The following is a 115343-nucleotide window of genomic DNA, read 5'->3' on the forward strand; positions in this document are numbered from 1 at the left end:
ACGGCAAAGGACTGCCAGACCTTCTTGTAGAATCCGGCCTTTTTGATCTCTTCCACGATGATGGCGTCGGCTTCCCGCAGGATGTCGAGGCGTCTCTTGGTGATCTCGCCCAGGACGCGGATACCCAGGCCGGGGCCGGGGAAGGGCTGGCGCCAGACCAGGTCGTCGGGGATGCCCATCTCTTCGCCCAGGGCGCGGACTTCGTCCTTGAAGAGGTACTTCAGGGGCTCCACGAGCTTGAGCTTCATGTCCTCGGGGAGGCCGCCCACGTTGTGGTGGGACTTGATGACATCCGAGGCGCCGCCGAACACGGACTGGGACTCGATGACATCCGGGTAGAGGGTGCCCTGGCCGAGGAACTCGGCCCCTTCCACCTTGGAGGCTTCGTCTTCAAAGACGTCAATGAAGATGTTGCCGATGAGCTTTCGCTTCTGCTCAGGGTCGGAGACGCCGTCCAGGGCGGTGAGGAACCGCTCGGAGGCATCCACGAACTTGATGTTCAGGTCCAGCTTGTCGGTGAGGGACTCTTCCAGCTTTTCACGCTCGTTGAGGCGCATGAGGCCGTTGTCCACGAAGATGCAGGTGAGGTTCCTGCCGATGGCCTTGTGGATCAGCACGGCAGCAACGGTGGAGTCCACGCCGCCGGAGAGGCCCAGGATCACCTTTTTGTCGCCCACGGTGGCCTTGATCTCTTCCACGGAGGATTTGACAACGTTCTCCATGGTCCAGGTGCGCTCGCACTTGCAGACGTCGAAGAGGAAGTTGGAGAGCATCTCGCGGCCCTTGAGGGAGTGCTCCACTTCGGGGTGGAACTGCAGGCCGTAGAATTTACGGGCCGGGTCGGCTGCCGCTGCAAAGGGGGTGTTGTCGGTGGTGCCGGTGGGCACAAAACCTTCGGGAAGCTGGGTGATGGAGTCTCCGTGGCTCATCCAGCACTGGGTCGGGGACTCGATCCCCTCGAAGATGCGGCAGGGCTCTTTGATGGAGAGCTCGGCAAAACCGTACTCGCGCTTGTCGGAGCGCTTGACCTCGCCGCCCAGGGTGCTGACCATGAACTGCATCCCGTAGCAGATGCCCAGGACCGGGATGCCCAGGTCGAAGATGGCGCTGTCTACCTGGGGGCTGTTTTCATCGTAGATGCTGCAGGGACCACCGGAAAGGATGATGCCCTCGGGCTTGAGTTCCTTGATGTAATCCAGGGTGGCGACGGTCGGGGCGTCCACCTGGCAGTACACGTTGAACTCACGGACGCGGCGTGCGATGAGCTGGTTGAATTGTGAGCCGAAATCGATGATTAATATCATGATATTCCTTTTATGTTTGGTCGCTTTGCAGATAAAGTGCGATGTTGCCTTTCTTCCAGGGGCGGCACCGCAGTTGTCGGATGCTTTTTTGTAGGGTTTACAGGGACATCGGACGTGGTGCCTTTTTTTGTGAAACCGATGGTCTTCACTTTAATCCGTGCATTTACCATATCAGGGAAAAAATGGAAAGGGGATCATCCCCCGTCCTCAGGGGCCCGGCGTTGCCAAGGGGGGCTTCATGTGGTAAAAAAACGGTGAGCCGTCTGTGTTTCAAGCCAGGGGGCGTTGCAGTCGGTAAAAGGGACATGGAAGAGATCGGGCCGAATGCGTGGTTGCTTAGCCCCTGCACCTGAAGGGTGACGGGCCGTTGTCACGTCGTCGGGACGGCCCCACTGTGCGCGAGACGCGGCGATTCTCTCCTGTGATCCATCAGAACAGATGATATCAACGGGCCCGGACGATGCGGGCCATGAAAAAAAGACAAGGACAGGCAGACGATGATTGAATGTGGCGAACTGCGAAAAGGCCTCAAACTTGAGATTGACGGTGAACCCTATGTGATTGTTCAGTTTGAGTTCGTAAAGCCCGGTAAGGGCCAGGCGCTTTACAAGTGCAAACTCAAGAACATGATCAACGGCACTCAGTTTGACAGGACCTACCGCTCCGGTGAAAAATTTACCAAAGCAAGCCTGGAAGAGCGTGAGATGGAGTATCTCTATTTTGATGGGGATGCCTACAGCTTCATGGACACCCAGAACTACGAGCAGGAGTTTCTCTCCGCAGACCAGGTCGCAGACGTCATTCCCCTGCTCAAGGAGAACACCAAGTGCTCCGTACTCATGTTTGACGGGCGCGCCATCGGCGTGACCCTTCCCAACTTTGTGGAGCTGCTGATCACCAAGTGCGATCCCTGGGTCAAGGGCGATACCGCCACCAACAACTACAAGCCTGCCACCGTGGAGACCGGTTATGAGATTCAGGTGCCCCCCTTTGTGAACGAAGGCGAGGTTATCCGCATCGATACCCGTACCGGAGAGTACTCTGAGCGTGTGAAAAAATAAGCATCGGCGCCCATGGCGCTGTGTCACGGAACGAAAAAAGGGCCCATCCTTCTGGATGGGCCCTTTTTTATTTCCGGGCCATGCCGGGGAATCAGGCTTCCTCTTTCTTTTCCACGGGCTCCTTGAAGCCGCAGCCCTCGGTGAGGCACTTCAGGAAGGTGCCGTCGCGCTTGGTGGTTTTTTCCACCAGGTAAGGGGCTCCGCAGAGGTCACAGGGGCGGGGAATGGGCTTGTCCCAGATGGCAAAGCTGCAGTCCGGGTACTTGTTGCACCCGTAAAACACCTTGCCCCGCTTGGAGCGCTTCTCCACGATTGTGCCGTCGCATCCCTTTTCAGGGCAGGGGACTCCGGTGTCTGCACCGGAGCCGGAGCCGCCGTCGCCGTTGACTCCCATGGTGTTCTTGCAGTCGGGGTAGCCGCTGCATGCCAGGAACTCGCCGTAGCGGCCCTGCTTGAGGAGCATGGGCTTGCCGCACTTGTCGCAGACCTTCCCTTCGGCCAGTTCAAAGGAGGGCTCGATGGGGTGGATGACGCCCTTGTCGTCCCGCTCGTAGTTTCGGGAGTAGTCGCACTCGGGATACCCGTTGCAGGCGATGAAGGTGCCGTTTCGGCCGATCTTGAGGTGAAGCTTCTCTTTGTTGCACTTGGGGCAGGTGAGCTCGGTCTCGATGCCCACGCCCTTGATGCTGATCATGTTGGCGGTGGCCTCTTCCAGCTCCTTGTCGAAGGAGGAGTAAAATTCACCTAAGAGGGTGAGGTAGTCGATCTCCGAGGCTTCCACCTTGTCCAGATTGTTTTCGAAGCTGGCCGTAAACTCCACGTTGAAGACGTCCGGGAAGTTTGCCACCAGCAGGTCGTTGACGATGAACCCGAGTTCGCTGGGGCGGAAGTAGCGGTTCACCAGCTCCACGTACCCTTTGTTTCTGATGGTGGAGAGGATGGTGGCGTAGGTACTCGGACGCCCGATGCCGTTCTCTTCCAGCTCCTTTACAAGGGAGGCTTCGGAGAAACGGGGGGGCGGGGAGGTGAAGTGCTGCTTGGGGTCCAGGTTGAGCAGCGAAAGGGCCTCGCCTTCGGCCAGTTCGGGCAGGTGCTGCTTCTTGTCGTCCTCTTTTTTGCCTTCATCGTAGGTGTAGAGGGTCATGAAGCCGGGGAACCGGACCGTGGAGCCGGAGACGGACAGGGTGAATCGGCCCGAGGCAATGCCCACGCTGACCTGGTCGATGAGGGCCTGCTGCATCTGGGAAGCGATGAAGCGTTTCCAGATGAGGGTGTAAAGAAGGCGCTGATCCTCGTCCAGGTAGGCTGCGACCTTTTCCGGGGTGTTAAAGACGCTGGTGGGGCGGATGGCCTCGTGGGCGTCCTGGGCTTTGTTCTTGTTCTTGAAGAAGCGGGGGGCGTCGATGGCGTAATCGTTGCCGAATTTCCCCCGGATGAACTCTCCGGCTTCCACGGCCGCCTCGTTGGCGATACGCGTGGAGTCGGTACGCATGTAGGTGATGAGGCCGACGGGTTCGCCCGGGCCGAGTTCCACCCCTTCGTAGAGCTGCTGGGCCACGCTCATGGTTTTACGCGCAGAGAAGCGGAGGCGGTTGATGGCCTCCTGCTGGAGTTTACTGGTGGTGAAGGGGGGCAGGGGATTCCGCTTTTTGGTGCGGCGGGTGATTTTCTCTACCTTGTAGGGATTGTCCCGCAGTTCGTCCACCATGGCGTGGGCGGCATCGCCGTTTTTGATTTCGGCTTTTTTGCCGTCCACCTTGGTCAGCTTGGCCACGAAGGAGCTGTCGGCCTGGCCTTTGAGTTCGGCGGCAATGCTCCAGTACTCTTCGGGCTCAAACCGGTGGATGGCATGCTCGCGTTCGCAGATGATGCGAACGGCAACGGACTGGACGCGCCCTGCGCTGAGCCCGCCCTGGACCTTTTTCCAGAGCAGGGGGGAGACCTGGTACCCCACGAGCCGGTCGAGGATACGCCGGGCCTGCTGGGCGTCGTAGCGGTTGTAGTTGAGCTCTGTGGGGTTATTTAAGGCCTCTTCGATGCCGCGCTTGGTCAGCTCGTGAAAGAGGACCCTTTTAAAGGTGCGATCCTTTCCCTTGAGGATGTCGGCCGTGTGGAAGGCAATGGCCTCTCCTTCGCGGTCGGGGTCAGGGGCGAGATAGATCTCGGTGGCATTTTCCGCAGCGGCCTTGAGTTCCTTGATGACCTTGGACTTGCCTTTGATCTGGAGATACTTGGCCTTAAACCCCTTTTCAATGTCAATGCCCATCTCCCGGGGGGGCAGGTCTTTGATGTGACCTGAGGTGGCCGCAACATTGTAGGTTTTTCCAATATATTTTTTGAGGGTCCGCACCTTGGTGGGGGACTCCACGATAACCAGGGGTTTGCTCACGATTTCTCCTCTTTCAGCGAAAAGAGTTTTCCGGGGGATCGTACCACCACGCCTTTTAATTCGAGGCTCAACAACACGGCGGAGAGGCGACCCGCCCCCATGGGAACATTTTGTAAAATATCGTCAATATGAGACGGATACAAGTCAAGGACCTTTAATACAGAGATCTCCTCATGATCAAGAGAAAATTTCGACAGGTCCGGTTTCTTCGGGTTTTGATTCGGCTTGGAATGGCTGAGATCACGGTGTGTTGACGTTGTTTTTTCGGCGGCGTGGATGTGGGCCGCGAATTCTTCCGTTATATCTGCCGACGACGCCACCAGTTTAGCCCCCTCCCGAATGAGGTGGTGGGTACCGGCGCTCTGGGGGGCGCGAATGTGGCCCGGAACGGCAAAGACTTCTCTGTTCTGGTCGGCAGCGCAGCGGGCGGTGATAAGGGAGCCGCTTTTCAGGGAGGCTTCCACCACCACGGTTCCCAGGCTGAGGCCGCTGATGATGCGGTTGCGCATGGGAAAATGGTGGGCCTCGGGTGAGCTGTCGTAATCAAATTCGGAGATCAGGGCACCGGAGCGGGCAATGGCATCGGCCAGCCGCCTGTTTTCCGGAGGGTAGATCCTGCCCAGGCCGCAGCCCAGAACGGCAACGGTGTGTCCCTGTGCTGCAAGGGCGCCTTTGTGGGCTGCCGTGTCGATGCCCCGTGCCAGACCGCTGACCACGGTGAACCCGGAACCGGCGAGTTCTCCTGCCAGGTCCGAAGCATTGCTGAGGCCGTAGGAGGTGGCTTTTCGAGAGCCCACAAGGGCCACCATGGCCGACTCGGGGTCTAAATGGCCCGAGATCTGGAGCAGGGGTGGCGGATCGTGAATGGTCGCCAAAAGTCGCGGATAATCCCCGTGGGTCAGGGGCAGGAGGGTGATTCCTGCGTCACGGGCCCGGTCATGGCTGCGACGGGCACGGTCGCTGAGCCTGTGGGTGCGGATGGCCTCGGCAAGGCGATGGGAGATACCATCCACTCGAACCAGGCTTTTCGCGTCGGCTTCAAAGACCGTTTCGGGGCTTCCAAAGGCCTGAATCAATCGTTTGAACAGCAGGTTCCCGACACCGGGGACTTCCTTGAGGGCGAACCAGGGCAGAAGGTTCATCGGTATAAGATCCGAATCGTTCGGTGGTTGGGGCTCAGCCACCAACAGGGCGTGACGCGACGGGGCCGGGGGGAGCGTCGGTGGCCCGGCTCGGGCGCTTTGAACCCAAAAAGGGCGGCGCCGTCGGGCCGGGTCACAAGGGGGCGTTGTGTTTGGTGCGTGAACCCTTAGTTATCGTCCAGGGAATTGAGCGCTTTTTCCGCTTTGGCGCCCGACGGGGTGAAGGGGTGCTCCATGACCACCCGCTTCAGGTATTTTCTTGCGGATTCCTTGTCATTTAATGCAAGGAACGAGTACCCGGTTTTGAGCAGGGCATCGGGGACTTTACTGCCTTTGGGGTATTTTTTCAGGAGTGTCCGGAACGAGCTGATGGCGGCCGAATAATTTCTCTCAGTATAGTGGATTTCACCGGACCAGTAAATGGCGTTGTCGGCCAGGTTGTCATTGGGCCATTTTTCCGCAACTTCCCGGAAAAGCAGGAGCGCCTTGTCATGGTTTCCCTCTTTCATGGCGGCAAAGGCGTCGGTGTAGGTTCGGCTGGCAAGGTTGCCCTTATCGGACTTTTTAGTCTTGGCAGGCACCGGAGCTGCCACCATGGCAGGAGTGGAGGACTCATCGGTGATGGCAGGTGCCTTGACGGCGGGCTCGGCCGGGGCGATGGGCACCATGGGGGGCTCTGCGGGCAGGGGCGACGTTCTTTCCAGATCGGCCAGGGCTCGTTCGTGGCTGTCCACCATGAACTGCATGACCGAGAGACGGTGATGCATCTCGTTCATCTTCTGGCGGGTCTCCTGCAGCTCGCGGGCCAGGGTGGCTGTTCCGGGGTCGCGCCTGTGCTGAACCGTTTTGCACCCTGGGGCGACAAGAAGGGCAATGATGACTGCCGCTGCGGCGGATTTTCCGGGGAATCTGTCTCGTCTCTTGGCCGTTGCCTTCATCATCCGTGTATAAACTCCTGTGCAAATAAAAGTGGGGGGGCGGGTCGGCGTGCGACAAAGCACCCGGCGCCGGATTGCTGCATCTCTTTGGCGGGGGGTGCCCCAGGGATGCAGGCGGACAAAATATGTCAGAAAAAGCTACCAGAATGGATCGTGGAATGCAAAGCAAAAAGCGCCGCAGGGGAAGGGGAGGTGCCGCCGGCTGGGTGGCCCAGCCGGCGGAAGAGATGCAAGGTGTCGGTGATCAGTTCTCGTCTGTTTTCCAGGCCAGGAGAATGGGGCTGGCCACATAGATGGAGGAGTACGTTCCCGTGACAACGCCGATGATCATGGCAAAGGCGAAATCATGGATGACGCCTCCGCCCAGGACATACAGGGCCACTACCACCACCAGGGTGGTCAGCGAGGTGAGGATGGTGCGGCTCAGGGTCTCGTTGACGCTGCGGTTGATGATGAAGTCCAGGGGCTTTTTGGTGTACTTCTTCCCGTTTTCACGGATTCGGTCAAAGACGATGATGGTGTCGTTGAGCGAGTAGCCGATGATGGTCAGGAGTGCCGCCACGATGGGCAGGGTGAACTCGACGTCGAGCAGCGAGAAGATCCCCACCGTGATGGTGATGTCGTGGACCAGGGCTATGATGGCCCCCATGGCGTACTTCAGCTCCAGGTACCAGCAGAAGATGATGCTGATCACAAGGGCAAGGACAATGAGAAAGGGCATGCTCGAGCTGACAAAGGCGATGGACTGAAGCTGGGTTACCCCGTAGACCACGCCGCCCAGGATGGCGGCCAAGGCTCCGGAGAGGCCCCATTTCAGTTCAAATCGGCCCGAGATATAGATGATGATGAACAAAAGGGCGTAGAACATGGCCAGAAGGGCTTTTTGCCGCAGGTCCTTGCTGACCTGGGGGCCCACCATATCGAGGCTCAGGTCCTTGACTTCCACGCCGGTGCTTTCGCCCAGGGCCTGCTTCACCTTGGGGGCAAAGCTGCTGTCCGTCATGAACGCCTGCTTGGTCCGGATCTGGAACTCATGGTCGCTGTCGCTGCCGAAACGCTGAACCGAAGCGCCTTCGAGTCCGGCGGGCTTGAGGCCTTTTTTGACGGCTGCGATGTCCACAGTATCGGTGAATTTGACCTGCACGGCGCTGCCGCCGGAGAAGTCGACGCCGTAGCGCGGCCCTTTGTGGATAAACAGCGAGATGATGCTGACGGCGATCAGGGTCAGGGAGACGCAGAACGCGATCTTCTTGACGCCGGTGAAGTTGATGTTGGTCTCTTTGATGAACTGCATTTGGGATATCTCCTCACTAAGGGCTAAATGCTCAGGGTTTTCACGTTCGCCTTCTGCAAGATGGAATCAAACAGCAGTCTGGATACCACAAGGGCCGTAAAGAGACTGGAGAGGATACCGATGCCGAGGGTGACGGCAAAGCCTTTCACCGGTCCGGAGCCGAACTGGAAGAGGACCATGGCGGCGATGAGCGTGGTGACGTTGGCGTCCAGAATGGTGAGGGTCGCCTTATCGAAGCCCGCCTCCACGGCAGCCATGGGGCTCTGGCCGAGGTTCAGCTCTTCTCGTATCCTCTCAAAGATGAGCACGTTGGCGTCCACGGCCATGCCGATGGTCAGGATAATGCCCGCGATGCCCGGCAAGGTAAGGGTCGCCTGAAAGGCGGCCAGCCCCGCTGCAATAAGCAGGACGTTGAGGATCAGGGCCACGTCTGCGATGAGGCCGGAACCTTTGTAATAAACAACCATGAAGACGATGACGGCCAGGCCCCCGATGAGCATGGACCAGATCCCCTTGCGGATGGAGTCGGCGCCCAGGGTGGGACCGACGGTTCGTTCTTCAAGGATCTTGACGGGGGCGGGGAGGGCGCCTGCGCGCAGGGCGATGGAGAGGACGCGAGCCTCTTCCATGGTGAACCCGCCGGTAATCTGGGCGCGTCCGCCGGCAATTCGGTCCCTGATAACCGGGGCAGAGTAGACGGTGTCGTCCAGGACGATGGCCAGTCGCTTGTTGATGTTGGCGCCGGTGATCTTGCCGAAGATACGTGCCCCTTTGCGGTCGAACTCAATGGAGACGTAGGGCTCGTTGGTCATGTTGTCGAAAAGGATCCGGGCGTCGGTGAGGGAGTCCCCGGTGAGGAGGACGCGCTTTTTGATCAGCATGGGAGTGGATGATTCCACACCGCTGACGGGATCCTTGTGGACCAGATTGAGCAGCTCGCTTCCTGCCGGTGCATGGGAGGCCAGGGCTGCCTGCACATCCGCGTTTTCATCCACCAGGCGGAATTCAAGGATGGCTGTCTTGCCGATGAGGTCCTTGGCCGCTTTTGTGTCGGTGACCCCGGGAAGCTGGATGAGGATGCGATCGTCACCCTGTTTGCGGATGTCGGGCTCGCTGACCCCGAATTCGTCAATACGGTTTCGGATGGTCTCAAGGGCCTGGTCCGCGGCGAATTTTCTGACGCGCTCGGCTTCGTCGGCTTTCATGGACAGGGTCACCAGGGTGATGCTGCCGTTTTCGGAGGTGCCGCTTATGGTAAGATCTTGAAAATCGTCGGCAATGATACCCCTGAAGGCCGTCAGGTCATCTGCAGAGAGGAGTTTGACGTGGAGCTTGGTGCTCTGGGGCACCAGGGTGACGCCCCTGTTTTTCATGGTGTGTTTGCGAAGGGCCTGGCGAATGTCGGATATCTTCAGGGACATGGCGTTTTCAACGGCCTTTTCGGTCTGGACTTCCAGAACCAGGTGCATACCGCCCTGAAGGTCGAGGCCCAGGTTGATCTTTTTGTGGGGCCATATCTCGGGCTCACTCGTCCCTTTAATGTACATGGTTGCCGTGGGAAGGATATACACGGCAGCCATGATGATAACCACAAGAACCGCTATCAGTCTCCAGGATAGATTCTTCAATGGTGCTTCCTCTCAGCCCGATGGGTGTTGGTGATCGCGTGAAAACATGCTCAAGGTCAGGGTCTGGTTTTAAGCGGATTTCAACGAAAGAGTCACTGTCCCCTGGGTGCTCACTCTGGTAAAAGCTGTTCGAACAAGAAAGAATATAAAAGCACACAAGGCGCTCAGGGCACCTTATGTGCTTTTTATTCGCTATGGGGGCAATCGTGGATCAACGCGGCGGGCGGATCAGAGCTTGACGCTGATGTTGGCCCGGATCACCTTGATGTTCACCTTTTCGGCAATTTCAAGGGTGACCGTTGCATCATCCACCTTGACGATGGTGCCGTGGATGCCGCCTGAAGTGACCACTTTGTCGCCTTTTTTAACGGCGTTGATCATCTCCTGGTGCGCTTTGGCTTTTTTCTGCTGGGGACGGATCAGGAGAAAATAAAAAATGACGAACATCAAAATAAGGGGAACAAAGGCGGCAAAGCCTCCCTGCTGCCCTCCGGCGGCGCCCTGGGTTCCCATGGCGTATGCGGTGCTGGTGAACATGATACTCCTTTATATGGATCAAAGGGGTTTGTGTATGACGGCTTTGTGAAAAAGCCCTGTGCATGTCTGCATCGTCAGGACATGCACATGGTTACCTGTCAACGGTCGTTGTCTTCGGTGACCGAAAAGGGGGGCAACGGGTGCGGCGGTATCAACAAATCAGCACGATAAACCGCGTGTCCGGCCCTGCGCAAACTGCCCAACAGATACAGTAAAAGAGCCTCGGGTGTCAACACAAATGGGCTGTGGGGCGGCCCGCGACGGCCCCTCGGTGTGAGCCGAAGGGGGCCGCGGTTGCTTCTTTTTCGGTCGGTGCTGCAACGGATCGCTTTCCTGCGGGGTTATTCGCAGATGATCCGGCTGTCTCCATGGACCATGGACGCGTTGCCCTCAATGGCGATGGAGATGCTGCGTTTGATCTCGATGTCGAGGATCTCCGCACGCTTTTTGTTGAGGAGGTAGACGGCCACGTCCGGGGGCACGTAGCCCTTGGCGGTGGTGATGCCGTCCTTCAGGGTCTCCAGGCTCAGCTTTCGCAGGAAGGCCAGGGCCACGGTCTCCGTGGAGAGGATCATGCCCTTTCCCTTGCAGTGCTGGCAGGGGACCATGCTCCCGAATTCAATGGAGGGGCGGATGCGCTGGCGGGACATCTCCAGGAGGCCGAACCGCGAAATGCGCCCCACCTTGGTGCGGGCCTTGTCCGACTTCAGGTTCTCCTTGAGCTTGGCTTCCACTGCGCCCCTGTTTTTAGGCTCCTTCATGTCGATGAAGTCGATGACGATGAGGCCGCCCAGGTCGCGCAGCCTGAGCTGGCGGGCCACCTCTTCGGCGGCTTCCAGGTTGGTCATCAGGGCGGTCTGCTCGATGTTCTTCTTCTGGGTGCCTTTGCCGGAGTTGACGTCGATGGCCACCAGGGCCTCGGTCTGGTCGATGACAATGGATCCGCCGGAGTTCAGGGAGACGCGGCTCTCGAAAATGGAGGCGATCTGGTTTTCAAGCTGGTGCTTGGTGAAGATGGGCTTGTCGCCAGTGTAAAGCCGGGTCAGCTTTACGTGCTTGGGGGCGATGAGGCGAATGAACTCCTTGATCTCCTTGAAAGCATCCGGGTTGTCCACCAGAATTTCGGACACATCGTCGGTGAGGTAGTCCCGGATGGCCCGCACGGCCAGGTTCTTCTCTTTGAAGAGCAGGGACGGGCCGGGGGTGTTGGCTGCCTGTTTGTTCAGGTCTTTCCATACCTTGGTGAGGTAGGTGACATCCTTGGAGATCATGGTCTTGTTGCAGTTTTCCCCGGCGGTGCGGACGATGAGTCCGTAGCCGTCGGCAAGCTTGAGCTTTCCGATGATCTCTTTTAAACGGTTGCGCTCTTTTTCGTCTTCAATCTGGCGGGAGACGCCCCGGTTGCTGCTTCCGGGCATAAGTACGGCGTGGCGGCCGGGCAGGGAGATGAAGGTGGTGAGCATGGCCCCTTTGTTCATGATGGGGTTCTTGGTCACCTGGACGATGAGCTCCTGGCCGCGCTTGATGAGCCGGGTGAGGTTTTTTTCGTGTTCACCGGTCTGCTGGAAGTACGAGTTGTGGATCTCCTGCTTTTGGAGAAAACCGTTTTTTTCGCTGCCGAAATCAACGAAGACGGCCTGAAGGCTTGGTTCAACGCGTGTGACCACGGCCTTGTAGATGTTGCCCTGGATGCTCTCGCGCGAGGTGGTCTCCAGGTGAAACTCTTCAAGGCGCGAATTGGTGACTTTGGCGATCCGGCACTCTTCCGGGTCAACCGAGTTGATGAGGATTTTACTTGTCATAGTAATGTGTTGTCCTTAGCGAACGTGAGATAGGGATCTGAAGAAGGAGCGGTACCCGGCAGGGCTCTGCGATGGGAATGTGGGTGCGCGGCAAGTTTGCCAAGCATAGTGGCCCTTGAAGCAGCTGACAGCCTCCAACCCGTTATCGTCTCCTCCATTGCGCCTGGTGGTGGAATATGCGGGATGGGTCTGCAGCGGGTAGCAACATCGTGCCGGAGCTCGTTACCGCTGACTCGGGTGGGTTTTTGGTCGTATGCAAACCAAAAAACGAAACGGTGGGCAGCTGCCTCTCCGGGGATGCTTCTGATCCGGTGGTTGTGATTTGTATGATGGCCTGCGAAGCGGCTTTCTCGACCTCTCTCAGCACGGGTGCGTTGCCCGCGGTGTCGGGTCGTGACTCAAGACGGAGGCATCATGATTTTGTGAAAAGACGCGAAATTGATGAATGGCCGGCTCCATGGCTTTGATGGGCGCCGCCCTGCAATAAGGGGCTTCGACCGTTTCGAAGCCCGGTGTTCTTTTCACTGCCATCGATCGCTGCACAGGGCCGGGGAGCTGTATGCACCATGGCCCTCGCCATGTGCCCGCCGGTTGGTTGTCCCATATGCAGCGTTCATGTTTGTTCTCATTAAATAGGGGATTGTCGGAGGCAAGTCAATATTAAACCTCCCGGGGCACAGGGGGGGGGCCCCGGTTTTTTCCCGGCTGGACGGGGGCCAACGGGCTGCGTGGCAGGCCTTTTGCTTGCCATTTATCTATGATTATGGCATTTAAATTTGTTTGGCGCATTTGCGTTTGTTGGGAACCTTGCGCCCACGACTCTGAATCCACTTGCAATATCACACGCACTCTGGAGGTTTGAAATATAATGGAAGATAAGTATCTCCCGGACTCGATTGAGTCCAAATGGCAGCAGCGCTGGGCCGACGAAGGCTCGTTTCGGGTGGTCGAGGATCCTGAAAAAGAAAAGTATTACCTGCTGGAGATGTTTCCATACCCGTCGGGCAATATCCACATGGGGCATGTCCGGAACTACACCATCGGCGACGTGGTGGCCCGGTACAAAAAAATGCGGGGCTTTAACGTGCTCCACCCCATGGGATGGGATGCCTTCGGCATGCCTGCGGAGAACGCCGCCATCGACAACAACACCCACCCCGCCGCGTGGACCTATGCCAACATCGACACCATGCGCAGCCAGCTGAAGCGCATCGGGCTCAGCTACGACTGGGACCGAGAGATCGCCACCTGCACCCCGGAGTATTACCGGTGGGAGCAGTGGCTCTTTATCAAAATGGTCGAAAAGGGGATGGCATACCGCAAGGAGTCGTACGTCAACTGGTGTGAGTCCTGCCACACGGTACTGGCCAATGAGCAGGTGGAAAACGACTGCTGCTGGCGCTGCGGGGAAAACGTGCAGCAGAAAAAGCTCTGGCAGTGGTTTTTCCGGATCACCGACTACGCCGAGGATCTCCTGGTTCACTGCGACAAGCTCGACGGCTGGCCGGACAGCGTCACCACCATGCAGAAGAACTGGATCGGCAAGAGCGTGGGCTCGGAGGTGACCTTCGAGGTGGAAGGGGCCAAAGAGCCCCTCTCGGTCTTTACCACGCGCCCGGATACCCTTTTCGGCGCCACCTTTATGTGTCTGGCGCCGGAGCATCCCATGGTGGCGGCCCTTTCCAGGGGCACGGAGCAGGAAGAGGCTGTGGCATCCTTTGTGGACCGCATCCTCAAGCAGGAGCGCTCCAGCAAGGCCCTTGAGAACTACGAGAAAGAGGGGGTCTTCACCGGTACTTACTGCATCAACCCCCTTACCGGGTACAAGATGCCCATTTATGCAGCCAACTTTGCCCTGATGGAGTACGGCACCGGGGCGGTAATGTCGGTTCCGGCCCACGACCAGCGTGACTTCGACTTTGCCCGCAAATACGGCCTGGAGGTGAAGGTTGTGGTGAGCCCCGAAGGGGAGGCTCTTGACGGCGCTACCATGGAAGAGGCCTATACGGGTGCCGGCGTGATGGTGAACTCCGGCGAGTTCGACGGCATGGCCAATACAGAAGCCAAAGAGGCCATCACCAACTCCCTGGAGGAGCGGGGCATCGGGAAGAAGACTGTTTCGTTCCGCCTGAGGGACTGGGGTGTGTCCCGTCAGCGGTACTGGGGAACGCCCATTCCCATGATCCACTGCGACTGCTGCGGTGCGGTGCCGGTTCCTGAGTCGGACCTTCCCATTGTGCTGCCCGAGGACGCCCAGCTTCTGGAGTCCGGAGGCTCTCCCCTGGGGACCCTCGACTATTTCAATAAGGTGACCTGTCCCAAGTGTGGCAACACCGAAGCGCGGCGCGACACCGACACCATGGACACCTTCGTGGAGTCCTCCTGGTACTTTGCCCGCTACTGCTGCCCCGAGTACACCGAGGGCATGGTGGACAAGGAGAAGGTGGCCTATTGGATGCCCGTGGATCAGTACATCGGCGGCGTGGAGCATGCCATCCTTCACCTGCTCTACTCCCGTTATTTCACCCGGGTGATGCGTGATCTCGGGCTCGTTGAGTTCTCCGAGCCCTTTACACGGCTCCTGACCCAGGGCATGGTGACCAAAGAGACCCTGTCGTGCCCCAACCACAAGTGGGTGTTCCCCACGGATACCGAGAAGGCCGAAGACGGAAGTGTCGTGTGTAAACTCTGCGGGTCTCCCGTGGAGGTGGGCCGGGTCATCAAGATGTCCAAGTCCAAGAAAAACGTCATCGACCCCAATGTGCTCCTCAATCGCTACGGTGCGGACACAACGCGTCTCTTCTGTCTTTTTGCCGCCCCCCCTGAAAAGGACCTGGAGTGGAATGACGAGAGCGTTGAAGGGTGCTTTAAGTTCATCGGGCGCGTGTGGCGCATCATTACGGGCAAGCAGGAGGGCTTTGCCGGTGTTGAGGCCTATCATGGCCCCGCAGCCGATCTTTCCGGCAAGAGCCGGGAGCTTTACACCAAGATCAACGCCACCATCAAGAAGGTGACGGATGACGTAGAAGGCAAGTTCCACTTCAACACCGCCATCAGTGCGGTGATGGAGCTTGTGAACAGCATGTATGCCGTAGACGGCGACGCGTCCCTGAGGCAGGATGTGATGAAGCGGGCGGCGGAGACCGTTATTCTTCTTCTCAACCCCGTGTCGCCCCATGTTACCGAAGAGCTCTGGACGAAACTGTCCGGCCAGGGGCTCCTCATGGATCAGCCCTGGCCCGAATACCGCGAGGATGCCCTTGTCTCCGACGAGGTGCTCATCGTGGTGCAGGTCAACGGCAAGCTGAGGAGCAAGTTCCAGGTGCCCGCAGGCGCCTCAAAGGACGAGGTCCAGGAGCTGGCCCTTTCTGATGCGGCGGTGAAAAAGTTCATCGAGGGCAAAGAGGTCCGCAAGGTGATCGTGGTTCCGGGCAAGCTTGTCAACATTGTGGTTTAATCCTTGGCGGCCGTCCTTTCCCTGGGGGGACGGGCGGCCGCATCAGAAGTAGAAGGGAGTGTCCATGAAACGGGTTTTTGCATGGAAAACGGTGGCTGTGGCTCTGCTGGCGGCTGTTGCTGTGACGGGGTGCGGCTATCAACTTACCGGGAGGGGGACCCTTCCGGGCGGGGTGAGCGGTCTGTGCGTGGCGGTTCCGGAGAACCGGTCGGCCGATGTTCGCCTTGGTCCCATGGTGGCAAGCGCCGTGGTCTCCGAGGCCATTTCCGCAGGGGCGGACGCTGCTGTGGGGTGTACCGGGCGGTCCGGCTCCCTCACCGGGGAGATTCGAACGGTCTCCACATCCACCATCACCCGAAACAGCGACGGGGACGGCACTGAAGAGCGCGTGACGATCACGGCGTCCTTCAGGCTTGCCGATGAGGACGGCGCGGTGATCTGGCAGCGGGCGTCGGTGACGGGGACGGAAACGTACAGCGTCACCCCCGGGTCGGATTCCACATCCTCCCGCAACGCGGCCCTTGACGAGGCGGCGGAAGATCTTGCGGAGAATGTCTGGGCAGGATTGACCCAGAGGTTCTAAGGGATGGCGATGCGCTGAAACAAAAAAACGGTCTCCGGCAGCCATGCCGGAGGCTTTTTTTGTGGCTTGTTGTGGTGAGAAGGCTTTGGGAAGAGGGTGACCCGCAGGGACGGATCGAGCAGGCTGGCCTTTGGAAAATAAAAAAGGCCTTCCGGTATCTCGCGAGTGCTACCGGAGGGCCTTTTTATGTAAAGCGTGAAGACTTTGGTTCGCAACCGGAGCGGCTGCTGGCCTGTCTTAAGCTTGAGCGCCGTTGATGAGCTTGGTCAGGCGGGAGATCTTGCGTGCGGCAGTGTTGTTATGAATGACGCCTTTCTTGGCGGCGACATCAATCACTGATTTTGCCTTGTTGAGGACGTCCGTCATGTTCTCTGCCTTTTCGGCTTCTGCGGAACGAACGGCCTTAATGGCGTTCTTCATGCGGGTTTTGACCGCCATGTTGCGGATGCGCTTTTTTTCGTTCTGGATAGCTCGTTTTTTTGCCGATTTGTGATTAGCCAAGGACTTAACTCCTTTTATCGTCGAAAATTTTTTTACGGTGATGTTTCATTCCGTACCGGTTTGCCGCGTGCTTACCCTTTGTCCGGTGTGCCTGCAACGCATGTTGCCGGCCCGGCGGTAAGCGCACCGTGGATTGAAATGCCACCTGAAAAGATTGTGTGTTTTATACGGTACCGCGACAAATCAGGCGATTATTGGGAGAACGCCTCGCAAAAACGCCTCCGCAAACCTGTTCGTCACCATGTGCGCACGGGGTGGAAAGGGAGGAATGTCCTTTCCTGTCCATGGGTTACGGAACCGACAGTGATTTAACTTGGTAAAATTATAGTGTTTGATGGGGGGTGTCAAGGGAAAAAGTGGCTGATGGGCGGCTTACGGGCGCTTTATAGGGGTTGCCATGGCAAGGGGGTTTGGACTAAATGATAGGTCAGGGTCCCCGCGACCTGTCACAGGATGTTTCTCTCTTACGCTTATTTCAAACCGGATCGGAACGTATGTCGGAAAAAGGAAAGGTTACCCGGGCTGCGGGTATTGTCGGGAGCGCCACGCTGCTTAGCCGGGTTTTCGGGTATGTCAGGGATATGGTGACCGCTTACTATTTCGGGGCGGGTCCCCTGGCCGATGCTTTCATCGCCGCGTTTCGCATACCCAATATGCTGAGGCGCCTGTTTGCCGAGGGCTCGTTGAGCATCTCCTTTGTCCCGGTGTTTACCGAGACCCTGAGCCGGGACGGCCGCCAGGAGGCCTATCGCATGGCCGGGGCCGCCCTGCGCCTGCTCTCCCTGATTCTGGCGGTTGTGGCGGTGATCGGCGTGCTGGCGTCCCCCTGGATCGTCTCGGCCATTGCCGCAGGCTTTAAAGGAGACCCCGCCAAGTTCGAACTCACCGTGCTTCTGTCCCGGATCATGTTCCCTTATGTGGTGTTTATCTGTCTTGTGGCCCTGTGTATGGGGATCCTTAACGTGCTGGGCCATTTTGCGGCTCCGGCCCTGGCTCCGGTGGCCCTGAACCTTGCCATGATCGCCTCCCTTGTGGTGGGCGGGGTGGTGACTTCGGACGGAGAGACGCGCGTGATCTTTTTGGCCTGGGGGGTACTCCTTGGGGGGCTTCTCCAGCTGGGGATGCAGGTGCCGGTCCTGTGGCGACGGGGCTTTCAAGTGTTTAAACCGGGGCCCGTGTGGCATCCGGCCCTGGCCACGGTGGGGCGCCTGATGCTGCCTGCGGTCTTCGGGGCTGCGGTGTATCAGGTGAACATGTTCATCGGCACGATGCTGGCCTCCCTTCTGGATACGGGGAGCATCACCGGCCTGTATTATGCGGATCGCCTGGTGCAGTTTCCCCTGGGAGTCTTTGCCATCTCCATCGGCACGGCCGTGCTGCCGTCCCTCTCCCGCCAGATGGCTGACAAGGATCTTGCCGGGGTGGCCGAGACCTTCAGCTTCGGGTTGCGTTTCACCCTGTTTATCACCCTTCCCGCCACGGCGGGGCTGGTGGTGCTGAGGCATCCCCTCATCGCCCTTCTCTTCGGTCGGGGGGCCTTTGACGCTGCGGCTGTTGCCCTGACGGCCGATGCCCTGCTCTATTATGCGGTGGGGCTCTGGGCCATCTCCTGCGTGCGGGTGACGGTTCCCCTTTACTATGCATTCAAAGATACCCGCACCCCGGTTCAGGTGGCTGTTGCGGCCATTGCCATGAACATCGCCCTGAGCTGCCTGCTCATGGGGCCCATGGCCCATCGCGGTCTGGCCCTTGCCGTCTCTCTGTCATCCATGGCCAATTTTCTCCTTCTGGTGTTTCTGCTGGTCAAACGGGGAATGGTTCAATTAGACTATGGATCCATCCTGGTGTCGGTGGCCCGGAGCGGCGTGGCCTCCCTGGTCATGGGCGGTGTTGTGTGGCAGGGGCTCGTGTGGCTGGCGCCAGACGGGGGCTACACCTTTGTTTCGGCGGCTGTCTCAACGGCCTTCGGGGTTGTGGCCGGGGTTGGCGTCTACTTCGGAGCGGCCCGTTTGCTTAAGAGTCCGGAGTTGCTGACGGTTCAACAGATCATCAACAGGAAAAGGGGGCGTTAGTGGGAGGCAGGGAAAAGATTGTCTGCGGTGGGCTTGCGCTGGTGCTGATCGCGCTGCTGGTTCCCCTGGTGTTTATGCAGTGGGGCTTTCTTGACCTCAACGAGAGGCAGAAGGAGCTTGCGGACCGGCGGGCCGAGAACCGGAGCATCGCCGAAGAGAACCGCAACCTGGAAAAGGAGATCAGGCGCCTGAACCATGACCCGGCGTACCTGGAGTTCATCGCACGAAAAGAGCTGGGCATGGTGGCGGAAGATGAAATTGTCGTGAAATTTCACGGAAAGGATGCTGCAGAGTGAGCGAACCAGTGATGACGCGGACCCTGGCCGATCTCTACCTGGCACAGGGGCATGTGACGGAAGCGCGCGATGCCTACGCGCTTCTTCTCTGTCGATTCCCCGATGACGAGGAGGTGGCGCGCGGACTGAAAACGGCCCAGGCCCGCGTGACCGAAGCCAAGAAGGCCCGGCTCTTCCGGTTGAAGGATGAGTGGGTGGGGCTGGCCCAAGCCGCCCGGGGAGGCGAGACACCATGAAGTACCTGATTCGAATGGTGGTGCTGCTGGTTGCTTCAACCGGCGTTGCCCTGGTGTGGAACGCCTTTTCCCCTGACGGTATTCCCCTTGTGGGGCAGTGGAACGCCGAGGAGGGGGTGGTGACCCCCGCACCGGAATCAGACGAAGAGGAGCTTATTGTCCAGACCGTGGATGAAGCCCGCGGGCTCTGGGACGATGGGGTTGTCTTTGTGGATGCCCGGAATACGGAGAGTTACCTGGAGGGGCATATCAAGGGCGCGGTCACCCTGTCCGTGTATGAGTTCGATGCCCTGTTGTTTGATTTTATCGATGCGTATCCCTTCGAGACCCGGCTTGTTACCTACTGCTCGGGGCGGCTGTGTGATGAGAGCCACCGGCTGGCAACGATGTTGAGGGAGCTGGGCTACACGGATGTGCGCATATTTGCCGACGGGCTGCCGGCCTGGTCGGCGGCCGGTTTGCCGGTGGAGGAGGGGCGATGACGGGCATGACTGAAACCTCGGGGCGGAGAGCCGCCTTTCTGGCGATGGCAGAGCTTCTGTGCCGGTGGGTGCTTGGGGGGCTGTTTATTTACGCCGGGGCGCAGAAGATTGCGGACCCTTACGGATTTGCCAAGACCGTTTTCGGCTACGGGATCCTTCCGGGAGAGCTGGTGAACATCACGGCCATCGTACTGCCCTGGATTGAGGTGCTGGCGGGGGGCACGCTCCTTGCCGGGGTGTGGCCCGTCTCATCGGCCGGGGTGATTTCAGGGCTGCTCCTGATGTTTCTGGTGGCCCTTGTGGCCAACATTGCCCGGGGCTATACCTTTGATTGCGGGTGTTTCGGCTCCGGCGGGGAGGAAACCACGGGTTGGGGAACGGTCTTTCGTGACCTGGCCATGCTGGTGCCCGCAGCTGGCGTGATTTTTTTTAAGGGGCAAAGGCGCTTCTGCCTGTTCGGCGGGGGGGAGTGATGACTCGGTGCGGCGTCGGGGCAAGCCCGACGCCGGCCGGTCGGGTGATTTTTTCAGAAGGGGGGAGTGTCAGGCTTTGACCACATTGCGGGCACTCGGGCCCTTGTCGGTCTCTATGATTTCAAAATTGACGAGGTCTCCCTCGGTCAGTGTTTTGAAGCCTTCCATGGTGATCTCGGTGAAGTGAACAAAGACGTCTGAGCCGCCGTCTAATTCAATGAATCCAAATCCTTTCTTGTCGCTGAACCATTTTACTTTTCCAGTAACCAAAACCAAATCTCCTTTTAAAAATCTACATCATTCAAGGGTCACACGTTGGGGTGAGTATGGTGGTCAGGGTTGTGAAGAATGCCTATGTCTTGTGATGCATAGGTAATAAAATAATTACTCTTAAATAACCACGAAGACAAGATGTTTACAATAGATTTTTTAAGAGTGGCGTTGTTTTCGCTATGGGAGCAATTTGAAGAGAGGAATTGACATGTGAGCATATGGTTCAGGATATGCTCACATATTAAGTTATTAGGGGGCGGCTGCGGGGTGGTGTTCTCTTAAGGAAAACGCGTGGTGCTTGACGGGCAAGGCTCAGGATGCCGAGAGGGTGTCACGGATACATGCCGCAAGGGCCTTGAACTCTTTTCCCCGGGGTGCGCTGTCCTGTTTTTTGATGGCATTTCTCCTCAGCATTCGGAGGCGCTGGCGGTCGGCCGAGGGGAATTTTTCCAGAAAGTCCTCGATGGCGCCGTCGCTTTCAAGGATGGCCTCCACCCAGGGCGTCTCTTTCGCGGGCTCAGGGGCGGTGTTTCCTGAGAGCGTGAGGCCTGCCTCCAGCTTGTCCAGTGCTTCCCGGACTGGCTCGGGGTCACACTCACGCATGAGGGCTCCGATGAACTGGCGGTTGCGGTGGGCCGCTTTGCGTGCGGAGATGTGTCGCGCATCTTCAACGGCTTTCCTCAGCTCGTCGGGAATGTCGACGTGTTTCAGCTGGCCAGGAGTGAGTTTGATGAGGCGTTCTCCGAGTTTCTGAAGCTCCTCGGACTCCTTCTTTATCTGGGTCCGGCTTTTGTAGATATCGGCTGTGTTTTCTTCGTTCATAATAGTTCTTGCCACATTTCCCATGTTGATCTTATATATAAAGCCAACCTGCAATTCTCGGGGTATCGCCTTGCTCGCAAACCCGTCGCGTGAGTCCTGGCTGGTTGCTGTCCGTTTGGCGCCATAGTGGCATATCTCCGTTTAAAATTCCATCAAAAACGGTGGGGGTTGAGCATCCCGGTATTTCAAGGCGGGAAGGGTAAAAACCAACCGATCCAGCGGGGCTTGGACCGGGCTGAAGGAAAGGACCTTTGGATGAGTCGGGAGAGCCGATTGAACAACCGGGTGAAGATGGAGGTCCGAACCGTGATGGACATCGGCCCCAGGGGCAACCAGGAAGATGCGGTGCTCGTGGGAACCCGTGTGTATCAGCAGCCCAGCCTCGACCTTGAGACCGAGGAGGAGGGCGCCTATGTGAGCCTCTGCGTCTGCGACGGCATGGGAGGCCATGCGGCCGGAGATGTCTGCAGCCGGTTTGTCCTGGATGAGTTCAACCGGTCACTGAGCCACGACACCCTGTCGGCAGAGGGGCTCGATGTTCTGTTGAACATGATCCAGACCGCCGCCGAAGGGGAACTTCCCATCAACAGCGGCACCACCATCGCAGGGGTGATACTCACCCCGGAGCAAGCCGTGGTATTCAATGCAGGGGACAGCAGGGTCTACCTGATGCGGGACGGTGAACTTCGGCGATGCTCCCACGATCACTCTTACGTGCAGAGCCTCGTTGATAAAGGTGCCGTTACGGAAGCCGAGGCTTTTTCGCATCCTTATCGCAATGTCGTCAGTTTTGGTGTAGGGTCGGCCTTCAGCGAACTCTGGGGGCATACGGAGGTGCATTACACGGCGCTGGATGTCAGGCCGGACGACACCTATATCCTCTGCAGCGACGGGGTCACCGATTTGATTGAAGACCCGGCCATGGAGACGGTCCTGGGGCCCAGCCCCATCACCGGTGTCGCAAGGCTGAGCGTGGAACTCAAGCGCAAGACGTTAAAGGACAACACCACCTTTATTATCGCCCGGGTGGTTGAATGATGTCGTTTCGGGGCGGAGTCAGGGAGACAGGACCATTGAGGATGAACCGGCGGGGGCGCCATGATCGATAACATGAAGGAGGTGATAGAAAAATGCCTCCCTACCTATGAGATTGTCGGCGAATTGGGGCAGGGCATCCACGGTTCCGTTTACCATGCAAGGGACAGGTTCAAGGAACGGGCCGTCAAGGTGGTTCCCATCCACGTGGAGCGCTCCATCCTGTTCCGGAACGATACCGATCTCGATTCCAAGGTTTCCCGCGATTTTCATGCCGTTTGCAGCTACTACGAAAAAGTCAAGGGCCCGGACGTGGTGACTATCCACGACTTTCACCTTGTGGACAAGCGTATCGCGAGCGGTTATGCCCAGGCCTTTCTGGTGATTCTCATGACCCTGTGCCGGGAGAACCTCCAGGACCTTGTGCTGCGTGAGCACCCCCTGCCTGCGGAGGCCGTCTCGGATTATGCCGAAGCCCTTGCCTCCATGATGGATCGGTTGAGCCGCGCCAGCGGAGAGACTTTTCTCCTCACCGATTTCAAACCCTCCAATATTCTTGTGGACGACACCGGGCGATTGCTCATGGGCGACCTGGGAGGCCTCAAGCGTGTCAGCTCCGTCTCTTCTGCCCTTGGCGGTGCCCAGTTTACCCCCAATTGGTCGGCCCCCGAGTTGATCCTGCGGGGGGAGAAACCGGATGTGCTTTCCGGGGTCTACTCCCTGGGCCTGGTGATCTATTACCTTTGCGAGGGGCACCTCCCCTTTGAAGAGGCGGATTTCATCGACCGGGTGGGCAAGGTGCAGGAGGAGGGCGTGACCTTTTCCAGAAAAGACCTTCCCCAGATCCTGATGGATACCGTCATGCGATGCCTTGCCTTTGAGCGGGACGATCGGCCCGCATCCTTTGCCGAGGTGGGGGAACTGCTGAAGGGCGCACCCCAGGGGCACCATACGCCGGAGGCCGTGAAGCCCGAGGCGCCGGAGAAGAGACAGACTTCACCTTCGGTGCCCTCGGTTACCCCCGTGGTCCCCGAGGTGTGGGTGGAGCAGGCCACGTCCCTGACCATGAACTGGATCCCGAGCGGCACCCTGGCCCTCCGGGACACCAGGCACCACTGGTCCGAAGAGATCCCAGGCTTTTACCTGGGGATTCATCCGGTGACCCAGGCCCAGTGGCGCCGGGTCATGGGCACGGACCCTTCCCATTTTCCGCGGCGGCCCGATCAGCCCGTTGAGATGGTCTCCTGGAAGGACGTGGACGCATTTTGCAAGCGCCTCACCGATGCTTACAGGGGGGAACGCCATTTTTTCATCCCCACCGAAGGGGAGTGGCTTTTTGCCGCCCGGGGAGGCGATGACCATGCCCGGTACGCGGGGGGCGATTCCATGGACAGCCTGGGCTGGCATCTGGGAAACAGTGAATTCACCACCCACCCTGTGGCGGAGAAGAGCCCCAACGCCAATGGGCTTTACGACATGTGCGGCAATGTTCAGGAGTGGTGCCGTGATGCGGTGGGCTGTTTCAAGGACAGAGACATGGGGGCGCGAGGAAAGGTGATTCGTGGCGGCAGCTGGAACCAGGGGCCGGATAAATGCACCCTGGATTATCGGCGGATCGTTCAGGAGGGCCTTCGGTACAGCAACCTGGGGTTTCGGGTTGCCATGCGGCCGGGGGACGCCGTTTTCTGATGGCGGTGCGTCCGCAAGTGTTCGACATGACGGAAAAAGAAAAGGTAGATATGGCATGTTTTGACTCAAGCGATATGCTTTTCCTGGGTAAGGGATATGTTCCGCTTTTGGGGTGTTGTCGTTTTGACAACGGGGAGAAACTGGATAATGCCGAGTTTTTTTTGAAAATTTGACTATTTTTGTGTTAGTATGGGTAAACAATGTTAACGGGCCGTATCGGCCCAAATCCGGGGCCCGGCTGACGGCATGCATAGAAAACACAACGACCTCGACCCTTCCGTGACCCAATGGGGGCGCAAAAGACCCGTTCCGGTGCTCCAGTATGTCATTCGTGGCTCTCTCCTGCTTTTCTGGGCCGTATACGGGGTTGTGGTTTCTCCCCCGGCCTTGATCTCTCCTCTCTTTGCCCTGATGGTCGCCCTGGGCTATGTGGCCGTCCAGGGCTTTTTGTTTGTTCTGCTGCGCCGTCGACGGGCCGACTGGTCGCTGATTCGCGCCACCATGGTTGCGGACCTGGGGCTGGCCTGGGTCGTCTGGCTCTACGATCCTACCCTGCCGCCGCCTTTGATGCTCTATGCGGTTATTGTCATCGTGGGCAACGCCATTCAATACGGCATCCGGGCCTTCAAACTCCTGGCAGCCTCCACCCTGGTCATGGCCCCGTTGACCATGGGGCTTCGGTTTGCCCTGGGTCGGTTCCATCCCACCGAACCGTTTCTCCTGCTGTTCTGCATGGCCATTGTCTGGTACGTCTATAAATTTATCTTCCGCATCGAAATCTTCCGCCGTGAGACCATTCGCCGCACCGAGGCCCTGGCCCAGAGTGAGCACAAATACCGGAGCATTTTTGAAAACACCGGGGGTGGGGCGATCATTGTTGAGGACAATCTGGTGATCTCCCAGGCCAACGCGCGGTTTGAAAAGATCACGGGGTTCAAGCGCCATGAGATTGAAGGGAAGGTGCGGTGGATCGAGTTTGTGGAATCCGGGGACCTGGAACGCATGCGCAGCGAGCACAAGCAACGGGTGCAAAACGGCCAGGAGCCGCCGCGTGAATATGAGTTCCGACTTGTCCGAAAAGACGGTGAGGTCATCGACGTTTTTTCGGAGGTGAACTATGATCCCCTGTCCGGTCGGAGCGTGGCCTCTGTCATCGACATTTCTCTTCGGAAGCAGGCGGAACGGGCTCTGAAGGATGCCCATGATCAGCTGGAACGCCGGGTGGAGGAGCGAACCGCTGAACTGATGGAGGCCAACAGGCAGCTCAAGATCGCCAAGGAGGCTGCCGACGCATCGGGCCACGCCAAAAGCCAGTTCCTGGCCAACATGAGCCATGAGATACGGACGCCCATGAACGCAATCATCGGCATGTGCGACCTTGTCCTCGGCACCGAGCTTTCGTCTAAGCAGAAGGAGTACATCAACATCGTCCGGTCCTCTTCCCGGTCCCTTCTGGAGCTGATCAACGACATCCTGGATTTTTCCAAGATCGATGCGGGAAAGCTCGACCTGGAGACCATCCCCATGTCCCTTCGGGACGTCGTTGAAGAGGTGGCGGACATGTTCCTTGAAAAGACCATGGACAAGGACTTGGAGCTGATCATCGACATCGCCGATGACGTCCCCAGAAAAGTGATCTCCGATCCCTTGCGCCTCCGCCAGGTCCTGGCCAATCTCACTGCCAACGCCTTCAAGTTCACCAACCGCGGAGAAATCTGCCTGGCCGTTCGAACCCAGTACATCGACGCCAAGGCCACCAAGCTCCAGTTTTCGGTGCGGGATACGGGGATCGGCATTGATGCCGACAAAACCGGGACCCTCTTCGACGCCTTTGCCCAGGCGGACGGTTCCACCACGCGTAAATACGGGGGCACCGGCCTGGGCCTTGCCATCTGTCGGAAAATCGTCAACATGCTGGGCGGCGACATCTGGGTGGAGAGCGAGCCCGGAAAGGGGAGCACCTTTTGCTTCACCATGGAGGCCAGGCTTCTGCCCGATGCATGCAAAGGCCCGGAGATGGCTCTTCCCCCGAACCTTCAGGGCAACAAGGTCCTGGTGGTGGACGACAACCCTTCCACCCTCATGATCCTCAAACGATACATGGCGACCTTCGGGTGCCGCACGGAGATCGCCGCGTCCGCAGAGTCGGCCTTGACCCTCTACCGGCGCAGCCGAGACAAGGATCCCTTTGCCCTGATCATCATGGACATCCACCTGCCGGCCATGGACGGGATCGAGGCCGTGGCCCGCATCAAAGAGGAGTCAGCAGAGAATACCCCGTCGGTGATCTGTATCAGCGCGTACGGAAGGGACCGGGAAGCGGACCGGGCCAGGGAGGCCGGGGCCGACGGGTTTTTGATGAAGCCCATCAAACAGTCCATTCTCTTTGACACCATCATGGAGCTGTTCGGGTTCAAGGCCGTACGGCAATCCCATGTGGGGCGGGGGCTCCTTACGGACAACGAGTTTTCCGAGCTGAGCGTGCTTCTTGTGGAGGACAACGCCATCAACCAGATGGTGGCCATGGAGATTTTGAAGTCCGCCGGTATTTCCGTCACAACGGCGGAAAACGGTCTGGAGGCCGTGAACCTCCTCCGGGTGAACAGCGATTTCGACGCGGTGCTCATGGATGTTCAGATGCCGGAGATGGACGGCCTGGAGGCCTCCCGGCAGATACGCAAAAAGCTGCACAAAGAGGACCTGCCCATCATTGCCATGACCGCCCATGCCATGTACGGAGACCGTGAACGCTGCCTGGCTGCAGGGATGAACGATTACGTACCCAAGCCCATCGACCGCAATGAACTGTTTGCGGCCATCCGGCGAAATATCAACCGCTTCGGAGGGACCTTCCCCCTTGCCGACGGTCGCCATGATACCGTCTCCGAATCCGTGGATACCCAGTACATGCTCTCAGGCATCAACGTCTCCCGGGGTCTGGAGCAGACCGAGGGGCAGTGGGGACGCTATGGCGACATGCTGGCCGGCTTCCTTGAAACCCACGGGGAGACAGGCGCCCTGTTGAAGCAGTACCTTGAGGCCCATGCCTTTGATGAGATGGCGGCCGGATTGCAGGGGCTCATGGAAGATGCCGGAAGGGTCAGCGCCGTTCACGTGGCCACCTGGGCGGAGTCCATGAAAGAGGCCGCCGCGGATCGCGATACGGAGCGATGCGGAGAGCTTCTCTTCTTCCTTGAGGAGTCGCTGCGTGAGGCAGCCGAGTCCTCCCACGATCTCCTGACCGGCCTGGAGTCCGGGGAAGAACCGTGGGACCCCATGCATCAGGTCTCTGGCCCTGAAAAAATGTTCACGTTGCTGGGTAAACTTGGTAAAAGCCTTGAAGAGCTGGACCCCGTGACGTCGGGCCGGCTGTTTGATGAAATTCGGGAACGATTCTCCCTCCATGGTGTGGGGCCTGAGAGCGAACACCTGGCCCGGAACCTGGAGCAGGAAGTCCGGGAGTACAGTTTTGAAAAGGCGGGCGGGACCTTAAAGCAGCTCGGAAACCAGTTGAAAAGGGACATGGCGGCAGGTACCAACGATGGCTGAGTCTTTGAAACAGTGCAGGGTGCTTTTGGTGGACGACACCAGGGCCAACCTCGACATCCTCATCGACGCTCTGAAGGACTCCTTCAAGCTCGGCGTGGCCATGAGCGGTGTGCGGGCCCTTGAGTATGTCCGTCAGCACCCGGTGGATTTGATCCTCCTGGATGTTCTGATGCCCGAGCTCGACGGGTTCGAGGTGTGCAAGCGTCTCAAAGCGGCCCCGGAGACGGCGGGGATTCCTGTTATCTTCATCACCGCCCTGGACAGGCCGGAAGACAAGACCCGGGGGTTTGAATTCGGGGCGGTGGATTACATCACCAAGCCCTTTGACATGGCTGAGGTGACGGCCCGCGTGCGCACGCACCTCACCCTGGTGACAGCCCAGGAGGCCCTGAGGCAGCAGAACATCGCCCTGGAGGCCATGGTGCGGGAACGGACCCGGGAGCTGGAGGAGACCCAGCTTGAAATCATCAACCGCCTGGGGCTTGCCTGCGAGTACAGCGACGAGTGCACGGGCCGCCATGTGAATCGCATCTCCGAATACTGTCGTCTTTTAGGGCGCGCAGCAGGTCTCCCCCAGGACGAGGTGGAGCTCGTGGCCCTGGCCAGCACCATGCACGATGCCGGTAAGATCGGGATTTCCGACGCCATCCTCCTGAAACCCGGGGCCCTTACCGACGACGAATGGGTGGTGATGAAACGGCACGCCGAAATCGGTGGCGAGCTTCTCTCCGGAAGCCGGTCGCGGCTGCTGTGCATGGCCGAGGAGATCGCCCTGACACACCATGAGAGGTGGGACGGCACGGGCTATCCCAAGGGGTTGAAGGGGCCGGAAATCCCGCTGTACGGGCGTATTGTCTGTATCTGTGACGTGTTCGACGCCCTGGTCTTTGAGCGGCCCTACAAAAAGGCCTGGTCTGTTCCGGATTCCCTGGCCGAGATCTCCCAGTGGGCCGGGCGGCAGTTTGACCCCTGGCTGGCCGAACTGTTCCTGGGCCTTGAGCCGGAACTGACCCGGATTGTCAACACGGCCCGCGAAACGGGGCAGGGGGAAGAAGACCTTGCCAAAGAGGCCGGTTAAGGCAGGGCATTACATTCTGATTCAGCCCAAAGACGCCTCCGGCGGCCCTGCCGGGGCCAAACGTTTGAAACGTTTGACAAACAGGTTTTGTTTTTTGTGGGCGCACCGCACCGTCCATACCCCCTCTTGTTTTTTTCTTCTACCGGAACGTTTTTGCGGAGCTTTTTTCAAAAAGCGACCCGCCGGAGGCAACTGAATTTATAAATGCGTTGGCCCGGTAAGGAGCGTCGATACCGGTTTACATCGGGGGCCTCCCGGTGTATGAAAAAATATCGCAGCCGATTCGAAAGGGGAGCAGGCACAACCGGCCTGGTCCCCTTTTGTTCATTACCGCATGACCACTCATCCCAAGGGGCGTTCCATGAAGAGCTATCTATTCTACGATCTTGAAACAAGCGGCCTGAACAAATCCTTTGACCAGATCCTTCAGTTTGCTGCCATTCGCACGGATATGCACCTCAAGGAACTGGAACGTTACAACATCGTGGTGTCCCTTCGCCCCGACGTGGTGCCTTCGCCCATGGCCACCATCACCCATCGTATCGGCATTGAGAAATGCATGGAGGGGATCTGCGAATACGAAGCGGTGAGGCATATTCACGCCCTGATGAATCGTGAGGGAACCATTTCCCTGGGCTACAACACCCTGGGCTTTGACGACGAATTCCTGCGTTTCGCCTTTCACCGCAACCTGCTTCCCCCGTACACCCACCAGTGGGCCAACGGGTGTTCCCGCATGGATCTTTTGCCCATTACCGTATTGTACCACCTCTACAAGCCCGAGGGGCTGACCTGGCCCCGCCTGGAAGACGGACGGTCCACCCTGAAGCTTGAAAAACTCAGCCAGGCCAATGCCCTGGCCGAGGGACAGGCCCATGACGCCCTGGTGGACGTGGAGGCGACCCTGGCCCTGGCCCGGCGCTTTATGGCTGAGGGGAAGATGTGGGAGTATGTGGCGGGTTCGTTTAACAAAAAGGAAGACGCCCTTCGCCTGGCCAAGCTGCCGGTAAGGCATGAGTCCTCGGCGGGCCAGCACGCCTGGGGGATCATGACCGGAAGCCGGTTCGGGGCCGAGGCGGCGTACCAGGCACCGGTGCTTGCCATCGGGGAGTCTGTGCCGTACAAAAACCAGACCCTCTGGCTCCGGCTGGACGACGAGGCCCTCATTAACGGAGAGGGGGCAGTGGAAGAGCGCGTCTGGGTTATCCGGAAACGAATGGGAGAGCCCAATGTGATCCTGCCGCCCCTGGATCGCTTTGTATCACGGCTCACCCCCGAGCGCCTGGCCCGGGTGGAAGAGAACCTCGCCTGGCTCAAAGCGCACCCCGATGAGTTTGCCCGGATCATCCGGCACCACCGGGAGTTCCGGTACCCCGAGATTCCCAACCTGGATGCGGACACCTGCCTGTACCAGAACGGGTTCCTCTCCAAGGCCGAAGAGGCCTTGTGCGCCAAGTTTCACAGGGCCGGGCCCGATGCCATGGCCGAGGCCATGCAGGCCATGGCCCCCGGCCATGTGCGCGAGCTTGCCACCCGTATCCTGTTTCGCAACTACCCTGAGTTTTCCGATGAAGAGGTGTTCGAGGCCTTTGAAACCTTCATGGCGCGAGTCCATCCGCAAGGGGAGGAAGCCCCCATGGTGGACTTCAGGGGCGATGCCCGCCTGACACCGGCCGCCGCCATGGAAGAGATTGCCCGGGTGCGGGCCGAGGTCTCCCTGGACGAGGAGCAGGGCCAGCTGCTGGATGAGCTGGAAGGGTATCTGTCCAGCAATTTTTAAAAAGCTGCCTCCGGCGGCGAGGTGAGCCACCTCGAAAGCTTATTGCCATTGCGCTTTGCCCTTCGTGCCTCAGGGCAAAGCGCAATGGCCTTCGGCTCGGGCTTCGCCCGACAAAAACGCGACCGGAACGTTTTTGCGGAGCTTTTTTCAAAAAGCGACCCGCCGGAGGTATTTTTTGAATGGTTCAGTTTTTTATGGGCCGCGGCGTGTTGCCGCGGCCTTTTTTTGTTTTTTAAACCGATTGCTCGTCGTCCCGCCGGGTGGCCAGGAGGCTGTAGAGGGTGGGGACCACCACCAGGGTGAGGGCCGTTGCGATGACCAGGCCGAAGATAACCACAACGGACATGGATTTCCAGTACTGGGAGGTCTCGCTCAAGGTGGAGATGGTGCGCTCCCGAAAGTTGATGGAGATGCCCGTTACCATGGGGATCAGGCCCAGGACCGTGGTGACGGCGGTGAGCATGACGGGCCTTAAGCGTGTGGCGCCGGCGGCGATGATGGCCTCGGTGGTCTCCATGCCGCTTTCCCGGAGTTTGTTGGTGTAGTCGATGAGGACGATGGCGTTGTTGACCACCACCCCGGCCAGGGAGATGACGCCCACCCCGCTCATGATGATGCCGAAGGGGTAGCCCATGACGGTGAGCCCCAGAAACACTCCTCCGAAGGAGAGGATCACCGAGGTGAGAATGATAACGGGTTGCGCCACGGAGTTGAAGAGGGTGACGAGGATCAGGAAGATCAGGAGGATGGCCAGCATAAATGCCCGGGAGAGGAAGGCTTTTGCCTTTTGCTCTTCTTCGTTTTCCCCGGTGAAGGTGAGGGTGTAGCCCTCGGGCAGGGGAAAGGGGCGGAGAAGGGCTTCGGCTTCGCTGCGCAGGACGGTCCCCGGCTTGATCTGTTCATCGACGTTGGCTTTGACCGTCACCACCCGGTTGTGGTTGATGCGGGTGATATCCCCCAGGCTCCCGGTGTAGTGCATGTGGGAGAGGGCGGACAGGGGGATGAGGGTGCCGTCTTCGGCGGGGATGAGCAGGGTGTGCAGGGTCTCCGGGGCGTTTCGGAAGTGCTCGGGCATGCGCACGGTGATGTCGTACTCATCACCGGCCTCCCGGTAGGTGGAGACCTTGGTGCCGTTGTAGGCGGTTTTCAGGGCGGCTCCCACGGCACCGGTGGAGAGGCCGAAGAGGGCCGCCCGCTTTCGGTCGATGCGAATGCGAATGGTGGGGATGTTGTAGCTGTAGTCGTCCCGGACATCTTCGATGCCCGGGATGGTGGCGATGATGTTCTGGACCTCGGATGCGAGGCGGCCCAGGGTGGCAAAGTCATCCCCTGCGATTTCGATGTTTACCGGGGCACCGGTGGGGGGACCTCCCTCCTCTTTTTTGACGGTGACGCGGGCTCCGGCAATGTGCTTGACGCGCTCCCGGAACCGGGGGATGGCGTCCTTGGACGGCCGGGTACGGTTCTCGTAGTCCACGAACTGGATACCCAGGTGGTTGGGGGAGTTCTGGGCAAACAGGTTGCTGCCGAACCTGCGGACGCTGTTGGCGTAGATGTATTCGATGTTGTTGAAGTCGCTGGGCGCCGAGAAGGTGCGGCCCTTTCGGTCCGTGTGCTGCCGAAGGGACATGGCCTCCCGGTATGCGTCGTCCGTTGGGCGCGCGCCGCATGCCGAGGCGATGCACATCTCCACTTCACGCACGATGCCGTCGCAGTAGTCCAGGGTGGCCCCTTCCGGGGGATCGATGTTGACAAAGACGTTCTGCGGATCCACGGACGGGAAGAACTCCATAGGCTTTTCAATGCCCACGGCCAGGAGCCAGAGATAAAAGAGGATAAACAGGGTGAGAAAAGCCCCGGTGATCACCTTGGCCCGGTGTTTTAAGGCCACATGGAGGGTGGCGGCATAGGTCACCAGGAGCCTTCCCCGGATTTCCACCGGGGTCTCCATCGGGGTCTGTCGGGATGACGAAAACAGACCCTCACCGGCGGGGCCAGGAGAAACGGAGGGCGTTTTGACACGCATGATAAAGGCGGCCAGGGCCGGGTTGATGACCAGGGCCACGAAGAGGCTGGCCGTGAGGGTGACGATGAGGGTCAGGGGCAGGTAGCGCATGAACTCGCCCATGATCCCTGGCCAGTAGAGCATGGGAAAAAAAGCGGCCAGGGTGGTGAGGGTGGAGCCGATGACCGGGTAGGCCACCTCAGAGGAGGCCATCATGGCGGCCTGGGTGCGCGAGGCTCCCTGTTCCATGAATCGGTAGATGTTCTCCACAATGACGATGGCGTTGTCCACCAGCATGCCCAGGGCCAGGGTCAGGGAGAAGAGCACCACCATGTTCAGGGTGATGCCCAGCACATGGAGAACGGTGAAGCTGATGAGCATGGAAAGGGGGATGGCCAGGCCCACGATGATGGCGTTGCGGAACCCCAGGACAAACAGGAGAACCCCCACCACGAGAATGAGGCCGGAGAGGATGTTGTTCTCCAGGTCCGCCACCATAAGACGAATGTTCTTCTCTTTGTTCATCAGCTTGGTGATGCGGGTTGTTTCTGACCACCCCGTGCGGTGGTGGGCCACGATGCGGTCCAGCTCCGCGCAGATGGCAAGGACGTTTTCTCCGCTGCGCTTTTTCACGGAGATGTTGACGGCCTCGTGGCCGTTGAGCCGGGCCCTGCTCTCCTCCTCCTTGAAGGTATCCAGGGCCCGGGCCAGCTCTTTCAGGTACACGGGCCTGCCGTCGTGATCCTTGACCACGATGCCCATGATCTCTTCCGGCGAGTCAAACTCCCCGGGGACCCTCAGCTGGTATCGTCCGTCACCCATGTTGACGGCGCCCCCCGAGGTGTTGGTGTTCTCCCGGGTGACGGCCAGGGAGAAATCAGAGATGGGGATGTGGTACCAGGCGAGTTTTTCCGGGTCCACCTCAATGAGGATCTCCCGCTCCTGGCCGCCGGTGACCGTGACCTCCAGAACCCCTGCCACTGACTCCATGTCCTCCTGGAGGTCGTCTGCCAGCCGTTTGAGAGCTGTGCTGCCCTGGGGGCCGCTCAAAGAATAGACCACGATGGGCAATTCCGAGATATTGACTTCGAACACGGACGGGTCCTCTTCCATGTCCGAGGGCAGGTCCCGCTCGGCTTCGTCCACCTTGTCCTTGACCTTGCGGAGTACGTCGTCGATGTCGGTGCCGGGAATGAACTCGATGTTGATTTCGCTCAGGCCCTCGGAGCTGACCGAGCTGATTTTTTTCACCCCTTCAAGGCCTTTGAGCTTTTTTTCGATGGGGATGGTGACGGAGGTCTCGATGTCGGCCGAGGCAACGCCTTTGTAGACGGTGGCGACGAAGACATAGGGGATGGTGATGTCCGGTTCGTCTTCCCGTGGAAGCACCGAGTAGGCGTAGCAGCCCACCAGCACGATGATCACCGACAGCACCAGCACACTGATGCGGTTTTTGACGGCGGTATCCGGGATGATCATGGCTGCAGCTCCCCGGCCTTGTTGGCTCGGCGGACCACGTTGACCTTTCGGCCCTCGCTCACCGACCGCTGCCCCACCACGATGACCTTGTCTCCCGACGCCAGGCCGGAGGTCACCTCCACCATCCATCCTTCCTGGATCCCTGTGGTCACCTCCCGGGCCGTGGCAATGCCCTCCTGTTCCAGAAAGACCACCTGGGTGTCTTTTCGGGTGATGAGGGCGTACAGGGGAACCACAAGGGCCTTTTCCCGAATCTTTTTGACCAGGTCCACCCGGGCGAACATGTCGGGGATCAAAAGCCCTTCGTCATTGGGAAACAACAGGTCCAGGTCGTAGAGGCGGGCCATGTTTCCCGCAGACCTGGCCAGGCGCAGGACGCGTCCCCCTGAAATGGTGGTGCCCTTTAACGCATCGATGGAAACGGAAAAAGAGGCCATGGTGCGAATGTGTCGGACATCGGACTCAGGAATGCCCACGCGGATTTTCACGGGGTTGAGATCCACCAGTTTGCAGATGGGGCTCCCTGCGGTTACAAAGGCCCCTTTGTCGATGATGTAGGCGTCGAGGTACCCGGAAAAAGGGGCCTTGACCCGGCATTTGTCCAGGTCCAGGCGGGTGGCGGTCAAGACGCTTCGCGCCTCCTCCAGGGCCGCTTCGGCCTGGTCCAGGTCCGATTGGGTAGCAAGGTTGGTGCGGTTAAGGTTGGTCAGGCGCCTTGCCGTTGCCCGGGCCGACTCAAAAGAGGCCGTGGCTGCCTGGTGACGCGCTGCAAACCGGGAGGTGTCGAGTTGCGCCAGAATGTCCCCCGCCTTGACGGCTTCACCTTCTTCACGCGTCTTTTTTACAAGGACGGCCGAGACTTCCGAGGGCACCATGAGTTCCTGGTTGGCACGGACCTCACCGGGGAGGGTGACGCGGTCCCTGATGACGGTGGGCGCAAGGGTGAGGGTCACCACATTGACGGGTGGCTGGCCCTCTTTTCGCTGGTCCCGGCGTGCCTTGGCCACGGCTTCCGCTTTGATGGCCACCGTGATGTAGAGTCCCAGGAGAACCACAAACAAAAGGAACACAGGCCACCAGGCCGCACAGGCCGTCAGGGCTTTTTTAGCAAAGGGTGGGTGGGGTGGTTTGGGCGTCATTCCACGTCTCTTTCATTGCTGTGTCTGCATGGAAAATAAAAAGGCGAAAGGGTTACTTTCCGCAGTGCCTTTAGATGGTCAAAGCCAGGTTAAAAAGCAGGCCTTCGGCGGATCTTAAGGCCTGTTTGTCAGACTTTTCAAAAGGTTGGCCCAGATAGGGCCGCCGGAGGCCTCTTTGCCCTTGCCATCAGCCATTGGGGGCGCTTTGGGATGCCGGGACGGGGAGCATGGGCACCCCCGAGGTGTACCGGAGGCGGATGGCGGCCAGCTGCAGGGCAAACCGGGCGTCGGCCAGCTGATTTTCTGCCTCCACGAACCGTGTGTTGGCGTCGATGAGGTCCAGGCTCTCGGCCAGGCCTTCGTCAAACCGCCGGGTGACGGAATCCAGGAACTGCCGGGCGAAGGTAAGGCTCTCTTCCAGGGCCCGGACCCTGAGTGACTCGGTGTTGTGATCGTACCAGGCCCGCTCCACGGCCAGGCGGATCTCTTTGGTTTTGCGGGCCAGCCTGTAGTCTACGGATCGCTTGTCCGAGAGGCTTTTTCGGACGTCGGCCCTGCGCAGTCCGCCGTCCACCAGGGGAAGGGAGAGGGTAAGGCTTGCCGTGTATCGGGTGGTGTCCAGGTCGAAATCCACCTCCAGATCGTCGTAGCTGCCGTCCACACGGCTATCCGTTCGTCCGGCCGACCCTTCGAGGGTGAGTTTGGGCCAGTACGTGCTTTTGGCCACGGCCACTTCCTTGTCGGCCACACTGGACGCGATGACCAGGGATTTGAGCTCGGGGCGGTTTTGGGTGGCCAGGGTCACGCACTCCTCAAGGCTGAGGTCCGACGGGGCCGGGATTTTCTCCGGCGGCTCAAGTTGAAAATCGTCCGGCAGGGGAACCAGTCGCTGGAGAGCCCGTCTGTTTACGATGCGCTGGTTCAGGGCCTCCTTGAGTTCTGCCCGCCCGCCGGCGACTTCGGCGTCGGAACGAAATTGCTCGGTGCGGGTGAGGAGCCCGGCCTGGATGCGACGCACGACCGCGTCCCTGTTGGAGATGAGCCGGGTCAGGTTTGCATCGGCGATGGCAACGCCTTTTTCACTGCGGATGACGCCCACAAAGGTGACGGCCACCTGGAGGATGTAGTCGTGGCGTGCGGCGGTGAGGTCCATGGCGGCTTTTTCAACGAGTTCGCCCGAGGCTTTGTAGACAATGAGTTCCCGTCCGTTGATGTAAAAGCTGTACTGGAACCCCAGCCCGGCAAAGGTGCCGTACCGAGTCTCCTCGATCTGGTTGGGCGGGGCGTAGGCCCCTTGGATCTCCGTGTCGCTTCCGTCCAGTCGGCCGGTGAGCTCCACAGTGGGGATCAGTACGGACCGGGCGCGAAGGCGGTCCTGCTCCGCCGCATAGAGGGACTCTTCGGCCAGCCTGATGTCCTCGGCATAGGGCAGCGCTTTTTCGATGCACGCCCGCAGGGTGATGGGCCCGGGTTCTGCCATGGGCGACGTGGGGCTGATCCATGCGCAAAGGAGAAGCAGGGGCACTGTCATAAGAGATCGGTTCATGGTCACCTGTCGTGCATGGTGTCGGTGATGCGATCGCAAGGGTGCGCACATCATAGCCAGAGTCAAAACATGCTTTCATTATTGCGGAAGGGCCGGAATGCTTCGTCAGTTCAGGGTACGGATGAAGCAGCCGGAGGAGTCGTCGTGCCAGACCTGCTCCTGGGAGTTGTCGTTTTCGGTGGTCTGGCGAACGGTGAGGCCGCCCTGGCCGTCGGCGATGTAGGCTGCGCGAAGGGCCGGGCTGTCCGAACTGAGTCCCCCGGTGGTGGCGGCGACGACGGCCCTGGGGGTGCCCGGTGAGGTCTCCCGGGACAGCAGCCCCGGGGCTGCGGGGTCGGACAGGTCCAGGATGAGGAGGTTGTCCGTGGCCTGGTCTGTGACAGCATACAGGTTGTTGTTGTCCGTATAGAAGAGGTCGATGACGTGGCCTGTGCCTATGGAATAGCCACCCTCCCTTGCCGGGGTGATCAGGGCCGGGGTGTTTTGATTGAAGAACAGGTCCAGAGAGACAATCCCTGCGGCATCATCGGCAACACAGACATAGCGGCTGCCGTCCGACGACACGCTGACGGTGTTGGCAAGGCCCTGGGTGTAAGATGCCTCGATGCCATGGGACAGCTTTTCCGGATCATCCGGGTCGGAGAAGAGGTCCACAATCTGGAACCCCTGGGGGCCGCATGCCACAAGGAGGTAATCCGTTCCAAAGGGCTCCATGGCTGTCGGGGTGCCGGGAAGACCCGTAAAGACACCTTTTTTTGTTGTGTCGATTTTGTGGACAGTGGGGACACTTGGAAGAAGGGGCAGGGGAAAGGAGAAGAGATTGCCCGTGTCGGTGAGGACGTGGAGAAAGTCGATGTTTTCCTGATTGATGTTTTTGGTGGAGACGGCAACGGCCAGGGGGCTCTCTCCGTCGAGATGTTCCATGGCAAGGGGTTCAAGCTCAAGGGGCGCTTTGGACGACGGCGCTTCGGGGTTGGTCAGGTCGTCCGGTGAAGAGATATAAGTGCTGTTCATGGAGTAGCAGCAGACCCCCACGCTTTTGTCGGCGATGAAGAGGCGGTAGAAGTCGTTATCCACGGCAAGGTCGCAGGCCTGGCCGTCCGTGGGGCCGAAAAAAAGACAGGTGGGCTGGGTGGCGTTGTTGATATCCATGACGCGGAATCCGGCTGAGGCGCTGTCCAGACCATCCACGAAAAGCAGGGTGTCATTCCTGATCAAGATCCTGTCCACGGCAAAGGGGGTGTCCACATGGTCGCCCTGGCTGGGGTTTGTCGGGTCGGAGAGGTCGATTTGGGACAGGCCGCTTCGGATGTCCATGAGAAACAGCGTGTTGGGGGAACTCTGATGCAGGGCCCCTGCTCCTTCCTGGGCAAGGGTACCCACCACGGCTTTGTCGGAGAGCCTCATCACCTGGACACCGGGCGGGTTGCTGTTTTCGGCCGCAAGGGTGGTGATGCATCCATAGGCCCCTTCTATGGACAGGTCCATGGGGTAGCCCAGGGTCACTCCGTCCGAGCCGGGGGGCGGGTAGGTTTGTGCGAGGTGTCGTATTGAAACGCTCAGGTAGTGCCCCAGTGAGTTTTCGATGATGTGGGCCGTGTCGTCGGAAACCCGCAGGGTGAGGGTGCTCATGTAAAGTAGCGTGTTGGAAGGAAGATTCGGGATGTTGAAAGAGATCTGCCCCAATTCCGTGATTTTCCAGCGTTCATTGAGATCCTTGTGCATGTCGAAAAGGCTCATTTTCCTGTTTTGAGCCACGGTGAGGATGCAGTCGTGGCCGTTACTTTCCTTCCACCTGGCCATGTCCACCAGCATGGTGTAGTCCGCAGGGGAGCCCTCCAACTGGGCCACCTCTTCCAGGGCCAGGCTGCCTTTAAACTGAAAGACACGGTAGCCGAAGTTGGCGTCCATGGTGGCGATGAGATGGGCATTGTAAGCCTGGAAACCCACGGCCCCCTTGATATTGAGGGCTACCGGTCCGGTGGTGTTTTTTCGGGGGAAGTCCGATTCGGTGACCACGGAATTCTCATGCAGGGAGAAAGCGCCGTCAAAGGCCACGACCTGCAATCCACCGGTGCCGCAGGCGGCGATGATGTATTTTTTTTCTCCTACCTCCAGGTAATCAATGGTGACGATGCCCTCAGGCGCGTTGAGGCGAATGGAGACGGGGTCTGTGGTGGCTTCAAAGTTTATCTTTGGATACGCCGCCAGGGTATCCCCGTTGGCACCAAAGAGGATGGAGTCATTGCCGACAAGTGTTTTTTTTACTCCTGCCGGCCACCGAGTGCCCATGGGGGAGAATTGATCGGCCAGGGAGAGGACCGGGAGAAGGAGAATCGCCAGCAACAGGATGAGTGTTTGTCGGTTTATCATATGACCTCCCGAAGGTTGGATGTCTTTCATTGCTAACAATGTTTACGACAATGTAGTGCAGTTTCCGGTCGGTGTCAACATGGTGAGTTTTGAAAGAATGGGCCTGGAAAGGGTTGTTTGGTGGGGCAAAGGGGGCTTTGGGAGGCGGGCTTTAGATAGCGGGTGTGTTCTCTCGGTGGTTTGAGGCCCCCTTGCTTCCTTCCGTGAGAGGTAACGGCGGCGTAAGGCAGGCAGGGGGGCGCTCTCGTTGGTCTGGGCTTCAGCCCTTGCGGTCAACGGACGGTGACGCGGACCGTTCCGCGGGTGGTGACCCGGATGTACTCCATGGAGACCGTGCCCAGGCTGTTGCCGGTTCCCGTGGGGTTCCCTAGAAGAAGGCTGGTCTTGTAATTCTGGGCGGTGAACCCCGGGTTTTGAATGTCAAAGGAGTAGGATGAACCGTCATCGGCAACCCGGATGGCGCTGAGGTTGCCGGTGTGCTCTTCAATGGCTGCTTGAAAGAGGCCGGCTGTGGCTGCGCTCGCTCCGAGGTGAAGGCTGTTGGAGAACAGGTCCTGTTGAAAGCCCGCATAGTTGCCTATGGTTGCAAAGCCCGCCTGACCGGTGATTTCGGCCAGTTCCGAGTCGCTCATGGCAACGACTCGGGCGTGGGCGGTTGATCCAAAGGCCAAAACAACAAGCACGCAAAGCAGGGCAGGGATAAGGGTGATCTTTTTCATGGTGTTCTCCTTTGCCGCCTGTGCGGCTGGTAACCCGGCTTCCCGGGATGCGGCAGGGTGTGACCTGTCGTCCCGGGCCCGTGGCTTTCCGTCCCAGAGTCGCCCCTGGTTTGGCGTGTTCGGAGGCAGCCCGGCTGTCCGTTGTTCGGTTAAGCGATGTCGCGTGCGCTGCTTAACCCGTTCGGGAGCCTTTGTGTTTGGCAAATGGGCTTCCCATATGGCTCGGATCCGTGGCTTTCCGCCCCGGGGTTTCCCCCGGTTTGGCGTGGGGGCCGCACGGATGTGCGGCTGGTTGGTCTGTGGGGATGAAAATTCAAGAAGCGTGCCAGGGAAAGGCACCCGCGAGGTGTGAGCGGGCAGAGGCGGGCGGTGCAAGGGGTGGGGCATGTTTCAGGTGTCAGGATCGTGACGAAAGCAAGACAGAATCGACAAATAGGGAGACAACAAAGGGGATGGGGGCTTCAATATTGTGAACGGATGAACCGGATTGCGTATGGTCACGGGAGGTTGCTGCGGTGGGCAGGTGCCGGGGCGTTTCGTGGTGGAGGGGTTTTGCAGGGCGGCATGCTACCGCTTATGCCCGGCAAGGGCGTATGGGGGTGCCGGAGCGCTATTCGTCGTCAAAGGGGTTGAGGAAATGGTACGCACTTTTTACCATTTCCGCTTGATGATGCATGTGTTCCTTCATGACGGTGATAGGCATGCTGACATTGACGGAGACGATGTAGGCTTCCATCTCCTGCTTAAAATCGAGGCCCGCGTAGGGGTTGTATACGGGTCGGTTGAAGTCCGTGGAGTTCATGTTGATGCTGCCGTCGTTGGGGATTTCCACGGTATCTCCCAACAGGTAGGCAAAGGAGACATCAATAACCACGTCATTCTTGGTTTTGATACCAAAGCCCGTGCCGAAGTTGTGGATGTCCGGAACCGCGTACATGGCATCGTAGAGGTCCTCCTGCACCGAGGTGGGGCGCCATTCGTAGCCGAACCGCCATGTGAACCAGTCCGTGGGAAAGAGCTCGATTCCGGCGGCCCAGCTGATGGTGTCTTCGAAATCCCTTCGGATGATCAGGGCGTCCGGGCCGCCTGTGTAGCCCATGAGGGTTGCAAACCTCAGGAAATCGGCCTGCCGGTCAAAGGTGAAGGTATCTTTGTTCATGACGGACCAGTCCACCCAGTTGACGTCGAAGAGGAACTGGAAATACCGTGAAGGCTTCAAGGCGACCCCTGCCTGGATGCGTTGCGGGATGGTCATGTTGCTGGTGACATAGCCGCTCTGGTTCTCTCCGTCCGTGGGAAGGTTGAGCATGGCCGCGGTAACGGGCAGGATGTTGCCCTCACCGAGCCAGTCGATCATGGCCTTGAACTGCTGGGAGTACTGAACATTCCAGTTGCCTACCTGTTCCACCTTGATTTCGCTTTGGTATGTGATGCCCAGGGAGAGCCAGCTTAGTGGTTCATAAAGGATGCCCACGTTGTAGTTTGGCGAAAAATCGTCCCGCAGGCTCATGTCGAGCTCGGCCACCTTGTCGTACGGGGCCACACCCCCGCCGAACCAGGGTGGGGGCAGGGTCATTTGGCTGATGATGGGGATGTTGAGGTCTTTGGTGGCATCCCCCAGAACCCTGGTGAGGGCGGTCATCTCGTTTGGCATGCGCATGTCGAGCTCGGCGTAGGTTGCGGTCTGGCCCAAGCCCACGGTAAACCCGACGGAGAATTTGTCGTTGACCTTGTAGCTCAGGGCCGGGGCGGCATAAATAAGGTGCTGTTGGCCCAGGGCCTTGGCCTGGTAGCGGATGGGGTTGTCGTCGTCGTCAAAGGTGAGCCCCACGGCGTAAGGGGAGTAGTTTGCATAGGCAAAGGTCCACTTGGAGTCTTTTTTCCGTGAGGAGATCCCCAGGGACGGTCCCGCCAGAAAGGGGATTGTGTCGTTGTACAGGGGAACATACATGGAGGGGCCGCTGCTTCCCGTGGTGCCGGCAAGGGGGTCGACCTTGGATTCCTCCGAAGCCCCGTTGGGGTGTCCTACGGGGTTGGGGCTGGACCCGTCCATGAACGGCTGCATGTCCGGGTCCGCGGTCAGGCTGATATCGATACAGATAAAGGGGAGGGTCAGGCCCTGGCTGAAGGCCTGGTCGGGCAGCTTAGTGAGGCCCGCTGGGTTGTAGTGAACACTCATGATACCGGGGGGATCCGCCGTGCAGGCGTTTCCCAGGGCAATGGCACGGGTGGAGACGGCCATCTGTTCCACAAACATGGCCCTGGCATGTGGTGGGACACAGATCAGCAGGCAGAGCACCGCAAGAGTTGAAACAGCCGATATGTGCCATCGCATGCGCAAGGTGTTCACAGCTCTTCTCATCATGGTTTCCTTAAAGGCTCTGGGGCCGGGTTCGTTTTAAGCTGATGGCTTCTTCATGGGACCCTGAAGAAGGAACCGGGACATTGTCTGCCGGCGCGTCTCTGGCGTTTACAGGTCGTAGTTGAAGGGCATGGAGAACGACAGCGTGAAATCGGAGGTGGCATCGGTGAGGCCGACGCCCACGGTGATGTTCATGGAGCTTTCCGGGGAGAGTTTCCAGCCGGTACCGATGTTCAGGGAGGCTGCCGTGGATGTGCCTGACTTGTTTTGTTCTCCGCCATGCCACTCAAATTCGTAGCTTGTGGTGTGAGAGTACTGGCAACTCAGGTGCAGGGTCACCTGGTAGGAGAGGGCATAGGCGATACCCAGGGAGCCGCCGAAGGTATCGCCAGGAGAGACCTCTTTAAGGGCCGTAGCCCCGTTGGGGCCGTTGCGGGTCTGGTTGAGGTCTGTCACGTCATGGGCGTAGCGGTAGGAGAGGCTGCCGAAGGCCATGATGGGGTCGATGGGTTTGCTGATGGAGAGCTCCGCAAGAACGGAGTAATATCCCGAGCCGGTGGACAGAGCGTTGTCCACATCGATTTCGTAGGGGCTGGTGCCGGAGGGCACGATGAGGGAGGTGTTGAGAATGTATGAAGCGCGCCCTGTGGATGTGGGCAGGGGCTGCCACTGGAGCCCGAAGCTGATGTCTCCGATGTCGGTGGCGTTGCGTTCCGATGCGGTGGATTGCTGGTCCCATTTGTAGACAAAGGGAATGGCTCCGTTGACGGTGAGATTGTTTTTCAGGCCGTACTGCACGCTGACGCTGCTGTAAAGGGTGTGGTTGCTGGTGTGGTCCACCGTCATGTTGGTCTTGGCATTTTCGAGGATATCCGTGGAGTTGAAGGCGTAGCTGGCCCCGTAAGTGACCCCCAGGGAGCCCTCCCGGCGAAGGATATACTCCAGGCCGATGGCCGTGAGGATCCGTTCGGTCTCTTCGGCCTTCTCCTCTGTGGTGGCTTCGAGTTGTTCGCGGACCTGAGCCGCCTGCTTCATGGCAGCCATCTCTTTTTTCAGCTGTTCAAGCTCGGTGGCAATGGATTCGAGGGCTGCCTGATCCGTACCTGCTGCCTCCTCCGCCCAGGTCAACGCCGGGAGAATAAGGATTCCCATGGCCACGATCCATGTAAGCAGTATGCCGGCTCTTCTCATCAAAACCGCCTCCTTCATCAGGGGTGAACACGCTGGGGTCGTTGGGGGAAACAAACCTGCCTGCCGTTCTGGGTTAATATCACATTGGAATCGATTAATTTTTGAAGTAGAGCGTGTCTCCACTGGACTGGTTGAGCTCCCGCTGGATATCGAGCTGTCGTTCCACCTTGTCCTGTTCGAACAGTGCAAAGCGGGTGATCTCTTCATCGATGAACCGCAGGTCATCCCGGATCAGGGCCAAATTGCCCAGTGGCCGGGAGTCTTTGTCCGATACGATGAACATGACGTTCTTGAACCAGATGTTTTTGAATTGGGGGACGGTGTAGCTGCTGTGACCGCGCCAGGGATCCGCAACAAAGACGTGGCCCCTGTGGATCCCCTTGACCACCACGAAGTGGCGGTACCCGAAGAATTTGATGGGCACGATACAGGGCCAGTATTCGGCGGAAGCCAAATCCTCGATGGATGCCGTGTAGCCGTTTGCCTCATAGCCCAGCACCGTGACGAATTTTTTCATGTCCAGAAGGGAAAAAGCCCGGCGTTCCTTGATGCGTTTGACATCTCCGTATTTCAACAGGCCCCAGATGACCTGTTGCTCGGTAAACTGCTCGCCGAAGTGAAATTTCAGCAGGGTCGCAAGGGCTGCGGATCCACAACTGTAATCGTAATTCTGTTTGACAATCCGTCGTTTTTCGATCTCCGTAATGGACTCCACGGGGTGGCTGATACCGAACTGGGGTCTCTCCAGATCGAGAACCGTCACCTGGTTTTCCGGGGTCTTGGCCAGGGGATGGTAGATGGTGAAAAAACCGACACCGATAAGAAAAGCAGCAAGAATATGCATGCGTCCATCCTTGGAAATTAAAAATGGCTTGGGTACGCGCCAGGCCAGGATCTTGGCGCCATCGAAGCGGTTGCTGTAGTCCTGAATGGTTTCGCCATGTGTTTTTAAAGGGTACGGCGAATCATCGCGCAAAACTAATGATTAATAAGGTAAACAATGTTCTTATCAAGTCGAAAAAAAAATGTAAAGCTCTTTGCCCTGCTAATTCATATCAGGGCTCTCTCATAGGTACACTTTTGTGCTCAAAGGGCCATTCATACCCCGTCATCAAAGGTGGTAATGACAACAGAGCCTGGTTCAACGGTGGTACTCCCATTGCCTCCCATATAAAGGGTGCCCAGTGTACCCGACCGGTCGGTGGGGCGACTGCCGACATCTCCGGTGTTGAGCCCATTTTCGTTGTTGGCTATTTTGATCGTATATTTGCATTTGTGGTGCGTGGTGATGCGGTTGATATCAATATGGACAAAGGATTTTCCCGGTTCGATGGTGGTGATTACATTCCAGGTGGTGTTGTCTCCATGACCTCGGGGAACCAGAATGTTGAGTGGTTTGGTTTCCGCACGTCCAACCAGTTGGGCCTGGCGGTTGGGTTTGGCAATGATTGATGGGGTAGAGTCCGAGATGTCCTCAGGCGTGTATGCGGTTCCCTGGTGACTCAGGATGAAATCATGGGTTCCGTTTCCATGATCGTAGCTGTCGAGTACCTGTTGGGGAATGTGTGACGGTGACACTTGAACTTCGTGCTGGTTACGGCCGTCTTTGAATACGGATGGGACTTCGAAATAACCTGTAAAAGTACCTGAAAGGACGACGCTTGTCAGGGTGTCCTCATCCGTATATACAATGTTGCCCACTTCAACCTCTCCGTGGAAGTCTTCACCCTCAATGTCCAGCTCTTCGTTGCCTTCTATGCCTAAAAAATCGATAAGAACGGCATTGTATCGGTCATCGTCCAATGTGGAGGGGACCATGCTTTGATTGGGGAGCTCGATGTGTAAAGTATCGTCAGAAGGGGTCACCTCTGTGGGGACGGAATAGACTGTTTCTCTCTTTTCATTGGATGGCTGGACCGTTGCCTGGCCGGTGATGGCGCTCATCGCATTGTTGGTGAGAGGTTCAATGGAGGAGGCAGTGGTTGCGGTCATGAATATCACGGTACCCCAAAGACAACAGATCCAGAGAACTCGAAATGCCATGCTGATTCCCCCCCCCATAGGTATTAGAATCTGGCTTAGGTATGAAAATGCGTAACAGTATTCCAAACGATGTTCACGTCGTGAGTATCACGCTACCAAAAGCCGACAGGGGGGTCAAGCAAAACCTGAGACACCCCAATGGCAGGTAGGCATCCAAAAACATTAAAAAAAAGAGTTGACACTTCTTATTTTGTAGTGGATAACAATTCTATCAAGCGAACATTGTTTATTTTGAAGTACATCGAATAATCGATGTTCTGTGGCTTGTAATCGAACATCCTGTTCGGTCTCTTATGTGCAGGGAGAAAAGCCGCATCATTTCCGTTACAGTCAGGCTGTCGGACGGATGATTCACTACTAACCTAAATATTTAAGGAGGGTGTTTGAATGAAAAAGATTCTTTTGGTGGCCCTTTTGGTTCTTCTTCCCATGTCTGTGTATGCTCTTGAGCCAATGGCCGATTGCAATCTTGATGAGATTACGGCTCAGGAAGGGGTGGAAATTGCATTTTCAGGTGGAGGCGCAAACGGGGGCCTGATGGTCGAGACTCAGGCTACTGATACCGCATGGACTAACAGGGACGGTGCTATTGAATCCGGTATTCTTTGTGCTGTGACACAGTCTGAGTTTAATGCAATTGAGGTGTGGGGTAATCTTACCATTGAGGCTAAGCAGGAGTCTGGTAAAGATCTTGTTGAAATTGGCCTTCCCAATATTCAAGTAGTCAACGCAGCTAAGAAGTCCGATATATATATTACGTCGGTAGAGCATACTGCTATACCTGACGACGCTTCTACACCTGATGTTGATGAATCTAAGAGTGTTGATGAAGTTGCCAGTGCGTATACGAATTTCATCGGCGACGGTGTTGTTAACACTTCCGATATGCTTGGCTCTCAGTATACTTCAGGCGCGATTACACGAGTGCTTGGTGGAACCATCAAAATCAGTGCTATGTAAACATCTCTGTATTTTTCAGTATGAAAGAGGCACGATGTCAGTTAAAGAGGGCCTGCGACGGAAATCCATCGTAGGCCTTTTTTATTTTAAATCGCTTACGGGTAAGGGTGGTTGGCTTTAAGTATATGAAATAATTCAAGATATATTTAGATTTTATGTGTTAATTCTCACGTGATAGCCGTTGCCCTGCCTCGCACAACGTCTTAAATACATTCAATAACAGGTCGCTTTTTTGATTCTGTTCGATGTTTTTTAGCCACTTCCGGCCGTCAAGCCTTTCTACAAATTATCCCACGAAGCTGGATACCCTATGCTCCCTGTAGGATGGGCAAAGGTAATGCCGTGCCCATCGGGCGCGGCATAAACCGATTCATCCGGCGCAACGGCATGGCATCGCGTGATGTGCTGAATTGAATCGACGAAGTGGGCAAAGGAGCAGTGATGGACCTTTCGAGGATATCAATGTGAAAGATACTGATCGGCTGTTCCCTGGGGCACGAGGGGCACAGCCGATCGGCTATTTACTTTCAGGGTGGCATACCTTATCCCCTTCAGAAATCGTGTGCTTTCCAGCAAAGCGGATGGCGGCCTCTGCGATGACGGTCAATGGGTCCACAAAAGGGCCGGAGAATCCGTAGAGTTTCTGTGCCACGGAGAGTTCGGTGCAGCCCAGGACAAAGCAGGTGGCGCCTTGGGCTTTGAGGGCGGCGACAGCCTCCATGAATCCGTCGATGGGAACGGTCTCCCCAGCCTTGATGCCGTAGATAAGGTCGGTGACGTGCTGTTGCATGGCGGGGTCGGGCATCAGGGGAGTGAGGCCGTTGGCGGAAAGGGCTTTGGTGTAGACCCCGGCCTTGCAGGTGCCCTCGGTGGCAAGGACGCCCACGTGTCGGGTGTCGGGGTAGTGGGTGCCGATGTAGGAGGCGGTTTCGTTGACCATATGGAGAAAGGGGATGGAGATCCCTTTGGTGATGTCCTCGTAGAAGTAGTGGGCGGTGTTGCAGGGCATGATGAGGAAGTCGGCGCCCATGGCTTCCAGGTGGGTTGCGGTGGCGGTTAATTCCGGGCGCGGGTCTTCGCCGCCTGCCACGATGTGGGCGGTTCGGTCCGGGATCCCGGGGTTGCTGTCGATGAGGACACGGATGTGGTCCTGATCCTTGGATACGCGGGTGAGGGTGGCGACTTTCTCAAAGAGCATGGCGGTGGCCAACGGGCCCATGCCGCCGACAATTCCTAACGTTTTCGAAGACATCTGTTTCTGCAACTCCTGTAATCGGTTTTGTATAAGCAAAAAAGCCTTTGCCGACGAGGGTGGAAACACCACTGCCTGCCTGAGGGCCTAAGTCGGCAATCTTCTTTTTGGCATCTTATACACCAGATGTGGTGAGGTTGCATGGAAAATTGTCATTCATGGGGAAGGCCCTTGGGCGGCGCGGGGGGTGTGTTGTCTTTTCCGAACGGATTTGGGGGATCGGCGGGCGTACGGGAATGGGCGGCGCAAAAGGCAATCGCGCCGTTGTTCACAATTATACCTCTGGGGGTGGACCCGGGGCACCCGGCTTTGTCCGTGATGGCACACCTTGCCGCGCACCCCTCCCAGGCGAAGCCCGGGAGGAAGGTGTGGGCCTTCACGTCATGGCACACTGCTGATGACGGGTCCTAAATCGGTACGCCCCCTGTTTCAGGTGGAGATGACCTCCACGGGTACGGACGCCATGCGCTTTACTTTTTCCAGTGTGGGCTCACCGATATCCGGGATGTGGGGCTCGTGGCCAGCCATGACCACCATGTCCATGCCCTCTTTGTCGATGAGCTTCAGGATCTCGTCTGCGGGTTCCCCCACGGCGGTGTGCCGGGTGAACAGGGCGCATCCGTCCAGGTATTTGGAGCAGAGCTGGTTGAGCCGCTTGGCTGCGGACTCCTCCTCCCGTTTGGTGAGGCGCTTGACGTGCTGTTCATCGTACTCGCCGTACCAGGGCTCATGCCGGGCGATGTCCGGAATGACATAAAGAATGTGGACATCGGCTTTTTTTTCACGGATCAGGTTGGCGATATAGGGGAGAGCTTTTTCTGCACGCCGTGAAAAGTCTGTGGGCCAGAGAACTTTGGGGTTGTTCATATGTTACCTTCCTCGGGCAGATGCGAGGGCACCGCCCTTGTCTGTGAAAGGGTGTGGTTTTGGTGGGGTTGCACGGGGTGCGGATCGTGGTGGGGTGGGGAGGGCATGGGGATGAATGAAGGGTGCAACCGGATTATCAAGATTATACCACAATGTGGTATGGACGTGCTCTTTTTTTCCCGTTTTGTGCAGGGACAGGCGGTGGGGATGCGAAGACCGGCCGGTGGCGCCTGTTTGCCTTGCCTGCATGGGGTGCGGTACCCGGTGGTACCCCCATGGGGGAGGAAATAGGTACAGCAAGTCGAATGATTTCTATGGCGCACAGACTTTCCGGTGATTGCGGGATGTTTTTAGATTGATTTGCAGGCAAGAGTATGAGAGAGTTTCAGTAAGATGTGTGTGTGTAGCACGGATCAAATCTTTTAAGACTTCCCGTTTTAAGTGGGCAACGTGGCCTGCGCAAGGGGGGAGTTGTTGCGCTCTCAGGAAAAAGAAAAACGTGTCATCGTGACATCTACCTTAGGAATGAGAATGCATGAAAACACTAGAACAATGATGAGGAGATCGTCACATGGCAAACGGTATTGTAAAATGGTTCAATGAGCAGAAGGGTTATGGCTTTATCGAGCAGGAAAACGGACCCGATGTTTTCGTTCACCATTCAGGTATCAATGCAACCGGCTTCAAAACCCTCAACGAAGGCGACCGAGTGACCTTCGATGTTGAGCAGGGTCAGAAAGGTCCTGCAGCTGTGAACGTTACCGTTCAGTAGCACCAGCTTTTCATACGGCTTTTACAGAGCGCGGCTTCCCGACCCAGGGAGGCCGCGCTTTTTTTTGCTTTTTTCCTTCTGGCATGTTGCTTGCGGTGTTTGCTATATATAGACATCATGGGCACGGATGGGGTCATCCTCTCGGATTCCCCCGGACGCTGTCTGCGGATTTGCCACATTGACAACAAGGAGGACACCATGCTGATTTCCGAACCGACGTTTGTCCAGATTGCCGATGCCATCGAAAACGGGGTACGTATCGAACTGGGAACCACGGCACATGACAACTCCCTTGCGCGTGCATACCACGAGACCGAGCTTATTGCCGAGTGCAAGGGCTCCTACACAGACCTCAACGAGGTGTTAACCGAGCTGGACAACCTGCTTTACGATTGGAACGCAGCCATCCAGGCTGACAGGATCGATTAGAACGCATTCATGGGGTGTGTCAGGGAGTTCCCGGAGCCTTACCACCGCTCTGCGTGACGTTTGTCCTGCTCGGTGGGTTGGGGGGGATGGGAGGTGGGGCGGATATCGGTCCAGGCGACCATCACGTACTCCTTTTCCGCCCGATAGAGCCTCTGGAAGAGCTGGTCCAGAAAGGTGGCCATATCGCGGGGGGAGATCTTGGGGCCTGAAAGGGTAAAGTGGTCGTGTCGCTTCCAGTGGGTGAGGACGAATCCGTCCGGGAGGTGGATCCCGATGGTCTTCAGGCGTTCTGCCGGAGAGAAGGGCGGGCTGTAACGAACCATGAGGTGGGTTGTGGTGTCGCCCGGGACAAGGCGAACAAAGGGGCCTTGGACATGCTCCAAGGAAAAGCAGGCCGCAAGATCAATATGATGCCGGTAGCTCATGAGGATCCAGGTCACCAGGGAGACGGGATCCGGAAACTCCGGCGTTGAACTGACCCCGGAGAGGAGGTCCTCCCGGTGTTCACGGGCGAAGAGTCTTCTCAGCCAGCGTTTGATTGTGGGGACGATGGGCATGGTTCCAACTCTCCAAAGTGGCGGAGACGATGTGTTTGTCCGGCATCCGTTCGGGATGCCGGGGTCCTTTTCTTATGTATACCAGAGCCTTGCCCGTCGGTCGCCCATTTTTATGGGGTGAGCTCCAACGTATAGGATTTGAATCGCAGATGGGGGTGGTAGGAACGCTTGGCATGGCGCAGGCCGGGGTCGTCCATATCGCACTCCTTGTTGATGAGGGGGGTGTCCGGGAAGAGCATGCGGGCGCATTGCCGGTCGAAGAATTGATACAGCCCTTTGATCCCCGGGTCCGCCTTCTCAAAGTTGAAGTCGGCCATGTCACTGGTGAGGTCCGTTGCCATGCCGAAGGCTTTGACTTCTCCGTCCACCCTTAGGAGGATGCCCCGGAGCCCCTGGAGAGAGCCCATGAGATCCAGTCCATGGGTACATGCCACCTTTTCGCCCAGGCCATCCTCATCGGTGTGAGCTTCCGGGGGCTTAAGGCTCCACCAGTAGGCCAGGAAGGCCTTGCACTCGTCTCGGTTTTCTTCGGTGATGGCCTCCACCTTCACCCGTCCTTTTTCCACATACTCCCGTAAAAACTGGTTGATGAGGTTTCTTTTCTTGCTGAATTTGTTGCCCTTGAGTTCGGCGAGGTCCTCTTTTTTATAGACGTAATCCTCGTAGTCGGTCTGCTCCTTGACGGTGAAGAGCCGTTCCACGGCATCCCGGCCCCAGGTTTCCAGGTACGCTTCATGGACAAAGCTGATGCGGGGGATTCCATGGGTACGGCAAAGGGCTGCGAGCCGTTCCGGACCCCAGTCGATGCCGTTTGGGACCGGCAGGATCAGATAGTCCTGATCGGGCTTTGCGGGAAAGAGGCGGGCGACGATGACGTCGCTTTTATCCACGGCAAAGGCCGGGTAGTAGACGTGGGTCTTCCAGATGATGAGGGCGCCAAGGGAGTACCCGCACAGGGGATTGGACTGACCGTTGAAGTAGGGAAAGAGGTCGGCGTGGTGTTCGGGAAGAAGCGGCGCCATGCCGCACTGGTCGTGTCGTTTTGTCATGATTGAGTCTTGCCGTGTGATGGGAGGTGGTGGGTTAAAGGGCGCGGTCCATGCTGAGACGGAGCGGCGTCCGGCGGCCAAAGGTCCGAGGGACTGTTTCCATGAACTGCCCGGGTCAGGTGCAGGGTGTATCGAACCGGTACATGGGAACCGCCCCTTCAAGGGCGGTAAATCCGAATTTTCGGTAGAGGGGCGGGGAGCCGTTTTCCCCGATGAGCCCGATCCATGTGATGCCGTCCTGCTCAAGGCGCGTGAGGATCATTTGAACGATGCGCCGCGCGATTCCCCGGAGCCTGTGGCTCTCCACCACGGTGATGTCGTGGAGGTAGGCGTCCCCCACGCCGTCGCTCAGGGCCCTTCCGATGCCGATGATGTGCCCGTCGTCCCAGGCTGCAACGTAGCAGTGGCTTCCCTGGATTACCCGGTCGATTCGCGCGGGGTCGGAGACAGACTCCGGCCACCAGTTCTGGCGATGGTAGATGCCTAAAATTCGGTTTTTTTCCTCGGAAGTGGGGTGCGTGAGAAAGTCGACGGTAATCATCCTGATCCAGCGTGTCTATTCGGTGTTGTCTTTGTTTAAAAGGGAGATGAGATCTTTTCCCCGTGCCTTGGAAAGGTACATGGCCCGGTCTGTCCTGCGGACAAACTCTTTCAGGGGTTCCCCCGAGGCGTATTCGGTGAGGCCGATGCTGAGCGTCGTAATGACGGGTTCAGGGGCCGACACCGGAGAAAAAGAGCTGTCCCGCATGGCTTTCTGGATCCGTTCTGCGACCACCAGCCCTTCGTTGACAGTGGTCTCCGGTAAAATGATGGTGAACTCCTCCCCGCCGAAACGGTAGCCGGAGTCCATGGTTCGCAGGCATTCCCGGATCACTTTGCCCAGGTTGACCAGAATGCGGTCCCCCTCAAGGTGTCCATAGGTATCGTTGAAAATTTTGAAATTGTCAATATCGAGGAGCATCAGGGACAGGGGCCGGTTGTACCGGTTGAAGCGATCGATCTCTTTTTCGAGCTGGTTGTAGAAATAACGCAGGTTGAAGAGTCGCGTAAGGGGGTCGGTGACGGCCATGCGTTTTAGCCGGTTGAGCATCTCGTTGCGTTCACAGGTCAGGCGCCGTTCGTGGAGCACCCGCTTGATGCGCAGGAGAAGCTCCTCAAAGCGGACCGGTTTGAAGACAAAATCACTGGCCCCCTTGTTGATGGCTTCCTCATAGGAGTAGCCAGTGCTGTACCCGGTGAGGATGATGACGTCGGTGGCAAAATTTTTCTTGATGGTATCGGTGAGTTCAAACCCGTTGGTCCCCTTGAGAGGGATATCGGTGATGACGATGTCCAGGGGAGATATTTCAAGGTGGGTCAGGGCTTCGCTTGCCGAGGCAAAGGCGATGACATCAAAGCCTGCAAGGGTAAGGTAATCGGCAACGGAGTCCCGAACGCTTTTGTCCTCATCGACGATGGCTATAGAACTCATGGCAACCCTTGTTGTCGGGGTGAGTGGTTGGCATCATCTGCAGCTCTGATGCCTTGAATTATGGGTGCACTCGACGCGTGAAATTTCCGGGTTCGGTTCACAGGGGCCGTCCGGGCCTGACTGGCCGGGACACCATGGACGACGTGTGATGTCATAGATTATGCATATCCCCCGGTGCGTAGAAAATGATCCGGGGGAGGAATCATGGAAAGGTCCTGTTTGCAGGCCTTTGGGTGACGCGACCTTGCGGGGGGGTGACCCATGGCTTGACAGGGCAAAAGCCGATTTGATAGATAATGATGTTTTTATTTGAAAACTATAGCGGTTCGGTTTGCTTATGTCAACCGTATACACCGTCGCTTTTCTTTTATATATCTGAAATTTCACAGTATTCACGCGGCGGGCTTGGTGGCTTTTCCCCATGGGGAGATAGCCGGGCGAGCCTGTCTGTGAAGAATCGCTCAGGAGCATCAGTCGAAACGGCATGAAACATATTCGTAACTTCAGCATCATCGCCCACATTGACCATGGAAAATCCACGTTGTCGGATCGCCTGATTCAGGAGACCGGCATCATTTCCGATCGCGACTTCAAAGATCAGATCCTGGATACCATGGACATCGAACGGGAGAGGGGAATTACCATCAAGAGCCAGACCGTTTCCCTTCCCTACACCGCCAAGGACGGGAAGGAGTACGTGCTGAACCTCATCGACACCCCCGGGCACGTGGATTTCACCTATGAGGTTTCACGGGCCCTGGCTTCCTGCGAAGGTGCCCTGCTCATTGTGGACGCCAGCCAGGGCGTGGAGGCCCAGACCCTGGCCAACCTCTACCTCGCACTGGAGCATGACCTGGAGATCATCCCCATCATCAACAAGATCGACCTGCCCAGTGCGGAGATCGAGTGGGTCAAAGGGCAGATCGAAGAGGACCTCGGCCTGGATTCCGAGACAGCCATTCTAACCTCGGCCAAGAACGGTATCGGCATTGCCGACGTGCTTGAAGGGGCCGTGGATATGCTCCCGGCGCCGGAAGGGGACCCGGACGCCCCCTTGAAGGCCCTAATCTTCGATTCGCATTACGATCCCTACCGGGGCACCATTGTGCATTTTCGCGTCATCGACGGCAAAATCAAGGCCGGTGACAACATCAAGTTCATGAGCAACGATGCCTCCTATAAAGTGGAAGAAGTGGGCGTGTTCCAGATCGTGCGGGTGCCCAGAAAAGAGCTCTCCGCAGGGGAGGTGGGGTACCTCATCGCCGGGATTAAGACCGTGAGCGACACCCGCTGCGGTGACACCATCACCCACGTCAAGGGTGGCTGCCCGGAACCGGTGGCAGGCTTCAAGGATCCCACACCCGTGGTGTTCTCCTCCATCTACCCCGTGGCCTCCGACGACTACGAAGAGCTCACCGTGGCCATGGAGAAACTCCAGCTCAACGACGCGTCCCTGATTTACGAGAAAGATTCGTCCGCGGCCCTCGGCTTCGGGTTCCGTTGCGGGTTTCTGGGCCTGTTGCACCTGGAGGTGGTCCAGGAACGCCTGGAGCGCGAGTACGGCCTCTCCCTTATCCTGACGGCCCCTTCGGTTCAGTACGAAGTGGAGTTCAACACCGGTGAGGTGGAGATCATCGACAACCCTGCCCTCTACCCTGACCCCACCACCATCAGCCGCACCAGTGAGCCCTTCATCAAAGCGTCCATCATTGTGCCGGAACGGTACATGGGGGCGGTGATGAAGCTGTGCCTGGACCGTCGCGGCATCAGTGTCAACTATCAGTACCTCACCAACGGCCGCATGGATATGATCTTCGAGCTGCCCCTGGCCGAGGTGGTCTACGACTTTTACGACAAGCTCAAGAGCATTACCCAGGGTTACGGGTCCTTTGACTACGAGATCATCGGGTACAAGGAGACCGACCTGGTGAAGCTTGATTTCCTCATCAACGGTGAGAGGGTGGACGCCCTTTCCCAGCTGGTCCACAAGGACCGCGCTGTTTCCCGCGGCCGGGTGGCCTGTGAAAAGCTGAAGGAGGAGATCCCCCGCCAGATGTTCAAGGTGGCCATCCAGGGGGCCATCGGCGCCAAGATTGTCTCCCGTGAGACCATCTCCGCCTACCGCAAAGACGTCACCGCCAAGTGCTACGGCGGGGACATCAGCCGAAAACGAAAGCTTCTGGAAAAGCAGAAAAAGGGCAAGAAGCGCATGAAGATGGTGGGCCAGGTGGAGATTCCCCAGTCCGCTTTCCTTGCCGTGCTCAAGTCCGACGATTAAAAGCGATGCCTCCTGGTTCGCAAATGCTCCGGGGCTAAAGCCCCTGCACATTTGCTGACGGGCTTCGCCCGTAAGTAACAGCTTTTCTCTTGTAAAAGGCGACGCATAACGACAAAGGGTCATGATTCCGCAAAGAATCATGGCCCTTTTTTTTGATCAATAGTGTGCGCAACGGCTTGCTTTCCGGGCAAGGCCATGCAATCCAGCCCTTAGCCCTTAGCCCTTAGCCCTTAGCCCTTAGCCCTTAGCCCTTAGCCCTTAGCCCTTAGCCCTTAGCCCTTAGCCCTTAGCCCTTAGCCCTTAGCCCTTAGCCCTTAGCCCTTAGCCCTTAGCCCTTAGCCCTTAGCCCTTAGCTCTTAGCCCTTAGCCCTTAGCCCTTAAGCCCTTTCATCCCCTCAATTTTTTCAGGGTTTTCCCGATGAAATCCAGAACCAGGGCGGTGTCGCCCGCCCGGAGTCCGGCCCTGGACAAGAGGTTGCGGAAACGGGCCGGCCAGTGATCCGGGTTTTCCGGGTTGTGGAGCTCAATGGCCATGAGGAGCTCTTCAATGGCCTCATGCACCTTGCCGACCTCCTGTTTGTTGGCCAGGCGCAGAGTGCTTTTTTCTCCTGTGGGCTGCCTTCTGGAGAGCTCGTAGCAGAGGATCATGACGGACTGGGCCAGGTTGATGGAGGAGAAGTCCATGGTGGGGATGGAGACGAGGGCATCAGCCAGGCGGAGTTCGTCGTTGGTCAGGCCCTTGTCTTCGGAGCCGAAGAGGATGGCCACCTTGTCGTCCGGAGAGAGGCCGCCCACACGTTCCACCAGGCTCTGAGGGGTGATGAGGCCCTGGCGTTTTTTTCCCTTCCGCGTGGTGGTGGCGGCCACGAAGGTAAAGGGCTTGAGGGCATCATCCAGGTTATCGTGGACGGTGAGGGTGTCGATGATGCCCGCCGCGTGGTGGGTGGCGGTTTTCCGCATGCGCTCCTGGTCCGGCTCCAGGGGATTAACAAGGATCAGCTCGGAAAAGCCCATGTTCATCATGGCTCGGGCAGCAGATCCGATGTTTTCCGGGTAGCGGGGCCGCACCAGGACGATGGCGATATCTTGGGTTGGGATGGGGGCGTTGCTCATGGTCGTGTCTGACATCTCCTGACTGGGTCGGAAAATAAGGGCTATGCCCTAAAAAAACGAGAGCACCGGAATCGTCGGTGCTCTCGAAGGTTTTTTTGTCGGCGGGGGAAAATATGCTTTAATCAGGCCATGATGTCAAGGGATGAGAAGAAGTAGGCGATTTCCGTTTTTGCAGTCTCCGGCGCGTCGGAGCCGTGGACCACGTTGCTTTCGATGGATGATGCAAAATCTTTTCGGATGGTTCCCTCTTCGGCCTCTTCATAATTGGTAGCCCCCATGATCTTTCGGTTCAGGGCGATGGCATCTGGCCCCTCAAGAACCATCACCACCACGGGGCCGGAGCACATGAAGTCGGTGAGGCTGTCGAAGAAGGGGCGCTCCTTGTGGACGGCGTAAAATCCCTGGGCCTCCTGCTTCGTCATCTGCAGCATGCGCATGGCTTTAACGGTAAGACCGCGGGATTCAAAGCGCCGGATCACGTCTCCTATGATGTTTTTTCTGACACCGTCGGGTTTGATGATGGATAGCGTCTGTTCCATTGGGATGAATGCTCCTTGGGTTGTGTGGTTGGTGAGGGAATATGACAATGCCGGAGGCCTGTCTTGTCTCCGCCCGTTTTATCCTGTTGATATCTATGGCCTTGGGATGACAACCTGATGACGCCGGGCCGGGTCTTTGAGGCTGCCGTTGCCAACGCGGTACAGCGGTGTAACGGTATTGATGAAACCACATGGGGGATGGGTTTTCCATAGCTTTTCTTTATTGACAAGGGTAAATCGAATGTTTACATTGTGCCAAGCCCGATAGACGAAACGAAAGTTTCATTTTTCTTATATATTTACAGCTTCTATGGAGGTCCCATGTTAGAGGTGACTGCGGCTGCAACGCAACAGATTGCAGAATATTTCAAGGGCAGGGAAGTGATGCCCATTCGTATTTTTCTCAACTCCGGTGGCTGAGGGGGCCCCTCCCTTGCCATGGCTCTGGATGAGTCTAAAGACACCGATGAAAAATTTGAAGTGGATGGTTATGTCTACATCGTAGACAAAGAGTTCCTGGCCCAGGCCCAGCCCATCAAGGTCGATTTCCTTGAAGTGGGTTTTAAAGTGACCTCAAGCCTCAAGCTTGAGTCCGCTTGCGGCAGCTGCAGCTCCACCGGCTCCTGCTGCTCCTAATCGCGTTTGCCCGCTATGGCGGGTGATCTGATTACGAAGACGTCCATAACGCCCCCTTTCTTTTTCGAGAGAAAGGGGGCGTTTTTTTTTGTGTAACTATTCAGCTTATGCCTCCGGCGGCCTGCCGGGGGCTAAACGTTTGCCTGATTTTATAAAGGCGGGTTTAACAAACAGGTTTTAAAAAATCTTTTTGAGTGAATTTTTACTTTAAAGGCGGATGTGATTTGACCCGAGGAACGAGGGGCAAAACACATCCGCAACCTGCTTTCAAGGTGGCACACCTTGCCGCCGGAGGCTGTTTTTTTTGAGCTGAATAGTTACGCTTTTTATGCCAGGGCAATGAGCTTTCTGGCGATATCCATAAGGGCCTCGGGGGCGGTTTCAATGCGTTCGTAAGGACGCTCCCCGGAGCGGTCGGAGTCCGCCACTTCATCGAGTTCCGGCACAAACCCCAGGATCTCGAAATCACTTAAGCTCTTCTCGATCATCTTTCGATCCTCATCGGTGCGGATCCTGTTGCCGATGATCATGACCCGTTTGATGCCCAGCTCCTCGGCCAGTTTGCGGATCTGAAGGGCCGCCACCCGGCTTCTCTTGCCGGGGTTCACCACGGTGACCAGGGCGTTCACCGATGAGGTGGTGGCCCGGCCCAGGTGCTCTACTCCGGCCTCCATGTCCATGACCACCACCTCGTCGCGCTGAAGCACCAGGTGCATCATCAGGGCTTTCAAGATGGTGCTCTCCGGGCAGATGCAGCCGGATCCGCCCTTTTGAACCGTTCCCATGACAAGCAGCTTGACGCCGTCCCGTTCCAGGGAAAACCGGTCGGGGATGTCGTCCACCTTGGGGTTGAGGGTGAAAAACCCTCCCATGGTTCCGGGTTTTGCCCCGGTCCTCTCGGCAATGAGGTCGGAGAGCTGGGCGATGGGGGTGATCTCCATGTCTTCGGAGATACCCAGGGCCGATGCCAGGTTGGAGACAGGGTCTGCGTCAATGGCGATGACCTTTTTCTCCTCCTGGGCGATGATGCGTGCGATAAGAGCGGTAAGGGTTGTCTTGCCGACTCCTCCTTTGCCTCCAAAAGCCAGTTTCAAACTCACAGATTCATCTCCCGTCGTGGGGCAGGCGCTCCGTTACAGAGCGCTCCCCGGATATGTCAAAAACTCGCGGAAGGACTCGCGTTCCCGCTGGTTCGTTTCTTTTATTTTACTATGGGCCATAAGCCCCTGTGGCGCAAGGGTTGAGGGGGCCTTTACACAGATCAATGGGGGATTGTGACGAGGCCGCTCTTTTTTTGTTTGCCAGGCGCGTCTTTTTTCAGGCATCGCCTGCGGCGGAAAAGGGGCTGATCTTTTCAAGGATGGCCCCTGTTTTGTCCAGCATGAAGATAAGAAAGCGCTGCTCGGCAGCGTAGCGGTTCAGGTCGTCACGGTGGATGGCCTGGGCCTCGAAGACGGCATGCCGTTCCATAAAGTGGGCGGAGCACATCAGGGCGCTCTCTTTGTCGTGAAAGGCCGGGATGAAGCGAATCCCCAGCTCCTGATCGTCGAACCCGGCAAAGGATTCGTCTTTTCCGGGGTTGTTGACGTAGATGTAGACCCAGTTGGTGTCGTGTTTGGTCTTGTCCATGGTTGTTGCCTGTTGCTCCTTCCGTCTCGTCGGAAGATGAGAAAAGCCCCGCAGGGGCTGCGGGGCTTCGGGTTCATGGGGGGACGGTGCGTCGTCTCGGGGGCATTATTTCCCGGTTTTCAACCGGAATTAAAGGGGCCCGTCAAACCGGCCCGTCCCATGGCAATGGTTAGACTTCCAGCCAGGAATCTGAAAAGAGGGTGTGGCCCAGGATGACGTTGCAGGTCTTCACATAGCCGCGGAGCTCTTCACTCAGGGAATCCAGGGCAGGCGGGTTGCCGTCCATGGTGTTTTGGATCACCTCATAGATGTCGGGGCGATTGCCTTTGCTCAGGCCCATGGTGGCGTCGTCCTTGGCGTCGGCGATAAAAGATTCCATGCCCTTGATGTTCAGCATGGAGGTAAAGGTGATGTTGATGATGTGCCGCAGGTGATCGGGTACGCCGTTGGAGATGTTGGAGACCCCGCAGGTGCTCCGGGCGCCCGGGGCGATGTCCTGGAGCATGTCCATGAAGTTGAGGAGGCTCACGGCCTGGGGCTGCTGGATGTTGACGGGGGTGACAATGCCGTCCACCCAGATCTTTTCGTTGGGGACCCCCGCTTCGTTGGCTGCGTAGAGGAGCTCCACGCACAGGGCGGCGCGTTCGTTTTCGTCCCTGGGCAGGCCTTCCGGTCCCCACATCAGGGCACAGAAGTGGGCGCCGCTTTCGGCGGCCAGGGGGATCATGCGCTCATAGCGTTCGGGCACGGCCATGATGGAGTTGATCATGGGCGGCAGTTTGCACTTGGGAAGGGCGGCTGCGATGGCGTCGATGTTGGAGGTGTCGAGGACCAGGGGAATGTCATCCACCACTTCCTGCACGGTTTCCACAACCCAGGGCATCAGCTCTACGCCGTCTTTCTTGGCGGGACCGAGGTTGATGTCGATCCAGTCCACGCCCTTGGATTTCTGGAAGAGGGCCTCTTCCTGAATCGGCTTGGGATCTCTCTCCCTGAATCCGCGTCCGATCTCTTTGCCGATAACGTTCAAGCTTTCTCCGATGACTTGAAAACCCATAAAATTCCCTCCGGATCTGAGTTGATGTTGCAAGAACAGAAAAACGTGCGTGAGTTGGAAAATAAGCCCGTCCCGCCCCGGTAACCGGGCGGGACGGGCGACAAGGGCGCCGTTGGATCAGGCGGCACCGACCTTGGCCTTCAGGAAGGCGGGCAGGTGCGCAGCTTCTCGGGGACCGACGGTGATGCTCCAGTCGGGGAGCTCTTCTTCCACATCCCCTGCGATGGCTGCGGCGTAGCCGGGGATGATCAGCTCGTTGTGCTTGATCTTCTCGGAAATGCCGCTTTTCTTCACAAAGACCCCCACATCATCGCCGCTGAATTTGCCTGCGGCCCAGGCCGTGAGGACCGAGAGGCCCTCGGCTTCCTTGATGAGGAGCCAGCAGGGGACCCTGCTGCCCTCGGCTTCGCCGGAGACGATGAAGTAGGTGAGGGCAAAGTTGGTGGTGACCATCACCGGTGAGTTCTCGTCGGGGTTGCCGATTTCGTAGATGCCTTCGGTGACCGTCATGGGGCGCTGCGGGTCGGTGAAGATGTTGAGGCGTTCCAGCAGAAGCGGGAAGAGGGTCTCGGTGTTGAACTCGGAGAGCACCACGATGCCGCCGTACTTGGCCACGAACATCCCGGCGATGAGGGCTTCCATGTCGGCGTTGCCGGCCATTTCGCTGGGAAAGGTGATGGTGGGAAAGCCCAGGGAGCGGTTGCCGCCCTTGAGGGCTGCCCGCCGGATGGCGACCTGATCGGCAAAGGAGCCTTTGAGGTCCCGGCTGCCGGAGTCGATGACGATGTCCTTGATCCCCATGGCCGTCAGTTTGTCGGTCAGGGGGATAAGGGCCTCGACACCGTCGGCCTTGACAGCCACGGGCAATTCTGCCGCCTTGGCGATCTCACCGAAGGCCTCCACCGTGGCCTCTGTGGCACCGTAGATGAGGGGCCGCTTAAAGGCCGTGGCCTCCACGCCGGCTTTCATCACTTCGGGGTCTTCGCTCATGAGGATGAGGTTGAACTCCGAGGTTTCGGCGATGGTTTTTGCGGTTTTGGCAAAGGCATCAGGGCCTGCGCCGTCGTCCTTGACCGCGATGAGCTCGGGCCGGAGATTAAGGCCCACGCGCTCGTACTGGAAGGCGTTCCAGGCCGTCAGGCGGGCCGCAAGGTCGGCTTCAGCCATGGAAGAGGGGATGGTGGCGGCCAGGGTGGTGGGGTTGTAGAAGGTCTTTTCGTGACGGTACATCACGGTCTCGCCGCCTGCGGTGGCTTCACGGACCCCTTTGCCCAGCTTGACGGGGCGGATGGGAGGGGCCGAGGCTTCGGCGAGTTTTTCCCTGGCTTCGTCCGAGACGTAGGGGCAGTTGTCCAGCTCCGCCTTTCCGGATGCCAGGTTCATGGCAAAGGCGAGGCAGGTTGGCACCCCGCACTCTTTGCAGTTTGTTTTGGGCAGCAGTTTGAAGATCTGTATACCGGTAAGAGCCATGTGTATCTCCTTGTCTGGGTCCTGTCTGGATGACACTCGATAGCAATGTCGGACAGCATGGCCTCCGGGCGGCAGGGCGGCCGCCCGGAGGCCGTGGCATTATCCGATGAGCGGGTCCATGGACATGGCGGGGTGACCTTTTTCCTCGAGGAAGGGCAGAATTTCCTCTTCGGTGGTGCCCACCGTTTCATCGGCGATCATGTTGTAGAAATCGGGATAGCCGTTTTCTTCACCGTACTTATCAAGGCGATCCTTAATCTCTTCTTTCAGCATCTTGGGCATCCAGACCATGCGGAGCAGTCCGCCGTCGCCCTTGATGAACTTTCTCTGGGTGATGTTGTACTTGGAGTGGCCCACAAAGCCCGGGGAGGAAGCCCCGCCGCCCATGACGCCTGCAAGGGTGGTGAACTTCATGCCCGAGGGGGTGTCTCCGGCAAATTCCCGGTTGACGGTCATGACACCGTTGCAACTGGGGAGCATGGCGGCGATACACTCACAGCAACCGCAGGTGGTCATGGGGTCGATGACCATGGAGTAGAAGTTGTAGTGGGTGACGGCACCGCGGGAAGCTTTTTCAACAAACTCGTTGACACCTTTCCACTGACCGAGGACCGGGTCGAGGCACTCGCCCTTTTCGATGGGCTGGTTGGGGCCGGTGGGGTTGATCTCAAAGGCTGCCCGGCAGTCCATCCAGTTGTAAGCGCCGCAAAGGCCGGTACGCTCGGGGCTCACCGTGCAGACGTGGTTGGGGGCAAAGGACTGGCAGAGGGAGCAGGAGTAGAAGATCTCCACGTCCTCGTCCGTCATTTTGTCCACACGCTCGTCACGGGTCTTGTACTCGGCACGGGCCGTTGCCGTGAGCTTGGCCACGTCCTCTTTGCCTGTGTAAAGGGTCACCTGGACCTTGTCGACGATCTTCTGGAACTCCTGATGGAACTTGGCGTGGAGGACCACACCGATGTCCTTCAGGGTAAAGCCTTTGTCCACGGCGGACTTGCTGACGCGGACCCAGGAGATGTCGCGCTGGCCGATGTGCATGATGCCCTGGATGTAGTTGACCAGGTGGTGGATCTGGCGCTCCATGATGGGCTCAAAGTCTTCCTGGAACTCACGGCCGGCGATCTGGATAAAGATGCCCAGGTCCAGGGTGTCCCCTTCGGAGAGGTCGGGGATGTCCTTGCCCACCACGATGACCTTGCCGTCTTCGATTTCGCTCATTTCCGCGCGCTTGACCAGCTCGGTGCACTGGGTCTTGCCGCCGCCCATCTGGCTGTGCAGGTCGGCACCACGGACACGCTCGCCTTCGTAGGCGGGGCCAAAGGAGCAGGGGATGTTGATGTCGGAGACGGTGACCTTGAGACCGCGCACTTCCACGGACTTCTGGCAGATCTCCTCGTGGGGGACGTTGGCCACCACGTGCTCGTAGGTACAGATACCCGTGGGCAGGATCTCGGGGATGTCGGTGTCGGCAAGGGTGGGGAAACCCCAGTTGACGCAGCCGGCGGCCGCCACGCCCCACTCGGTGCCCACATCGCCCAGGGCGTTGACAAAGGCGAAGATCCGCTCTTTGTTGTACATGAGCATCTTGCGGTGATCCCCGGGCTGAACGCCGCCGAAGGCCATGGCCGCACGGTTGGCAAAACCGAGGGCAAAGACGGCAGACGAGATGTCCGGGCCGAAGGGCACGATACGGGTGTTCCAGCCCACCTGCACATCCTGCTCCACAAGCTGCTGGATGACGCTGGTGTTGTTGTGGTTGGCCGCGCAGAAGATATAGAGGCTCTTCTTCTGGTAGTCTTCAACGATGTCCTTGGCGATTTCAGAGTTGGGGGCGGCGCCCACGATGGCGGCAAAGCCCGGGGCGCTGCCGTCTACGAACTCCACGCCGCGCTTTCGCAGGATGGTGTCGTCGGCGGGGCCGAGCCAGATGCTGCCTGCTTCCACGTCCGGGTCTTCCGTAAAGGAGTAGAACTCGGGCTCGTTCAGGATACGCAGGGCTTCCTTGATTTCATAGGCGAAGATGGCCGCCATGCCGGCGTCGAGCAGGGGCCCCAGGTAGGGCAGGTGGTTCTTGCCCTTGACGTGGGGAGGGAGAAGGCCGCGGGCAAAATCCAGCGGTTTTTTCATATCTTCCAGGGTCTCTACCTTGATGCCCAGAAGGGAGTAGATGACCGGCAGGTAATAGGCGGTGTTGCCGAAGCTTACCTTGGTGCTCGCGTCAAATGTTTCAAGTGCTTTCTTGTACTCACCTTCCACCTGGGAGACCACTTTATAACCACCCTGTATGGCGGCGAATGCGACTAATTTGGACATGCTCTTCCTCCTTCGTTGAGGATATTCTTAAAGGTTGATGATCAAGCATGTGGATGGCGGCCGGACCGGGCCGCCGACCCGCTATCCGTCGATGGCCTGACGGGCGGCCATATCCATGAGGACACGTTCTCTTGCCTTGTCGATACCCAGCTCCTGGCGCTTTTTGTCGATATGGGCGATCATCTTCTGGGCGTGTTTGACAGGGTCGGGCTCGCAGTCCCACATGCCGCCGTAGAGACCTTCCAGGTCGGTGTAGAGATGGTCCTTGAAGGCAGGGGCGCCGTCCACGGGCAGGGTAACGCCGAAGACCGTGTAGACACCGGAGGTTACGAAGTAGTGGCCGATGGAGATGGCTTTCTCGCTCATCCACTCCGGGGCGCTGCCGGCCACGGGAAGGTCCTTGATCTCTTTGCCGAGTCCGCCTGCCTTGACCACTTCGGTGGCGGCCAGGAGGATACGGGAGTTGTCCACGCAGGATCCCAGGTGGAGGACAGGGGGGATCCCCACGGTTTCACAGACCTCGGCAAGGCCGGGGCCGCAATGGACGGCGGCACACTCGGGGCTGAGGAGGCCGGCCATGCCCGCTGCGATGGCGCTGCAGCCGGTGGTGAGGACGATGACGTCGTTTTTGATGAGTTCCTTGATGACGGTGATGTGGTCGTTGTTGTGCTTGGTCCGCGCGTTGTTACAGCCCACAACCCCGGCGATGCCCCGGATGCGGCCGTTGATGATGTTGTCGTTCAGGGTGTAGTAAGAGCCCCTGAAGGAGCCGCCAAGATGGTACTCAATGGATTCCACGCCGAAACCGACCACCTGGGTCTCTTTCTGTACGGGAATCATCACCTCGGCCTTGCGGTTTTCGAAGTTGTCGATGGCCATCTTGACGATGCGTTTGGCGTCTTCCATGGCATGGTGCTCGTCGAACTCAATGTGGATGACGTTGTTCTGCTCCATGCGGGCGATGGGGTGGGTGGTGATGAGCTTGGTGTGGAAGCACTTGGCCACGTTGGCCAGGTTCTGGAAGATACACTGAACGTCCACTACCATGGCGTCGCAGGCGCCGGTGATGATGGCAAGCTCCTGCTGCAGGAAGGTCCCCACGATGGGTACGCCGTGGCGCTGGGCAAGTTCGTTGGCCGTACAGCAGATACCGCCGAGCTGGATGCCCTTGGCACCTTTTTCCGCTGCGTAATCCATCATCTCCTTGGACTGGCTGGCGGCCACGATCATTTCCGAGAGAATGGGCTCATGGCCGTGAACGACCAGGTTGACGTGGTCCGCCTTCATGATGCCCAGGTTCACTTCGGACTGCACGGGGCTGGGGGTGCCGAACATGACGTCCTGGAGGTCGGTGGCGATCATGGAGCCGACCCAGCCGTCGGCCAGGGCCGCACGGGTGGACTGCTTGATGAGGTTTTTGTAGTCCTGGTCCACGCCCATGTGGGTGCGGTGCATGATCTCGACGATCTCGCGGTCAACGTTTCGGGGAAGGACGCCGAGCTCTTTCCAGCGGTTGTAGGTGGCCTCGGGGGCACGCTTGATGTAAAGGCATTCGCTGTCGGGCTTGCCCCATTCGTTCATGGCCTTTTCAGCCACTTCCAGGGCGATCTCGTCCATGTCGCGGTCTTTGACTTCGCCGTCCACGGTGACGGTGGTGTCCACGTCAAAGTGGGGAGCGATGGCAAGAAGCTTGTGGTAATCCTTGATCTGGTAGTCTTCGGTCTCTTTTCTCGCAACGGAGAGGAATACTTCAGCAACGCCGCGTCCGTGGTCGGAGTGGGCGGAAGCGCCGCCGGCGACCATGCGGGCGAAGTTACGCGCCGCAATGGTGTTGGCCGTGGCTCCGCAGAGGCCTTTTCGTGTGTCTTCGCCTTCGATGCCGCCCTTGGGAAGGGGGAGGCGGCAGGGACCCATGGCACAGTTTTTACAGCAGATGCCCTGGATACCGATGTTACAGGGCTTCATGTTTTCAGCCCGGTCGAACACGGTCTCGACGCCGAGTTCCTGGGCTCGTCTGATCATTTGCTGAGTCGCTGGATCAATGGAGGCATTGAGCGGATCTGCCAGCTTCATTGCCTTTGCTTTTTTTTCGTCTGCCATCAGAGGTTCCTCCTCTTGTTGTAGGGTCATCCTTTGCCTTGCACTCAAAGCGCGCTTCGATGCGGCTTCGTGAATGAACGTACCTTAAGGCTTACGCTACGCGACGGTGGATCATGTTGAGGCGATCGATGAGCTTGTCCAGCTGGCTCTTTTGTTCTGCTGCCGCGGTGAGTGTCCTCAGGGCTTCAGGCTGGGTTCCACGGGTCTTGGCCATCTCGGCACGGGCCTTGGCTCGCTCCGCGCGGATGGCTTCTTCGGCTTCTTCCCGCTTGGCCTTGGCGTCGATTTCAGCCTGCTTCTTGGCCTCTGCTTCGGCTTGTGCTTTGGCTTCCGCATCTGCCTTTGCTTTGGCTTCGGCTTCTGCCTTGGCCTTTGCGTCCGCCTCGGCTTTGGCCTTGGCTTCGGCTTCCGCCTTGGCTTTGGCCTCTGCGTCCGCTTTGGCCTGGGCTTCAGGATCTACCTTCGGTTCTTCTACCTTGGCAGGTTCAGCGGCCTTGGCGGGCTCGGGGGTGGCCGGGGCAGGCTTGGCTTCCGCCTTGGGAGCGGCAGCGGCTGCCGGAGCTTCTGCAGCGGCTTTGGGTGCCTCTTTTTTCGCGGGTTGGGGGGCTGCTTTTTTCTCTTCTGCGATGGCGGTATCCGGGGCGGGGGCAAGGCTTGCGAAGTCCACATCCACGTCGTCAAGCTGTTTGGTGATGCCTGCCACGTCGGTGGCCATGCCTCCTTCGATCATCAGGTCGATGAAGGAGCGGACGAGCCGGGCAGCTTCGGGGTGGCGCATAATCAGGATATCGCCGCCGGCGACAAGGTAGGAAACGGCGCAGACGGCCTCCATGAGGATGCCGCGTTTTTCAGGGTCGCCGAGGATGGGGGCCTCTTCAACGCTCTGCTTGGCTTCCTTGCACTTCCAGATTTCGTTGCCGAGGTTGTTGATGATGGGGAACTGGAGTTTGTCGTCGCCCTGCTGCATGGCTGCCATGCGCAGGCGCTCCATGACGGAGTAGGAGTACTCCATGCCGTAGCCGAGGCCACCGGTGGTGGGGTCGACAATGACCCTGTCCATGGGCATGCCCAGGTTTTCCAGAAGGATGTTGACCTGTTTGGCCAGGTTGACGTCGATGGGGGATGAGGAGATCAGGGCGTGGCCGTAGCCCATGGCCGAGGCGCCGATGCCTTTGTGGTTGGCGTCTTCAACCGGGCCCAGGGTGAGCTTGAATTCCTGGCACTCTTCCGAGACGGCTTTAAGGACCTCTTCATCCTTGCCCGGGTTCGAACAGCCCCAGACAATGAGGGGCACGTCGATGGCTGAGGCCACCTTTTTTACTGTGGCGGCGGCTTCGGCGGGGCTGGCGTCTTTGTCGTTGGGATCGATACTTTTGAGTTGCAGTACGATGAGTTCTGCGCCGAATTTCTCCACGCAGAGTTTTGCCCAGGCCGCGGGATCGCTAACGACATCTTTAAACGGCGCCAGGCAGGCTTCGGGCCAGTCTTCAGGTGCCATGTCCCAGACTTCCATGGCGATTTTGGGTTTGTGCGGCATGTCCCCTTCAAACTGATAGAAAGGGTAGCATGAGGCACCACCGACGGATATGGCGTTGTCGCCTGCTCCGATGGCAATTTCCTTGATGCTTCCTGCATAGGACTCTTTAATGATTTCGAAACCCAATGTTACCTCCTTGTCGTTGACTAATTATATGGATGAAGGCGTCCATTCGTTTATTCGTGTCGATCACGCCCGTCGGATTGTGACGATCCTTTGGGCGCTTCGAGGAGAAACCTGAAGTTTTTAAAGAGCGGAGTTGGAAGGTAACGCAAGAGAGCGTGTTAAGAGATCGTGCTGGGCACGGCGTTTACTCTTCTATTTATATGATTCTGAATTGTGATTCTTTTTTTTATTTTAGGATAGCTAAACCATGAAATTTCTAACAACTGCCTTGGGTGCTGTCAATATTAAATATCATATGATTCGAATTATTTTTCCCGGGATGATCTTTGAGAAGTAATATACGGTTTTTGACAGTGAGCGTCAGTTAAATATTGAAGGTGTTCCGCCATGATAGTTCGGGGTTAAGTCGACGCTGCGAACCTTATAAGTGCGGGGCTCTGAAGGATATTCTCTCTGTTGGAGTCAATGGATGACAACTGTCATTGATGAGTAACATTAAAAATACTAATTAAGCCGAAAAAGTGCTTGACTGGTATGGGGTATTGAGAGATAGTTCCGAATAATAAACAAAGGATAGAAGGCAATCCGTTCTGTTGTCATGGCGTTTGGAACGACGTTTACGATCAATGCAGACGTTATACGACATGATGGTGGTTTCTTCCGGGGGAATGCAAAGAAGAGCTGCCAGGAAGTAGTGAAAACAAACATGAGGGACCTGCCTCAGCGTTGTTGTGTTCGCACCAGGGGCCGAACACGGCGGCGTGATGCAATGTGGCCCGGAAAGACTTCGGGCCGGGCGCATGTGCGCCAAGCAATTCTGAACAACCGGATAATTCCTGCTGGTGGATGCTTTTTTATGGTACACGTGCAGGCACTGATTATTGGGACGTACAGACCAGGAATTTGTTTTCATCACCATGCTACCGGCTCTTTCTGTGGGCCAATTCTTGAAAGGAGTAATGAATGGCTTTAGATCCAAAGAAGCACGCTGATTGGGAAATTGCTCAGGATTCTGAGAAATCCATGAAAACCATTTATGAGATTGCGGAAGAGTTCGGGCTGACCAAGGAAGAACTGCTGCCCCAGGGCCACTACATCGGCAAGATTGACTATCGCAAGGTTCTTGAACGCCTGAAGGACAAGCCCAACGGCAAATACGTCGATGTTACCGCCATCACTCCCACGCCCCTTGGGGAGGGCAAATCCACCTCCACCATGGGCCTTGTCCAGGGCCTCGGCAAACGCGGCAAGCGCGTGTCCGCAGCCATCCGCCAGCCTTCCGGCGGCCCCACCATGAACATCAAGGGTTCTGCCGCCGGCGGCGGCCTGGCCCAGTGCATTCCCCTGACTCCTTTTTCCCTGGGATTCACCGGCGACATCAACGCCATCATGAATGCCCACAACCTCGCCATGGTCGCCCTGACCTCCCGCATGCAGCATGAGCGCAACTACACCGACGAGCAGCTTGACCGCCTCACCAAGATGCGTCGCCTCGACGTGGACCCCACCAACGTGGAGATGGGCTGGGTCATCGATTACTGCTGCCAGTCCCTGCGTAACATCGTCATCGGTATGGACGGGGTCAACGGCAAGCGAGACGGCTTCATGATGCGCTCCAAGTTCGGCATTGCCGTCTCCTCCGAGGTCATGGCGATCCTGTCGGTTGCCACCAGCCTCAAGGACATGCGTGATCGCATGGGCAAGATCGTTGTGGCCTACGACAAGAAGGGCAAGCCCGTCACCACCGAGGATCTGGAAGTGGCCGGTGCCATGACAGCCTGGATGGTGGACGCCCTGAACCCCAACCTCATGCAGACCCTGGAAGGCCAGCCCGTTATTGTCCACGCCGGCCCCTTTGCCAACATCGCCATCGGCCAGAGCTCCATCATCGCCGACCAGGTTGGCCTCAAGCTTGCCGATTTCCACGTCACCGAGTCGGGCTTCGGCGCCGACATCGGCTTTGAAAAGTTCTGGAACCTGAAGTGCCGTTACAGCGGCCTGGTTCCCGACGCAGCCGTTGTCGTGGCCACCATCCGGGCCCTCAAGTGCCACGGCGGCGCCCCGGTTCCCGTGCCCGGCAAGGCCATGCCCAAGGAGTACGGTGAAGAGAGCGTGGAGTGGGTCGAGAAGGGATGTGCCAACCTGATCCACCACATCCGCAACGTCCGCAAAGCCGGTATCAGCCCCGTGGTCTGCCTCAACGCCTTTGTTACCGACACCAAGGCCGAGTGTGAGAAGGTTCGTGAGCTGGTGGAGGCCGAAGGGGCCAAGTTCGCCATCTCCGAGCACTGGGAGAAGGGCGGTGACGGCGCCCTGGAGCTGGCAGACGCCGTTATCGCTGCGTGTGACGAGCCCACGGATTTCAAATTTCTCTACGACCTGGACATGCCGGTCAAGGAGCGTATCGAACTCATCGCCACCGAGGTGTACGGTGCCGACGGCGTGGACTTCTCCGCCGATGCAGCGGCTTCTCTGGCGCGCATCCAGGCCGACCCCGAACTTGCCAAACTGGGGCTCTGCATGGTCAAGACCCACCTCTCTCTCTCCGACAACCCCGCCCTTAAAGGGGTGCCCACGGGTTGGCGACTCCAGATCCGCGAGGTGCTGACTTATGGCGGCGCCGGGTTTATCGTACCCGTGGCCGGTACCATCAGCCTGATGCCCGGCACCGGCTCCAACCCCTCCTTCCGTCGGGTGGATGTGGATGTTGAGACCGGCAAGGTCCAGGGTATTTTCTAGGACCCCTGGTGCAGGTTTGACACGCGACAGATAATAAAAAAAAGGCCGGCTTGCCGGCCTTTTTTTGTCTTTAATGAGCAAAGGCTGGATTACTTAACGTTCGTGGGTTAAGATAGCTTTCGCGTCACCGTTTCATGTCCCGCCTCTATCGTATCGCAATTGTATCGCGCCGACCCGTTGGAACGGATCTGGTGATAACCCAATCGGGAGAGAGTATGGAAAAATTTACGGTGCAGTTCATTCCCCATGAAGTCTCCATCGAAGTCGCGGCCGGAGAGTCCCTTCTGGCAGCCGCCATGGAAGCAGGCGTGCACATCAACGCCTCCTGCGGCGGGGGCGGTGTCTGCGGCAAATGCCGCGTGGTGGTGGAAGAGGGGGCGTCGGCTTGCGAACAGACCGACAAGTTGACCCAGGAAGATTACGACGGGGGCTGGCGCCTCGCCTGCATGACCGAAGTCAGGGACAACCTGACCGTGCGCGTACCCATGGAATCCTCGGCCCTTCTGGGGGGCGAGTTGCCCCAGGCCACGCCTCGGGCAACGGCCCATATCCGCAAAATGGACTTTGAGGCGCTAAAGGAGGAGGGGCTCTTTATTCCTCCCATGGAGAAGATCTTTGTGGAGCTTCCCGTTCCCGACGCATCGGATCACAGCGCCGATGTGACCCGTCTTTTTCAGTACCTGAAAACCGTCAGGGGTGAAGGGGGGCTGGACATCGACCTCTCGGTGATCCGAAAGATGCCCAAGGTGCTCCGGGACGGTGAGTTCAAAGCCACGGTGACCCTGGAACGGCCGGTGAAAAGCGGCAACAAGTCCCGCATCGTCAATATCCAGTCCGGCGACCGCACCGATTGCAATTATGCCATTGCTCTGGATATCGGCACCACCACCATCTACGGCCAGCTCTTCAACCTGAAGGATGCCGCGGTGCTGGAGCAGTGCGGCAAGGTCAACGGCCAGGTGAGCTACGGGGAGGACGTGATCTCCCGGATTATCTATGCGGAAAAGGAAGGGGGGCTGGAGCGGCTCCGCCAGGTGGTGGTGGAGACCATCAACGAGATCGTGGGGCGTCTTTTGTCCCGCAGCGGTGTGGACATGGAAGAGGTCTCCACTGTGGCCATCGCGGGCAACACCACCATGACCCAGCTCCTGTTGGGCGTGGACCCCCGCAACATCCGACGGGCGCCGTACGTCCCTGCGGCCAACGTCTATCCCCCGCTTTTGGCCCAAAGCCTGGGCATCACCCTTGCCGAGCACACCACGGCCCTTATTTACCCGCTCATCTCCAGTTATGTGGGGGGGGATATCGTGGCAGGCGTCATGGGCAGCGGCCTTTACCGGAGCGACAAGCTGACCCTGTTCATCGACATCGGCACCAACGCCGAGATCGTGGTGGGCAACAAGGAGTGGCTGGCCTGCACCGCCTGTTCCGCAGGCCCTGCCTTTGAAGGTGGGGGCATCAAGTTCGGCATGCGCGCAGCCCCGGGGGCCATTGAGGACTTCTCCCTCGACCCGGTGAGCTGGGAGCCCATGCTGCGGACCGTGGGGGGCGCCAGGCCCCGGGGGATCTGCGGGTCCGGTCTCATCACCACCGTTGCCGTTCTCTTTGAAAACCGCATCATCGACAGCCGCGGCAAGTTCAATACGGATCACGCCAACCCGAGGCTGCGGGAAAACGAAGGCATCACCGAATATGTCCTGGTCTGGGCGGACCAGACGGACATCGGCCGGGACATCACCTTGACCGAGCCGGATATCGACAACCTCATCCGTGCCAAAGGGGCCGTCTACAGCGGGTGCGAGACCCTGCTCAACGAGGTGGGACTCTCCATTTCCGAGATTGAGGAGATCATCCTGGCCGGCGGGTTCGGCAGCTACATTGATCTGCAGCGCGCCTTTACCATCGGGTTTCTTCCCGAGATCGACCCTGCCAAGGTGACCTTCATCGGCAACGGGTCCCTCATGGGGGCGAAGATGAGCGCCCTGACCAACACCCTGCGCCAGGATGTGGTCCAGGTGGTGCGCATGATGACCAACTTCGAGCTCTCCGAGACCCCCTCCTACATGGATCACTACATCGCGGCACTCTTTCTGCCCCATACCGACCTGAACCTGTTTCCCCGCCTGAAGGCGAGGCTCTCTGAAAAGCAGGGGGCGGTGGATACGCCGTGAGGAGAATGTGTTATGATGCGGGGTGCTGCTGGCGACCGCATCATGAACGCACCGCAGGCGGTATAGGATTGTTTATCACGTCATAATTTTGGACCCTGATTGAGGACGACCATGGGAAAAGTAATTGCAGTAGCAGGCAAGGGCGGTACCGGAAAGACCACCACGGCATCCCAGGTGGTACGGTACCTTGCGGCAAGCGGTGTTTCACCGGTACTGGCCGTGGACGCAGACCCGAACAGCAACCTCGGGGAAACCCTGGGGATCGAGGTGGAAAAGACCGTCGGGGATATCCGTGAAGGGTTCATGAAGGACCCGCAAGGGGTACCCTCGGGCATGGACAAGGTCAACTACCTGGAGCTCCTCATGAACCAGGTAATCATCGAGCGCAGGGATTTTGATCTCCTCGTCATGGGGCGCCAGGAGGGGCAGGGGTGCTACTGCATGGTGAACAACATCCTGAACCGGTTCACCGAAGAGCTTGCCAGAACCTACAAATACCTTGTGGTGGACAACGAAGCGGGCATGGAGCACCTGAGCCGCCGCACCAGCGGCCGGGTAGACTATCTGCTGCTCATAACGGATTACTCATTGCGTGGCCTGCGGGCGGTCAAGAGAATCCACGACATGCTCGACGACCTCAAGCTCGATGTCAGGCACAAGGGGCTTGTGGTGACCCGGGCTCCGGAAAACCTCAACGGAACGTTTCTTGCCGAAGTCAAGGAGATCGGAGTGCAGATCGTGGGTACCGTCCCGGATGATCCGGAACTGGCGGTTTTGGACATGGAGAAACGGTCCATGATGGAGCTTGGTGATGACTCTGCATCGGCAAAGGCCGTGGGTGGGGTCATGGAGAGGGTGCTGGCCGACCTTTCCTGAGGTTGAGATCCGGTGTGCTCCCATGCCGGGAACTTCGCTTTTTCGGAAGTAAACCGGGAGCTCACGGGGAACGTCTAATTCATATCGATCTGTGAAAGCGGGGCGTTGACAGCGCCCCGCTTTTTTAGCTCTTGCCCTGCCTTCCCTCTTTATTATATGGGAAATAGACATCCTTCATTTATCATCAACCATTGAGGAGCAGATCATCCATATGGAAAAAGCAAGAGCAGTCATACTTGCCTTTACACCGGAACCTGAACGTATATGCGCTTCTGCGGCGCGTATTTCATCCACCAAAGGGGCGGCCACCGAGATTTATGAGAACACGGATCAGAGCAACATCGGCCAGTTGATCAAACGGGTCGTGGCCCTGGGCCATGTGACCATCACGGAGCACGCCGTTTTCAACATCGCCTTTGAAAACGTTTCCGCCTTTTTCGAGCAGTTTCTTATTGAGTTCCGTCTGGCCGCGTACACGATCAAATCCCGTCGTTACGTGGACTACTCCGAGATGGGGGGACTCTCCCCTGAGTTTCGTTTGAAAAAAGGGGGGCTGGCCGATGCGTCCTTCGGCGAGCGCTTCGAGACCTTGTCCAGGGAGCTGTTCGAGGACTACCACAAGCTTCTGGAAGCAGGTATTCCCAAGGAAGATGCCCGGTTTGTGCTGCCCTACTGTCTGAGGAGTCATATTTACTGCACGGTCAACGCCCGTGAGCTGCTTCATATTCTCCACTCCTGTCTCAACGGCCGCGGGGCCGCGTACCCCGAGATCCGCCAGATCGGTGAAAGCCTCCTGGACCAGGCCAAAGAGATCCTCCCCGATGTGTTTGATGACATTGACAAGGTGGAGAAAGGGCGCGAGGACAAGGAGAGCAGGCTCCGCGAGCTGGTTGTCGACAAGGGCGTCCAGCGGCGTGCCGACGGGGACAGCGCCCTGGTGGAGCTGTTGACCCACTCCGGAGAACCCGACCTCATGGTGGCCGTCTCCGCCCTTGTTTCCCATTCCGGGTGCTCCTCGTCCGATGCCCTGGGCATGCTGCGTGACGACGAAGAGCTCACCGCGGGAATCATCGACATCGTGACCTCGGATCGGCGCAGGCGAGAGCTTGAGCAGGTGAACGTCACTTTTCGCCTGAACGACATGAGCCTCTCCTGCCTGACTCACCTGGCACGCCATCGTATCCAGTCCCTGGTGGTGCCCTCCTTTACGGAGTTCGGCAAGAGCCGGACCTGTGTGATGCCCGAAACCATCACCGAAAATGAAGCCGCCAAAGAGATCTACATGGGCTGCTTCGAAAAGAGCATGGACCTGTACGAGGCCTTCCGCGATGCGGGTGTCATGGAAGAGGACCTTGTCTATCTGTACCTGAGCGGCAACGTGATGGACGTGGTGACCACCATGAACGGCCGGGAGCTCTACCATTTTCTCAAGCTGCGCTGCTGCGACCGGGCCCAGTGGGAGATCCGAAACTACGCCGTGGGCATGCTTTCTGCCGTGCGGGGAATCTCTCCGGTGCTCTTCGGCAAGGTCGGCCCCGGATGCTTCATGGACGGGGTGTGCCCGGAAGGCAAGATGAGTTGCGGTAAACAAGTTGAAATGAAGAAGCTTTTTTCTAATATGGAATAATATAAGGAAAGGTGTCATTGTCATGAAGAAGGTTACCGTCACAACGTTGTACAACAAGAAGAAGGAAGGGGAGAAGATCACGGCCATGACCGCCTATGATTTTCCCTTTGCCACCCTCATGGATGAGACCGGGGTGGACATGATTCTCGTGGGGGATTCCCTGGGCATGGTCATTCAAGGGGGCAACAGCACCCTTCACGTGACCATGGACGAGATGATTTACCACACTCGCATTGTCTCACGGGCCTGCAAGCGCACCATGGTGGTGGGGGATATGCCCTTTATGGCGTATCAGGCCAGCGTGGAAGAGGCCGTGCGAAACGCCGGTCGCTTTTTAAAGGAGACCGACTGCTCTGCCGTGAAGCTCGAAGGCGGCGCCTCGGTGTGTGAGGTGATAAAGGCTATTTCCTCGGCAGGCATCCCGGTTCAGGCCCACATCGGCCTCACCCCTCAGTCCGTTCACCAGATGGGCGGATTCAAGGTACAGCGTGACGAAGACCGACTCATGGCAGACGCCCTGGCCGTTCAGGAAGCCGGAGCCTTCTCCGTGGTTCTGGAAGGCATTCCCAACCACATCGCCAGGGCCATCACCGAAAAGCTCTCCATCCCCACCATCGGTATCGGCGCAGGCCCCGACTGCGACGGCCAGATCATCGTCATGCACGATACCCTGGGCATCAATTCCGGCCATATCCCTAAGTTTGTGAAGAAGTACGCGAACTTAGGGGATGAGGCCAGAAAGGGTATCAAAGGGTTCATCGATGAGGTGAAAAGCGGTGAGTTCCCCGCACCCGAGCACTGCTACAGTAAATAGTAGCGCGTATTGCCGCCTTCTATGGTGGCCCATCGGGTTATGATGGCATGATCCCAGAGGATCAATAAAAAAAGCCTGTGCAATTGCACAGGCTTTTTTTGTTGCTTTGTAACGATTCGGGTTGCCCCTGTTCGTTATTCGTAACGTGCTGCAAGAAAAAAAATAAAAGCACAAAAAATAGCCTCCGGCGGCAAGGTGTGCCACCTTGAAAGCAAATTACCGCCGGGCTTTGCCCCTCGTTCCTCGGGTCAAATCCCAGCGGTATTCTGGCGAACCATTGTGTGATTATTTGTTTCCGACAGCCAAACAATGGGCTCGTCGATACCTATCGACCGGCTGTTTGTCACACTTTTCAAACGTTTGGCCCCCGGCAGGGCCGCCTGAGGCTTTTTTGAACCCCGAATCAGGGCCTTTCCGTCAGGGAGAATATTTCCCGGGCGGCGTAGTCCGCGTCAAAGGCTTTGACCAGGGTGCGGAACCGGCCCAGTTCACTTCGGATGCGCCCCAGGCGGTCCGAATCGCCCAGGATAGCCACCACCTCGTCGGCGATGCCTTCAGGGGTTGCTGCGTCCTGGATCAGCTCGGGGAAGACATGGTGCCCGAGGATGAGGTTGGGGATGGAGATGGCGTCCACTTTCACCAGGCGTTTGGCCACATGGTAGGTGATGGGATTCATGCGGTAGAGCACCACGGTGGGGACCCCGGAGAGGGCCAGTTCAAAGGTGACGGTACCGGAGCAGGCGATGGCCAGGTCCACGTTCTGGAATTCGTCGTGGGGGTTGCCCTCGTACACCCGGATACCGGCTTCATGGGCGCTGTCGAAGAGGGCCGCATCGAGGCTGGGGTGCTTGAGGACGGAGAAGCGTGCGTCCATGCGGGCGTCAATGCTTTTTTTGGCTTCGCACATGGTGGCCAGGTTGGATTTGACCTCCTTGCGGCGGGATCCGGGAAGGAGCAGGATGCGTCGGGGCCCTGTTTCCCCTGTTGTGTCTTTTTTCATGGCCGTGATTGTGTTGACCAGGGGGTTGCCCACAAAGGCGGCCTCCACGCCGTTGTCCCTGTAAAAGGTCTCCTCAAAGGGAAAGAGCACCAGCATCTTGTCGATGTATTGTTTCACCAGCTTCAGGCGGCCCTTGCGCCAGGCCCAGAGCTGGGGGCTGATGAAGTAGACGAGCTTTCGGCCCGGTTTGGCCACACGTTTGGCCATGCGGAAGTTAAAGTCCGGGTAGTCGGTGAAGATGACCACATCGGGATCGATCTCTTCAATTTTTTCGGCGATGCGGTTAAAGATCTGGATGAGGGTAGGAAGGTAACTGATCACCTCAAAAAATCCGGTGACGGCGTGGCTGGCCAGGTCCGCCACCTGGGTGGAGCAGGCGGCAAGTCCGGGGCCGCCTGCCGAATAGACATCGATGTCGGGTGACGCGTTTTTCAGGGCGTGAACCAGTTCGGTGGCATGCATGTCACCTGAGGGTTCACCTGCAACGATAAAAAGTTTCACAACCTTGCCTTTGTGTTCGTGGTATCTGAAAACCGGAGCCCTATGCTTTCACTGTGACGGGATCCGGAGCTGTGTCTGACGGTTGGCCAGATCTTCGTCGATTTTCAGGGCAAGGTCAAGGGCCATGGCCGCATTTTTTGCAATGGTGTAGTCTCGCCGTTTTGCTGTGATACCGGCATGAAAATGTAGGATCTCCCGTTTCAGGGGCTCTTCCTTTTCAATGGTGATGACCTTTTTTTCGATACCGTTCTCTCCGTTTTTGAATGCCTTGATGGTGTGTCCGGCAAAGTCCAGGGAGATGTAGTTGTGGTTGAAAAAGACCCGGGTCCTGCGCATTTGCTCTTCGGATATCCGCGAGACCGTGATGTTGGCGATGCAGCCGCCCTTGAAGTGAACCCGGGCATTTGCGATGTCTGCCTTGTCCGTAAGGGCCTTGACCCCGACGCCTTCCACCGAGGCCACCTCGTCGTCTACCAGGTCGAGGATGATGTCCAGGTCATGGATCATGAGGTCCAGTACCACGCTGATGTCTAAAGACCGGTTGGGGAAAGGACCCAGCCGGTGGGACTCAATGAACATGGGGTCGGTGATCATTTTACGGGCCTCGGCGTAGGCCTTGTTGAACCGTTCCACCATGCCCACCATGAGAAAGGCATTTTTCCGTGACGCGGTTTCAAGGAGGTCTTCGGCCTCGACCATGGTGACGGCGATGGGCTTTTCAATGAGGCAGTGCACCCCGTGGTCAAGAAAAAATCTCGCCACCTCGTGGTGATTCACTGTGGGGGTGGCCACGGTCACTGCTTCGACGCCGAGGTCAAGGAGCTCTCTGTAGTCCCGGGTCCAGACGGCCCCGTGGAGGTGTTCCTGACCCGGATGGTGCGGGTCAGCCACCCCCACCAGCTCAAATGCATCCAGTTCGTCATAGATCCGTGCATGGATTTTTCCCAGTTTTCCCACGCCGATCACACCTGCTTTCATACGGTCTCCAAAACAGCGGTCGCCACGCGTCGGATCTGCTCATCGCTGAGATACGGGTGCATGGGCAGGCTGAGGACATGGGCGGCCACCTCATCGCTGACGGGGAGGTGGGCGTCCGGTTGGAGGAAGACCGGCTGGTGGTGCAAGGAGACGGGATAATGAACGGCGGTGGGGATGTCTTGCCGCTTGAGGGCCTGCTGCAGGGCGTTTCGGTCGTCAACGCGGATGGTGAGCTGGGCGTAGACCGAGGTGTTGTGGGAGCGGATCACCGGAGGGACGATGCGGTCATGGGCAAGGGCCTCGGTGTATTGCCTGCCGATGGCCCGGCGTTTTTTAATTTCCTCTGGAAACAGGGGCAGTTTGGCAAGGAGTACCGCTGCCTGGATGCTGTCCAGCCGTCCGTTGATGCCCAGTCGGGGGTGGTGGTAGCGTCGGTCCTGTCCGTGCTCCCGGATTTCCCGCATGCGCGTTGCCAGGACCTCGTCTGAGGTGAAGCAGGCCCCGCCGTCTCCGTAACATCCCAGGGGCTTGGAAGGGAAAAACGAGGTGCAGCCGATGGTGGAGAGGTTGCAGGACTGCTTTCCTTTGTAGGTTGCCCCGAAGCTCTGGGCCGCGTCTTCGATGACAGGGAGCCCGTGGCGCCGGGCAACGTCGTTGATGGTGTCGAAGTCGGCGCATTGCCCGAAGAGGCTGACGGCCATGATGGCCTTTGTTTTTTCCGTTATGGCGGCCTCGATGAGGGCGGGGTCGATGTTGCAGGTGTCGGGCTCGATATCCACGAACACGGGCACGGCGCCCAACAGGGCGATGGTTTCCGCTGTGGCGACAAAGCTGAAGGGCGAGGTGATCACCTCGTCTCCTGGCGAGATGCCCAGGGCCATCATGGCCATGATCAGGGCACCGGTTCCGCTGGCCGCTCCGATGCAGTGCAGGGCACCCGTATATTCTGCGAGGCGGCCTTCCAACTCCCGGACCTCCGGCCCGTTGATGTATTGTCCGTGTTGGAGGACAGCATGGATTCGTTCGTTTACATCCCTTTCAATCTGGTCGTACTGCGCTTTGAGATCGATAAATTGCATGGCGTCTCCTTGGCTTTCTAAGGCGTTGGGGGGCGTCGTCAATTTGGGTGATGCTTTCTCGGCATGTTGCCCCGTCGGTGGGAGGGGTGCCTCCTGACCGATTGTGTCGGTAGCTCAGGTGTTGGTTATTTTGGTTTTGTCGAAGTATCGCTGTTTGCGGTGGTGTGATATGTTTTGTGGTTAGATAATGAGTAAAAAAAATGCGGGAAAATGTCAAAGCTTCTTCTGGTCTCCGGGGTTTTAGAGTCTGGGGGCCTCATGGTGCCGCCGTGCCCTCAATGCGCCGCATCGACGGCATCTGAAGACGGCTTCACCATGTATTTCGAAGGGTTGCCAGGTGTGGCGACCCAAAAGGCACAGCAGTCGAAGCATCCATTGCAGCATGGGGGTTGTCTCCATCCGGGTGTTTTTTTCCTCGGGCTGCCCGGTTTCCGGGTGGCTTATTGAACACCGGCAGGGGAACGGTGTCAATGGCCTATATCTATCTTGGCCGTATTGCCCCGCAATGTCAGGTGTTTCTTTGATGTTGACGCTGTCAACATCGCCGTGTATGCTACCCGACATGATGAAAAATACCACTGAAGAAACCGTAACCTATCATCACGGGAACCTCAGGCACCGGCTCATTGAAGTGGCCCTTGAGACCATTGAAGAGGCGGGGGCTGCCGAGCTGACCCTTCGCGGTATTGCAAAGCGGGCCGGGGTGAGCCATTCGGCCCCCTATCGCCATTTTCCGGATAAAGAGGCCCTTCTTGTGGCCGTGGCCCGGGAGGGGGTTGGCCTCATGCTTTCCGAGATCAAGCTTCGGCTGAAGCGGGCCAAGGGCGATCCCCTGGCGCGGTTTATGGTGTGCGGCCTGTCCTACATCGATTTTGCCATTGCCCACCCAGCCCATTTTCGGGTGATGTTTGCCTCGCCCCGGATGGGGGTGCCCGTGCCCGAGGACTTGAAGCCGGAGTCCACGCCTTTTTTCCACCTGTTCATCGATGAGATCACCGAGTGCTGGAAGCTGGGGCTTCTCAAGGGGGAGAGCCCGCACGCCATCGCCCTTTCCGCGTGGTCCATCGTCCATGGGTTTTCACTTCTCGTCATCGACGGGCATCTCCAGGGAGGAGCCCTGGACGAAGGCTCCCAGGAGTCCATGAAGCGGGGGCTGCTGTACGCTTTTTATTCGGGGGTTCGCGGTGAGGCCGGCCCTGAGGTGGTGCCGCCCGCCCCACGGGGGTAACGGGTCGGTTTGTGACGGACCCTGAGGCGCCTGCACGTGTCAATAAGGCTGCTTCGGCAACGCAGAGATGATAACAGGCAACACAAGATTGAGGGAGGAGAGTATGGCTGAGACGATTTACAGGCGGTTGCAACAGGTGCTGGATACCCTGCCCAACGGGTTTCCGGCCGCGGACGACGGGGTGGAGATCAAGATTCTTAAGCGGATCTTCACCGAGGAGGAGGCGGAGATTTTCTGCGACCTGCGTCTGACCTACGAAACCGCCGAGCAGATCGCCGAGCGGTCGGGTCGTTCCCTGGAAGGGCTCGACGACAAGCTCAAGACCATGTGGGGGAAAGGCCAGGTCTTCGGCATCGATTTCGGCGGTGTCCATGTCTTTCGCATGGCCCCCTGGATCTTCGGGATCTACGAGTTCCAGCTCAAGGGCCTCGACCGGGAGCTGGCGGAGATCTGCAAGGCATACGAGACCTGCTTTGCCGAGCAGTTTTTTACCCACGATCCCCCCATGATGCATGTGGTGCCCGTGGAAGAGGAGCTGGGCAGCGACAGCCAGGCGCTTCCCTTTGATCAGGTTTCGGCCATTATCGAAAAGGGAAAGTCCTTTGCCGTAACCGAGTGCATTTGTAAGACAGAGCAAGGGCTCATGGACAACCCCTGCACCAAGCCCACAGAGGTGTGTCTCTCCATTGCACCGGTTCCCGGTTTTTTCGACAACCATCCCTTGAAGCTGCGCCCCATTTCAAAGGAGGAGGCCTACGGTGTTCTGAAAATGTCCGAAGAGGCCGGGTTGGTCCATATGACCAACAATTTCGAGAAGGGGCATTTTTACATCTGCAACTGCTGCGGTTGCTGCTGCGGGGTTTTAAGGGCCAAAAACGAGCTGGGGCTGACCAACGCCGTCCATTGCAATTACACGGCGGTGATAGACGAGGAGGCGTGTGTGGGTTGCGGCCTCTGCGCCGATGAACGCTGCCAGGTTTCCGCCATAGAGGAGGCGGATGGCGGATACCGGGTTTTAGAGGACGTGTGCATCGGCTGCGGCCTGTGTATCTCCACCTGTCCGACCGAGGCTGTGTCCCTGGTACGAAAGCCTGAATCGAGTCTTGTGGCGCCTCCGAAAAATGAGGCGGAGTGGTATGCCAGGCGAGGGGAAAACCGGGGGGTTGATTTCTCGTCTTTTGCCTGATGGGCTCATCTTTGGAAGGGGGGGCACCAAACGGAGCGCCCACGGTGTTGCCGTGGGCGTTTTGTGATTGTTTTGACCCGGTGGGTTTCCCATGACGTATCCGGGTGCCCCAACCCGGATATTTCACGAGTCGAGTGCACCCATTTTTATGTTGGGGTCAGCCTTCGCCGGGAAAGTTCAGGGTGAGCTGTTCCTGCTTTTTATCTTTTTTGACTTTGATTTTCAATTCCATGCTGTTTCCGCGAAACCCAAGGGCCAGGGCGGTTTTTCCCTTGTCTTCTTCAATGTGGGTAATGGCCCTTACCATATCGAGGATGCGCGTGCCGGTCTCTTGTCCCGGGGTGGGCAGGGGCGTGGTTCTGTAGGTGGCTTTGACTTCCACCGTCCCTGAAGCCTCCTGCGTCAGGCTGATTTTTTCCGCGTTGCTGTTGACGCCGTGGAGAACGGCCAGGGCGATCCATTTCAGGGCGGTCTCTTCGGTTGCCGGTTCCCGGCTAAGGGTGGACATCTCTTTCAAGGGGTCGGTCTCCGCATAGCAATCGCAGAGCTCCTGAACCTTCAGGTGGGGGTTGGCGGACTCTTTCATGGTGTCTCCAGATTAGTGGGTTGGCGGGCGGGGCGGTGAGGATGGTCTGCGGGGACGGGGCCCGATGCGGGGTGATGGCCTATGTTATGGTTAAAACTGATTTTATCATACTTGACTACGGGGTCAATAGGCCGAAGGCCTCCGGGCCTGTCCCGGCAGCATGGTGGCGGTGCAAGAGGAAATGCCTTGGAACGGATTTTGTGAGCGGATAAGGCGCTTGACACTGTTTTTTCGGTATGATACCGTGATTAAGATAAGCTATTTTTTAATAAAATCATGGTGTTGCATTAAACACGTCATTGCCTACTCACCTCCAGGAGATGCCGATTATGACCGATTCCACTAGTAAAATCCCCATGGATAAAACACCTCCGGATGCATTGGACGACCATTGGTTGGAAGACGATGACGAACCCATTGAGCTGACGGAGCTTGCCGGCGAGAACGGGGACGTTCCCAAGGACGGCGACCGTGGAGTGAATGGTGACGATGGATCTGTTGACGCCATGGAGGTGGACTCGGAGGACGAGGAGGATATACTCGAACTCACCGAGGAATTCAGGCTGGATGATACTGGCATGCCGCAGGAGGGTGCTTCCTCTGACTCCGGTGAAGAGGCTTCTGATCTCGGCGAGGAGACCATTGACCTGACGGAGATGGCAGGCCTTGTGGAAGAGCCCCTGGAAGGTCAGGCGCCGGACCTCGGCGAGGAAACCATTGATCTGACGGAAATGGCGGGCCTTCTGGAAGAGGTGCGGGACGGCCAGGCCCCTGACCTTGGCGAGGAGACCATCGATTTAACGGAGATGGCGGTTCTTGTGGAAGAAATCCCGGAAGAGCAGCTCCCTGACCTTGGTGAAGAGACCCTTGATTTGACGGAAATGGCAGGCCTCACCGAAGACGTTCAGGTTAAGGCGTCACCTGAGTCCGAAGAGGACGTCATAGACTTAACGGATATGGCGAGCCTTGTGGATGGGACTTCTGAAGAGGCCGCTCCGGATCGTGGGGACGAGACCATTGATCTGACGGAAATTTCGTCCCTCCTTGAAGAGGACCCTGTTTCCCAAGGGGAAGAGGTTACCGAATTCGGAGGCGAGAGTCTGGATCTCTCCTTCAGCCTGGACGATCTGGATACGTCGCAGCGCAGTGACGTGGTGGAGGCGGACGCCGCCCTGGATGTCGCAAGCGGCGATGACGATGGCTTTGTGGATATCGACCTGCTTCTTGCCGACAGCGAGGATGGGGACGGCGGGATGGACTCCATGGCCGATGAAGGGCTGTTGGGCGAGCTTCCCGATGAAACCGTTGTCCTGCCCGTGGATGATGACCCCTTTGTCGAAAAGACCGTGGTTTTACCCGTGGATGACGAGCCTCTGCTGGACCTGGGAATGCCCCTGGACGGGGAGGGCGCTGCCTCGGAGGACGGGCTGCTGGATGCGCTTTCCGAAGAGACCGTGGTTCTCAGTGACGACGAACCCCTTCTGGATCTCGGCATGCCCCTGGAAGAAGATCCGTCTGCAGCTGAAGAGGCCCCGGCAGGGGACGGGTTGCTGGGCGATCTCCCCGATGAAACCGTGATGCTGGCCGACGACGAGGACCCCCTTCTGGACCTCGGGATGCCCCTGGATGAGGAGCCTGCCGCTGCAACCGGTGACCGGGAGGGCGGCGGGGTGCTGGATCTTTCGGATCTGGTGGATGAACAGGGGCGTCGAGCCCAGGAGGCTGAAAAGCCCGAGAGGCGCCCTCCGGGTTTTCCTGAGGGGACCTTTGACCTGGCCGGGATCAACGACGACCCAACCGTGGATCGCGGAGATGAGCAGGTTCCGGTTTCCATGGCCGGATTGGCCGATATCCCCGAGGAGCAGCTTGAGCGGGTGGTGGAGCGTGTGATCAGGACCATGTTCAAAGAGCGGATCGAAGAGCTGATTGTCGATGCCATCGGCAAAAACCTCTCGGAAGATATTGAGAAAATGAAAAAGATGATCCGGGAAAATTTTTCCTGATTTCCCTGGGTCGTTAATAAATGGTTGCAAGAAGACTGGAGATTATTTAATAATTTCCAGTTTTTCTTTTTGGGTGGTTTCGCAGGCGTGGCCCGGCTGCTGAAATCGTCGAAGGAAATAGTGCGTGGTTCCGACACCTTGGGGCAGAATGCCCCGGTGCCTGCACCCTTGAACATACAGGCAGGGTGCCCTTGCTCGTCTTGAGCAGACATGAAGGGTGCGCGCCCATCAACATATGAGGTTTGAATATGAGTGGAGAATTGCTGGCAAAGGGGTATGAGCCCCATGAAGTAGAGAAACGCTGCTATGCGTCCTGGATCGAGCAGGGGCTCTTTTCAGCGGAGGAGACAAGCGACAAAAAGCCTTATTCCATCGTGATCCCTCCCCCCAACGTCACCGGTGTGCTCCACATGGGCCATGCGTTGAACAACACCCTGCAGGATCTCCTTTGCCGCTACCGGCGCCTCAAAGGGGACAACGTCCTCTGGATGCCCGGCACCGACCACGCAGGCATCGCCACCCAGAACGTCGTGGAAAAGAAGCTGGCCGCCGAGGGCAAGACCCGTCAGGATGTGGGCCGGGAGGCGTTCATCGACGAAGTGTGGAAGTGGAAAGAAGAGTCCGGCAACGCCATTTTCAAGCAGCTCAAGCGCATGGGTGCATCCTGCGACTGGGATCGTCAGCGCTTTACCATGGACGATGGGCTCTCCGAGGCCGTTCGCAAGGTGTTTGTGGACCTTTACAAAAAAGGGCTCATCTACCGCGGCAACTACATCATCAACTGGTGCCCCCGCTGCAACACCGCCCTGGCGGACCTTGAGGTGGAACACGAAGATAAGCCAGGTAAGCTCTATCATATCAAGTACCCCTTTGCCGACGGCTCCGGTCACTTTGTCGTTGCCACCACCCGTCCCGAGACGATGTTCGGCGACACCGCCGTGGCCGTGAACCCCGAGGACGATCGCTACAAAGGCATCACCGCCACCCACGTGAAGCTTCCCCTCACGGACCGCGAGATTCCCATCATCCGTGACGAGTACGTGGACCTGGAGTTCGGCACCGGTGCCCTTAAGGTCACCCCCGCCCACGACCCCAACGACTTTGAGCTGGGCAAAAAGCACGACCTTGAATTTCTCAAGGTGATGACCGACGAAGGGATCATGAACGACGGCGCCGGTGCCTTTGAAGGGCTCACCCGCGAAGCGTGCCGGGAAGCTGCTGTCAAGGCCCTGGATGAGCAGGGATACCTTGTGAAGGTTGAGGAGCACCCCCACAGCGTGGGGCACTGCTACCGCTGCAAGACCGTCATCGAGCCCAACCTGTCCCAGCAGTGGTTTGTAAAGGTCAAGCCCCTGGCGGAGAAAGCCATTGCCGCCGTGGAAGACGGGCGAACCCGCATCATCCCCGAGCACTGGACCAAGACTTACTACGAGTGGATGTACAACATCCGCGACTGGTGCATCTCCCGCCAGATCTGGTGGGGTCATCGCATCCCGGTCTGGACCTGCGATGAGTGTGGCATGGACATCGTGGAAGAGACCGATCCCACGGTTTGCCCCGGCTGCGGAAGCTCCAAGCTGACACAGGATTCCGACGTCCTGGACACCTGGTTCAGCTCGGCCCTCTGGCCCTTCTCCACCATGGGGTGGCCCGAGAACACCGATCTCCTCAAGACCTTCTACCCCACGGCGACCCTGGTGACCGGTTTCGACATCCTCTTTTTCTGGGTGGCGCGCATGATGATGATGGGCCTCCACTTCATGGACGAGGTGCCCTTTAAGGATGTCTACATCCACGCCCTGGTCCGCGACGAAGAGGGCAAGAAGATGAGTAAGTCCAAGGGCAACGTCATCGACCCCCTCACCGTCAGCGACGAGTACGGCACCGACGCCTTCCGCTTTACCCTCACCGCCTTTGCGGCCCAGGGACGCGACGTGAAGATGTCCCTGGCGCGGGTGGAAGGCTACCGACACTTCATCAACAAGATCTGGAACGCGGCCCGCTTCTCCTTCATGCATCTGGAGAAACCCTACACCGAGATCGACTACGCCAACATCAGCCTTGCCGATCGCTGGATCCTTGCACGACTTGCCGAGACCACGGCCAAGGTGGAAGAGGCCATTGACACCTACAAGTTCAACGAAGCGGCTGCCGCCCTCTACAGCTTTGTGTGGCACAGCTTTTGCGACTGGTATCTGGAGGCCTCCAAGCCCGCCCTTTACGGCAAGATGGGTGATGCGGCCATGGAGTCCACCCGCTCTGTGCTCTATCGGGTTCTCCATGACACCCTGATTCTCCTGCACCCCATCATTCCTTTTGTCTCCGAGGAGATCTACAGCAAGCTTCCCGGGACCGAAGGCTCCATCATGAAGGCATCCTGGCCCGTATGCGACGAGTTTGCCGCCCATGGTGCCGATGCCGTGGCCGAAAAGGAGATGGAATCCGTCATTGCTGTGATTTCCGGTCTCCGAAACATCCGGTCCGAGATGAACATCGCTCCCTCCCTGGAGCTCACCGTGGAAGTCCAGGCCGAGACCGAAGAGATGGCGGCCCTGGTGAACCGCGAGAAGAGCACCATCATGACCCTGTCCCGCCTGGCGGCCTGTGAGGTGAAGCTCACCGGCGAGCGTCCCAAGGGCGTGGGAACAGCCATTGTGGAAGGCGCGGCCGTCTATGTGTTTCTGGAAGGGGTCGTGGATTTCGACCGGGAGATTGAGCGTCTGGAAAAGAGCATTGCCAAAAGCGAGAAAGCAGTGGCCGGTCTCGAAGGCAAGCTGAGCAACCAGGGCTTTATCTCCAAGGCTCCTGCCGATGTGGTGGCCAAGTTTCAGGCCCAGCATGACGAAGCCAAGGACAAGCTGAGCAAGCTGGAGTTCACCCTTGCCAAGCTCAAGGAAGTTCAGAGCAACTAAGGCATACACGTTATAACAGGGTCCGGGGCGCATGCCGTCCCGGGCCCGCTTTTTTCGATCCATCCGCCTTCCTTATATCTTGGGGTGCGCCTTTGATGCGCGGCCCGACGCAAAGCCACACTACCAGGGACAGCAACATGACCATGATGACAGAGCAATTGATTCGACTGGCCCTTGCCGAGGATATCGGCACCGGAGATATCACCACGGATTTTTTGATCCCGGAACATGAGACGGGCCAGGGAGTTCTGGTGGCCAAAGAGCGACTGCTGGTCGCGGGAACTGCCACGGCAGCGGCCTGTTTTACCGAGCTTGACCCCCACTGCCGTGTTGAGGTGGTGGCCGGTGACGGAAGCTGGGTCGACAAAGGCGATGTGATCCTGAAGGTGGCGGGGACATTAAGGGCCCTTCTGAAAGGCGAGCGCACAGCGCTCAATTTTCTGCAGCGCCTCTCAGGCATCGCCACCCATGTGAGCCGATACGCCGAGATGGTCGAGGGGCTTCCCGTGCGGCTGGTGGATACCCGGAAGACCACCCCGGGCTGGCGGGTACTTGAAAAGGAAGCGGTTCGCGTGGGCGGTGCCTTTAACCATCGCATGGCCCTTTACGACGGGGTCATGATCAAGGACAACCACATCGCTGTGTCCGGGGGGATCCGGGCCGCCGTGGAAAAGGTACGACGATCCATCTCCCATCTGGTCAAGGTGGAGGTGGAGGTGACCAATTTTGAGGAACTTCACGAGGCCTTGAGTGCAGGAGCCGATGTGATCATGCTGGATAACATGGCCATGGAAGACGTGAAAAAAGCGGTGGCCCTTGTGGACGGGCGAGCCATGACCGAAGTCTCCGGCAACATCACGGAGGCAAACCTTCGCGCTTACGCCGAGTCCGGTGTGGATGTCGTTTCTTCAGGGGCGTTGACCCACCAGGCCCGTTCCGTGGATATCAGCATGAGGATGTAGGCACGTGTTATTTTAGCGCCGTGCCGCGATGACTTACAAAACCTCTTCGGTGTGATCGGAAGGGGTTTTTTTATGTCCGGCGCCTGGTGGCCGGCAAGAAGGGTGGCGCCGGAGGGGATTGTCTTGCTCACCTCTGCCGGTCTTTGGGTAACTATCTGCGATGAAATTCGCGAAAAAGTTATACAATATGAAGTAATTTTTAAGGATTTATCCTTTTTTCGGAATAAGATGACCCGCATCTCGTGAAGCCTGTGAGATGATAAATCAACGGATTTTCTCGCCTGTCCTGAAATGGTTTAATACTTTGCTGAACGCCTGGGAGAAAAAATGCTGTGAAGCTTGTGGTATGGCGTTAGGTATTGTGACATGTGTTTCATCCCTTATAAATGAATGAGTTAAACATGCGAGGTAAATCGTGTTCAATGTTTATTGAGAAATGAATTAGGCAATAAAATACTTGACCATGTTAGGATTTCTAATTATCATCTTTGCCTGTGGGTTGTTAAACTATTAACGGGAAAGGTTTGGAGATTCGTCAATGGCAGCAGGATACGATCTTGAAAGCGCTTTTTCGCATGTGATTGAAACCATGCGCGGTGATTTTGTTCCGAGAGTTCATTACAACAAACTTCAACGACAAGTAGACAGGCTTGAAGACCAGATGAGGATCCTGAGTCGCCAGCTTGCCCGGGTGGAGAGAAAACTACCCGGAGGTGGGCGGCGAAAGGGTACGGCGGCGGCCTCGAAAGAGAAAAGCAAGCCGACCAAGCGGACGTACAGAGCAGATTATCTTAAAATGATGGAGCTGCTCCAGAGTAACCCGGACAAGGAGTTTACCTTGAAAGAGCTCATTGACGGGACAGGTTTTAATGAGAAAAAAGTCCGCAACATGGTGTTTATCTACAGCCGGGAAAAATTCGGCTACGTTCAGGTCATCCGACGGGGAGTCTACAAAGCCGGTAAACCGGTGGTGGCATCCACGGATGAAAAAGCATTTCCAAAGGAGTTGTTAAAAGAAGAGCCGGCAGTTGAGGTGGAGGAGTAGAAGGGGGCCGTTTGGTTGACGGCCTCTCCACAGGTTTTTTTGTCCGGTTGGAACATCGTGCGGCGTGCGGCTTTTTCTCTAAGCTGCACGCCGTTTTTTTTTATGGGCCGTTGACCCCGCAGGCGGGCTTGGGTATGACTCGGCCATGAACGATCAAACAGGTTTCTATTCTGTCAGTGACATGGAGGCCGGGACAACGGCATTTTCCCGGCCGGGGCTTTATGCGAAAGGGGCACCCGTGGATGACGAGCCGCTGCTGACCGAGGCAGACATTGTGTACATGGACGATGCGGTGGTGGCGGTGAACAAGCCCTGCGGCATGCTGGTACACCGGAGCAATCTGGACAGGCGCTCTCCCACGGTCATGCGGGAACTCAGGCGCCTTACCGGGAAAATGGTGTGGCCTGTCCACCGGCTGGATCGCCCCACTTCGGGCCTGCTGCTCATGGCCTTCAGCCCGGAGTTGGCAGCTATTCTTAACGAGGGGTTTCGGTATCACCGTGTGCAAAAGGAGTACCTTGCCGTTGTGCGGGGCTACGCCGAGGACCAGGGCACCGTGGACCATCCGGTGAAAAACAGCCGGGGAAACCCGAAGCCCGCGGTGAGCCGTTACCGGCGCCTGGCCACGGTGGAACTTCCCATTCCGGTGGGGCGCTACGAGACGGTCCGGTACAGCCTGGTAAAGGTGGCCCTCGAAACCGGGAGATACCACCAGATCCGGCAGCATTTTCACCACCTCTCTCATCCCATTGTCGGCGATACGGTTTACGGGGACGGGCGGCACAACCGCCTCTTTCGTGAAAACCTGGCCTGCCGGAGGCTCCTTCTTTTTTCTGTTTCCTTAACCTTTCCCCATCCTGTGGACGGTCGGCTTCTTTCGTTAAGCTGCGGGCTGGGGGATCAGGAGAGGGCTCTTTTTGAAGACTTCGGCTGGGCAGCTGAGGTTCCGGAGACGTGTTGCGGTGACGATCTGAAAGGAGGCAATGATGAAAATCGGTATAGTCGGCCTGCCCCAGAGCGGCAAGATGACCCTTTTTGAAACATTGACGGGCAACCAGAGGCGGGAGGGGGTACCGCTGACCAAGGCCGTGCCCGGGTCTGCCGATATCCTGGATGCACGCTTCAATGCCCTGGTCTCCATGTACGACCCGGCTAAAGAGGCCAGGGCACGCATGGACCTGATGCTCCTGCCGAAGATGGAACACGAGACCATCGCAAAGGGAGACATTTTTCGGGACATCGCCGATGTGGATGCCATCTGCCATGTGGTGAGGGCCTTTGACGACGAATCCGTCTACCACGTGGACGGATCGGTGGACCCTGTCAGGGACATGGACATGGTCAATGCGGAGCTTTTGCTCCACGACCAGATCTTTGTGGAAAAACGGGTGGAACGCCTGGAAAAATCCCTGAAGAAGATCAAGGATGAGGCCCAGCAGCGGGAGCTGGCCCTGATGCATCGCATGCTGACGCACCTGGAGGGGGAGCGCCCTTTGCGGATGATGGCCATGGACGCCGATGACGAGGCCTTGATCCGCAGCTACCCACTTATCACGCGCAAGGAGATGGTGCTGGCCCTGAACATCGCCGAAGACGATATCGGCAAGGCCCCTATGCCGGAGGAGATTACGGCCCGGTGTAACGATGTGCAGATGAAGGCCATGCAGGTCTCTGCCAAGGTGGAGTCTGAGATCGCCATGCTGGATACCGAGGAGGAGAAACGGGAGTTCATGGACGACCTCGGCATCGGCGACATGGCCTTGGAGACCCTGACACGGCTCTGTCTGGAAGCCCTTGGCCTGATCTCCTTTTTTACCGTGGGCAAAGACGAGGTGCGCCAGTGGCTGGTGCGGAAAAATTCCCCGGCCCCGGTGGCCGCCGGAGTGATCCATTCGGACCTTCAGCGCGGGTTTATCCGGGCAGAGGTGATGACGTATGACGAGCTGATGGCATACGGTGACGAAGCCGCCTTGAAAAAAGCGGGGAAGATGAACCTCAACGGAAAAGAGTACATCGTGGAGGACGGGGATATCCTGAATATCCGTTTTAAGGTGTGAGGGGGCAAAATGGGCAGGGTCAGCGTTGTCAATGCCCCTGTTCCGTGTATCGTCGGGTTTGGTTTGGGCCTCGCTCCAGTGTGGCCAGCGGGAGCCGTGCCCGATGGGCACGGCACTACCTTTGCCCATTCTACAGGGGCTGGAGAGGGGATGTACACCTGCATCCCACGAAGCACACTTGCAACCTGCTTTCGAGGTGGCACATCACGCCGCCGGAGGTTTTTTTTATGCATTTTAACCATAGAAAGCATCGTTTGTTCTGTTTTATTTTTACCCCGCCTTTTGCCGCTGGTTGAGTTCAGGACACGGTGTTTCGTCCGCCCAACCGAACTGCCCGGTGCCATGATCCGCATGGAACGTAACCCATCCCCTCTCAACGAGATCCTTCAGGGTGAACTCCGCGAAGTCAGGGGTCTCGTCGGTGAGGCCTGCAAGGGTTTCGGCGGCAGAGTGCAATGCCTTTTTAAGCCCCTCGGGAAGGGGGCTGAGCGTATCCAGAAGATCACGGCGAAGCAGTTTGAAAATAAGGTGCATGCGCCGGTTGCCCAGCACCATCATTTCATCGTCTTTGCTTGCGGTTCCGTTTTGGCACCGGGCTTTGGCCGCTTCCCAGGCCCTGTGGATGGGTTCTGCGTCTTTTTGGACAAAGGCGTCAAGTTCGGCGGATGTGAGATCTGAGGTGGAGACAATGGCCTGGTCTGCATCGTAGAGGTCCCAGTCATCGGTGTGGAGGGTGAGGTCGTAGTCGGCCATGCGCTCTCGCACCGTGGTGCCCGGGAAGGGGGCCAGGTGATGGAAGCCGTACTCGATTTTGAGGCGGTCTTTCAAGGCCGCGCTCTCTTTAAGGGTCTCTCTGGTTTCGCCGGGCAGCCCGGCGATAAAGGAGGCGTGGGCCCGGATTCCCACATTGCGGCAGAGGGCAGCGGCCTCTTCGGCCTGGGCAACGGTGATGCCTTTTCTCACGCGCTTGAGCATGTCGGGGTTGCCGGATTCGATGCCGAAGCTCACCGAGGTGCACCCCGTCTCCATCATGGTACGGAGCAGCTCTTCGTCCACGGTGTTGACCCGTGCGAAAACGCTCCAGCTAAAACGGAGCCCTCTTTTGTTAATCTCCCGGCAAAAGGCGAAAACCCGCTTTCTGCTGGCCGTGAACAGGTCGTCTGCGATGTTGATGGTGGTAAAGCCCATGGAAAGGAGCGACTCGATCTCATCGGCCACACGCTCAGGAGATCTCTGACGCACGTGGAATCCCACCATTTTCCGGCCCAGGCAGAAGATGCACCGGTTGGGGCAGCCCCGTCCGGTGATGATGCTCACGGGAAATCCCAGGGCTTTGTAGCGGGCCAGGGGCAGGAGGTGACGTGCGGGCAGGGGAAGGGCGTCCAGGTCTTGGAGGAAATCCCGCTTCGGGGTTCGAACGATTGTCGAACCATGGCGAAATGCCAGCCCGGCAATGGTTTTCCATGACTCCCTTTTGTGAAAGAGCTTCGCGAACTCATTGAGTGTCTCTTCAGCCTCGCCCACCACGATTCCGTCGATGGCAGGGTATGTGGCCAGGGTGTTGTCAATATCAAAGGACGCGTGGGGCCCCCCCATGAGGATCACCGCATCCGGGCAGATGGCCCTGGCCTCCGTGAGGATGGCGGCCGCCCCTTTGAAATTCATGGTGACGCAGGAAGTGCCGATGATATCGGGCGACATGGCGGTGAGTTCGTCTCTCAGCTTTTCCGGGGTGTACTCCCGGACGATGTAATCGAGCAGGTGCACATCGGCCCCTGCGGACTCAAAGGCGGCGGCTGCGTAGCAGAGGCCAAGGGGTGGTGAAGGGCATTCATCAAGGGGGTAGGGCGGGGCGATCAGGGCGACACGTGTCATGGGATGCCTGTGATTGGGGTTGGTGGTTTTCCGTCAGCATTCCGGAGAAAGGGGCTGCCGGGTGGTAATCGCTGTGTGTATCACACCGCCGGGATTTGGATGGGCGATGGTTTATGGTGCTGAACGAATGTCTCATTTTTTCTATCGGGGTGATATCGGTTTGTCAAGATCGCGACAGGCAGGGGCCTTCGCCGATGGGTGTTTTAGCCTCTGCCTCAGCCCTTTTTTTTGAGCTTTTGAGTGATGAGGAATTGGTGTATGTTCAATGGTTATGGATTGTTGATAGGAGACTTCAGATAAAATCCGTCTGACAAGGAGCCGAGCATGAAGCTGGTGACGTGGTTGAAAAACGGTGATGAAGCAGCCCTTGGGGCATTGACCGGAGACGATGACATCGTGGACCTGAAGGCCGCGGCACGCCTCTTCGGCATATCCGATGAATCCTTTGGGAGTATGCTCTCCCTTATCCGGGGCGGGGAGGGTGCCCTTGACGCGGCGCGCCGGATCATGGTGCGGGTCAGCGAAGAGGGGGAAAAGACGCTGTGCACCCCCATGGCGTCGGCCAGTCTCCTGGCCCCCCTGCCTGTGCCCGAGTCTGTTCGGGATGCCATGGCCTTTGAAGACCATATCATCAACTGCATCCGGGTCCAGGGCCTGAAAAAGCTGGCCGGGATCGACGAAGCCATCGAAAAAAAATGGGGTCGGCGCTACACCCTTGCCCGGTTCATCAACAGGGCCTGGTACGAGCGGCCCGTGTACTACAAAAGCAACCGGTTCTCCGTGGTGGGGCACGACGCAGAGGTGCCCATTCCGTCCTATTGCCGCAGGTTCGATTACGAGCTTGAGCTCGGGGTTGTTATCGGTAAGGCCGGTGCCAATATCCCGGCTGCCAGGGCAAGGGAGCACATTTTCGGATACACCCTGTTCAATGATTTTTCCGCCCGGGACGAACAGATGCGGGAGATGAAAGGGCGTCTGGGCCCTGCCAAGGGAAAGGATTTCAACGGCGGCAACGCCATGGGGCCGGTGCTGGTGACCAGGGACGAAATACCCGACCCTTTAAACATTACCCTTACTGCCCGAGTCAACGGCCGGGAGTGGTCCAGGGGTTCCACCGCGGACATGCACTGGAGCTTTGAAGAGATCATCCAGGCCGTCTCCCGGGATGAGACCCTGTATCCCGGTGAGTTTATCGGCTCCGGCACCTGCTCGGGACGTCAGGGCAGGGGGTGTGGCCTGGAGATGGGGCGGTTCCTCTCCTCCGGGGACACGGTGGAACTCGTTGCCGAGGGGATCGGGACCTTGAGAAACCGGGTGATCTGATGGCCGAAGGGGGGCATGCACCCGGAATCAAAGGGGCACAAGGGGGCTGGCTGCGGTTTCCCTCTTGACACCCATCCTTTTATAATGAATAAATCCAAGCGTCGTGCCTTGATTGACGCGGGATTCTGCACTATCTTGCGTTCGAGCTGCGGCTTTTAAACGACTGAAACAGGTGACCGGAGGGGCACCTTGGTGGTCATAATTTTCTCATGTGTATTGTGGATACTGATTAAAAGGAGAGACTATGGATTCCGCGAAAACCTTTTCCAAGCGGGCTTTTTTATGGATTTTTCTGGTGATGGCCCTTGTTGTCCTTGCCGTGGATGTGGCCATCTACTTTGGTGCCAGCGTGGCAGCCATGAAGGCCGTTCACACCGCTGCCGATCCTGAAGCGGCCAAGGCTTTCTCCTTTGTGTTCGAAAATTTTCCCCGGGTGGTGGTTCCCGTTTCCGTGGGAGCAGGCCTTGTGTTTGCCCTGCTGCTCTGGATGATCATTCGCGGCCTCTACGTCAACGCCGGGGTTCCCGAAGTGGAAGCGGCCCCCAAGGATGAAGGGCCCGTCATCGACCCAGAAGTGGAGAAGCGAAACACCCGTCGAACCTTTCTTCACCTTGTCTCCGCTCTTCAAAAAGAGGGCCGTCTCATTGACTTTTTCAATGAAGATCTCTCCCTTTACAGCGACGACCAGATCGGAGCGGCCGTGCGGGGTATCCACGAAAACTGCGTGAAGACCCTGGACAAGTACGTCACCTGCGGGCCGGTGGTGGACACCCCCGAAGGGGAGACCATCACCGTGGAAGCCGGGTTCAACCCCGAGGAGATTCGCCTCACAGGCAATGTAGCTGGCGAGCCTCCCTTCACCGGCACGGTTCGCCACAAAGGCTGGAAAGCGACCAAGACCGAAGTCCCCACCCTCTCTGAAGAGTCCAACCCCGATGTGCTGGCTCCTGCTGAGGTGGAGCTGGGCTGATGGAGAGCATGATGAGTTCATACATTGTCGGTATCGACCTGGGCACCACCAACAGCGTGGTGGCCTACACCGAACGACCCGAAGACGGGGCGGCTGAAGCGTCGGACATCCGCCTGTTCCGCATCCCCCAGCTCGTGGATGCCGGTGTGGTGGAGAAGCGCGAGATGCTGCCCTCCTTTATCTTTTTGCCCGAGGCCCACGACGTGGGTCGCGGGGCCACGGCCCTGCCATGGGATGCCGAACCCGACGCCGTGGTGGGTGAGTTTGCACGGAAAAGGGGCGGCGAGCTGCCCCAGCGCCTTATCTCCTCGGCCAAGAGCTGGCTCTGCAACACCATGGTGGACCGCAAGGCCGACAACCTACCGTGGAAGGGACCCCAGGAGGTCTCCAAGATGTCTGCGGTGACGGCTTCCGCCGCCATCCTGCGCCACATGCGCGACGCCTGGAACCACGAGATGGCAGCCGATGATGCCTCCCTTCGCCTGGAGAACCAGGAGATTTACCTGACGGTACCCGCCTCCTTTGACGCCGTGGCCCGGGAACTCACGGTCCAGGCGGCAGCCCTTGCCGGCCTTGCCCATGTGACCCTGCTGGAAGAGCCCCAGGCTGCTCTGTACGCCTGGATCGAGTCCATGGGAGACGACTGGCGAAGCAAGGTGAAAAAGGGCGAAACCCTTCTGGTGTGCGATATCGGCGGGGGCACCTCGGATTTCAGCCTCATCGGCATCTCCGAAGAAGACGGGGAGCTTGCCCTGGAGCGTATCGCTGTGGGCGATCACCTCCTCGTGGGCGGGGACAACATGGACCTGGCCCTGGCCTGGTACGTGAAATCCAAGATGGACGCCAAAGGCCAGAAACTCGACGACTGGCAGATGCGTGGCCTGGGCCACTCCATCCGAAGCGTCAAGGAGAAGATCCTGGCCGGAGGCACCAACGGCCCCGAGCCCGTGACCATCCTGGGGCGCGGTTCCGGCCTCATCGGCGGGACCCTCAAAAGCGAGATGGACGAAAAAGAGGTGGACCAGGTGATTCTGGAGGGCTTTTTGCCTCTGTGCTCCGTGGGCGATCGCCCGGTGCAGAGGCGTCGCAGCGGCCTGCGCGAGATGGGCCTGGTTTATGAGCAGGACCCCTCCATCTCCCGTCACATGGCATGGTTCCTGGCGCGCCAGGGCGGCGACGGCTGGCAGAATGCCCGCATTCCGGACGCAGTTCTCTTTAACGGCGGCATCATGAAATCCGCCTCGGTCCGGGAGCGCATCCTGAGCGTGGTGGACTATTTCCGGGAAGAGGTGGGGGACGACACCCCGGTGCGCGAAGTGGAAGCAGGGGATTACGATCTCTCCGTTGCCCGGGGCGCTGCCTACTACGGCCTGGCCCGTCTGGGCAGGGGCATCCGCATCCGCGGCGGCCTCTCCCGCTCCTACTACGTCTCCGTGGAAGCGGCCATGCCGGCCATTCCCGGGATGCCCGCCCCCATGAAGGCACTCTGCGTGGCCCCCATGGGCATGGAAGAGGGCACGGAAGAGCGGGTGGACTCCGAAGAGTTCGTCCTTTATGTGGGCGAGCCCGTAGCCTTTGACATCATGGCCTCGTCGTCCAGAAGGGACGACGGTCCCGGCGATGTCATCGAGTCCTGGTCCGAGGGGGAGATGGAAGACCTCACCTCCATCGAGACCACCCTGGAAGGGGAGTGGGGCACCGCCATTCCTGTTCAGTTCGAGATCCGGGTCACGGAGATCGGCACCCTGGAGTTCTGGTGCGTCGCCATAGAGGGCGACAAGCGATGGAAACTCGAATTCAACGTACGCGAGAGGGATGATGCGGGACACTGAAACACTGAGATACATCATCGGGATTGATTTAGGGACCACCAACTCTGCCATGTCCTACGTGGACCTGGAGCAGCCGGAGACGGCCAAGGGGCGCAAGAACATTCAACTGTTTCGGGTGCCCCAGCTCACCCGGGAAGGGGAGGTATCGCCCATGTCGGTGCTGCCCTCCTTTCTTTATATCCCAGGAACCTACGACATTCCCGATGAGTCGGTGATTCAGCCGTGGAACCCCATGGAAAAACGGTTTGCCGGCCTTTTTGCCCGGGAGCACGGCAGCAAGGTCCCCTCGCGCCTGGTGGTCTCGGCCAAGAGCTGGCTCTGCCACGACAAGGCGGACCGCAAGGCCAAGATCCTGCCCTGGGGGGCGGGAAACGATGTGGGCAAGGTCTCCCCGGTGGAAGCCACGGCTTTTTACCTGGAGCACCTCCGCAAGGCGTGGAACAAACAGATGGGGGGCGACGACGAGGGCGCCTTCCTTGAGAATCAGTTTGTGGTGATCACGGTGCCCGCCTCTTTTGACGAGGTGGCCCGGGACCTCACCGTGGAAGCTGCGTCCCTTGCGGGCTTCAAGAACGTGACCTTGCTGGAAGAGCCCCTGGCCGCCTTCTACAGCTGGCTGATCCGCCACGAGAAGAGCTGGGTTGAGCACGTCAAGCCCGGGGAACTGATCCTCGTCTGTGACGTAGGCGGCGGCACCACAGACTTTACCCTCATCACCCTGAAAGAGAGCAAGGGCACCCCGCGCTTTGAGCGCCTCGCCGTGGGGGATCACCTGATCCTGGGCGGGGACAACATCGACCTGGCCCTGGCCAGAAAGGCCGAATCCCTGTTTGGGGGCAACACCAAAAACCTGTCGTCGGACAAGTGGAAAACCCTCTGCCACCTCTCACGTAAAGCCAAGGAGAAGATCCTGGGGGAGGGCGAGGAGTCCGAGCGCATCATCATGACAGGCTCCGGCAGCAGCCTCATCGGCGGCACCCTGTCGGCCACCCTGACCCGGGAGATGGTGGAAGAGATCGTTCTGGACGGTTTTTTCCCGGATGTTACCAAGGAAGAGGCCAGGAAGATGTCCCGCCGCAAGGGGATCAGCGAGTTTGGTCTTCCTTATGAGCAGGAGCCGGCCATTACCCGCCATATCGGGTGGTTTCTGGAAAATCACAAAGAGGCCGTGGCAGACCTCCTGGGCACGGACCACGCCCCGGACCATATCCTTTTTAACGGCGGATCGTTAAAGCCCACCGCCATCCGGCGCAAGATCAAGGGCGCTGTCCGCCACTGGTTCAACGAGCCCGATGCCTCCTTTCCCCGGGAGATGGACAACCCCGACCCGGACCTTGCCGTGGCCCTGGGCGCATCCTATTACGGCCTGGCCAAGATCGGCAAAGGCGTGCGCGTGGGAAGCGGCAGCCCCCGCAGCTACTACCTCGGCGTGGGATCCACCAACGGGGATGAGCACAAGGCGGTCTGCATCGTGGAGCGCGGCCTGGACGAAGGCGAAACCATCGAGCTCTCCGATAAGAAATTTACGGTTATCGCCAATCGCCCGGCAGAATTTCCCGTCTACAGTTCCAGTTTCCGTTCCGGCGACCGGGCAGGGGACGTCATCACAATCGACGACACCCTCACCGAGCTGCCCCCCATGGCCTCGGTGATCAAGTACGGCAAAAAAGGCAACGCAGAGTCCATTCCCGTTCATTTAAAGGCCCAGTACACCGAGGTGGGAACCCTGGTCATCGGGTGCCGCTCCCAGATCAGCGATCACCACTGGCGCCTGAACTTCCAGCTGCGCCGGGAGGCTGACCCCATGGCCGTGGCTGAAGGGGAGGTCCTGGACGAAGGCCTGACCCAGGCCGCCCGCAGCGTGGTGAAAGAGGCCTTTCACGGGGACAAGACAGGTCTCACCGGTGTGGTGAAAGCCATCTCCGCTGCCGTGGATACCCAGAAGAACGCCTGGCCCCTCTCCTTTATCCGGGATCTCTCCGATACCCTTCTGGACGAGAAAAAGGTCCGGGAACGCGCCGCAGAGTTCGAAGCCCGGTGGCTCAACCTCACCGGCTACTGCCTGCGCCCCGGCACCGGCCACGGCATGGATGAGCAGCGCATGAAGCGGGTGTGGAAACTCTTTCGAAACGGACCCGTCTTTGACCGGAACAATCAGGTGCGCGGTGAGTGGTGGATCCTCTGGCGGCGCCTTGCAGCGGGCCTCAACCCCGGACAGCAGCGCCAGTTTTTCCAGGAGATCTCCCCCCTGGTCTTTCCCGCCCGGGGCAACGGCGTGAAGATGACCCCCCAGGAGCAGGTGGAGCTCTGGATGGCCCTGGCCAACATGGAGCGCCTCATCACCAAGGACAAGGTGCGTCTGGGCAACCAGCTGGTAAAAGCCTTCTCACCCAAAAAATCTCCGTCCCAGATGGTCTGGGCCCTCTCCCGCATCGGCCAGCGCGAACCCCTGTACGGGTCCGTGGACCGCGTGGTGGCGCCCAAAGACGCCTGGCCCTGGATCGAAAAGCTCCTCACCGGCTCATGGAAAGAGCCCAAAGCCGTGGTCAACGCCCTGGTCATCATGGGCCGCAAAACAGGCGACCGCATGCGCGACCTCGACGACGCTCAGCGCGAGCAGGTCATCGCCCGTGCCCAGGCCCTTGGCGGCGGCAAAAAGGTGCTCAAACCCCTCACCGAGGTGGTGACCCTCTCCTCCGGCGATGAAAAAGTGATCTACGGGGAAGCCCTGCCCACGGGCATCGTGCTGCATGAATAAATAAAAAAGCAAAAAAGCAAAAAAGCAAAAAACGCCTCCGGCGGCCAGGGGATGATCCCCTGGACCCCAGGTTTTAAAATCACAGGCCTGAAATGATGACATATCATTTCAGGCCTGTGGCGTTTTGGGGGCAGCACGGTTACACATTACCAACCTGCCACGGGAACTGTAGGGTGCGGCCCCCGCACCGCCTTGCGTAACGCGTCCCACCGGCCCTGTATTTTTCCCATGGCATAACGGGTTTGCAACGATTCGCTTGCCTCCGGCGGGGCGCTTTCCGAAAAAAGCTCCGCAAAAACTTTCCGGTTGCCTGCTCGCTACGTCGAATGCAGTCAGCAAACCAGAACCTTCGAATGGATCAAACGTAGCCTCAAGACCTGTTTGTCAAACCCAAACCATAAAATCGGGCAAGCGTTTGGCCCCTGGCAGGACCGCCGGAGGCTTTTTTTAGCTGAATAGTTACCCGGGGCTCTGCAACAAGAAGCCGGTGACGGGTTTCGATACGCTAAGCGGTGCGCACGGCGCACCCTACAAAACCCCGATCGGCTTCGCGGCTCGCCCTGCACAGCCCCGCACCATAAAATCGCTCCCTATCACCTATGTCCTATCCCCCTATGACCTTTTTTCTATCCTGCACCTCGCATCCAGCGCCAGCACCCCGGACCCGTCTTCCAAAACCCGTACGGGGTTGAGGTCCAGCTCCTGGATTTCCGGGAACTGGGCCATGAGGTGGGTGACGCGGTGGATGAGGTCGATGTAGCCGCATACATCCCCGGCGGCTTTGCCTCGGGTTCCTGCAAGGATTTTTGCCGATTTCAGGCGGCTGATTTTGGTCTCGATCTCATGGGGGGACGAGGGGCACAGCACGGTCTGGGCGTCCTGGAAGACTTCGATGTAGATGCCCCCGTAGCCGAAGAGGGTGACGGGCCCGAAGGAGTCGTCCACGCTGCCTCCCACAAACATGTCGTGGCCACTGCCTGCCATGGCCATGAGACGCACGCCGTCGAAGCGGGCGTTTTGCTTGTAGGCCTCCAGGTTGGCCCGGATGGTGTCGAAACCGTTTCGGACCTCGGTTTCGTCTTTGAGGCCCACAAGGACCCCGCCCGCCTCGGACTTGTGGACGGCATCCGGACTGATGACCTTCATCACCACGGGGTAGCCGATGGCCTCGGCAGCTGCCACCGCGTCATCGGCGGTTGTGGCGGTCTGGTTTGTTGCCACGGGGATGCCGAAGGCGGTGAGCAGCTCCAGGGCCTCCTCACCGTGGGTCCCGGGGTGGGAGCGCACCCAGGAGGCTGCGGCGTCCATGTCGATTTCCGGGGGCAGGGACGTAGAAAAGGCGGGTTCGGTACGTTTTGCGTGGTAGCGCTGCTGGAGCTTCATGATGCGGATCATGGACTCCGGGGTGTTGAAGATGGGCACGTTGACGTTTTGCTTGACCCGGTTGATGGTCTTTGAGGGGCCGTAGAGGCAGGAGGCCATGGGTTTTCCCGAGGAGCGGATGGCGCCGGTGACCTCTTTGGAGATATCGGTCTTGAACATTTTGTTGAAGACGTCGTCGTTTCTGGGCATCTGGGGGTTCTGAGTGAGGTAGACAGCCCCGTCCACCTGATCGTTGTGCAGGACGAGGTTGATGACGCTGGCCGTGGAGGCGGGGTCGTAGATGTCGCCGAGGTCCAGGGGGTTGGACAGGGAGATGACCCCTGCGTTGGTGAACTCGGCGATCTCTTTGTAGAAGGCCTCTCCGGGATCGGCAAACTCGAAGCCTGCTTTTTCGCAGAGATCTGCCATGAGCACGGTGAACCCTCCGGCCGGGCTCATGACCATGATGCGGTTGCCCCGCATGGGGGGCAGCTCGAAGATTTTTGCGGCGCCGATAAAGTCATCGAACTCTTCGATGCGGAGGATCCCGGCGCGTTCAAAGGCGGCGTCGATGATCTCTTCGTTGTTGCTGATGGCCGCGGTGTGGCTCATGGCTGCCTTGCTGCCCGCAGAAGTGGTGTTGGCCTTGTAGACGATCACCGGTTTTCCGGCCTCGGTGGCGGCCTCCATGAGTTTCCGTCCGTCGGTGATGCTCTCTAAGTACAGGCAGATCACCTTGGTGTCCGGGTCTTTTCCGAAGTAGCGGATGCAGTCCACTTCCGTGACATTCAGCTTGTTGCCGATGCTGGCGAACTTGGCCAGGCCGATGTTTTCGTCGGCCATGAGGTGCCAGAGGAAGAGGCCCATGCCCCCGCTCTGGGTAACCAAGCTCATGCCGCCGCGGGGTGCTTTGAAGGTGGGCGTGAAAGGAAGGCAGAGGCCGTTGGCCGTGTTGGCCACGGTGAGGCCGTTGGGGCCCACGAATCGGATACCATAGGCTTCGGCCACGGTCGTGAGCTCTTCGGCCAGTTTTTCCCCTTCGGGGCCGGATTCGTTGAACCCCCCGGAGAGGATGGCCGCGCGGCGGACCCCGAACTCACCGGCCTCGCGCAGGGCACCGGGGATAAGACGTGCGGGGAGCAGAAAGACTGCCAGATCAGGCTGTTGTGGGAGGTCTTTAATGTGACGGTACATCTTGACCCCGTCCACGTGTTTCTCGCCGCCTTTGGGGTGTATGCCGAACAGACGGCCTTCATAGCCCCAGCGGATGAGGTTTTCGAGCATCAGCCTGGGGATGTTGTTTTCTCGATTGGACAGTCCCCAGATGGCAATGGATTCGGGATAGAAAATTTTTTCCATGGTCCTCCGCAGTCTGTGTTATGTGGGTGATGCGCGTTATGGTTTGGGTACAATGTTCAGGTTTTGGGTAGGGGTGTTTTATCTTTACGTTAACGTAAACTTTATAGGCTGAAAGTCAAAGGGCTGTCAAGGGCAAGAAGCAGCTGCCCGGAAAAATTCGGTTTATCGAAGGGGCATCAGGGCTGCAGGGCATGAGAGGCAGTTCTTGACAAGAGGCCTTGCAAGGCATATGTAACGACGGAGTTCTCGCAAGGTTGACGCTGGTTTGCCGCGAGATCGTGACAGAAAAGAGCCGACAAAGAGGCCTTGCCGCTCACCCCTGGGCTGGCACGGCGATGAATCATCCAGGAGATCCTTGCATTGAAGCGCCAGGGCAAAGAAATATACTACACCATCTCGGATTTGGCCCGCGAGTTTGACATCAGCACCCGCTCCATCCGGTTTTACGAAGAAAAGAACCTCATTTCACCCCGTCGTACCGAAGGAAACCAACGCATCTACAGTCGCAGGGATCATGTCCGCCTCAAGCTTATCCTGCGCGGGAAGCGGTTTGGGTACTCCCTTGAGGAGATCTCCGAGATCATCGGCCTCACGGATTTTGACATCGATGAAGTGGAGCAGATCCGGAAGACCCTGACCATGGGTCAGAAGAAGATCACCGATGTGCGGGAGCGCATCAACGACTTGAAGCTCCTGGAAGAGGAGCTGGTCTCCTTTCAGGGGAAGATGGAAGATCGCCTCCGTGAGCTGACCTCCGACGAGTGAGTTTTTCATGCCCCTTCGTTTTTCCTTCTTGGAACCCCATTTCAGCGGATCCCACAAAGCCGTAGCCGAAGGGCTCAAGGCCCACAGCCGACACGACATCGACCTGTTGACCCTCCCCGGTGGAAACTGGAAGTGGCGCATGAGGGCATCGGCCCTTCATTACGCCGGTGTGTTGCGTGAAGCAAAGGATGCGGACGGTCTCATCGTCTGCAACATGGTGGACCTTGCCCGGCTGAAAGGGCTGGTGGGCACCTGCCCGCCGACGCTGGTCTACATGCACGAGAGCCAGCTCACCTACCCCCCGCCCAAGGGGAGCACGGTCCAGGCAGACCTGGTGATGCAGGAGATCTACACCGTCCTTGCGGCAGACCGGGTGGCGTTCAATTCATCCCACCATCGGGAACTCTTTATCAACAGCCTTTCTCCCTTTCTATCCCGTTTCCCGGATGCCGTGCCCCGGGGCCTGGAAGAGATCGTGGCCGAAAAATCCGTGGTGATCTACCCGGGCTGCAGCCTTCCGGCTGAAGCGCCGGACATGGAAGAAAAGCGCACGGATCCGCCCCTCATCATCTGGAACCACCGGTGGAGTTACGACAAGAATTTTCCCGCCATGCGGCAGGTGCTGGAGATGGTGGCGGAGAAGGGGATCCCCTTTGAGGTGGCCCTGCTGGGGGAATCCGCAGGCGGAAAGGCCGAGGAACCGTTTCACGAGGCTCTGAAAAACCTGGGGGACCGGGTGGTTCATTTCGGGTACTGCAAGACAGCCGAAGAGTATCGGGCCTGGCTGAAGCGCGGAGCCATCGTGGTGAGCTCTGCGGTTCAGGAAAATTTCGGCATCTCCGTGGTGGAGGCCATGGCTTATGGGTGCCTGCCCCTTTTGCCAAAGCGCCTGGCCTATCCTGAGGTCCTTCCCAGAGCGTTCCACAGCGCCCACCTTTACACCAGCCGCAAGGACTGCACGGCAAAGCTGTGCGAGCTTCTGGATCGCTTCGCGCACAACGATCAGCGCTCCGCAGCCCGAGATCTTGCCCGCTACATGGCGTCCCATGACTGGGGGCAGCAGGTCACGTCCTACGATTCCGTTCTGGAATCCATGGCTTTTCCACGTTTACATCAAGCCTGACAAATTTTTGCGGTTTTGTGCCCGGTGGTTTGCCGGGGGCAACTGACAGTCTCTGCACCTTAAGGCCCGGGATACCCACTCATAAGCGGGTATCCCGGGCCTTTGTGTATTGGCGTGTGTCGTTTACTTGTGGATGCTTGCCACCTTGGCACCGGTGACTGCAATGAGGTCTTGGGGGGAGAGTTCGATTTCAAGGCCCCGTTTGCCCCCGCTGACCATGATGGTGGGGTGATCCATGGCCTGGGCATCCAGGAGCAAAGGGATGCGTTTTTTGTGGCCCACAGGGCTGATTCCGCCGGTGATGTAGCCCGTGGCCCGTTCCGCCTCTTTGGGGTCGGCCATGGCCGCTTTTTTGGCCCCTGCCGCCTTGGCCACGTGCTTCAGGTCCGTGAGCCCGGTAACCGGGACAATGGCGCCGCAGAGGTTTTTCCCCACCCCGTCCAGGGCCACAATGATGGTCTTGAAGACCCGCTCGGCCGGAAATCCCAGTTTTTCCACGACCTCATCACCGTAAGCCCCGGCATTTGGGTCGTGTTTGAAGCTGTGGACGGTATGTTTTATTTTCTTCTTTTTTAAAAGGTTGATTCCGGGTGTCAAAGCAGTACTCCAGGTATGTTTTGTAATGTTTTGATATATTGGTTGTTTTTATTCAATGTGTTTTTTGTATATGCTGTGGCTGCCCCAGGCAATGGCTGCAACCATCAGCAGGATCCCCAGTGTTTTAAAGCCACCTGCGATGAGGTGGTCTTTGTCCAGGAGCCCTGTCTCGGTGAGGATAAACTGCCAGTCATGGAATCCGTACGGCGAAGAGTGGCCCACGTTTCCACCCAAAAGCGGAAGGGTAAGGCGACGGGCATCGTCCACATAAGGGGCAATGTCCAGGCAGTTCTCCCCGATCCACCAGAGGCAGACCGACGCGCCGAAGGGGTCCCGCTGCTTGATGAGCAGGACGAGCAGGCAGACCAGGGGCATGAGGAGCTGGCCCAGGGTGCCGCCCAGGGAGTGGATCACCGGCCCGAAAGGCCTGAAGAGCAGGTGCCCGGCCTCGTGGAACGGGAGGTTCACGTTGTGAAGAAACGAATTTCCGGCCCCGCCGTCCACCAGGGGGATTGTTGCCAGTTTAAGTCCCCATATTGCGAGCAGGAGCAGCAATACGCCTTTGACCACCGCATAGACCTTCCCTTCAAACGCCCCTTCCGGCTCATAAAACGTCACACGGGTATCTTCCCCATAGGCCTGGTGTCCCCCGTTGGTTTTGACGGGTTTTTGGGACGTATCCGAAGCCGAGGCGATTTTGGCAAAGATTACCCCGCACCGCAGGCACTCCTGGGCGCTCGTCGGGTTTTCAAATCCGCATTTCGGACAGGTTTTTCTGGTTATCATGGGGCAGGCAGCTCCTGATTGTTATGGGGCACTTCATGTCGTGGTGCTTCTGGTGGCGTCGGCATACCGGGGCACGTTTTGTCGGGGGCGGCTCCCGCACCGTGGTCGATTCCACCGTACTGTGGTGGTTCCCGAAAAAATTTGGTGCGCACGGCGCACCCTGCGGGCCTTGGTGCTTCGGGCTGTGTCGGTTTATGCATCATGCCACTGTTTGGAGCGTAACGCATGCTTTCTTAATGGCGCTGGCTAAGCGTTTCGCTTCCGCTGTTTTGGAGGGGCACATTATCCCCTGGTGCTTCTGGTGCGTCGGCATACCGGGGCTCGTTTTGTAGGGTGCGGCTCCCGCACCGTGGTCGGTTCCACCGTACTGTGGTGGTTTTCGAACAGTCGGTGCGCACGTCGCTCGGTGCTTCGGGCTGTGTCGGTTTATGCATCATGCCACTGTTTGGAGCGTAACGCATGCTTTCTTAATGGCGCTGGCTAAGCGTTTCGCTTCGGCTGTTTTTGAGGGGCACATTATCCCGTGGTGCTTCTGGTGGCGTCGGCATACCGGGGCACGTTTTGTCGGGTGCGGCTCCCGCACCGTGGTCGGTTTCACCGTACTGTGGTGGTTCTCGAAAAAATTTGGTGCGCACGGCGCACCCTACGGGCCTCGGTGCTTCGGGCTGTGTCGGTTTATGCATCATGCCACTGTTTGGAACGTAACGCATGCTATCTTAATGGCGCTGGCTAAGCGTTTCGCTTCGGCTGTTTTTGAGGGGCACATTATCCCCTGGTGCTTTGGGTGGCGTCGGCATCCCGGGGCTCGTTTTGTAGGGTGCGGCTCCCGCACCGTGGTCGGCTTCACCGTACTGTGGTGGCTTTCGAGCAGTCGGTGCGCACGGCGCACCCTACGGGCCTCGGTGCTTCGGGCGGTATCGGGTTTTGGTTCATGCCGTTGTTTGGAACGTAACACAGGCCTTCGTTGGTGCCCCGTGCGTATCCTTATCCCTGTTCTTTCCACTCACTATTCACCATTCACCATTCACTATTTCCCCGTACCCTCCATCCCCACAACCTCGGCCATCGCCGTGGTGAGGGTGTGCAAATCGTCCGGCTCCATGACAAAGGGCGGCATCACGTAGACCAGCTTGCCGAAGGGGCGGACCCAGACGCCACGTTCCACGAAGCGGGCCTGGATAACGGCCATGTCCACGGGGTCGGTGAGTTCCACCACGCCGATGGCGCCCAGGACGCGGACGTCGGCCACCTGGGGCAGGTCGGCAAGGGGCATGAGCCCGGCTTTGAGGCCGGCTTCGATTCGGTTGACCCGTGCCTGCCAGGGGGAGTCGAGGAGCATCTGGGTGCTGGCCAGGGCCACGGCGCAGGCCAGGGGGTTGCCCATGAAGGTGGGGCCGTGCATGAAGTTGGGCGGATTGCCGCTGCTGATGGTTTCCGCTACTTCGGCCGTGGCCAGGGTGGCGGCCAGGGTCATGTAGCCGCCGGTGAGGGCTTTGCCCAGGCAGAGGATATCCGGGGTGACTTCCGGGTGTTCCAGGGCGAAGAGTTTGCCGGTGCGGCCGAAGTTGGTGGCAATCTCGTCGAAGATGAGGAGGAAGCCGTAGCGGTCGCAGAGCTCCCGGAGTTTTTTCAGGAAGAGGGGCGAGTAGATGCGCATGCCCCCTGCGCCCTGAACCACCGGCTCGATGATCACGGCGGCGATCTCGTCTTTGTGGCTCTCCATGAGTGTTTCTAATGACTGGATCTCCTCGGCCGAAGGCTCTTCATCAAAGCGGGCGGCCGGTGCCGGTGCAAAGAGGTGCTTGGGCAGGACGCCTGCAAAGATGTCGTGCATGCCGTTGACCGGGTCGCAGACGCTCATGGCCCCGAAGGTGTCTCCGTGGTAGCCGTTCATGAAGCTGAGGATGCGGTTTTTCCCTTTTTTGCCTCGGGCCATCCAGTACTGGAAGGCCATTTTCAGGGCCACCTCCACGGAGACGGAGCCGGAGTCGCAGAAAAAGATGCGCTCCAGAGGATCCGGGGTGATGGAGAGGAGGAGCCGTGCCAGCTCCACCGCGGGCTGGTGGGTGATACCTCCGAACATCACGTGGGACATCCTCTGGGACTGAGCGGCGAGCACCTGATTGAGGATCGGGTTGTTGTAGCCGTGGATCACGGCCCACCAGGAGGACATGCCGTCGATGAGTTCCCGGCCGTCAGCAAGGGTCAGGCGGACGCCGTCGGCCGAGGCCACCTCGTAGGCGGGAAGTGGGTTTTTCATGGAGGTGTAGGGATGCCAGATATGCCTGCGGTCAAATTCAATAGAATCCATAGGTACCATTCACAATCGAAGATAAGGGTTGATACGTTTTTTGTGCGTCATTCCAACGGGGATGCGGGTCGTATTCCAGAATCGTGTAGTATGGCACATCGTGTTCCCACGGAAAAGATGAAAGAACAAGGTGGTGGTGGCCGTTTGCATGTTTCATTCATCCAAACGCAAACCGCCCTTCACGCTGAACGTGAAGGGCGGTTTCTAATCTATTGGAATGAAAAGGCCTTATGCATCCTTTTTGGGCCGCATCTGGTACCGCTTCTGCTGGGAGAGGATGGCCTTTCTCAGGCGGATGGAGATGGGGGTAACCTCCACCATCTCGTCATCACGGATGAAGTTGATGGCCTGCTCCAGGGTCAGGGGCTTCACAGGGGTGCAGACGACGTTGTCGTCTTTGCCGGAGGCGCGCATGTTGGTGAGCTTTTTCTCTTTGCAGGCGTTGACGTTGATGTCGCCCTCTTTGTTGTGCTCACCGATGATCATGCCTTCGTAGACGGGAACTCCGGGGGGGATGATCATGCGGCCGCGGGGCTCCAGGTTGAACAGGGCGTAAGGCACGGACTGGCCTTTTCGGTCGCAGACGATGGAGCCGGTGTAACGGGTGGGGAAGGTTCCCCGGAAGGGCTCGTATCCCTGGAAGATGGAGTTCATGATACCGGTGCCCTTGGTGTCGGTGAGGAACTCGTCACGGTAGCCGATGAGGGAGCGTGAGGGGATGGAGAACTCCATGTTCACGCGGCCGCGGCCGTTGTTGGTGAGGTTGATGAGCTTGCCCTTTCTGAGGGAAAGCTTTTCAGTGATCACGCCCATGAAGTTCTCGTCGCAGTCCACGTAGACGTTCTCGATGGGCTCGGTGCGGACCCCGTCCTCTTCCTTGAAGATAACCTCGGGACGACCCACGCAGAGCTCAAAACCTTCCCGGCGCATGGTCTCGATGAGGATGGCCATCTGGAATTCGCCGCGGCCCTTGACCATGAAGCACTCGCGGTCGTCGGTGAGCTCCACCTTCATGGAGACGTTTTTCATGGACTCTTTTTCGAGGCGGTCCAGGATCTTGCTGGACTGAACGATCTTGCCTTCCTGGCCGGCCAGGGGCGAGGTGTTGATGGTAAAGCGCATGGCAACGGTGGGCTCGTCCACGGTGACACGGGGGAGGGCCACGGCGTTGTCCATCTCACAGACCGTGTCCCCGATCTGGATCTCTTCGATGCCGGAGATGACGGCAATGTCCCCTGCGGCAACGGTCTCGGTCTCGCTGATGCTGAGCCCGTCGTAAATCTGGACCTTGGTGACCTTGATGCGGACTGCCTTGCCCTCTTCGTTGATGTAAACCAGGGGCGTTTTGGTGGACAGGGGCCTGTTGTAGACCCTGCCGATGGCCAGCCTGCCCAGGTAATCGGAGTACCCGAGGTCGGAGATGAGGATCTGCAGGGGTTTCTCTGAGTTGATCACCGGTGCGGGCAGGTCGTTGACGATCCTGGTGAACAGGGGCGTGAGGTCGGTGCCCTTTTCTTCCAGGGTATCCTGGGCGATACCGTCCCTGCCGATGGCGTAGAGGACGGGGAAGTCGAGCTGCTCGTCGGTGGCGTCCAGGTCGATGAAGAGGTCGTAGATCTCGTCGAGTACCTCGTCGGGGCGGGCATCGGCGCGGTCGATCTTGTTGATGGCCACAATGACTTTAAGGCCTGCTTCCAGGGTCTTTTTCAGGACAAAGCGGGTCTGGGGAAGGGGGCCTTCGGAGGCGTCCACCAGCAGAATGGCACCGTCCACCATGGAGAGGGCACGCTCCACCTCGCCGCTGAAGTCGGCGTGGCCGGGGGTATCGAGGATGTTGATACGGGTCCCGTTCCAGTTGACGGAGCAGTTTTTGGCGGAGATGGTGATGCCGCGTTCCTTTTCAAGGTCCATGCTGTCCATGAGCCGGTCTTCCACTTCCTGGTCTTCGCGGAACAGGCCGCTCTGACGGAACATGGCGTCCACGAGGGTGGTTTTGCCGTGGTCAACGTGGGCAATGATGGCGATGTTTCTGATGGTGTTACAGACTGTCATGTGTGGGTCTTCCTCTTGGTTGATGGTTCTTCACAATGCCAACACTACGATGCTTCGCCGCCGGAAGAAATCTGCCGGAGACCTCTGTGGGGGGTGTTACGGAACCATCATATGTCAAGCCGAAACCGGCTGTTGGGCATGGGTGCTCCCTGGTATCGGGGGGGAGCCTGTGGGGGCAACGCCGAGATCCGGGGTTTTTTTAGAATACACAGATATTCAAACAATTGCGGCTCATCACATACTCATATTTTGCCACAGAAACAACCGAAAAAGCGATGGCGACTCATTTTTTCGGGGGGCGCTGCCTGTGAAAATGCCGGGGCTCCGCATGCCAGGCAGAGGAAGGGCAAAGGCACAAAGGTGCTGAACGTGTGCTTTTTCCGGTCCGGGGACACTGTCTGAACGGTTGAAAATCGCGGGGTGATGCTCTATATTCTTTTTTTCCCGGTTTGAATCCCCGGAAACGCCCCAGGCGGTTTTTCGGGGCTTGTGTTGAACTGTAAGATACGGAGTGGTGAAACATGGAATATGCACGTACCGCCGATGAACTGGATGCCCTGGTGGAGGCCAACCCGGACCGATTTCCCACGGAATTCATTGAGGAAGGCTCCCTTGCCGACGTTTTAATGAAAAAACACACATACAAAGAGCTGGCTACCCTGGTTCAGATGCCTGCAGATCCCGGTCAGATGAAAGAGTGGGACCTGACGGAAGACCAGTGGACCGAACAGGTGACCCTTGCATGGCTTGCGTTCAAGCACGAGCATTCCCTTTAAACTTGGCACCGAAGGATTCGCCGGATCGTGAAAAAGACCGAAAAAAAAAGAGAGCATGAGGCCGATGAGCCGTTCTGGGAGAACACCCCCCTGTCCCGAATGACTCGGAAACAGTGGGAATCCCTCTGCGACGGGTGCGGCCTCTGCTGCATGGAGAAGCTTGAAGACGCCGACACCGGTGTCATTTACGTGACCTCCGTGGCCTGCCGATACCTGGACCTTGAAAGCTGTAGGTGTCGGATTTACGAGAACCGCACGTACATCAACGATGTGTGTGTGGAGCTGATGCCCGGCTCTGTGGAGCATTACCACTGGCTGCCGGAAACCTGCGCCTATCGGAGGATCCTGGCCGGCAAGCCTCTTCCTTTCTGGCACCCCCTTATTTGCGGGAGTGCAAAGCAGATGAAGAAAGCCGGTGCCACGGCCAGTGACCGGGCCATCTCCGGTGAATCCATCCATCCCGATGACCTTTACCGGTTTATCGACTACGAAGTGCCGTCGAAGTGATCCCAACGCCCCTGTCAAAAGGGGCTTGGTCCTTCGGATTTTCCCGCCTGTTTTTTTACGCTTTTTTTTATGTCCGTTCCCCTCTCTTTTCCTTGCATCTCGATAATTTGTGACTAATTTATGACATGGGAAATCTTCAGGGTTTCCCCATGTAACGCAATGGCAGTGGCGGTGTGGCTGTCACAGAAGGGTTTTGTGGCGGTGCCGTTTCCGCCCCTGCTTGACAGGGCAGGTGGGCTATGATGGAGCGTGTGATAGAACGGCAAAACAACATCAGTTTTGTAAAATCAACAGCAGCAGCATGGGCCTTGGCGTCTTTGCTGCTTTTTTTGGCCCATATTCTGGGGGGGCCTCTTTTTTCCATTCCGGCTGCGGTGGGGGGGCTGCTGGCCTACCACCTGACGCCGAGGATCTCTCCGGCCGTGGTGCTTCGATTTTACAGAGGGGTTCCGGTGACGGAGTTTCAGATGCCGGGTTTGCATCGTCTGGTGAAGGACCTGGCCACGGATGCACGGCTCACCAATGCTCCGGAAATCTGGATTTTACCCAGTGCACGGTCCATTGCCTTTGTGACGGGAGACCGGCAAAGCTCCGCCATTGCCTTGTCCAGGGGGATCCTTGACGCCCTGACCAGGGATGAACTGGCAGGGGTTGTGGCCCATGAGCTGAGCCATGTGGCCCATAATGACAGCCGCATCATGTGGTTTTCCGAGATCACGGTAAAAATGGTCAATGTGCTCTCCATCATCGGGCAGTTGATGGTGCTCATCAATCTTCCGGCCATCTTTGCAGGGGAACGGGAGGTCTCCCTTCTCCTGCTGGCCGTTGTGGTGACGGCCCCTGTGGCGGCGCTGCTGCTTCAGCTGCACCTGCTGCGGACCCGGGAGTTCGCAGCCGACACAGGCTCTGCCAAGCTTCTGGGGTCACCAAGGCCCCTGATCCAGGCGCTGCGGAAGCTTGAAGGCGGCCGCTCCCCGTTGCTTATGCGCTGGGTGGCGGGACGCAGGGAGCAGCGCGGGCATACGCTGTTGCGCACCCATCCGCCGGTTCGGGAGCGGATCTGTCGGCTCAAGCGGTTGGAATCGGACCCTCGGTGGCAGAGGACCTACACCCCGGTGACGGAACAGGAGCTCGTGGAGATGCTCCTTCCGGGCCACGGGGCAAAGGTGGTGGTGTTGAGGGATCGTGAGGGGGGATAGGGAATGGGGAATGGTTAATGGTGAATAGGGAATAGGGAATAGGGAATAGGGAGAGAGCGCGTGTTCTGTCGGTTCGACGATTTTGGGGTGTTTTTGTTTGGCAGGGCCTAAGCCATCTGTCATGGGGACTACTCACCACTCACTCTGAGTGACGTAGATACTGTCAAAGTCACGCATTATGTAGTGAATGGTCAAAAGGCGTTTGTTTTTTTAAAACACCAAATGCAACATGGATTAACTTTCTCATCATAGCAGTGATGATTACCTTTGGTGCCTTGCCAGATGCAAGGAGTCGCTCTTTGAATCGGCCACCCCACTCTGTTCTGTAAATGGTAACCATTGCAGGCATATATAAGGCTTTTCTAATTGATTTATGGCCAACTTTCGAAATCCGTTGCTTCATCTTAACACTGGAACCAGATTCATGGTGACGTGGGTCTAACCCAACAAAAGCAGCAACTTGGCGAGCTGTTTTGAAGTTGTGTGCACCAGCAAGAATGGAGAGGAGAACAGGCACTGTGACTTTCCCAAGTCCCGGTATTGAATCCAAAAGGTCTTTTTTTGCCTTGAGATCTGGATCATCATCAATGACCTGTTTTATTTTCTTTTCAATCTCTTTAAGCTCAGTCTTGAGATGGAGAATAACAGACTCAATGCTGCTTTTTACGGCATCGTTAGCAACATGCAATCGGTTGTTTTCCTGTGAGATCATAGAGATAAGGGCCTCACGCCTTGCAATGAGAGCACGTACTTTTTTGACGGAAAGGGGAGGAGGCGTCCATAATGCTGGGTTTTGATTGGCGCAAAACTCGGCAATAATTCGAGAATCCACAGCATCAGTCTTTGTCCGAATCAACATTGAAGTTGCATATGATTTAATTTGCAACGGATTCATGACAGAGACAGGATGCCCCTTCTGGTGTAGGTAATCAGCAAGATCCTCCCAGTAAACGCCGGTGGCCTCCATGCAAACATGTGGCAATGGCTCAGATTTTTGACGAGCTATCCATGTGCTGAGTTGTTTGAAACCACTGGCATCATTTTTGACAACTTTACTTCGAAATTTACCGTTGGAAAGGCGTAGGGCAACATCCAACTTGGCCTTGGAAACGTCAATACCTATAGCTGTTTTCAAAGAATCCTCCCTGCGTGATCAACCTTGTGAGTGCGGGCTGTCGGTTATACCGAGCCAAAGATACTGTTCGATCTTTCGCTGGAGAAGAAAATCGCTGCATAATCTACGTCACGGGCTTGTGCCCAAGGGTGCGCACGGCATGCGATTTTCTGGATTATTACCGAGTTAAATGTGGCACGACATACATTGCCATAAGTTGCTTGGGGGCCTGGCTGCACCGGAGGTGCTCAGCGTCACCCCATGGTGCCAACTCCAGTCGCCCTTCGGGCTCCTTTCGTTGGCACCATGGGGTGACGCTGAAAGGCCCTGGCCGAATTGCCTCTGAAGCATAGAATGACATAAACGCTAACACAAGGGTGCGCTTGCGCACCGTCGAAGAACCGTAACGGTCATAAAACCCATCTGCGGGTGACCTGCACGCAGCATAAACGTGGCAAAAGACGTTGGTTTCATCAAACAGATGGTGCGCAAGCACACCCTACAGGATGTCACATAATAAGCTGTTAAAGCCACTCTGGCATTCTGAGGTAAATTGGGCTGCATACGTACTGTCAATTGCCCTCCTATCACTAAAACACCCAATCCCCGGATCCGGTTAAGGCTCGCCACCTGGCCATGGCCGTGTGGTCCGAAAAGGCCACGGGAAACATCTCATCCGCAAAGGCGGCCATGGTTTCCTGCCAGGCTTTGAGCGACGGGCTGTCCGGTGCGTCGATGACGGCGCCGTCGGCGTCGCTGAGAATTTCCAGGTCTTCCCGGCTGGGAAGAGTGTCTCCTTTGAAACGTTTCAGGGTGCGTCCCATAGGGACGGAAAGAGGACGCGGATCTTCGCTGACCAGTGTGCAGAGGATGGCCCGGTTGCCGGGGCGCTGGTCCAGCAGAGCCAGGTCGTTGTCCAGAAAATGGGGCCGGGAAAGGGGCAGCTCGGTTACGATGTGTAACGCGTTGGGAAGGTTTTCAGGCTCGACCCAGATGATTTCAAGCGGTGTGTGCGGGTTGTGGGCGACACAGGCCTCAAGGATGCCAAAAACCGTTGCCTCGTCCGTCACCTCGGGGGTGATGACCACCTGATAGGGGGCGGAGAGCCGGGGGGCGGTAAGGCGTGCCTCGGCTGCGGTTGTCTCCGTTGTCACCACAAAGGTGGCGATGAGTTCCCTGCCGTCCGGGTTGATATGACGGTGGGCAGGCAGGTTGCCGGATGTCCAGGAGAGGTCCACCTCAGGGGGCGTGATCAGGTCCATGTCCAGCAGGGACTCTGCCCAGTCCAGGGCCAGGGTGATCTCATCGGGCTTGAAGCCCGGGGTTTCGATGATGGTGTACGGAGGCTTCTCCTGATAGCGGAGCCCCAAGGCTTCACTCTCCTTTCGGAAGGCTGTGCCCGGGAGCAGGGCAAGGGGGAAGACCTGCATGTCGTCG

General features: G+C 58.1%; 88 protein-coding genes and 2 riboswitches (2 of these 90 running past the window's edge). Of the genes, 41 read left to right on the forward strand and 47 right to left on the reverse strand.

Going from position 1 to position 115343, the window contains the following annotated elements; genetic code table 11:
• Positions 1-1304: the 5' portion of a glutamine-hydrolyzing GMP synthase gene (gene guaA / locus ACOYW0_RS22780; RefSeq protein WP_482416036.1), read on the reverse strand. The gene continues 229 nt to the left of window position 1, outside the view; the window shows 1304 of its 1533 coding nt (coding positions 1-1304); its start codon is at positions 1302-1304; the stop codon falls past the left edge of the window.
• Between the two features lie 497 nt (positions 1305-1801).
• On the opposite strand from guaA, the gene efp reads away from it, so the two are divergent.
• Complete coding sequence (gene efp, locus ACOYW0_RS22785; RefSeq protein ID WP_482416037.1) at positions 1802-2365, forward strand: elongation factor P; 564 nt, start codon at positions 1802-1804, stop codon at positions 2363-2365.
• Between the two features lie 91 nt (positions 2366-2456).
• Here efp and topA read toward each other — a convergent pair whose 3' ends face one another.
• The 7 genes from topA to ACOYW0_RS22820 form a co-directional block, all read right to left on the reverse strand.
• The gene (topA, locus tag ACOYW0_RS22790; protein ID WP_482416038.1) at positions 2457-4754 is read right to left on the reverse strand and encodes a type I DNA topoisomerase; all 2298 of its coding nucleotides are present in this window, start codon (positions 4752-4754) and stop codon (positions 2457-2459) included.
• Positions 4751-5896 carry a DNA-processing protein DprA gene (dprA, locus tag ACOYW0_RS22795; RefSeq protein ID WP_482416039.1) on the reverse strand — a complete coding sequence of 382 codons (1146 nt, stop codon included), beginning with the start codon at positions 5894-5896 and terminating at the stop codon, positions 4751-4753. The genes topA and dprA overlap by 4 nt, the downstream gene beginning before the upstream one ends.
• A gap of 167 nt (positions 5897-6063) precedes the next feature.
• Positions 6064-6837, reverse strand: a complete 774-nt coding sequence (gene ybgF / locus ACOYW0_RS22800; RefSeq protein WP_482416040.1) for a tol-pal system protein YbgF — start codon at positions 6835-6837, stop codon at positions 6064-6066.
• Between the two features lie 241 nt (positions 6838-7078).
• Positions 7079-8128 (reverse strand): protein translocase subunit SecF, encoded by a 1050-nt coding sequence (secF, locus tag ACOYW0_RS22805; protein WP_482416041.1) that lies wholly within the window; start codon positions 8126-8128, stop codon positions 7079-7081.
• Between the two features lie 23 nt (positions 8129-8151).
• Positions 8152-9756, reverse strand: a complete 1605-nt coding sequence (gene secD, locus ACOYW0_RS22810; protein WP_482416042.1) for a protein translocase subunit SecD — start codon at positions 9754-9756, stop codon at positions 8152-8154.
• Between the two features lie 228 nt (positions 9757-9984).
• On the reverse strand, positions 9985-10293 hold the full coding sequence (gene yajC, locus ACOYW0_RS22815) for a preprotein translocase subunit YajC (RefSeq protein WP_180141616.1): 309 nt from the start codon (positions 10291-10293) through the stop codon (positions 9985-9987).
• Between the two features lie 341 nt (positions 10294-10634).
• Positions 10635-12095, reverse strand: a complete 1461-nt coding sequence (locus ACOYW0_RS22820; RefSeq protein ID WP_482416043.1) for an Rne/Rng family ribonuclease — start codon at positions 12093-12095, stop codon at positions 10635-10637.
• An 868-nt stretch (positions 12096-12963) separates the two neighbouring features.
• On the opposite strand from ACOYW0_RS22820, the gene leuS reads away from it, so the two are divergent.
• Positions 12964-15552 carry a leucine--tRNA ligase gene (gene leuS, locus ACOYW0_RS22825; RefSeq protein ID WP_482416044.1) on the forward strand — a complete coding sequence of 863 codons (2589 nt, stop codon included), beginning with the start codon at positions 12964-12966 and terminating at the stop codon, positions 15550-15552.
• Between the two features lie 64 nt (positions 15553-15616).
• Entirely contained in the window at positions 15617-16135 is a 519-nt protein-coding gene (gene lptE / locus ACOYW0_RS22830) for an LPS assembly lipoprotein LptE (RefSeq protein ID WP_482416045.1), read from the forward strand.
• A gap of 237 nt (positions 16136-16372) precedes the next feature.
• Here the strand turns inward: lptE and rpsT are convergent, their stop codons facing one another.
• A complete protein-coding gene (gene rpsT, locus ACOYW0_RS22835) occupies positions 16373-16636 on the reverse strand; it encodes a 30S ribosomal protein S20 (protein ID WP_482416046.1) in 264 nt (87 codons plus the stop codon).
• Positions 16637-17130: 494 nt separating this feature from the next.
• Between rpsT and murJ the strand changes: the two genes are divergently transcribed.
• Genes murJ through ACOYW0_RS22860 form a run of 5 tightly spaced genes read left to right on the forward strand, consistent with a single transcriptional unit; the run spans position 17131 to position 20195 of the window.
• Positions 17131-18708 carry a murein biosynthesis integral membrane protein MurJ gene (gene murJ, locus ACOYW0_RS22840; RefSeq protein ID WP_482416047.1) on the forward strand — a complete coding sequence of 526 codons (1578 nt, stop codon included), beginning with the start codon at positions 17131-17133 and terminating at the stop codon, positions 18706-18708.
• On the forward strand, positions 18708-19004 hold the full coding sequence (locus tag ACOYW0_RS22845; protein WP_482416048.1) for an FtsB family cell division protein: 297 nt from the start codon (positions 18708-18710) through the stop codon (positions 19002-19004). Before murJ ends, ACOYW0_RS22845 begins: the two co-directional genes overlap by 1 nt.
• Entirely contained in the window at positions 19001-19240 is a 240-nt protein-coding gene (locus ACOYW0_RS22850) for a tetratricopeptide repeat protein (protein WP_482416049.1), read from the forward strand. The genes ACOYW0_RS22845 and ACOYW0_RS22850 overlap by 4 nt, the downstream gene beginning before the upstream one ends.
• Positions 19237-19722, forward strand: a complete 486-nt coding sequence (locus ACOYW0_RS22855; protein ID WP_482416050.1) for a rhodanese-like domain-containing protein — start codon at positions 19237-19239, stop codon at positions 19720-19722. The genes ACOYW0_RS22850 and ACOYW0_RS22855 overlap by 4 nt, the downstream gene beginning before the upstream one ends.
• On the forward strand, positions 19719-20195 hold the full coding sequence (locus ACOYW0_RS22860; protein WP_482416051.1) for a MauE/DoxX family redox-associated membrane protein: 477 nt from the start codon (positions 19719-19721) through the stop codon (positions 20193-20195). The genes ACOYW0_RS22855 and ACOYW0_RS22860 overlap by 4 nt, the downstream gene beginning before the upstream one ends.
• Before the next feature lie 69 nt (positions 20196-20264).
• Here the strand turns inward: ACOYW0_RS22860 and ACOYW0_RS22865 are convergent, their stop codons facing one another.
• On the reverse strand, positions 20265-20465 hold the full coding sequence (locus ACOYW0_RS22865) for a cold-shock protein (protein ID WP_180141596.1): 201 nt from the start codon (positions 20463-20465) through the stop codon (positions 20265-20267).
• Positions 20466-20780: 315 nt separating this feature from the next.
• Positions 20781-21290, reverse strand: coding sequence for a ribosome biogenesis factor YjgA (yjgA, locus tag ACOYW0_RS22870; protein ID WP_482416052.1), 510 nt, complete (start codon positions 21288-21290; stop codon positions 20781-20783).
• Between the two features lie 255 nt (positions 21291-21545).
• Here yjgA and ACOYW0_RS22875 point away from each other — a divergent pair, with 255 nt between their 5' ends.
• The 6 genes from ACOYW0_RS22875 to ACOYW0_RS22900 all read left to right on the forward strand — a co-directional run bounded on the left by ACOYW0_RS22875 (position 21546) and on the right by ACOYW0_RS22900 (position 30421).
• A complete protein-coding gene (locus ACOYW0_RS22875) occupies positions 21546-22328 on the forward strand; it encodes a PP2C family protein-serine/threonine phosphatase (protein ID WP_482416053.1) in 783 nt (260 codons plus the stop codon).
• A gap of 60 nt (positions 22329-22388) precedes the next feature.
• On the forward strand, positions 22389-24014 hold the full coding sequence (locus ACOYW0_RS22880; protein WP_482416054.1) for a bifunctional serine/threonine-protein kinase/formylglycine-generating enzyme family protein: 1626 nt from the start codon (positions 22389-22391) through the stop codon (positions 24012-24014).
• Positions 24014-24187, forward strand: a complete 174-nt coding sequence (locus tag ACOYW0_RS22885) for a hypothetical protein (protein ID WP_482416055.1) — start codon at positions 24014-24016, stop codon at positions 24185-24187. The genes ACOYW0_RS22880 and ACOYW0_RS22885 overlap by 1 nt, the downstream gene beginning before the upstream one ends.
• A 73-nt stretch (positions 24188-24260) precedes the next feature.
• Positions 24261-27563: a hybrid sensor histidine kinase/response regulator gene (locus ACOYW0_RS22890; RefSeq protein ID WP_482416056.1), complete on the forward strand. Its 3303-nt coding sequence runs from the start codon at positions 24261-24263 to the stop codon at positions 27561-27563.
• The gene (locus ACOYW0_RS22895) at positions 27556-28641 is read left to right on the forward strand and encodes an HD-GYP domain-containing protein (protein ID WP_482416057.1); all 1086 of its coding nucleotides are present in this window, start codon (positions 27556-27558) and stop codon (positions 28639-28641) included. The genes ACOYW0_RS22890 and ACOYW0_RS22895 overlap by 8 nt, the downstream gene beginning before the upstream one ends.
• A gap of 361 nt (positions 28642-29002) precedes the next feature.
• Entirely contained in the window at positions 29003-30421 is a 1419-nt protein-coding gene (locus ACOYW0_RS22900) for an exonuclease domain-containing protein (RefSeq protein ID WP_482416058.1), read from the forward strand.
• A gap of 232 nt (positions 30422-30653) precedes the next feature.
• On the opposite strand, the gene ACOYW0_RS22905 is transcribed toward ACOYW0_RS22900, so the two are convergent.
• From ACOYW0_RS22905 to ACOYW0_RS22945, 9 genes are all read right to left on the reverse strand, one after another.
• On the reverse strand, positions 30654-33905 hold the full coding sequence (locus ACOYW0_RS22905) for an efflux RND transporter permease subunit (protein WP_482416059.1): 3252 nt from the start codon (positions 33903-33905) through the stop codon (positions 30654-30656).
• Positions 33902-35044, reverse strand: a complete 1143-nt coding sequence (locus ACOYW0_RS22910; RefSeq protein ID WP_482416060.1) for an efflux RND transporter periplasmic adaptor subunit — start codon at positions 35042-35044, stop codon at positions 33902-33904. The genes ACOYW0_RS22905 and ACOYW0_RS22910 overlap by 4 nt, the downstream gene beginning before the upstream one ends.
• A 187-nt stretch (positions 35045-35231) precedes the next feature.
• Positions 35232-36590 (reverse strand): TolC family protein, encoded by a 1359-nt coding sequence (locus ACOYW0_RS22915; protein ID WP_482416061.1) that lies wholly within the window; start codon positions 36588-36590, stop codon positions 35232-35234.
• 105 nt (positions 36591-36695) lie between these two features.
• Positions 36696-38963 (reverse strand): LVIVD repeat-containing protein, encoded by a 2268-nt coding sequence (locus tag ACOYW0_RS22920; protein WP_482416062.1) that lies wholly within the window; start codon positions 38961-38963, stop codon positions 36696-36698.
• Between the two features lie 272 nt (positions 38964-39235).
• Positions 39236-39682 (reverse strand): hypothetical protein, encoded by a 447-nt coding sequence (locus ACOYW0_RS22925; RefSeq protein ID WP_482416063.1) that lies wholly within the window; start codon positions 39680-39682, stop codon positions 39236-39238.
• A gap of 25 nt (positions 39683-39707) precedes the next feature.
• A riboswitch (cyclic di-GMP riboswitch) is annotated at positions 39708-39807 on the reverse strand.
• Positions 39808-39878: 71 nt separating this feature from the next.
• Positions 39879-39957, reverse strand: a riboswitch (cyclic di-GMP riboswitch).
• A gap of 335 nt (positions 39958-40292) precedes the next feature.
• The gene (locus ACOYW0_RS22930) at positions 40293-42047 is read right to left on the reverse strand and encodes an OmpP1/FadL family transporter (RefSeq protein ID WP_482416064.1); all 1755 of its coding nucleotides are present in this window, start codon (positions 42045-42047) and stop codon (positions 40293-40295) included.
• A 105-nt stretch (positions 42048-42152) separates the two neighbouring features.
• On the reverse strand, positions 42153-43235 hold the full coding sequence (locus ACOYW0_RS22935) for a transporter (protein ID WP_482416065.1): 1083 nt from the start codon (positions 43233-43235) through the stop codon (positions 42153-42155).
• Between the two features lie 94 nt (positions 43236-43329).
• A complete protein-coding gene (locus tag ACOYW0_RS22940) occupies positions 43330-44079 on the reverse strand; it encodes a C39 family peptidase (RefSeq protein WP_482416066.1) in 750 nt (249 codons plus the stop codon).
• A 254-nt stretch (positions 44080-44333) separates the two neighbouring features.
• On the reverse strand, positions 44334-45278 hold the full coding sequence (locus ACOYW0_RS22945; protein WP_482416067.1) for a hypothetical protein: 945 nt from the start codon (positions 45276-45278) through the stop codon (positions 44334-44336).
• Between the two features lie 387 nt (positions 45279-45665).
• Here ACOYW0_RS22945 and ACOYW0_RS22950 point away from each other — a divergent pair, with 387 nt between their 5' ends.
• Positions 45666-46238 carry a hypothetical protein gene (locus tag ACOYW0_RS22950; protein WP_482416068.1) on the forward strand — a complete coding sequence of 191 codons (573 nt, stop codon included), beginning with the start codon at positions 45666-45668 and terminating at the stop codon, positions 46236-46238.
• A 517-nt stretch (positions 46239-46755) separates the two neighbouring features.
• On the opposite strand, the gene cuyB is transcribed toward ACOYW0_RS22950, so the two are convergent.
• Positions 46756-47490, reverse strand: a complete 735-nt coding sequence (gene cuyB, locus ACOYW0_RS22955) for a cysteate racemase (protein ID WP_482416069.1) — start codon at positions 47488-47490, stop codon at positions 46756-46758.
• A gap of 429 nt (positions 47491-47919) precedes the next feature.
• The gene (locus ACOYW0_RS22960) at positions 47920-48357 is read right to left on the reverse strand and encodes a universal stress protein (RefSeq protein ID WP_180141559.1); all 438 of its coding nucleotides are present in this window, start codon (positions 48355-48357) and stop codon (positions 47920-47922) included.
• Positions 48358-48928: 571 nt separating this feature from the next.
• On the opposite strand from ACOYW0_RS22960, the gene ACOYW0_RS22965 reads away from it, so the two are divergent.
• Positions 48929-49129: a cold-shock protein gene (locus ACOYW0_RS22965; RefSeq protein WP_180141557.1), complete on the forward strand. Its 201-nt coding sequence runs from the start codon at positions 48929-48931 to the stop codon at positions 49127-49129.
• Positions 49130-49327: 198 nt separating this feature from the next.
• Positions 49328-49558, forward strand: a complete 231-nt coding sequence (locus ACOYW0_RS22970; RefSeq protein WP_482416070.1) for a hypothetical protein — start codon at positions 49328-49330, stop codon at positions 49556-49558.
• Positions 49559-49596: 38 nt separating this feature from the next.
• On the opposite strand, the gene ACOYW0_RS22975 is transcribed toward ACOYW0_RS22970, so the two are convergent.
• The 4 genes from ACOYW0_RS22975 to ACOYW0_RS22990 form a co-directional block, all read right to left on the reverse strand.
• Positions 49597-50115, reverse strand: a complete 519-nt coding sequence (locus ACOYW0_RS22975) for a hypothetical protein (protein ID WP_482416071.1) — start codon at positions 50113-50115, stop codon at positions 49597-49599.
• 110 nt (positions 50116-50225) lie between these two features.
• On the reverse strand, positions 50226-51164 hold the full coding sequence (locus tag ACOYW0_RS22980; RefSeq protein ID WP_482416072.1) for a DUF2156 domain-containing protein: 939 nt from the start codon (positions 51162-51164) through the stop codon (positions 50226-50228).
• 115 nt (positions 51165-51279) lie between these two features.
• Positions 51280-51705 (reverse strand): GNAT family N-acetyltransferase, encoded by a 426-nt coding sequence (locus tag ACOYW0_RS22985; RefSeq protein ID WP_482416073.1) that lies wholly within the window; start codon positions 51703-51705, stop codon positions 51280-51282.
• Between the two features lie 15 nt (positions 51706-51720).
• The gene (locus tag ACOYW0_RS22990) at positions 51721-52635 is read right to left on the reverse strand and encodes a GGDEF domain-containing protein (protein ID WP_482416074.1); all 915 of its coding nucleotides are present in this window, start codon (positions 52633-52635) and stop codon (positions 51721-51723) included.
• A gap of 484 nt (positions 52636-53119) precedes the next feature.
• Between ACOYW0_RS22990 and lepA the strand changes: the two genes are divergently transcribed.
• Complete coding sequence (lepA, locus tag ACOYW0_RS22995) at positions 53120-54913, forward strand: translation elongation factor 4 (protein WP_482416075.1); 1794 nt, start codon at positions 53120-53122, stop codon at positions 54911-54913.
• Positions 54914-55300: 387 nt separating this feature from the next.
• Here the strand turns inward: lepA and ACOYW0_RS23000 are convergent, their stop codons facing one another.
• Both ACOYW0_RS23000 and ndk read right to left on the reverse strand, forming a co-directional pair.
• Entirely contained in the window at positions 55301-56026 is a 726-nt protein-coding gene (locus tag ACOYW0_RS23000) for an RNA methyltransferase (protein WP_482416076.1), read from the reverse strand.
• A 122-nt stretch (positions 56027-56148) separates the two neighbouring features.
• Positions 56149-56565, reverse strand: coding sequence for a nucleoside-diphosphate kinase (gene ndk / locus ACOYW0_RS23005; protein ID WP_482416077.1), 417 nt, complete (start codon positions 56563-56565; stop codon positions 56149-56151).
• A gap of 438 nt (positions 56566-57003) precedes the next feature.
• On the opposite strand from ndk, the gene ACOYW0_RS23010 reads away from it, so the two are divergent.
• Complete coding sequence (locus ACOYW0_RS23010) at positions 57004-57201, forward strand: hypothetical protein (RefSeq protein ID WP_180141533.1); 198 nt, start codon at positions 57004-57006, stop codon at positions 57199-57201.
• Between the two features lie 326 nt (positions 57202-57527).
• Here ACOYW0_RS23010 and ACOYW0_RS23015 read toward each other — a convergent pair whose 3' ends face one another.
• The 7 genes from ACOYW0_RS23015 to ACOYW0_RS23045 all read right to left on the reverse strand — a co-directional run bounded on the left by ACOYW0_RS23015 (position 57528) and on the right by ACOYW0_RS23045 (position 67433).
• The gene (locus tag ACOYW0_RS23015; protein ID WP_482416078.1) at positions 57528-58301 is read right to left on the reverse strand and encodes an ATP-binding protein; all 774 of its coding nucleotides are present in this window, start codon (positions 58299-58301) and stop codon (positions 57528-57530) included.
• A gap of 217 nt (positions 58302-58518) precedes the next feature.
• Positions 58519-58830, reverse strand: coding sequence for a hypothetical protein (locus tag ACOYW0_RS23020; RefSeq protein ID WP_482416079.1), 312 nt, complete (start codon positions 58828-58830; stop codon positions 58519-58521).
• 169 nt (positions 58831-58999) lie between these two features.
• On the reverse strand, positions 59000-59887 hold the full coding sequence (locus ACOYW0_RS23025; protein WP_482416080.1) for a dihydropteroate synthase: 888 nt from the start codon (positions 59885-59887) through the stop codon (positions 59000-59002).
• A 117-nt stretch (positions 59888-60004) separates the two neighbouring features.
• Positions 60005-61357, reverse strand: a complete 1353-nt coding sequence (gene acsC / locus ACOYW0_RS23030) for an acetyl-CoA decarbonylase/synthase complex subunit gamma (protein ID WP_482416081.1) — start codon at positions 61355-61357, stop codon at positions 60005-60007.
• Between the two features lie 99 nt (positions 61358-61456).
• On the reverse strand, positions 61457-63670 hold the full coding sequence (gene acsB / locus ACOYW0_RS23035) for an acetyl-CoA decarbonylase/synthase complex subunit alpha/beta (protein ID WP_482416082.1): 2214 nt from the start codon (positions 63668-63670) through the stop codon (positions 61457-61459).
• Between the two features lie 81 nt (positions 63671-63751).
• Positions 63752-65770 carry an anaerobic carbon-monoxide dehydrogenase catalytic subunit gene (gene cooS / locus ACOYW0_RS23040; protein ID WP_482416083.1) on the reverse strand — a complete coding sequence of 673 codons (2019 nt, stop codon included), beginning with the start codon at positions 65768-65770 and terminating at the stop codon, positions 63752-63754.
• Positions 65771-65861: 91 nt separating this feature from the next.
• A complete protein-coding gene (locus tag ACOYW0_RS23045; RefSeq protein WP_482416084.1) occupies positions 65862-67433 on the reverse strand; it encodes an acetyl-CoA decarbonylase/synthase complex subunit delta in 1572 nt (523 codons plus the stop codon).
• A gap of 963 nt (positions 67434-68396) precedes the next feature.
• Between ACOYW0_RS23045 and ACOYW0_RS23050 the strand changes: the two genes are divergently transcribed.
• The 5 genes from ACOYW0_RS23050 to panB all read left to right on the forward strand — a co-directional run bounded on the left by ACOYW0_RS23050 (position 68397) and on the right by panB (position 75660).
• Complete coding sequence (locus ACOYW0_RS23050; protein WP_482416085.1) at positions 68397-70172, forward strand: formate--tetrahydrofolate ligase; 1776 nt, start codon at positions 68397-68399, stop codon at positions 70170-70172.
• 215 nt (positions 70173-70387) lie between these two features.
• On the forward strand, positions 70388-72343 hold the full coding sequence (locus ACOYW0_RS23055; protein WP_482416086.1) for an ASKHA domain-containing protein: 1956 nt from the start codon (positions 70388-70390) through the stop codon (positions 72341-72343).
• A gap of 111 nt (positions 72344-72454) precedes the next feature.
• On the forward strand, positions 72455-73219 hold the full coding sequence (locus ACOYW0_RS23060; RefSeq protein WP_482416087.1) for an ATP-binding protein: 765 nt from the start codon (positions 72455-72457) through the stop codon (positions 73217-73219).
• 211 nt (positions 73220-73430) lie between these two features.
• Positions 73431-74846, forward strand: a complete 1416-nt coding sequence (gene thyX / locus ACOYW0_RS23065) for an FAD-dependent thymidylate synthase (RefSeq protein ID WP_482416088.1) — start codon at positions 73431-73433, stop codon at positions 74844-74846.
• Positions 74847-74868: 22 nt separating this feature from the next.
• A complete protein-coding gene (gene panB / locus ACOYW0_RS23070) occupies positions 74869-75660 on the forward strand; it encodes a 3-methyl-2-oxobutanoate hydroxymethyltransferase (RefSeq protein WP_482416089.1) in 792 nt (263 codons plus the stop codon).
• A gap of 403 nt (positions 75661-76063) precedes the next feature.
• On the opposite strand, the gene lpxB is transcribed toward panB, so the two are convergent.
• The 3 genes from lpxB to ACOYW0_RS23085 are packed head-to-tail and all read right to left on the reverse strand — an operon-like array spanning position 76064 to position 79218.
• A complete protein-coding gene (gene lpxB, locus ACOYW0_RS23075) occupies positions 76064-77161 on the reverse strand; it encodes a lipid-A-disaccharide synthase (protein WP_482416090.1) in 1098 nt (365 codons plus the stop codon).
• A 48-nt stretch (positions 77162-77209) separates the two neighbouring features.
• The gene (locus tag ACOYW0_RS23080) at positions 77210-78139 is read right to left on the reverse strand and encodes a Gfo/Idh/MocA family protein (RefSeq protein WP_482416091.1); all 930 of its coding nucleotides are present in this window, start codon (positions 78137-78139) and stop codon (positions 77210-77212) included.
• Positions 78136-79218, reverse strand: a complete 1083-nt coding sequence (locus tag ACOYW0_RS23085; RefSeq protein WP_482416092.1) for a DegT/DnrJ/EryC1/StrS family aminotransferase — start codon at positions 79216-79218, stop codon at positions 78136-78138. The genes ACOYW0_RS23080 and ACOYW0_RS23085 overlap by 4 nt, the downstream gene beginning before the upstream one ends.
• Positions 79219-79780: 562 nt before the next feature.
• Between ACOYW0_RS23085 and ACOYW0_RS23090 the strand changes: the two genes are divergently transcribed.
• Positions 79781-80446 (forward strand): TetR/AcrR family transcriptional regulator, encoded by a 666-nt coding sequence (locus tag ACOYW0_RS23090; RefSeq protein ID WP_482416093.1) that lies wholly within the window; start codon positions 79781-79783, stop codon positions 80444-80446.
• 103 nt (positions 80447-80549) lie between these two features.
• On the forward strand, positions 80550-81632 hold the full coding sequence (locus tag ACOYW0_RS23095; RefSeq protein ID WP_482416094.1) for a 4Fe-4S dicluster-binding protein: 1083 nt from the start codon (positions 80550-80552) through the stop codon (positions 81630-81632).
• Between the two features lie 157 nt (positions 81633-81789).
• Here ACOYW0_RS23095 and ACOYW0_RS23100 read toward each other — a convergent pair whose 3' ends face one another.
• On the reverse strand, positions 81790-82218 hold the full coding sequence (locus tag ACOYW0_RS23100) for a hypothetical protein (protein ID WP_482416095.1): 429 nt from the start codon (positions 82216-82218) through the stop codon (positions 81790-81792).
• A gap of 329 nt (positions 82219-82547) precedes the next feature.
• Between ACOYW0_RS23100 and ACOYW0_RS23105 the strand changes: the two genes are divergently transcribed.
• The 6 genes from ACOYW0_RS23105 (at position 82548) to ychF (ending at position 91197) form a co-directional block, all read left to right on the forward strand.
• Positions 82548-84221, forward strand: coding sequence for a hypothetical protein (locus tag ACOYW0_RS23105; RefSeq protein WP_482416096.1), 1674 nt, complete (start codon positions 82548-82550; stop codon positions 84219-84221).
• 248 nt (positions 84222-84469) lie between these two features.
• On the forward strand, positions 84470-87133 hold the full coding sequence (locus ACOYW0_RS23110; protein WP_482416097.1) for a valine--tRNA ligase: 2664 nt from the start codon (positions 84470-84472) through the stop codon (positions 87131-87133).
• A 137-nt stretch (positions 87134-87270) separates the two neighbouring features.
• Complete coding sequence (nadC, locus tag ACOYW0_RS23115) at positions 87271-88095, forward strand: carboxylating nicotinate-nucleotide diphosphorylase (protein WP_482416098.1); 825 nt, start codon at positions 87271-87273, stop codon at positions 88093-88095.
• 538 nt (positions 88096-88633) lie between these two features.
• Positions 88634-89140, forward strand: a complete 507-nt coding sequence (locus ACOYW0_RS23120) for a hypothetical protein (protein ID WP_482416099.1) — start codon at positions 88634-88636, stop codon at positions 89138-89140.
• 145 nt (positions 89141-89285) lie between these two features.
• Positions 89286-90179 (forward strand): pseudouridine synthase, encoded by an 894-nt coding sequence (locus ACOYW0_RS23125; protein ID WP_482416100.1) that lies wholly within the window; start codon positions 89286-89288, stop codon positions 90177-90179.
• A complete protein-coding gene (ychF, locus tag ACOYW0_RS23130) occupies positions 90124-91197 on the forward strand; it encodes a redox-regulated ATPase YchF (protein WP_482416101.1) in 1074 nt (357 codons plus the stop codon). The genes ACOYW0_RS23125 and ychF overlap by 56 nt, the downstream gene beginning before the upstream one ends.
• Positions 91198-91467: 270 nt before the next feature.
• Here the strand turns inward: ychF and ACOYW0_RS23135 are convergent, their stop codons facing one another.
• Positions 91468-93072, reverse strand: a complete 1605-nt coding sequence (locus ACOYW0_RS23135; protein WP_482416102.1) for a B12-binding domain-containing radical SAM protein — start codon at positions 93070-93072, stop codon at positions 91468-91470.
• A 324-nt stretch (positions 93073-93396) separates the two neighbouring features.
• Between ACOYW0_RS23135 and ACOYW0_RS23140 the strand changes: the two genes are divergently transcribed.
• From ACOYW0_RS23140 to ACOYW0_RS23155, 4 genes are all read left to right on the forward strand, one after another.
• On the forward strand, positions 93397-94395 hold the full coding sequence (locus ACOYW0_RS23140; protein WP_482416103.1) for a fumarylacetoacetate hydrolase family protein: 999 nt from the start codon (positions 93397-93399) through the stop codon (positions 94393-94395).
• A gap of 244 nt (positions 94396-94639) precedes the next feature.
• Positions 94640-95365 carry a DUF2760 domain-containing protein gene (locus ACOYW0_RS23145; protein WP_482416104.1) on the forward strand — a complete coding sequence of 242 codons (726 nt, stop codon included), beginning with the start codon at positions 94640-94642 and terminating at the stop codon, positions 95363-95365.
• Between the two features lie 8 nt (positions 95366-95373).
• Complete coding sequence (locus ACOYW0_RS23150; protein ID WP_482416105.1) at positions 95374-97197, forward strand: Hsp70 family protein; 1824 nt, start codon at positions 95374-95376, stop codon at positions 97195-97197.
• The gene (locus ACOYW0_RS23155) at positions 97181-99955 is read left to right on the forward strand and encodes an Hsp70 family protein (RefSeq protein ID WP_482416106.1); all 2775 of its coding nucleotides are present in this window, start codon (positions 97181-97183) and stop codon (positions 99953-99955) included. The genes ACOYW0_RS23150 and ACOYW0_RS23155 overlap by 17 nt, the downstream gene beginning before the upstream one ends.
• Before the next feature lie 612 nt (positions 99956-100567).
• Here ACOYW0_RS23155 and ACOYW0_RS23160 read toward each other — a convergent pair.
• On the reverse strand, positions 100568-102676 hold the full coding sequence (locus ACOYW0_RS23160) for an acetate--CoA ligase family protein (protein WP_482416107.1): 2109 nt from the start codon (positions 102674-102676) through the stop codon (positions 100568-100570).
• 360 nt (positions 102677-103036) lie between these two features.
• Between ACOYW0_RS23160 and ACOYW0_RS23165 the strand changes: the two genes are divergently transcribed.
• Complete coding sequence (locus tag ACOYW0_RS23165) at positions 103037-103441, forward strand: MerR family transcriptional regulator (protein ID WP_281374509.1); 405 nt, start codon at positions 103037-103039, stop codon at positions 103439-103441.
• Positions 103442-103448: 7 nt separating this feature from the next.
• Positions 103449-104564 (forward strand): tRNA-queuosine alpha-mannosyltransferase domain-containing protein, encoded by a 1116-nt coding sequence (locus ACOYW0_RS23170; protein ID WP_482416108.1) that lies wholly within the window; start codon positions 103449-103451, stop codon positions 104562-104564.
• 123 nt (positions 104565-104687) lie between these two features.
• Here the strand turns inward: ACOYW0_RS23170 and ybaK are convergent, their stop codons facing one another.
• The 4 genes from ybaK to typA form a co-directional block, all read right to left on the reverse strand.
• The gene (gene ybaK, locus ACOYW0_RS23175; RefSeq protein WP_180141468.1) at positions 104688-105161 is read right to left on the reverse strand and encodes a Cys-tRNA(Pro) deacylase; all 474 of its coding nucleotides are present in this window, start codon (positions 105159-105161) and stop codon (positions 104688-104690) included.
• A gap of 48 nt (positions 105162-105209) precedes the next feature.
• A complete protein-coding gene (locus ACOYW0_RS23180) occupies positions 105210-105947 on the reverse strand; it encodes a zinc finger Ran-binding domain-containing protein (RefSeq protein WP_482416109.1) in 738 nt (245 codons plus the stop codon).
• A gap of 1027 nt (positions 105948-106974) precedes the next feature.
• A complete protein-coding gene (bioA, locus tag ACOYW0_RS23185) occupies positions 106975-108258 on the reverse strand; it encodes an adenosylmethionine--8-amino-7-oxononanoate transaminase (protein ID WP_482416110.1) in 1284 nt (427 codons plus the stop codon).
• A 228-nt stretch (positions 108259-108486) separates the two neighbouring features.
• Entirely contained in the window at positions 108487-110310 is a 1824-nt protein-coding gene (gene typA, locus ACOYW0_RS23190; RefSeq protein ID WP_482416111.1) for a translational GTPase TypA, read from the reverse strand.
• 521 nt (positions 110311-110831) lie between these two features.
• On the opposite strand from typA, the gene ACOYW0_RS23195 reads away from it, so the two are divergent.
• The 3 genes from ACOYW0_RS23195 to ACOYW0_RS23205 all read left to right on the forward strand — a co-directional run bounded on the left by ACOYW0_RS23195 (position 110832) and on the right by ACOYW0_RS23205 (position 112792).
• Positions 110832-111086, forward strand: coding sequence for a hypothetical protein (locus ACOYW0_RS23195; RefSeq protein ID WP_180141459.1), 255 nt, complete (start codon positions 110832-110834; stop codon positions 111084-111086).
• Positions 111087-111113: 27 nt separating this feature from the next.
• A complete protein-coding gene (locus ACOYW0_RS23200) occupies positions 111114-111593 on the forward strand; it encodes a YcgN family cysteine cluster protein (RefSeq protein ID WP_482416112.1) in 480 nt (159 codons plus the stop codon).
• A gap of 308 nt (positions 111594-111901) precedes the next feature.
• The gene (locus ACOYW0_RS23205; RefSeq protein WP_482416113.1) at positions 111902-112792 is read left to right on the forward strand and encodes a M48 family metalloprotease; all 891 of its coding nucleotides are present in this window, start codon (positions 111902-111904) and stop codon (positions 112790-112792) included.
• Between the two features lie 169 nt (positions 112793-112961).
• Here the strand turns inward: ACOYW0_RS23205 and ACOYW0_RS23210 are convergent, their stop codons facing one another.
• Positions 112962-113927: an IS110 family RNA-guided transposase gene (locus ACOYW0_RS23210; RefSeq protein ID WP_482415217.1), complete on the reverse strand. Its 966-nt coding sequence runs from the start codon at positions 113925-113927 to the stop codon at positions 112962-112964.
• Between the two features lie 569 nt (positions 113928-114496).
• Positions 114497-115343, reverse strand: partial view of a B12-binding domain-containing radical SAM protein gene (locus ACOYW0_RS23215; RefSeq protein ID WP_482416114.1) — the 3' end only. The gene runs 1022 nt beyond the window's last position; only the last 847 of its 1869 coding nucleotides appear in the window; the start codon falls outside the window, past its right edge; its stop codon occupies positions 114497-114499.

Source organism: Desulfoluna sp. HI9BLuna (assembly GCF_056829775.1).

Coding starts and splice junctions, on each gene's coding strand:
- ACOYW0_RS22910 (WP_482416060.1), bottom strand. CDS start 35,044: ATGACGCCCAAACCACCCCACCCACCCTTTGCTAAAAAAGCCCTGACG.
- ACOYW0_RS22855 (WP_482416050.1), top strand. CDS start 19,237: ATGAAGTACCTGATTCGAATGGTGGTGCTGCTGGTTGCTTCAACCGGC.
- dprA (WP_482416039.1), bottom strand. CDS start 5,896: ATGAACCTTCTGCCCTGGTTCGCCCTCAAGGAAGTCCCCGGTGTCGGG.
- murJ (WP_482416047.1), top strand. CDS start 17,131: ATGTCGGAAAAAGGAAAGGTTACCCGGGCTGCGGGTATTGTCGGGAGC.
- bioA (WP_482416110.1), bottom strand. CDS start 108,258: ATGGATTCTATTGAATTTGACCGCAGGCATATCTGGCATCCCTACACC.
- lptE (WP_482416045.1), top strand. CDS start 15,617: ATGAAACGGGTTTTTGCATGGAAAACGGTGGCTGTGGCTCTGCTGGCG.
- ACOYW0_RS23025 (WP_482416080.1), bottom strand. CDS start 59,887: ATGGGTTTTCAAGTCATCGGAGAAAGCTTGAACGTTATCGGCAAAGAG.
- ACOYW0_RS22895 (WP_482416057.1), top strand. CDS start 27,556: ATGGCTGAGTCTTTGAAACAGTGCAGGGTGCTTTTGGTGGACGACACC.
- ACOYW0_RS22925 (WP_482416063.1), bottom strand. CDS start 39,682: ATGAAAAAGATCACCCTTATCCCTGCCCTGCTTTGCGTGCTTGTTGTT.
- ACOYW0_RS23135 (WP_482416102.1), bottom strand. CDS start 93,072: ATGACACGTGTCGCCCTGATCGCCCCGCCCTACCCCCTTGATGAATGC.
- ACOYW0_RS22930 (WP_482416064.1), bottom strand. CDS start 42,047: ATGATGAGAAGAGCTGTGAACACCTTGCGCATGCGATGGCACATATCG.
- acsC (WP_482416081.1), bottom strand. CDS start 61,357: ATGGCTCTTACCGGTATACAGATCTTCAAACTGCTGCCCAAAACAAAC.
- ACOYW0_RS23140 (WP_482416103.1), top strand. CDS start 93,397: ATGAAGCTGGTGACGTGGTTGAAAAACGGTGATGAAGCAGCCCTTGGG.
- thyX (WP_482416088.1), top strand. CDS start 73,431: ATGGAAAAAGCAAGAGCAGTCATACTTGCCTTTACACCGGAACCTGAA.
- ACOYW0_RS22820 (WP_482416043.1), bottom strand. CDS start 12,095: ATGACAAGTAAAATCCTCATCAACTCGGTTGACCCGGAAGAGTGCCGG.
- ACOYW0_RS23155 (WP_482416106.1), top strand. CDS start 97,181: ATGATGCGGGACACTGAAACACTGAGATACATCATCGGGATTGATTTA.
- acsB (WP_482416082.1), bottom strand. CDS start 63,670: ATGTCCAAATTAGTCGCATTCGCCGCCATACAGGGTGGTTATAAAGTG.
- ACOYW0_RS23125 (WP_482416100.1), top strand. CDS start 89,286: ATGAACGATCAAACAGGTTTCTATTCTGTCAGTGACATGGAGGCCGGG.
- ACOYW0_RS23145 (WP_482416104.1), top strand. CDS start 94,640: ATGGATTCCGCGAAAACCTTTTCCAAGCGGGCTTTTTTATGGATTTTT.
- ACOYW0_RS23000 (WP_482416076.1), bottom strand. CDS start 56,026: ATGAGCAACGCCCCCATCCCAACCCAAGATATCGCCATCGTCCTGGTG.
- ACOYW0_RS23055 (WP_482416086.1), top strand. CDS start 70,388: ATGGAAAAATTTACGGTGCAGTTCATTCCCCATGAAGTCTCCATCGAA.
- ACOYW0_RS22990 (WP_482416074.1), bottom strand. CDS start 52,635: ATGAGTTCTATAGCCATCGTCGATGAGGACAAAAGCGTTCGGGACTCC.
- ACOYW0_RS22940 (WP_482416066.1), bottom strand. CDS start 44,079: ATGCATATTCTTGCTGCTTTTCTTATCGGTGTCGGTTTTTTCACCATC.
- ACOYW0_RS23085 (WP_482416092.1), bottom strand. CDS start 79,218: ATGCAATTTATCGATCTCAAAGCGCAGTACGACCAGATTGAAAGGGAT.
- ACOYW0_RS22960 (WP_180141559.1), bottom strand. CDS start 48,357: ATGAACAACCCCAAAGTTCTCTGGCCCACAGACTTTTCACGGCGTGCA.
- ACOYW0_RS22975 (WP_482416071.1), bottom strand. CDS start 50,115: ATGCCCATCGTCCCCACAATCAAACGCTGGCTGAGAAGACTCTTCGCC.
- ACOYW0_RS22935 (WP_482416065.1), bottom strand. CDS start 43,235: ATGAGAAGAGCCGGCATACTGCTTACATGGATCGTGGCCATGGGAATC.
- yjgA (WP_482416052.1), bottom strand. CDS start 21,290: ATGAACGAAGAAAACACAGCCGATATCTACAAAAGCCGGACCCAGATA.
- lepA (WP_482416075.1), top strand. CDS start 53,120: ATGAAACATATTCGTAACTTCAGCATCATCGCCCACATTGACCATGGA.
- nadC (WP_482416098.1), top strand. CDS start 87,271: ATGACCATGATGACAGAGCAATTGATTCGACTGGCCCTTGCCGAGGAT.
- ACOYW0_RS23090 (WP_482416093.1), top strand. CDS start 79,781: ATGATGAAAAATACCACTGAAGAAACCGTAACCTATCATCACGGGAAC.
- ACOYW0_RS22875 (WP_482416053.1), top strand. CDS start 21,546: ATGAGTCGGGAGAGCCGATTGAACAACCGGGTGAAGATGGAGGTCCGA.
- ACOYW0_RS22885 (WP_482416055.1), top strand. CDS start 24,014: ATGGCGGTGCGTCCGCAAGTGTTCGACATGACGGAAAAAGAAAAGGTA.
- leuS (WP_482416044.1), top strand. CDS start 12,964: ATGGAAGATAAGTATCTCCCGGACTCGATTGAGTCCAAATGGCAGCAG.
- panB (WP_482416089.1), top strand. CDS start 74,869: ATGAAGAAGGTTACCGTCACAACGTTGTACAACAAGAAGAAGGAAGGG.
- ACOYW0_RS23105 (WP_482416096.1), top strand. CDS start 82,548: ATGACCGATTCCACTAGTAAAATCCCCATGGATAAAACACCTCCGGAT.
- ACOYW0_RS23080 (WP_482416091.1), bottom strand. CDS start 78,139: ATGAAAGCAGGTGTGATCGGCGTGGGAAAACTGGGAAAAATCCATGCA.
- ACOYW0_RS22980 (WP_482416072.1), bottom strand. CDS start 51,164: ATGACAAAACGACACGACCAGTGCGGCATGGCGCCGCTTCTTCCCGAA.
- ACOYW0_RS22880 (WP_482416054.1), top strand. CDS start 22,389: ATGATCGATAACATGAAGGAGGTGATAGAAAAATGCCTCCCTACCTAT.
- ACOYW0_RS22900 (WP_482416058.1), top strand. CDS start 29,003: ATGAAGAGCTATCTATTCTACGATCTTGAAACAAGCGGCCTGAACAAA.
- yajC (WP_180141616.1), bottom strand. CDS start 10,293: ATGTTCACCAGCACCGCATACGCCATGGGAACCCAGGGCGCCGCCGGA.
- efp (WP_482416037.1), top strand. CDS start 1,802: ATGATTGAATGTGGCGAACTGCGAAAAGGCCTCAAACTTGAGATTGAC.
- ACOYW0_RS23195 (WP_180141459.1), top strand. CDS start 110,832: ATGGAATATGCACGTACCGCCGATGAACTGGATGCCCTGGTGGAGGCC.
- ACOYW0_RS23150 (WP_482416105.1), top strand. CDS start 95,374: ATGATGAGTTCATACATTGTCGGTATCGACCTGGGCACCACCAACAGC.
- ACOYW0_RS23060 (WP_482416087.1), top strand. CDS start 72,455: ATGGGAAAAGTAATTGCAGTAGCAGGCAAGGGCGGTACCGGAAAGACC.
- ACOYW0_RS23050 (WP_482416085.1), top strand. CDS start 68,397: ATGGCTTTAGATCCAAAGAAGCACGCTGATTGGGAAATTGCTCAGGAT.
- ACOYW0_RS22965 (WP_180141557.1), top strand. CDS start 48,929: ATGGCAAACGGTATTGTAAAATGGTTCAATGAGCAGAAGGGTTATGGC.
- ACOYW0_RS22945 (WP_482416067.1), bottom strand. CDS start 45,278: ATGGCATTTCGAGTTCTCTGGATCTGTTGTCTTTGGGGTACCGTGATA.
- ACOYW0_RS22985 (WP_482416073.1), bottom strand. CDS start 51,705: ATGATTACCGTCGACTTTCTCACGCACCCCACTTCCGAGGAAAAAAAC.
- secF (WP_482416041.1), bottom strand. CDS start 8,128: ATGCAGTTCATCAAAGAGACCAACATCAACTTCACCGGCGTCAAGAAG.
- ACOYW0_RS23180 (WP_482416109.1), bottom strand. CDS start 105,947: ATGATAACCAGAAAAACCTGTCCGAAATGCGGATTTGAAAACCCGACG.
- ACOYW0_RS23160 (WP_482416107.1), bottom strand. CDS start 102,676: ATGGAAAAAATTTTCTATCCCGAATCCATTGCCATCTGGGGACTGTCC.
- ACOYW0_RS22915 (WP_482416061.1), bottom strand. CDS start 36,590: ATGAACCGATCTCTTATGACAGTGCCCCTGCTTCTCCTTTGCGCATGG.
- typA (WP_482416111.1), bottom strand. CDS start 110,310: ATGACAGTCTGTAACACCATCAGAAACATCGCCATCATTGCCCACGTT.
- ACOYW0_RS23170 (WP_482416108.1), top strand. CDS start 103,449: ATGCCCCTTCGTTTTTCCTTCTTGGAACCCCATTTCAGCGGATCCCAC.
- ACOYW0_RS22890 (WP_482416056.1), top strand. CDS start 24,261: ATGCATAGAAAACACAACGACCTCGACCCTTCCGTGACCCAATGGGGG.
- ndk (WP_482416077.1), bottom strand. CDS start 56,565: ATGGAACAGACGCTATCCATCATCAAACCCGACGGTGTCAGAAAAAAC.
- ACOYW0_RS23010 (WP_180141533.1), top strand. CDS start 57,004: ATGGCTCTGGATGAGTCTAAAGACACCGATGAAAAATTTGAAGTGGAT.
- ACOYW0_RS23095 (WP_482416094.1), top strand. CDS start 80,550: ATGGCTGAGACGATTTACAGGCGGTTGCAACAGGTGCTGGATACCCTG.
- ACOYW0_RS22950 (WP_482416068.1), top strand. CDS start 45,666: ATGAAAAAGATTCTTTTGGTGGCCCTTTTGGTTCTTCTTCCCATGTCT.
- ACOYW0_RS22970 (WP_482416070.1), top strand. CDS start 49,328: ATGCTGATTTCCGAACCGACGTTTGTCCAGATTGCCGATGCCATCGAA.
- ACOYW0_RS23110 (WP_482416097.1), top strand. CDS start 84,470: ATGAGTGGAGAATTGCTGGCAAAGGGGTATGAGCCCCATGAAGTAGAG.
- ybgF (WP_482416040.1), bottom strand. CDS start 6,837: ATGATGAAGGCAACGGCCAAGAGACGAGACAGATTCCCCGGAAAATCC.
- ACOYW0_RS22905 (WP_482416059.1), bottom strand. CDS start 33,905: ATGATCATCCCGGATACCGCCGTCAAAAACCGCATCAGTGTGCTGGTG.
- ACOYW0_RS23120 (WP_482416099.1), top strand. CDS start 88,634: ATGGCAGCAGGATACGATCTTGAAAGCGCTTTTTCGCATGTGATTGAA.
- ACOYW0_RS23100 (WP_482416095.1), bottom strand. CDS start 82,218: ATGAAAGAGTCCGCCAACCCCCACCTGAAGGTTCAGGAGCTCTGCGAT.
- ychF (WP_482416101.1), top strand. CDS start 90,124: ATGATGAAAATCGGTATAGTCGGCCTGCCCCAGAGCGGCAAGATGACC.
- ACOYW0_RS23020 (WP_482416079.1), bottom strand. CDS start 58,830: ATGGACAAGACCAAACACGACACCAACTGGGTCTACATCTACGTCAAC.
- ACOYW0_RS22860 (WP_482416051.1), top strand. CDS start 19,719: ATGACGGGCATGACTGAAACCTCGGGGCGGAGAGCCGCCTTTCTGGCG.
- ACOYW0_RS22920 (WP_482416062.1), bottom strand. CDS start 38,963: ATGATAAACCGACAAACACTCATCCTGTTGCTGGCGATTCTCCTTCTC.
- cuyB (WP_482416069.1), bottom strand. CDS start 47,490: ATGTCTTCGAAAACGTTAGGAATTGTCGGCGGCATGGGCCCGTTGGCC.
- cooS (WP_482416083.1), bottom strand. CDS start 65,770: ATGGCAGACGAAAAAAAAGCAAAGGCAATGAAGCTGGCAGATCCGCTC.